We start from the raw sequence: 108738 nt of genomic DNA, 5'->3' as shown, positions 1-108738 counted from the left end.
CTCGGAGATGTGTATAAGAGACAGGCCCCACCCCCTACGCCCCCGCGTTCTCCCGTACCGCCGCCAGGTCCGACGACGTCTTCGTCGCGATGAACTCCGTGATGCGGTACTCGCAGACGCCCGCCAGGGTGAAGGGGTCCTCTGCCGCGATGCGCTCGACTTCCGCGCGGGAGACGCCTGCGGCCAGGATGATGCCGCCCTCGCGCGGGACCTTGCGGCCCGAGGCGAGGAAGACGCCCGAGGCGTAATAGCCGTCCAGCCACGCGATGTGGGCGTCCAGCTCGTCTTCGATGGCTTCGATGGGCGCGGTGTAGGTGAGCTCCATGACGAACATGATCGCCAGGCTACTCTCGCACCATCATGACAAGTGTGAAGACCCCCGCCGATGAGGCCGAGGCCCGGGCGATACAGGACGAACTGCGTAAGAGCGTGGTGCTCGACGAGGCCGGCCCGCCGCCCGGTCGCGGGCTGGTCGCGGGCGTGGACGTCGCCTACGACGACGAGCGCGACCTGGTCGCCGCCGCGGCCGTCGTCCTCGACGCCGCCACCCTGGAGGTCGTCGAGGAGGCGACCGCCGTCGGGCACGTCAGCTTCCCGTACGTGCCCGGGCTCCTGGCCTTCCGGGAGCTGCCCACCGTGCTGGCCGCGCTCGACTCGCTCACCGCCGCCCCCGACCTGGTCGTCTGCGACGGCTACGGGCTCGCCCACCCCCGCGGCTTCGGCCTCGCCTGCCACCTCGGGGTCGTCACCGGACTGCCGAGCATGGGCGTCGCGAAGAACCCCTTCACGTTCACGTACGAGGAGCCGGGGGAGCGGCGCGGCGCCGCGGCCCCGCTGGTCGCGGCCGACGGGGCCGTCGTCGGGCGGGCGCTGCGCACGCAGGACGGGATCAAGCCGGTGTACGTCTCCGTGGGCCACCGGATCTCGCTGGACACCGCCTGCGCCCACGCCCTCGCGCTGAGCCCGCGCTTCCGGATCCCCGAGTCCACCCGGCACGCCGACTCCCTCTGCCGGCGGGCCCTGCGCGAAGCCTCCTGACCACCGGCCACCGGCCGGTTCAGCGGGCCGAGGCCACCCGGAACCGGATCCCCGCCTTCTGGAGCCGGTCCAGCAGCGCGTCGCCCATCGCCACCGCCGTGGTGAGCTGGCCCGCCCGCTCCGGCAGGGCGTCGTACGCGAGGCACAGCGCCGACTCCGCCAGCATCTTGGCGGTTTCCCCGTAGCCCGGGTCGCCGCCCGAGACCTCGGTGAACACCCGGCTGCCGCCGCCCTCGCCCACGAAGCGGACCGTGAACCAGCTGCGCGCCCGCCGCTCCGCGTCCGGGCCCTGGCCCGCCTCCCAGCGGCTCATCAGCCACCGCCGCGCCGCCGGGAGCTGCGCCAGGGCCACCGCTCCGCCGACCGCCGCCGCACCGCCCACGGCGACCGGGAGGTGCTTCACCGAGGCGTACTGCCGGTAGCGGAAGTCCGGCCCGTACCGCTCCAGCGCGGCCGCCGAGCGGGTCACGACCCGGTGGTCCAGCGTCGGCAGCGGCAGCGCCCAGGTGCCGGTCTCCCGGCTGAACCGCGGCGCGCCCAGGGGGCTCCGTACGCGGCGCCCCGGCAGCCGGGGCTCGTGCAGCCGGCGCTCCTGCGCCGCGGCCAGGGTCTGCGGTCCGCGGCCCATGGCGGTCAGGGCGGAGGCCAGGGTCCCGCCGGAGAAGGTCGCGTTGGAGCGCATGAACCCGTCCACGCGGAGCGGGACGCCCTCGGGCAGCTGCCCCACCGTGAAGTACGCGCCGAGGTCGGCCGGGATCGAGTCGAAGCCGCAGGCGTGCACGATCCGCGCGCCGGTCTCCCGGGCCCGGGTGTCGTGCTCGACGTACGTCCGGTCCACGAACTCCGGCTCGCCGGTGAGGTCCACGTAGTCCGTACCCGCCGCGGCGCAGGCCGCGACCAGCTCCGCGCCGTAGAGGACGTACGGTCCGACGGTCGTGGCCAGGACCCGGGTGGAGGCGGCCAGTTCCCGTAGGGCCTGCGCGTCGGAGGCGTCCGCGCGCAGCAGGGGCAGCGACGCGCAGCCGGGGTGGAGCCGGGTCAGCCGCTCGCGCAGCCGCTCCAGCTTCCCGAGGTCGCGCCCCGCGAGGGCCCACCGGCAGTCGGCGGGGGCGTGCGCGGCGAGGTACTCGGCGGTGAGGGCCCCGACGAACCCTGTCGCCCCGAAGAGCACCACGTCGTAGGACCGCTCACGCGCACGATCACTCTCAAGCCCAAGCCCAAGCCCAAGCCCAAGCCCAAGCCCGCGTTCGCGCTCCGCGGTCCCGTCAGACCGCCGAACCTCTTCGTTCATCACGGCTCCTCCCACTCCAGTCGGTGGCTGAGGCTAACCCGCAGGCCCCGTACGCAGAACAGCGCCCCGGGGGCGGCCTGGACGGCCGTTTCCGGGGCGCTGCGAGCGGCGCGGGGCCGCGGTGGGTCAGTTCTCCTGGTACATCCCGAAGACGTCGACGATGAGGTCGGCGTCGCCGTCGCTCTGGTTCCAGAAGTCGACGATGCCGGTGCCGCCGGTGCTCGCCTGGACCAGGTTCGGGACGGTCTTGCCGGTCGTCCAGTTCAGGGTGGAGGAGGTGGGCGGCGTCGGCTGGCTCGCCGCGTCGTTGTCGTACTCGTCCAGCGTGTTCGGGTCCGGGGAGACCGCGAGGAAGCCGCTGTCCTTGGTGTTGGTCACCGTGGCGTTCAGCACGAAGCCCGTGACACCGGAGCCGGGCTCGCCCATCGGCACGTAGATGTAGTCGCGGCCGCCCAGCGGCCCGTAGACCGGGCTCTCGGGGTCACGGGTGTCGAGCATCCGCTCCGGGGTGAAGGGCAGGTAGGAGCCCTTGCTCTGCGGGCTGTAGTAGCCGACGACGTCGACGATGACGTCGGCCGGGTTCCAGCCGCCGTTGCGGATGCTGATCTTGCCGTCGGGGCCCACCGGGACGATCACCGAGTTGGCGATGGTCTGGCCGGTCGTGAAGTTCACGTTGGACGCGGTCGGGGCCTGCTGGCCGCTCGGGAAGACGGTCAGGTGGCCGTCGCTGCGCGGGTTGGTGACGGTCACGTTGAGCGCCACGGCGGTGACGCCGGAGGCCGGCACCTTGCCCAGGCCGCTGATCTGGGTGCTGAAGGACCCGTACCCGGCGAGCTGGCCCTTGGCGGTGCCCGTGCCGCTGCGGGTGTCGACGAACCGCTGCGGCGCCAGAGGGGTGTAGCCGCTGGAGGCCGTCTGCGTGAAGTAGCCGGTGACGTCGGCGATGAGGTCGACCGACTCCCAGCCGCCGTTGTACAGGTTGACGTAGCCGTTCGGGCCGACCGGCACGATGACCAGGTTCGGGACCGTCTGGCCGGGGACGAAGTTGACGTTCGAGGTGCTCGGGCGGTCGTCGCCGTCGGCGAAGGCGGTGACGTGGCCGCCGCTGGTGGTGCCGGTGACGGTGACGTTGAGTACCACCGCGGTGACGCCGGCGGGGATGCCGCCGTTCCCGCCGATCTTCAGGTGCGCGGAGGTGTACGCGGCCACCTTGGTCTTCGGGGCGCCGGTGCCGTTGCGGGTGTCCAGCAGACGGGTCGGGCCGTACGGGGTGTAGTCCGAGCCCGCGGTCGTGACCGCCACCTCGTTGGTGACCGAGGTGTTGGCCGCCTTGTCCGTCACGGTGACCTTGACGGTGTAGGTGCCGAGCTCCGCGTAGGTGTGCTCGGAGTTCACGATCTGGGTGCCGGAGGCCGAGGCGGCGGTGGTGGCCCCGTCGCCCCAGGCGATGCTGATGTCGAGCGGCGTGGCCGCGCTGGTGACGGAGCTGTCCAGATAGACGGCGTGCGCGGAGACGGCGAACGCGTCCAGGCCGACCGCGAGGGTCGGGTTGGCGGCGCCGGCGGTCTCCGTCATGGGGGCGGCCGCGAGCTTGCCCGTGGGGACCGGTGCGCTCTGCCGGGTCGACCGGTCGGCGGGGCTGGAGAACTTGGCGGTGTCCTTCAGGCCGTCCTGGGCCAGGTCGGGCTTGCTGATGCCCTGGGCATCGCCGGAGTTCGCTCCGGCTGCGTGGGCCATGCCCGGTATGAGAGAAATGCCGGCTGCGAAGACGGCCGCAGATGCTGCGAGTCGGCGGTAGGACACCGAGCCCCCTATGTTTCCGTGAGCCCTTGGCCAGGGCTGAAAGCTCGCTCAGATTACATAGCTCCTTCCATTCCGCTTAAGGCCCCCCGCCTTAAGTTCGCGGGCCTGCGGGAAGTGCCTCGAAAGCGGCCTGAAAGTCCTCCATCGGCCGCTGTGATCAGGGGTTTCGTGTTCTCCGATCAGATGTCCCGGTAGGGCCCGAAAAGGTCGACGGCGGGGTCGATGTCGTCGTCGTTCCGGTTCCGGTAATCGGTGGCGCGGGTGGGGAACTCCGACGGCCCCGGCGGGAAAGGCCGTTGTCCGGTTCCCGGCCCGTGTCAGGGGGCGGCGTTAGCGTGGGGAGGGACTGTCCGTGCGGGCGGTACGGGCGCGTGTGAGCTGTGGTGAGGGAGGCGTCGATGAAGGCTGCGGTGCGCAAGTGGGAGGCGGTGCGGGAGTTTGCCCGGGGGCTGCCGGAGGCCGTGATGGAGTTTCCCTGGGGGCCCGAGGACTGCGTCGTGAAGGTCAACAAGAAGATCTTCGTGTTCCTGGGCAGCGTCGACGGCCCGCGCTCGCCCGGGTTCTCCGTGAAGCTCAAGGACGAGGCGCTGCACGGCCACGCCATGACCGCGCCGGGGGCGGAGCCGACCGGGTACGGCCTGGGAAAGGCCGGCTGGGTCTCCGTGCCGTTGGGGGAGAAGGGGGCGCCGCCCCTCGACGTGCTGTGCGAGTGGGTGGAGGAGAGCTACCGCACGGTCGCCCTCAAGCGGCACCTCAAGGAACTCGACGCCCGGCTCCAGGAGGGTCCCGACGCGCGAAACGAGTCAACCGGCTAAGCGGTTGCTCTTGTGCTGAGTGGAACGCGTTCCTAGCATCGCTGGTGTTACATCAGTTGTGTCACACAATGGCGCGCGCCGCGGATGCTACGGATGCTGGGGGCTCGATGGCAGTGACAGGGAACGTGCCCGGCAGGCCCGGCATGCCCACGGCCGCGGGGCCGGCGGCCGGCCGCGGCCCGCTCGCGGGCGTGCGCGTCGTCGAACTGGCGGGCATCGGCCCGGGCCCGTTCGCCGCCATGCTCCTCGCCGACCTGGGGGCCGACGTCGTACGGGTGGACCGGCCCGGCGGCGGCGGGCTCGCGGTCAACCCCGCGTACGACGTCACCAACCGCGGCAAGCGCTCCGTCCTGGTCGACCTGAAGTCCGCCGAGGGCCCCGCCCTCGTGCTGGACCTCGTCGAGCGGGCCGACGTGCTGATCGAGGGCTTCCGCCCCGGCGTCGCCGAGCGGCTCGGCGTCGGACCCGCCGACTGCCACGCCCGCAACCCGGAGCTCGTCTACGGCCGGATGACCGGCTGGGGCCAGGACGGCCCGCTCGCGCACACCGCCGGGCACGACATCGCGTACATCGCCGTCACCGGCGCCCTCGGCATGATCGGCAATCCGGGGGAGGCGCCGGCCGTCCCCGCCAACCTCGTCGGGGACTACGCGGGCGGCTCGCTCTACCTGGTGATCGGTGTGCTCGCGGCCCTCCAGCACGCCCGCACCCCCGGCGGCGCCGGCCAGGTCGTCGACGCGGCCATCGTCGACGGCGCCTCCCACCTCACCGCCATGATCCACGGCATGATGGCGGCCGGCGGCTGGCAGGACCGGCGCGGGGCCAACCTCCTCGACGGCGGCTGCCCCTTCTACGGCACGTACGAGACCTCCGACGGCGGGTACATGGCGGTCGGCGCGCTGGAGCAGCAGTTCTACGACACCTTCGTCGAGCTGCTCGGCATCGGGGACCAGGCCCCCGCCCGCAAGGACCTGGCCCGCTGGGGCGAGCTCCGCGAGGCCGTCGCCGCCCGCTTCAAGTCCCGTACGCGCCAGGAGTGGACGGCGGTGTTCGAGGGCTCCGACGCGTGCGTGGCGCCCGTGCTCTCCCTGCGCGAGGCGCCGCAGCACCCGCACCTCGCCGCCCGCGCCACCTTCACCGACTTCGGCGGGATCACCCAGCCCGCCCCCGCGCCCCGGTTCTCGGCCACCCCGGCCGCGGTCACCGCCGGCCCCGCCCTGCCGGGCGCGCACACCGATTCCGTGGCCCGCGACTGGGACGTACCGGCCCTGCTCCCGAAAGAGGTCTGATGGAACTGTCCATGATGCTCGACTACGCCGGGGACCCGCGCCGGGCCGCCGACGAGGCGGCGGCGCTGGAGGCGGCCGGGCTGGACGCCGTGTGGGTCGCCGAGGCCTGGGGCTTCGACTCCCCGACGATCATGGGCTACCTCGCCGCCCGCACCGAGCGGATGAAGATCGGCTCGGCCATCCTCAACGTCTACTCGCGCACCCCGGCCCTGATCGCCCAGACGGCCGCCGGGCTGGACGCGCTCTCCGGCGGCCGGGCGCTGCTGGGCCTCGGCGCCTCCGGCCCGCAGGTGGTCGAGGGCTGGCACGGGAAGCCGTACGACAAGCCGATCGGCCGGACCCGCGAGACCGTCGAGCTGTGCCGCCGGATCTGGCGCCGCGAGACCATCGACCACCACGGCATCACCGACATGCCGCTGCCGCCCGAGAGGGGCGGCCGGCACGGCAAGCCGCTGAAGATCCTCACCCGGCCGGTCCGTGACGCGGTCCCCGTCTACATCGCCTCGCTCGGCCCTGCCAACGTGCGGATGACCGCCGAGATCGCCGACGGCTGGCTGCCCACCCTGTTCCTCCCCGAGAAGGCCCACGCGGTGTGGGGGAGCGCCCTCGCCGAGGGCGCGGCCCTGCGCGCCCCGGAGCTCGGCCCGCTGCAGACCGTGGCCGGCGGGCTGCTGGCGATCGGCGAGGACGCCGCCGCCGTACGGGACCTCGCGCGCCCGCAGATCGCGCTGTACGTCGGCGGGATGGGCGCGGTCGGCAAGAACTTCTACAACGACCTCGCCGTCGCCTACGGGTACGGGGAGGAGGCCCGGAAGATCCAGGAGCTCTACCTCTCCGGCCGCAAGCGCGATGCGGCGGCCGCCGTACCGGACGAGTTCTGCGAGCTCATGACGCTGTGCGGGCCGGAAGGCTACGTACGCGAGCGGGTCGAGGCCTTCCGGGAGGCGGGCGTCACCATGCTCAACGTCACACCCGTCGGAGCCGAGCCGGCCCGGCTGATCGAAACCGTCAAGAGCTGGCTCTAGGGGGCCCCGATGCAACGCCGCATCTTCGACGCCGACCACGAGGCGTTCCGCGAAACGGTCCGCACCTTCCTCACCAAGGAGGTGCTGCCGCACTACGAGCAGTGGGAGAAGGACGGGATCGTCAGCCGCGAGGCCTGGCGGGCCGCCGGCCGGCAGGGCCTGCTGGGCCTGGCCGTCCCGGAGGAGTACGGGGGTGGCGGGAACACCGACTTCCGCTACGCCGCCGTGATCGCCGAGGAGTTCACCCGGGCGGGCGCGGCCGGGCTCGCGATCGGCCTGCACAACGACATCATCGGCCCGTACCTGACCTCGCTCGCCACCGAGGAGCAGAAGCGGCGCTGGCTGCCCGGGTTCTGCTCCGGCGAGACCATCACCGCCATCGCGATGACGGAGCCGGGCGCGGGCTCGGACCTCCAGGGGATCCGGACCAGCGCCGAGGACCGGGGCGACCACTGGGTGCTCAACGGCTCCAAGACCTTCATCTCCAACGGCATCCTGGCCGACCTGGTGGTCGTGGTCGCCAAGACCACCCCGGAGGGCGGCGCACACGGCCTGTCGCTGCTCGTGGTCGAGCGGGGCGCGCAGGGCTTCGAACGCGGCCGCAACCTCGACAAGATCGGCCAGAAGGCGCAGGACACCGCCGAGCTGTTCTTCCACGACGTACGCGTCCCCAAGGAGAACCTGCTCGGCGAGCTGAACGGGGCCTTCGTCCACCTCATGACCAATCTCGCGCAGGAGCGGATGGGCATCGCGATGGCCGGCATCGCCGCCGCCGAGCACCTGCTGGAGATCACCACCCAGTACGTGAAGGAGCGCGAGGCCTTCGGGCGGCCGCTCTCCAAGCTCCAGCACATCCGCTTCGAGATAGCGGAGATGGCCACCGAGTGCGCCGTCACCCGCACCTTCCTGGACCGCTGCATCGTCGACCACTCCAACGGCGAGCTGGACCACGTGCACGCCTCGATGGCCAAGTGGTGGGCGACCGAGCTCCAGAAGCGGGTCGCCGACCGCTGCCTGCAACTGCACGGCGGGTACGGCTACATGAGCGAATACCGGGTCGCCCGGGCCTTCACCGACGGCCGCATCCAGACCATCTACGGCGGCACGACCGAGATCATGAAAGAGATCATCGGCCGCTCCCTCCTCGGCTAGACCTCTCCCCGAAAGGCTTGACCAGTGAGCACCGAAGCGTACGTATACGACGCGATCCGCACGCCGCGCGGCCGCGGCAAGGCCAACGGCGCCCTGCACGGCACCAAGCCGATCGACCTGGTCGTCGGCCTCATCAACGCCCTGCGCGAGCGCAACCCCGGCCTGGACCCCGCCACCATCGACGACATCGTCCTCGGCGTCGTCGGCCCGGTCGGCGACCAGGGCTCCGACATCGCCCGGATCGCGGCCATCGCCGCCGGACTCCCGGACACGGTGGCCGGCGTACAGGAGAACCGCTTCTGTGCCTCCGGCCTGGAGGCCGTCAACCTGGCCGCCGCCAAGGTCCGCTCCGGCTGGGAGGACCTCGTCCTCGCGGGCGGCGTGGAGTCCATGTCCCGCGTCCCGATGGCCTCCGACGGCGGCGCCTGGTTCAACGACCCCATGACCAACTGGGACACCGGCTTCGTCCCGCAGGGCATCGGCGCCGACCTCATCGCCACCATCGAGGGCTTCTCCCGGCGCGACGTCGACGAGTACGCCGCCCTCTCCCAGGAGCGGGCCGCCGCCGCCATCAAGGACGGCCGCTTCGCGAAGTCCGTCGTCCCGGTCACCGACCGCAACGGCCTGGTCGTCCTGGACCAGGAGGAGTTCGTCCGCCCCGGCACCACCGCCGACACCCTCGCGAAGCTCAAGCCGTCCTTCGCGGACATCGGCGACCTCGGCGGCTTCGACGCCGTCGCCCTGCAGAAGTACCACTGGATCGAGAAGATCGACCACGTGCACCACGCGGGCAACTCCTCCGGCATCGTCGACGGCGCCTCGCTCGTCGCGATCGGCACCCGCGAGGCGGGCGAGCGGGGCGGTCTGGCGCCGCGCGCCCGGATCGTCTCGGCCGCCGTCTCCGGCTCCGAGCCCACCATCATGCTCACCGGCCCCGCCCCGGCCACCCGCAAGGCCCTCGCCAAGGCCGGCCTGACCATCGACGACATCGACCTGATCGAGATGAACGAGGCCTTCGCCGGCGTCGTCCTGCGCTTCGTCAAGGACATGGGCGTCTCCCTCGACAAGGTCAACGTCAACGGCGGCGCCATCGCGCTCGGCCACCCGCTCGGCGCCACCGGCGCGATGCTGCTCGGCACCGTCATCGACGAACTGGAGCGCCAGGACAAGCGCTACGGGCTCGTCACCCTCTGCGTCGGCGGCGGCATGGGCGTCGCCACCATCGTCGAGCGCCTCTGAACCGCGTCCTGTATCCCCCAGACCTCCTCCCCGACACGGAAGCAGCGAGAAAAATGAGCGAGTCCACCACGATCCGCTGGGAACAGGACGAGACCGGCGTCGTCACCCTGACCCTCGACGACCCCAACCAGTCCGCCAACACGATGAACCAGGCCTTCAAGGACTCCATCGCGGCGATCGCCGACCGCGCCGAGGCCGAGAAGGACTCCATCCGCGGCATCATCTACACCTCCGCCAAGAAGACCTTCTTCGCGGGCGGCGACCTCAAGGAAATGATCGGGCTGCGCCCCGAGCACGCGCAGCTCGCCTTCGAGACCGGCACCGCGATCAAGAACTCGCTGCGCCGCATCGAGACCCTCGGCAAGCCCGTCGTCGCCGCCATCAACGGAGCGGCCCTCGGCGGCGGTTACGAGATCTGCCTCGCCTCCCACCACCGCATCGCCCTCGACGCCCCCGGCTCCAAGATCGGCCTGCCCGAGGTCACCCTCGGCCTGCTCCCGGCCGGCGGCGGCCTCACCCGTACGGTGCGCCTCATGGGCATCGCCGACGCGCTGCTCAAGGTCCTGCTCCAGGGCACCCAGTACAACCCGCAGCGCGCCCTCGACAACGGCCTCGTGCACGAACTGGCCGCCACCCCCGAGGAGATGCTGGCCAAGGCCCGCGCCTTCATCGACGCCAACCCCGAGTCGAAGCAGCCCTGGGACGTCCCCGGCTACCGGATCCCGGGCGGCACCCCGTCGAACCCGAAGTTCGCGGCCAACCTCCCGGCCTTCCCGGCCAACCTGAAGAAGCAGCTGAACGGCGCCCCGTACCCGGCCCCGCGCAACATCCTGGCCTGCGCCGTCGAGGGCGCCCAGGTGGACTTCGAGACCGCGCTGACCATCGAGGCCCGCTACTTCACCGAGCTGGTCACCGGGCAGACCGCCAAGAACATGATCCAGGCGTTCTTCTTCGACCTCCAGGCCGTCAACGCCGGCCGCAGCCGCCCGCAGGGCATCGAGCCCCGCAAGGTCGCCAAGGTCGCCGTCCTCGGCGCCGGCATGATGGGCGCGGGCATCGCGTACTCCTGCGCCCGCGCGGGCATCGAGGTGGTGCTGAAGGACGTCACCCCCGAGGCCGCCGCGAAGGGCAAGGCGTACTCCGAGAAGCTGCTCGACAAGGCCGTCTCCCGCGGCCGTACGACCGAGGCCCAGCGCGCCGAGCTGCTGGCCCGGATCACGCCGACCGCCGACGCGGCTGACCTGGCCGGCTGCGACGCCGTCATCGAGGCCGTCTTCGAGGACACCTCCCTCAAGCACAAGGTGTTCCAGGAGATCCAGGACGTCATCGCCCCCGACGCGCTGCTCTGCTCCAACACCTCCACGCTGCCCATCACGGGCCTCGCGGAAGGGGTTTCGCGCCCCGAGGACTTCATCGGACTGCACTTCTTCTCGCCCGTCGACAAGATGCCGCTCGTGGAGATCATCAAGGGCGGGCGCACCGGCGACGAGGCCATCGCCCGCGCCTTCGACCTCGTACGGCAGATCAACAAGACCCCGATCGTCGTCAACGACTCGCGCGGCTTCTTCACCTCGCGCGTCATCGGCCAGTTCATCAACGAGGGCGTGGCGATGGTCGGAGAGGGCGTGGAGCCCGCCTCCGTCGAGCAGGCCGCGGCCCAGGCCGGCTACCCGGCCAAGGTGCTCTCCCTGATGGACGAGCTGACCCTCACCCTCCCGCGCAAGATCCGCAACGAGACCCGCAAGGCCTTCGAGGCCGAGGGCCGCTCGTGGACCGCGCACCCCGCGGACATGGTCATCGACCGGATGGTCGACGAGTTCGGCCGCCCCGGGCGCAGCGGCGGGGCCGGCTTCTACGAGTACGACGAGAGCGGCAAGCGCACCGGCATCTGGCCGGGCCTGCGCGAGCACTTCGCGAAGCCGGACGCGGACATCCCGTTCGAGGACATGAAGGAGCGGATGCTGTTCTCCGAGGCCCTGGACACCGTCCGCTGCCTCGACGAGGGCGTCCTGACCTCGATCGCCGACGCCAACATCGGCTCCATCATGGGCATCGGCTTCCCGGCCTGGACCGGCGGCGTGATCCAGTACATCAACGGCTACGAGGGCGGCCTGGCGGGCTTCGTCGCCCGCTCCCGCGAGCTGGCCGACCAGTACGGCGAGCGCTTCACCCCGCCGGCCTCGCTCGTCGCGAAGGCCGAGCGCGGCGAGACGTACGCCGACTGACCCCCGTAGCACCAGTAGTACCCGAAGTACCCGCAGCACCCGCCGCGGGCGGCGTTCACTCGGAGTCGGCGGACTCCGAGACGAACGCCGCCCGCAGTTCCTCCTTCAGCGACCGCTGGAACGCGGTCACCAGCGCCTGCACCACCATCGGCTGCATGTGCGCGGACAGCGCCTTCATCGACTCCACCCGCTCCGGATCGCTCTCGCCGCGCGTGAACGGCCCCCACACCTCGTCGCGGAAGAGCGCCGTCAGCTCGTGCGCCGCCGTCCGCGCGTGCTCCAGCAGCACCTTGCGCGCCACCAGGATCGTCTCGTGCGCGATCGGCACGTCCAGCAGCGCGACCCCCAGCCGCAGCAGCCCCACGTCCACCCGGAAGCCCTCCCCGGCCGGCGCCAGCACGTTCATCGCCGTCAGCCGCCGGACGTCGGCGTTCGACAGGCTCCGCCCCGCCCGCTTCTCCAGCTCCTCCCGCGACACCTCCTGCGGCGCGTCCGGAGCCCAACTGGACACCATCGCGCGGTGGATCGCCAGGTCGTGCGCGCTCAGGTCGTCGGGCAGCGCGTCCAGATAGCGCTCGATGGCCGACAACGTCATGCCCTGGTGCTGGAGTTCCTCGATCAGCGCCAGCCGGGACAGGTGTTCCGGCCCGTAGTGCCCCACCCGACGAGGGCCGATCACGGGAGGGGGCAAAAGCCCGCGCGTGCTGTAGAAACGAACGGTGCGCACGGTGACGCCCGCCCTGGCCGCCAGCTCGTCGACGGTGAGCATCGGCTCGGGTGCCTGGTCGGCCATCGTCTGCGCCTCGCTCTCTGCTCCACAGCTTGGGTTCAACAGTATTGCTGTCGCACCAACGATGTGAAACGGCCAGGAGCTGCCCATGACCATGAAACTGCGACTGCCCGGACGACCCGAAGAGCTCACGATCCCCGCCCTGCTGGCGCGCAACGCCGCCGAGTACGGCGATCTCCCCGCCCTCTCCTGGCGGGAGGACGACGGCTGGACGACCCTCGACTGGACCGAGGTCCGCCGCAAGGTCGCCGTCCTCGCCTCCGGATACGCCGCCCTCGGCATAGAACGCGGCGAACACGTCCTGATCATGATGGGCAACCGCCCCGAGCACTGGCTGACCGACCTCGCCCTCGTCCACCTCGGCGCCGTCCCCGTCACCGTCTACGGGACCTCCGCGCCCGAGCAGATCGCCCACATCGCCCGGCACAGCCGGGCCCGGGTCGCCGTCCTCGAAGGCGCCGGCGAGCTCGCCCGCTGGGAACCGCTGCTCGCCGACGCCCGGGTGCCGCTGGAGCGGCTGGTCGTGGCCGAGGCCGCCGAGGCCGGTCCGCACCGTACGTACGGCTCCCTGCACGCGAGCGGCGCCCGTACGCACCGCCCCGACGACTTCGAGAAGGCCTGGCGGGAGATCCGCCCCGAGGACCCGCTGACCGTCGTCTACACCTCCGGCACCACCGGCGACCCCAAGGGCGTGCGGCTGACCCACCGCAACATCATGCTCCAGGCCGTCCGCATCGACGGGCGCACGGAGCTGCCCGAGCACGCCGAGCACATCTGCTACCTGCCTTTCGCGCACATCGCCGAGCGGATCCTCGGCATCTACCTGCCGCTGCTGCGCGCCGCGCACGTCCGGCTCGTCGCCGACCCGACCGCCGTGGGGGCCGCCGTACGAGAGCTGCACCCGGTGCAGTTCTTCGGGGTGCCCCGGGTCTGGGAGAAGCTCGCCGCGGCCGTACGGGCCGTGCTGGCGCAGCTTCCGGCAGCGCAGCGGGAGTCCATCGAGGCCGCGAACGACCTCGCCCGCGCCCGGGCCGGCCACCGGGAGCGCGGCGAGCGGATCCCGGCCGCGCTCGAAGCCTCGTACGCCCGGGCGAAGGAGCAGGTGCTGGACCCGCTGCTGGGCCTGGCGGGGCTGGACCGGCTGGAATGGACGGCCAGCGCCACCGCGCCCATGCCGATCGACGTGGTCAGGTTCTGGGCGGGCTGGGGGATCACCATCATGGACGCCTGGGGGCTCACCGAGACCTCGGGCGTGTGCACGATCAACAGCCCGGACGGCTTCCGGCTGGGCTCGGTGGGGCGGCCGATCGAGGGGCTGGAGCTGCGGCTCGCCGAGGACGGGGAGATCCTCACGCGGGGCGCGACCGTCTTCGCCGGCTACCTGCGGCCCGACGGGTCCGTGGAGAGCGCGCACGACGCCGAGGGCTGGTTCCCGACCGGGGACGTCGGCCGGCTCGACGAGGACGGGTTCCTCTGGCTGACCGACCGCAAGAAGGAACTCATCATCACCTCGAACGGCAAGAACGTCTCGCCGGCCCTGGTGGAGAACACCGTCAAGGAGCATCCGCTGATCGGCCAGGCCCTGGTGCACGGCGACGGCCGCTCCTACCTCGTCGCCCTGCTGGTGCTGGACGGGGAGGTGGCCCCGGCGTGGGCGGCGGCCCGCGGCATCGAGGCCGGCCCGCTCGCCGCGCTCGCGGAGCACCCGGCCGTACGGGAGGAGATCGCCGCGGCGGTCGCCGCGGCCAACGCCCGGCTCAACCGGACCGAGCAGATCAAGCGGTACCGGCTGCTGACACAGGAGTGGGGCCCCGCGTCCGGGGAGCTCACCCCGTCGCTGAAGCTGCGCCGCCGGGTGGTCCGGGAGAAGTACGGCGCCCTCATCGACGCGCTGTACGCCGACCCGTACGAGGAACCGCACCACCGGGCCGGGGCGCAGTAGCCCGGATGGCCCCGTCCGGTGGGCGCGCGGGCGCCCGCCGGACGAGGCTGGGAAGATGCCGGAGACCCGTTTCAGCCGCGAGGAGATCCAGTCCCTCGCACGGCTCAGCCCGTTCGAGCTGAAGGACAGGTTCATCCAGCTCGCCCAGGCGGCCCAGGCCGACCGGCCGGGCCAGAAGGACACCACCGCCCGCGCCATGCTGAACGCGGGCCGCGGCAACCCCAACTGGATCGCCACCGGCCCCCGCGAGGCCTTCCACGCCCTCGGCTACTTCGCCCTCGACGAGTCCCGCCGCGTGTGGACCGCCGACCACCTCGGCGGGATGCCGGAGCGCCGCGGGATCGGGAAGCGGTTCGACGCGTGGATCCGCCGCCACCCGCAGCTGCCCGGCACCGAGCTGCTCTCCGCGTGCGTCGCGTACGCCCTGTCGCGGTGGGGGTTCGACGAGGACGCCCTCGTGCACGAGCTGGCCGACGCCGTGATCGGCGACAACTACCCCGTGCCGGACCGGATGCTGGTGCACGCCGAGCAGATCGTCCGGGGCTACGTCGACTTCGAGATCTTCGGCGAACGGCCGGCCGTGGACCGCCTGTCGCTGTTCGCCACCGAGGGCGGCACGGCCGCGATGTGCTACGTCTTCGACTCGCTCGTCCAGAACGGGATCCTCCACAAGGGCGACAAGATCGCCCTGATGACCCCGGTGTTCGCCCCGTACGTCGAGATCCCCGGGCTCGACACCTTCGAGTTCGAGGTGGTCGAGGTCAGCGCGAGCCTGTTCGCCGAGACCGGCGTGCGCCAGTGGCGCTACCCGCCGGAGGAGGTCGCCAAGCTGGCCGACCCGGAGGTCAAACTGGTCTGCCTGGTCAATCCGAGCAACCCGCCCTCGCTCGCGCTGAGCGACCGGGTGGCGGGGCAGATCAAGGAGATCGTGACCACCGCCAACCAGCGCCTGCTGATCGTCACCGACGACGTGTACGGCACGTTCGTGCCCGGCTTCCGCTCGCTCGCCGCCGAACTGCCCCGCAACACGCTGCTGGTGTACTCGTACTCCAAGCACTACGGGGCGACCGGCTGGCGGCTCGGCGTCATCGGCCTGCACGACGACAACGTCGTCGACGAGATGATCGCGGAGCTCCCGGGGGAGGAGAAGGAGCGGCTCGCCCGGCGGTACGGCTCGCTCTGCCTGGAACCGGCGCGGATCCGGTTCATCGACCGGATGGTCGCGGACTCCCGCTCGGTGGCGCTCAACCACACGGCGGGGCTCTCCCCGCCGCAGCAGGCGCTGATGGTGCTCTTCTCGCTGTTCGACCTGCTGGAGGAGGGCCAGGCGTACAAGGAGCGCATCCGCGGGATCGTCCGCCGGCGCCTCGACCTCCTGCTGGAGGGCGCGCAGATGAAGATCTCCGACGACGACCGGCGGGCCGGCTACTACGTGGAACTCGACCTGCTGGCCGAGGCGGAACGGGTCCACGGCAAGGAGTTCGCGGAGTTCCTGGAGAAGAACTACGAGCCCGTCGACCCCCTGCTCCGCCTCGCGGAACAGACCTCGGTGGTACTGCTGAACGGCGGCGGCTTCGACGGCCCGCAGTGGTCGGTCCGGGTCTCCCTGGCCAACCTCGACGACCTGGACTACCTCAAGGTCGGCCACCACTTGAGGGAGATCTTCCAGGAGTACGCGACGGAATGGCAACGCGCGCAGGCCGACTAGGGCCTTTCCTCGGATTCTGACGTCAGGGAAGAACTTTGTCGGTCCATGTCCTCCAGGTCCCACACTTCGCCTTGCTGCACGGTAACTGTGCCTTGGTCAGGCAAGAATTCTAACCGCCACAGTCGGAATCACGGGCTCGGCAAGGCGAAGTGCAGTTCGAATTTTCCTTCGTGGCCCGGGACATGACTCCGGAAGAGGGTGCCGAAAAGGTAGTCATCGAAGATGGTGATTTTCCAGACGTCCTCCTCTGCGGGCGGTGGATTTTGAACGACGTGCCCGAAGTTGAGAAAACCGCCAGGATTTCCAAGGGCGTCGAATTCCCTGGTCCCCATCTCGACAGCCAGTCTCAAATTTGATGTTCGTCATCAAACTCTCCCAGTTCCTCTCCCGCAGCACGTAGAAATGGGACGTGGCGTGTGAGGAAGATGCGCAAGGGGGATGCTGCGGTTGACAGCCGAGGCGCCCGGCGCCCGTCAGCTCGTGAGCACCGTCGAGTTCCGTGCTGTGACGATCCCGGCCTCCGAGGTGCGGCCGTCGACTTCGCTCCTCTCCCGATATATTCCCTCGGCAAGCCCCTCCCAGCAACTCGCCATCGGCCTGACCGGCGCTCCCGCGCATGAATTGCCCATCATTTGCAGCGAGTTACGGACCCCCCCGGGTGACGCTCCCTGGGTGCGGCGCTCTTGCGCGCGCTGACTGGGAGTCGGCAAGACGCGCAGCGAGAAGGCCTTCACGTACGCCGCGCTCGATGTTCTTCACCATGGCGAGGGAGACGTGCGACTCGCGGGCACGGCCCCGGGTGCCGTCGTACGGCGGCACCCGGGGAGTGCGGACTAGCGGCCGATCAGGGGGTAGTGGTCGGAGAGGTTGGTGTACGTGTACGAGGTGCCCCAGCTGGAGACCGTCCAGGGCGCCGACTCCTCCTTGACCACGTTGTTCTCCCAGCCCGCCGGGCGGGCGTTGCCCTTGCGGTAGAGGACGTAGTCCAGGTCCTCGCGCGGGTCCGTCGGGTAGCGGTAGTTCGCGATGGAGTTCAGCGCCGTGTCGAACGAGTACGGGTGGCCCGTGCGCGAGTCGGAGTTCGCCAGGTCGGCGTTGGCCAGCATGGACGCGAACTCGGGGGAGCGGGAGTCGACGTTCATGTCGCCGGTCACGATGACCTGCTCGTTCGCCGGGATGTTCTTGCCGTCCAGGAAGGCGTCTATCGCCTTGAACTGGAGGGCGCGCATGGCAGCCGCCTCGCCGGAGCCACAGCCCGGGTCGGTGGACTGGGCGTGGGTGCCGACCACGTGGACCTTGGTGCCGTTCACGTTCAGCACGACGTACGCGAAGCCCTTGTTGGACCACCAGTCGGCGCCGCAGGCGTCCTTGTAGACGACCTGCTCCTTGCGGACGATCGGCCACTTGCTGAGGATCGTGACGCCGCCGTCCTCGGGGGTGGTCGAGGAGTACGCGCCGCCCGTGGCGTCCCAGCCGCTCTTGCTGCGGCCGACGATCGGGGTCTGGTACGGGTACTGCGCCGAGGCGTTGGACTTCAGCGCGTCCGAGGCGCCGTTGTCGAAGGCCTCCTGGAGCACGACCACGTCGTGGCCCTGGAAGAAGGACGCCTTGGGGATCTCCGAAGCCCGGTGGTCCTGGCCCCAGTTGGGGTAGAGGTTCTTGCTCATCAGGAACGTGTTGTACGTGAGGACGCTGAGCCGCGGGGCAGCGGCGCTCTCCGCGGCCGAGGCGGCCGGCGCACCGGTGGCGGCCAGTGCGCCGACGGCGATCGCCGCAACGGCCGTGGCGGCGGCACGGTTGCGGCTGAGCTTGGTGTGCAGCATGAGGTCTCCATCATTCCTGCAGGGGGGAGATCGACTCCGTCATCCAAGCAGCCGCGGTTACCTCTGGGTAACACCCGTGACAAGACTTTCTGTCCGGGAGCGGACGTCTGGCACTCGCATACTGGAACCATGAACGAAACAGAGCTCCCCGCACCCGGACCGACGGCCGCGCGCCGCCCCGATCCCGAGCCGCCGGCCCCCGGCGGGGTGCTCTGGACCATCTCCGGCGACATCCGGGCCCTGCTGATGCTGCCCGCCGCCTTCACCATGCAGGTCGCCCACCCCGCGATCGGCGCCGGGGTCGACGAGCACTCGGTCTTCCGCACCGACCCCTGGGGGCGCGGCGAGCGCTCCCTGCGCTCCGTCCAGCTGTGGGTGTACGGCGGGGCGGAGGCCGCCGAGGAGGGCCGCCGGGTGCGCCGCCTGCACAAGGAGATCCAGGGCATCGACACCCGGGGGCGGCGCTACCACTCCCTCGACCCCGCCTGCTACTCCTGGGTGCACGCCACCGGCTTCCCGATCTACCTCTACGCCGGGCGGTACCTGCTGCGCCGCTTCACCCCCGCGCAGGAGCGGCAGCTGTACCGGGAGTGGCTCCAGGTGGGCCGGATCCTCGGCATACGCGACCGGGACATGCCCCAGAGCATCGAGGAGTACTGGGTCTACTACCGCCGGATGCTGGCCGAGGAGATCGAGCCGACCAAGGTCGCCCGCGAGCTGATCGCCACCGACGTGCCGCTGCCACGGCCCGAGGGTGGCTCCCTGCCGGTGCGGCTGCTGCTGCGGCTCACCTGGCCGGTGCTGCGGGCGGCGTTCCTGCGCTTCCGGGCCTTCGTCACCGTCGGGTACATGCCGCCCGAGGCCCGCGCCGCGATCGGGCTGGAGTGGAGCCCGGCCCAGGAGCGCAGGCTCCGGCGGCTCAGCACGGCCGTACGGCTCCTCGTACCGCTGCTGCCGGAGCGCCTGCGGTACCTGCCCATCGCGCGCGCGGCCCGGGCGCGGTGGCGCGCCGGCACCCCCTGAGGGGCGCCGGCGCGCGGAGCCTCGTACGCGCTACGGCTACGCGCTACGCGACTCAGTGCTCGTGGATCGTGTTCGTCTCGGCGATCTTCTTCCAGGACTTCGGCTCCACCGGCTTCGCGGCGGGGGCCTTGAGGGACCGGGCGGTCGGGGCCGCGGCGGCCGGCGGGGCGAAGGCCGGCTTGCCCGGGGTGTACAGCCAGGTCTCGAACAGCTGCGCCAGCGGCTTGTTCGAGACCTTCTCCGCGTACCGGACGAAGTCCCCGACCTTGGCGTTCCCGTAGGCCCGCTCGGTCGGCCAGCCCTTGAGGATCTTGAAGAACTTCTCGTCGCCGACCTCGTTGCGCAGCGCCTGCAGGGCGATCGCGCCGCGGTCGTACACGGCCCCGTGGAACTGGTTGTCCGGGCCCGGGTCACCCGGCTTGACCTGCCAGAACGGGTCGTCCGCCGGGCGCTGCCCGTACGCCCAGTCGGCGAGCTCCTGCGCGGTGCCCTCGCCCTCCTTCTCCGACCACAGCCACTGGCTGTAGCGGGCGAAGCCCTCGTTGATCCAGATGTCCTTCCAGCCGTCGACGGAGACGCTGTCCCCGTACCACTGGTGGGCCAGCTCGTGCACGACCACCTGGATGTTCGCGCCGCTCGCGAACTGCTTCGGGCTGTAGAACGGCCGGGTCTGCGTCTCCAGCGCGAAGCTCGAGGGCACGTTGGGCACGTACCCCCCCAGGGCGTTGAAGGGGTACGGCCCGAAGATCCCCTCCAGCCATTCGGCGACCTCGCCGGTCCGCTCCACGCTCGCGCGCGCCGCGCCCGCGTTGTCGCCGAGGTCCTTGCTGTAGGCGTTGAGGATCGGCAGACCGCTCGCCGTCTTGTCGGTGGTGACGTCGAACTTGCCGATGGCGAGGGTGGCGAGGTACGTGGCCTGCGGCTTGTTCGAGCGCCAGTTGTACCGGGTCCAGCCGAGCCGGGAACTCTGCGACTGGAGCACGCCGTTGCTGATGGCCTGGGTGCCGTCGGGGACGTTGACCGAGACGTCGAAGGTGGCCTTGTCGAGCGGGTGGTCGTTGCTCGGGAACCACCAGACGGCCGAGTCGGGCTCCTGCGCGGCGACGCCGCCGTCCGGGGTGCGCTGCCAGGCCGACCAGCCGTCGATCTTGAACTCCGAGGGCTTTCCGGCGTACTTGACGACGACCGTCGCCGGGGTGTCCTTCTTCAGCGGCTGGGCGGGGGTCACCTCCAGCTCGTGCTCCCCGGAGGTGGTGAACTTCGCCTTGGCGCCGTTGACCCGGATCTCGCCGACCTTCAGGCCGAAGTCCAGGTTGAAGCGGGAGAGGTCCTGCTTGGCGGTGGTCAGGAGGGTGGCGGTGCCCTCCAGCAGGTCCGTCTTCGGCTGGTACTGCAGGCGCAGGTCGTAGTGGGACACGTCGTATCCGCTGTTGCCGCTGGCCGGGTAGTAGGGATCGCCGATACCCGGGGCCCCTTGGACCGAACTCGCCGCCGAGGCCGGGATCACCAGCAGGAGGGAGGCGGCGAGCACGCTGGGGGCGATGACTTTGCGGTGCACGAAGAGCTCCAAGCGGTAGGGAGACAGTTCTGTTCAACGGCTTGTCGTCCGACCGTATTCACGCCCGCCCCCCTACGTCATGTCCATGGCCGCCGGTGTCACACGATCGCCATTCGGCCGTCACAGGCCGGGGGCCGGACCGGTGGCCCACCGCCCCGAAGAGCCGCGTTCGGGTACGCGAACGGCCTTCCTCCGCCGTGGGGACCGCGGAAGAAGGCCGGAAACCGGATGCCGGACGCCCCCTACAGGCCGTTCAGCTTCGAGTTGGTCGCCAGGAACTGGTTGCCGATGCCGGTGTCGTTGCCGGTGAAGAGGCCCGACGCGCCGCGCAGGCTGGTCTTCTCCGCCGCCAGACGGCCCATCAGGGTCTTCACCTGCTGGTCCCAGGTGTCCGCCACCTTCTTCAGGCCGGCGGCCGTCTCCCAGCCGTCGAAGCCCTTCTGGGCGGTTCCGGTGTCGGCGTCCGCGTACTCCGCCGCCTTCTTGGTGTTGGGCTCCAGCTCGGTCTCGATCGTGTTCGCCGCGGCCTTCTTCTGCGCCGGCGTCGAAGCGAAGTCCCCGGAGCCGCCCGGCACGAACGGGCCTATCGGGCCCTTCGGGTTGCCCGGGGCGGCCGGTCCCGCCGGTCCGGCCGGAGCCGTCGGTCCGCTCGGTTCGACCGGCACGTGGTTCAAGCGCATGCCGACCTGAAGGTCCGCCGCCTGGCCGCTGTCTCCTGACATGTTCACGCCTCCCCGTTGGTTTTCGGCTCGATCATATGCATGGCGGCCGGGACTTGGTCTACCCGACATACTGAGCGGTCGGTAATCTGGCGGGCATGACGATTCCTCCGCGCGCCGCCCGTCACTGTTGGCATGCTGCGATCAACCCGCTGCACGCGACCATCTACTTCTCTCCCGACCTGGGCAAGGAGTTCGCCGCCCTCGGGGTCACCGAGCGGCCCGCCGTGAACCTCGCCTCCCGGTCCGCCGCCATGGGCGCCGTCGGGCCCGGCACGGTCACCGCCACCTTCTACAACTACCGCCACGACTTCGTCGCCCGGCACCTGCCCGCCGTCTGGGACACCATCACCCCCGAACAGGCCCTGGACGCCCGGCTGCGCGCCGCCGACAGCACCCTGCGCCGGCTGCTCGGCACGGAGGCGATCGAATCCCCCGAGCTCGCCGAGACCGCCGACCTCGCCCTGCGCGCCACCGAGGGCTGCACCCGGCACGCCCGGCCCCTCTACGCGGCCCACGCCGACCTCCCCGTACCCGAGGAGCCGCACCTGCGCCTCTGGTACGCCACCACCCTGCTGCGCGAACACCGCGGCGACGGCCACCTCGCCGCCCTGCTGCTCGCCGGACTCGACCCGCTGGAGGCCCTGGTCAGCCACACCGCCACCGGCCGTGGCATGACCCCGAAGTGGATCAAGGCCATCCGCGGCTGGGAGCAGTCCGACCTCGACGCCGCCGCCGACCGGCTGCGCGAGCGCGGGCTCCTCGACGCCGACGGCGAGCTCACCGAGGAGGGCGCGGCCGTACGCGAGCGCCTCGAAGCCGACACCGACCGCCTCGACGCGGCCCCGTACGAGCACCTCGGCGCCGAAGGCCTGGCCCGGCTGGCCGAGCTGGGCGGCGGACTCGTCGTCAAGGCCGTCACCGCCGGCGCCTTCCCCGCGGACGCCTTCGGCAAGGCCTGACGGGGCCGGGCGCAGGACCGGGCGCGGGGCTCCCGGCCGCCGTCACCGCCACCTGCCACAATTGGCAGCCTTCCAGTGCAAACGAAGGCAGGCGGGACCCGATCGTGACGATGTCCATCGAAGGCAGGATCGCCGAGGAGCTCGGCGTACGGGAGCGGCAGGTCAAGGCCGCCGTCGAGCTGCTCGACGGCGGCTCCACCGTGCCGTTCATCGCGCGCTACCGCAAGGAAGCGACCGAGATGCTCGACGACGCCCAGCTGCGCACCCTCGAGGAGCGGCTGCGGTATCTGCGCGAGCTGGAGGACCGGCGCGCGGCGATCCTGGACTCCGTACGGGAGCAGGGCAAGCTCGACGCCGAGCTGGAGGCCCGGATCAACGCGGCCGACACCAAGGCCCGGCTGGAGGACATCTACCTCCCGTTCAAGCCCAAGCGGCGCACCAAGGCGCAGATCGCCCGTGAGGCCGGCCTGGAGCCGCTCGCCGACGGCCTGCTGGCCGACCCGACGGTGGAACCGGCCGCCGCCGCGGCCGCGTTCGTCGACGCCGACAAGGGCGTCGCCGATCCGGCCGCCGCCCTGGAGGGCGCGCGCGCCATCCTGACCGAGCGCTTCGGTGAGGACGCCGACCTGATCGGCGAGCTGCGCGAGCGCATGTGGGGCCGCGGCCGGCTCTCCGCGAAGGTCCGCGAGGGCAAGGAGGAGGCGGGCGCCAAGTTCGCCGACTACTTCGACTTCGCCGAGCCCTTCACCGCGCTGCCCTCGCACCGCGTCCTCGCCATGCTGCGCGGCGAGAAGGAGGACGTCCTCGACCTCACCCTGGAGCCCGAGGCCCCCGAGGACGCGGCCGCCCCCGGCCCGTCCACGTACGAGGGCATGGTCGCGCGCCGCTTCGGCGTTGCCGACCGCGGCCGTCCCGGCGACAAGTGGCTGGCCGACACCGTCCGCTGGGCCTGGCGTACGAAGATCCAGGTGCACCTCGGCATCGACCTGCGGATGCGGCTGCGCGCCGCGGCCGAGGACGAGGCCGTACGGGTCTTCGCCGCCAACCTGCGCGACCTGCTGCTCGCCGCCCCGGCCGGCACCCGGGCCACGCTCGGCCTCGACCCGGGCTTCCGCACCGGGGTGAAGGTCGCCGTCGTGGACGCCACCGGCAAGGTCGTGGCCACGGACGTGATCTACCCGCACGTGCCCGCCAACAAGTGGGACGAGGCCCTCGCCAAGCTGGCCCGACTCGCCAAGGAGCACGCGGTCGAGCTGGTCGCCATCGGCAACGGCACGGCCTCGCGCGAGACCGACAAGCTCGCCGGGGACCTGATCACCCGCCACCCCGAGCTGAAGCTCACCAAGGTGATGGTGTCCGAGGCGGGCGCCTCCGTGTACTCGGCCTCCGCGTTCGCCTCGCAGGAACTCCCGGACATGGACGTGTCGCTGCGCGGCGCGGTGTCCATCGCCCGCCGCCTCCAGGACCCGCTCGCCGAGCTCGTCAAGATCGACCCCAAGTCGATCGGCGTCGGCCAGTACCAGCACGACCTCTCCGAGGTGAAGCTCTCGCGCTCGCTCGACGCGGTGGTCGAGGACTGCGTGAACGGCGTCGGCGTGGACGTCAACACCGCCTCCGCCCCGCTGCTCTCGCGGGTGTCGGGCATCAGCGGCGGGCTCGCCGAGAACATCGTGGCCCACCGTGACAACAACGGCCCCTTCCGCAGCCGCAAGGCGCTCAAGGACGTGGCGCGGCTCGGCCCGAAGGCGTACGAGCAGTGCGCGGGCTTCCTGCGGATCCGCGGCGGGGACGACCCCCTGGACTTTTCCAGCGTGCACCCCGAGTCGTACCCGCTGGTCCGGGGCATGGCCAAGACGGCCGGCAGCGACGTGGCGGCGCTCATCGGCAACACCGGCGTGCTGCGCTCGCTGCGGCCGGAGCAGTTCGTCACCGAGGCCTTCGGCCTGCCGACCGTGACGGACATCCTGCGCGAGCTGGAGAAGCCGGGCCGCGACCCGCGGCCCGCGTTCAAGACGGCCACCTTCAAGGAGGGCGTCGAGAAGATCGGCGACCTGGCGCCCGGGATGATCCTGGAGGGCGTGGTCACGAACGTGGCCGCGTTCGGCGCCTTCATCGACATCGGCGTCCACCAGGACGGGCTGGCCCACGTCTCGGCGCTGTCGAAGAACTTCGTCAAGGACCCGCGGGACGTGGTCAAGCCGGGCGACATCGTCCGTGTGAAGGTCCTGGACGTGGACATCCCGCGCAAGCGGATCTCGCTGACGCTGCGGCTGGAGGACGAGGCCGACCGCCCGGCGGGCGGCGCTCCCCGGCAGCGCGAGGACCGCCAGGACCGCCAGGACCGGCAGGAGCGGCGCGGCGGTGGCCGTCCCCCGCAGCAGCGCGGCGGCGGTCAAGGCGGCCAGGGCGGCCAGGGCGGCCAGGGCGGCCAGGGCCAGCGTCAAGGCGGCCAGGGCCAGGGCGGTCAGGGCCGGGGGCAGGGTGGCGGCGGCCAGCGCCAGGGAGGACAGCGCCAGGGCGGCAGCGGCGCCCCGGCCCCGGCCAACAGCGCGATGGCCGACGCCCTGCGCCGGGCCGGCCTCACCGGGGCCCCCGAGGAGCGCCGCAAGCGCTGAGAAGGGTGGGTCCGCAGGGACGGTCCGGGGATGGCCGAATAGGCACCCCACCTGGGCACACACCTTGCGAACTCCCGTACAAGATCTGTAGGCATGGTGGAACGCCCGTTCGCCGAGTGGCGAGCGGGCTTCCGTTTCTCCCCTCAGGACCCCACTCCCAGAGGCCGCCTTGAAGGCACAGGACGCCATGCCCACGCCCACGCACGCCTACCGACGCTGCCCGCGAAAGGGTCCGAAGAGGGATCACATGCCCCACTCGCAACCCAGCCTCCGTAAACGGTGCGAGAAGATTCTCGGCCATCTGGATCTGACACATCCCTTCTCCATCGAAGGGCTGTGCAACCGGATCGCCGAGCAGCGGGGCCGCCCCATCCACCTCCACCCGCTCCCCAAGGAGGCGGCGGAATCCGGGGTCTGCGGGCTGTGGGTGGGCACCGACAGCGTCGACTTCGTCTTCTACGAGGCCCAGACCACCGCGCTGCACCGCGAGCACATCGTGCTCCACGAGCTCGGGCACATCCTGTTCGGCCACAACTCCCTGGAGGCCGAGGACAACGACGGGCAGGTCCCGGTCGTCCTCGGACGCACCAACTACACCACCAGCCAGGAGCGGGAGGCGGAAATGCTGGCCAGCATGATCCGCATCCGCACCACGGGCCCCTGCCCGCAGTCGGCCGCGGCATCCCGCGGCACCCTCGCCTGGCTGGAATCCGCCATGGGCTACGGGCGGGGGAGCCATGGACGCCGCTGACCTCACCGCCTTCGGCGACTCGCTCGCCGTGCCCAGCGTCGTCTGTCTCTGGATCGCGGTCCTGCTGCGCGCCCCGGCCGCCCTGCGCTCCCCGCAGCAGCGCGGGCTGTGGCTCGCCGTCGCCACCGCCGCCGCCGCGATGACCCTGAACCTCCCGGACGTCATCGCGTACGCGATGCGCGATCCGGACTACGCGCACGCCGTCGGCCTCGTCCGCAACCTGATCGGCGTGCTGTCCGCGGGCACCGTGCTCTACTTCGTGGCCGCCGCCACCCGCGGCCGGGCCCTCCAACTCGCCTCCTGGGTGGGCACGGTGGCCTGGCTGACCACCCTCGTGGTGCTGGACACGGCCGCCCCCGCGCACACCGCGCACACCATCCCGGCGCAGGGCGATCCGGTGCCCTCCCTCGCGTACTGGCTGTTCCAGATCTCCGCGCACCTCCTCGCCAACGTCACCTGCGTCTCCCTCTGCTGGCGCTACAGCCGCCGCACCGAGAGCCGGGGACTGGCCGCCGGGCTGCGGCTGTTCGGCCTCGGCACCGCGCTCGCCGGCCTGTTCTGGTTCGCGTACCTGCTCAAGGCCCTGTTCGCCAGCACCTGGGCGGTGCCCGCCCTGCCGCTGATGATGAACCTGCACGGACTGCTGCGGGCCGCCGCGATCCTCGTGCCCACCCTGTTCACGCTGCGCCGCACGAGCGCCGACATCGCCACCGCCTGGCGGCTGTGGCCGCTCTGGCACGACCTGGTCCAGGCCGTCCCGCACGTCGCCCTGACCAAGCCGCGGGCCGGCCGGGTCGTGGAGCTTCTGTGGCCGCCCGTTCCGCGCAACCTGCTGGTGTACCGCAAGGTGATCGAGACCCGCGACGCGATCCTGATCCTCGGCGAGTACGTCGCCCCGGGCGTCCCGGAGCTCGCCCGCACCCATGTCACCGGACACGGGATCCCCGAGCAGCGGCGCACCGCGGCCGCGCTGGCCTGCGTACTGAAGGAGGCGCGGCAGGCGAAGCTCGCCGGACGGCCCGGGCAGCCGGGGGAGGACACGGCCTGGGAGCTGCCCGCCGCGATGCAGACCTCCGCCGAGGGCGGCGACCTCGACGACGAGGCCCGGTTCCTGGTCGACGTGGCCCAGGCCTACGGATCGCCGTCGACCACGGACTTCACCCCGCAGCGCCCGCACACCCCGTAAGGAAGTGACCCTCTCTTGACCACCGTTCTGATCACCGGGGCCAGTGCCGGACTCGGCGCCGCCTTCGCACGCGGCTTCGCGGCCAAGGGCTGCGAGCTGGTCCTGGTCGCCCGCGACAAGGACCGCCTCGAAGCCGTGGCCCGGGAGCTCGGCCGGGAGTTCGGCACGGCCAGCGAGGTGCTGCCCGCCGATCTGCTGGACCCGGCGGACTGCACGGCCGTCGCCGAGCGGCTCGCCGACCGGGGCCGGCCCGTGGACATCCTGGTCAACAACGCGGGCTTCGGGCTCCCCGCACCGTTCCCGTACAGCCCCGTCGAGGACGAGGAGCGGCTGCTCGACCTGCTGGTGAAGGTCCCGCTGCGGCTCACCCACGCCATGCTGCCCGGGCTGCGCGCCCGCCGCCGGGGTGCGGTGGTGAACGTCTCCTCGGTGGCCGGGCTGCTGCCGACCGGAACGTACGGGGCCGCCAAGGCCTGGGTCACCGCGTTCAGCGAGTCCCTGCGGGTGGACATGGCCCCGTACGGGGTCCGGGTCCTGGCGGTGGTCCCGGGGTTCACCCGCACCGAGTTCCAGGCGCGCGCCGGGATGGACGTCAGCTCGCTGCGCGAGGCGGTGTGGCTGGAGCCCGAGGCCGTGGTGGCCAAGGCGCTGCGCGACCTGGCCCTGCGCCGGCCGGTGAGCATCACCGGCCGGCGCTACCAGGCGTACGCGCTCGCCGTCCGGCACCTGCCGCGAGGCTTCGTGGCCGCCAGGCTCGCGCGCAAGCGGCGCGCGCCCGCCGGGCAGTAGGCGACCCCTAGAGCTCGGTGACCTTGCCGTCCGCGACCTCCAGGCGGCGGGTCACGTGCACCGCGTCCAGCATCCGGCGGTCGTGGGTGACCAGCAGCAGGGTGCCCTCGTACGCGTCCAGGGCCGACTCCAGCTGTTCGATCGCTGGCAGGTCCAGGTGGTTCGTGGGCTCGTCGAGCACCAGCAGGTTCACCCCGCGGCCCTGGAGCAGCGCCAGGGCCGCCCGGGTGCGCTCGCCGGGGGAGAGCGTGGCCGCCGGACGCAGTACGTGCACCGCCTTCAGGCCGAACTTGGCCAGCAGGGTCCGTACTTCGGCCGGCTCGGTCTCCGGGACCGCCGCGCAGAAGGCCTCCAGCAGCGGCTCGTCCCCGAGGAAGAGCCCGCGCGCCTGGTCCACCTCGCCGACCAGCACGCCCGAACCGAGCGTGGCCGCACCGGAGTCGGGCACCAGCCGGCCGAGGAGGACGGCGAGGAGCGTGGACTTGCCCGCACCGTTGGCGCCGGTGATCGCGACCCGGTCCGCCCAGTCGATCTGCAGGCTGGCCGGGCCGAAGGAGAAGTCCCCGCGCCGCACGGAGGCCTCGTTCAGGGTCGCGACGACCGAGCCGGAGCGCGGCGCCGCCGCGATCTCCATGCGCAGCTCCCACTCCTTGCGGGGTTCGTCGACGACTTCGAGCCGCTCGATGGCGCGCTGCGTCTGGCGGGCCTTGGAGGCCTGCTTCTCGCTCGCCTCGCTGCGGAACTTCTTGCCGATCTTGTCGTTGTCCGTGGCCTTGCGGCGGGCGTTCTTGACGCCCTTGTCCATCCAGCCGCGCTGCATCTGGGCGCGGCCTTCGAGCGCCGAGCGCTTGTCCGCGTACTCGTCGTACTCCTCGCGGGCGTGCGTACGGGCCCGCTCGCGCTCCTCCAGGTAGGCGTCGTAGCCGCCGCCGTAGAGGTTGATCTGCTGCTGCGCCAGGTCGAGTTCGAGGACCTTGGTGACGGTCCGGGTCAGGAACTCGCGGTCGTGGCTGATCACGACAGTGCCCGCGCGCAGGCCCTTCACGAACTGCTCCAGACGCTCCAGACCCTCCAGGTCCAGGTCGTTGGTCGGCTCGTCGAGCAGGAAGACGTCGTAGCGGGAGAGCAGCAGCGAGGCGAGGCCCGCACGGGCCGCCTGGCCGCCGGACAGCGCGGTCATCGGCAGGTCCAGACTGACGGCCAGCCCGAGCTCGTCGGCGACCTCCTGGGCGCGCTCGTCGAGGTCGGCGCCGCCGAGGTTCAGCCACTGGTCCAGGGTCGTCGCGTACGCGTCGTCCGCGCCCGGGGTCCCGTCGACCAGGCCCTGGGTGGCCGCGTCCAGCGCCGCCTGGGCGGCGGCGACGCCCGTACGCCGGGCCAGGAAGTCCCGTACGGACTCTTCGGGGCGCCGCTCCGGCTCCTGGGGCAGGTGGCCGACGGCGGCGGTGGGCGGGGAGAGCCGCAGCTCGCCGGTCTCGGGCGTGTCCAGGCCGGCGAGCAGGCGCAGCAGGGTGGACTTTCCGGCGCCGTTGACGCCGACGAGGCCGATGACGTCGCCGGGGGCGACGACGAGGTCGAGATCGGCGAAGAGCGTGCGCTCACCGTGCGCGGCGGTGAGGTTCTTGGCGACGAGGGTTGCAGTCATGGTCCGTCGATCCTATCCGCGCGGCAGGTCATGGCCGTAAAGGTGGGATGGGCGTCATTGCGGCCATCGGCGGCCGCGTCACACCATGGGGTCATGTCGTTGCGATACGTGCTCGTCGTCCTCTACGACGGCCTGCAGAGCCTGGACGTGACCGGGCCCGTGGAGGTGTTCGCCGCGGTCGGCCGCTTCCCGGAGCGGACGGGGGCCGGGTACGCGATCCGCACGGTCTCCCTCGGCGGGGCGCCCGTACGGACGAGCAGCGGTCTCACGCTGGTGCCGGACGGGGACCTGGAGGGCGCGCGGCCGGGGGCGGGCACCACGCTGCTGGTGCCGGGCGGCCAGTACCGGGGGGACTTCGAGCCCCGGCTGACCGAGTGGCTCCGCGCGCACGGGGGTGGCGCGGAGCGGCTGGTGTCCGTCTGCACGGGCGGGCTGCTGCTGGCCGAGGCCGGACTGCTGGACGGGCGGCGGGCCACGACGCACTGGTACGTGTGCGAGCAGATGGCCCGGGACTACCCGACGGTGACCGTCGAACCGGACCCGATCTACGTACGGGACGGCCCGGTGGCCACCTCGGCGGGGGTCACGGCCGGGATCGACCTCGCGCTGGCGCTGGTGGAGGAGGACCACGGCAGGGAGCTGGCGCTGCGCATCGCGCGGCACCTGGTGGTGTTCCTGCGCAGGCCCGGCAGCCAGGCGCAGTTCAGCGCGCAGCTGGCGGCGCAGACCGCGCAACGGGAGCCGCTGCGGGAGGTGCAGCAGTGGATCACGGAGCATCCGGGCGCGGACCTGAGCGTCGAGGCCCTGGCGGCGCGCGCCCGGCTCTCGCCGCGGCACTTCGCCCGGGCCTTCCAGGCGGAGACGGGGGTGACGCCCGGCCGCTACGTGGAGCGCGTACGGGTCGAGCACGCGCGGCGCCTCCTGGAGGACACGGGGGAGGGGGTCGCCCAGATCTCCCGTGCCTGCGGCTACGGCACCCCGGAGGCCCTCCGCCGGGCCTTCGTGAAAACCCTGGGCCAGCCCCCGGCCGAGTACCGCCGCCGCTTCGGCCCCGACCCCGCGTAGCCGCTCCGACGGTTCACCACACGCAGCACCACACGCAGCACCACAGCACCGCACACAGACCACGTACAGGAGGAAGCATGCAGATCGCCGTACTGCTCTACGACCGGTTCACCGCGCTCGACGCCATCGGGCCCTTCGACACCCTCGGACGGCTGCCCGACGCCGAGGTCGTGTTCGTCTCGGAGCGGCCCGGGCCGGTGCGGACCGACAGTGGGGCACTCGCGCTCGTCGCCGACAAGGGGCTCGACGAGGTGACCCGGCCCGACATCGTCGTCGTGCCCGGCGGGCCCCACCCCGAGCTGGAGATGGAGAACCCCGCCGTCGTCGACTGGCTGCGCACCGTCGACGCCACCACCACCTGGACCACCTCCGTCTGCACCGGCTCGCTCCTGCTGGCCGCCGCCGGGCTGCTCAAGGGGCGCCGGGCCGCGAGCCACTGGCTCTACCTGGACCGGCTGCCCGGCTTCGGCGCCGAGCCCACCGGCGAGCGCGTCGTGTACGACGGGAAGTACGTCACCGCCGCCGGGGTGTCCTCCGGCATCGACATGGGCCTCGGCCTCCTCGGCCGGATCGCCGGCGACGAGTACGCCCAGACCGTCCAGCTGATGACCGAGTACGACCCGCAGCCGCCCTACGACGCCGGCTCGCCGGACAAGGCCCCCGCCGGGATCGTGGCGCGACTGCGCGCGCTCAACGCCCGCTAGCGGACCCGGCAGCCGGCCCGGCGGGCCGCCCCGCGGTCCAGCCGAACGACGGGGTACGGCGTTCCAGGAACGCGGCGACGCCCTCGGCGGTGTCGCCGCTTCCGGCCGCCTGCTGCGCCCAGTGGGCGTCCCGGTCCGTCCGCCCGTTCGCGAACTCCTTGGCCGACGCCTGCGTCAGCTGCGAGCGGGTGGTCAGGACGCGGGCGAAGTCCGCCACGCGCTTGTCCAGCTGCCCGGCCGGCAGCAGCTCGTTCAGGAAGCCGGCCCGCAGCGCGTGCTCCGCGTCGATCAACTCGGCCGAGAAGAGCAGGTACTTGGCCGTCGCCGGGCCGACCAGCGAGGCCAGCCGGCGGGTCGAGGACGCGGGGTAGACGATGCCCAGCTTCGCCGGGGTCACCCCGAACGACGCCCCTTCCTCCGCGAAGCGCAGGTCGCAGGCGGCCGCCAGCTGGCTGCCGCCGCCCACGCAGAATCCGCGGATCGCCGCGAGCGTCGGCTTCGGGAAGGCGGCCAGGGCCTCCTCCGCCGCCACGGCCAGCGCCTGCGGGTCCTCGTCCCCGGTCAGCGAGGAGATGTCGGCCCCCGCGCAGAAGGTCGGTCCGGCCCCGGTCAGGACGAGCACGCGTACGGCCGGATCGGCCGCGAGCCCGTCCAGTACCTCGGGGAGCGCCCGCCACATCGCCGCGGTCATGGCGTTGCGCTTGGCGGGGTGCGAGATGACGACCGTGGCGACCCCGTCGGCGACGGTGTGCAGGAGGGCTGCTTCCTGGGCTGCGTCCATGCGCCGGATGCTATCCCGGTCGGTCGATCCTATGATCAAGGGGAGTCCGTCCGGGGGGTGCTGAAAGGTGGCACGACCGTGGGCGCAGACCGTTCGGGCGCCGGGGCCGCGGCCTCGGCCGATGCCGAAGGAACGGGCAAGGGCACGGGCACGGGCAAGAAGCAGCTCAAGCGCAGCTTCGGGCTGCTGGCCGTGCTCGGGGTGCTCCTGGTGGCGGCCGGGCTGGTCGGTCTGTTCTACGCCGCCTTCGCCACGCTGACCACGATGTTCCTCTTCGGCTGGCTGCTGCTGGCCGGCGGCCTGGTGGGCCTGGTCCAGGCGCTCCAGTCCCGCAAGAGCAACCACTTCTGGCTCGCCGTCGTCGTCGCCGCGATCAACATCGCCGCCGGCTTCGTGATCCTGCGCCGGCCCGAGGCGAGCGCCGAGGCGCTGACCATGTTCGCCGCGCTGTTCTTCCTCATTGGCGGGCTGTTCCGGCTGGTCGGCGGCCTGGTGGTGCGCGGGACGAACCTCTGGGTCAACCTGGTCCAGGGCGCCTTCGGGATCCTGCTGGGCTTCCTGATCCTCGCCAACTGGCCGAGCAGCAGTCTCTACGTGATCGGAACCTTCTTCTCGCTCGCCCTGCTGTTCGACGGGCTGAGCCTGGTCCTCCTGGGCATGAGTGCCCGGCGCATTCTGGGCTTGGTCAGCGAAGACGAGGTTCCGGCGGGCGGGGCCGCCGCGGCCGGACCGGGGAGCGCGGCCGGGAAAGGTCCCACAGAAGGCCAGGAACGGTCGCACAACTGACGCTGTCATACCCCAACGGTCAGAAAGCGTCCGATTGACGCTGAGTTCTGGTCAGGGGTCCGGTCCGGACCAGTCCGCTCCCCACTCTTGACGCGTGGAGACGATCGAGCGTGAAGACGGGGGCCGGAAGATGGATGTCAGCGGGAGCGTCCCGCCAGCCAAGGAGGGGGAGCCGGCCGCGCCGGCCGACCCCCTCGCCTACGAAGGCGTGTGGCGGTTCACCGTGCCCGCTGTAGAAGAATCCGTTCCGCAGGCCCGCCGGGCCGTCCGCGACCTGCTGGGCCGCCAGGGCGTGCCCGCCGACCGGGACCTCGTGTACTCGCTGCTGCTGATCGTCTCCGAGCTGGTGACGAACTCGGTCCGGCACGCGGCCCTGCTCTCGCCGGAGGTCGCGGTCGAGGTCGCCATCGGCCGGGACTGGGTACGGGTGGCGGTCGAGGACAACCACCCGTACCGCCCCAAGGCGCTGGAGGCGGATTTCGGCCAGACCGGCGGCCGGGGCCTGCTCCTGGTGCGCGAGGTCACGCGCGAGTCCGGCGGGGTCTGCGACGTCGAGCACACCTCGACGGGCGGCAAGGTCATCTGGGCGGCCCTGCCGCTCGCCGCACCCGCGGTCTGAGACGGCGTACCGGCTACCAGCCCGCGGCGTCCCCGGTCAGTTCGCGGATCGCGGGCCGGGCCGCGTCCAGCACGGTCATGAACCAGGCGGAGAACGGCACCTCGGCGTGCCGCTTGGCCAGCTCCTCGGCGGTCACGAACGCGGTGTCCCCGACCTCCTCCGGATCCGGCCGCAGCCGCGACTGGGCGAGTCCCACGAAAAGGTGGTTGTACTCCTGCTCCACCAGGCCCGACGCGGGGTCCGGGTGGTTGTAGCGCACGGTTCCCGCCTCCGCGAGCAGCGAGGGCGACAGGCCCAGCTCCTCGTGGGTCCGCCGGGCCGCCGCCGCGAACGGCGACTCCCCGGGGTAGGGGTGACCGCAGCAGGTGTTCGACCAGACGCCGGGGGAGTGGTACTTCCCGAGGGCCCGCTGCTGGAGCAGCAGGCGGCCCTGCTCGTCGAAGAGGAACACGGAGAAGGCCCGGTGCAGCAGACCGGGCGCCTGATGGGCGGAGAGCTTCTCCGCCGTGCCGATGGTGTTGCCGGACTCATCGACCAGTTCGAGCATGATCGGTTCCTGAGTGCCGGTGCCGGGGGACGCGGTGTTCGCGGCGGTGGCTGGTGTGGTCGGCATACCCATCCTTCGCTTCGGACTTCGACCTTCAGTCTGCCGTACAAAAGAGGCTTGTCCCCACTTCGGCCATCCGCGCATGTCCGCCCGCGCAGCGTGGTAAGCGGCGGTGGCGGATCACACACGCTCCCCGGGTTTGTGGTATCTCACCGCGATCGTCAATGATGATCGCGCCGGGGCCCCAAGCCCCGGAATGTTCGGCTTATCGGGGAGTAAACGGGTGGTGAACCCCCGCTTCCATTCATCCGATAGCCTCTGCCGACGTGCCGCCGCCCCCACCAGGGCGCCCGTCCAGTGTTCGCTGCAAGGAGTGAGTCCGTCTGTCGACCGTCATCCTCACCGGCCTGCCGGTCCCCGGATCACCGCTCACCGACGAGCTGCGCTCCCTCGGCTTCGACGTCCGCCCGGCCGCCGGTCCTGAAGCGACCGCGTCGGTGCTGGCCGGCGTACCCGCCGACCAGCGCGTCGCCGTCGTCGACAGCGCCTTCGTCGGACACGTCCACGCCCTGCGGCTCGCGCTGACCGACCCGCGCTTCGACGCCTGCGCCGTGACCGGCGCCTTCGCCGTCCAGCCGGGCGCCCGCGCGGCCCTGGACAAGGCCGCGGCCCTCCCGGCGGAGGGCGACGCCCCGTACGCGGACCGGCTCGCCGCCGCCGTCGAGGCCGCCGGGACCCCCGTCCAGCGCCCCGAGCTCGGCACCCTCGTCGCCGCCGTCCCCGCCACCGACGCCGAGCGCGCCGCGGCGGACGCCGCCGTGGCCGCCGTGGACGACGAGGCCGTACGGCTGCGCACCGCCGTGAAGTCCCGCGACGGGTTCTTCACCACCTTCTTCATCAGCCCGTACTCGCGCTACATCGCCCGCTGGTGCGCGCGCCGCGGCCTGACCCCGAACCAGGTCACCACCGCCTCGCTGATCACCGCGCTGATAGCGGCCGCCTGCGCCGCCACCGGCGAGCGCGGCGGCTACATCGCGGCCGGTGTGCTGCTCCTCGTCTCCTTCGTCCTGGACTGCACGGACGGGCAGCTCGCCCGCTACTCGCTCCAGTACTCGACGATGGGCGCCTGGCTCGACGCCACCTTCGACCGCGCGAAGGAGTACTCCTTCTACGCGGGCCTCGCGCTCGGCGCGGCCAGGAACGGCGACGACGTATGGGCCCTCGCCCTCGGCGCGATGATCCTCATGACCTGCCGCCACGTCGTGGACTTCGCCTTCAACGAGGCCAACCACGACGCCACCGCGAACACCAGCCCCACGGCCGCCCTGTCCGACAAGCTCGACAGCGTCGGCTGGACGGTCTGGGTCCGGCGGATGATCATCCTGCCGATCGGCGAGCGCTGGGCCATGATCGCGGTGCTCACCGCGGCCACCACCCCCCGGACCGTCTTCTACGCCCTGCTCATCGGCTGCTCCTTCGGCGCCCTCTACACCACCGCCGGCCGGGTGCTGCGCTCGCTGACCCGCAAGGCCGTCCGTACCGACCGGGCCGCCCAGGCGCTGGCCGACCTCGCCGACTCCGGCCCCGTCGCCGCCCTGGTCGCCCGGGCCGCGGCCGTGCCGGCGCGCTCCCTGCACCTGCCGTTCGCCGTGCTCGGCTCGGCGGCCCTGCTGGGCGCCGCCTGGTACGAGCCCTTCGGCTCCGTGACGGTCGTGGGCGCCGCCGCGCTGTACGCCGTGCTGGCCGGAGCGGCCGTCGCCCGGCCCCTCAAGGGCCCGCTGGACTGGCTGCTCCCGCCGCTCTTCCGGGCCGCCGAGTACGTGACCGTCCTCGCGCTCGCCGTCAAGGCGGACGTGCCCGGGGCCCTTCCCGCGGCATTCGGACTGGTCGCGGCGGTCGCCTACCATCACTACGACACGGTCTACCGCATCCGCGGTGGATCGGGCGCGCCCCCGCGGTGGCTGGTGTGGACGATCGGCGGTCACGACGGCCGGGTCCTGCTGACCGCGGCCCTGGCCGCCGCCCTGGCGACGCGCGCCACGGACTTCCCCGTCGCGCTCACGGCCCTGGCCGTGTTCGTGGCACTGGTGGTGCTCGTGGAGAGCATCCGCTTCTGGGTCTCCTCCGGGGCACCCGCCGTACATGACGAAGGAGAACCAGCATGATCGGCCTTGTACTCGCTGCCGGTGCCGGACGCCGCCTGCGTCCCTACACCGACACCCTGCCCAAGGCCCTCGTGCCCGTCGGCCCCGAAGGCGCCGAGGACAGCCTGACCGTGCTGGACCTCACCCTCGGCAACTTCGCCGAGGTCGGCCTCACCGAGGTCGCGATCGTCGTCGGCTACCGCAAGGAGGCCGTGTACGAGCGCCGCGAGGCCCTGGAGGCCAAGTACGGGGTCAAGATCACGCTGATCGACAACGACAAGGCCGAGGAGTGGAACAACGCCTACTCCCTGTGGTGCGCCCGTGACGTCCTGAAGCAGGGTGTGATCCTCGCCAACGGCGACACCGTCCACCCGGTCTCCGTCGAGCGGACCCTGCTCGACGCCCGCGGCAACGGCCAGAAGATCATCCTCGCCCTCGACACGGTCAAGAGCCTGGCCGACGAGGAGATGAAGGTCGTCGTCGACGGCGCCGAGGGCGTGCAGAAGATCACGAAGCTGATGGAGCCGTCCGACGCCACCGGCGAGTACATCGGCGTCACCCTCATCGAGCCGGAGGCCGCCGAGGCCCTCGCCGAGGCGCTGAAGACCACCTTCGAGCGCGACCCCGACCTGTACTACGAGGACGGCTACCAGCAGCTCGTCAACGACGGCTTCGTCATCGACGTGGCCCCCATCGGCGACGTCAAGTGGGTCGAGATCGACAACCACGACGACCTCGCCAAGGGCCGGACGATCGCATGCCAGTACTGACGAGGCTCATCCCCTCCCCGGTCGTCGTCGACATCACCCGCGGCGCCATGGACGACCTGGCCGGCCTCCTGGCCGACCAGCGGATCTCGGCGTCCGGCAAGCTGGCGATCGCGATCAGCGGCGGCTCCGGCCAGCTGCTGCGCTCCAAGCTGGAGCCCGTACTGCCGCACGCCGACTGGTACCCGGTCGCCGACGGCACCATCGACTCCGCCGTCAAGCTGGCCGACGACATAAAGGGCCGCCGCTACGACGCCGTCGTCGGCCTGGGCGGCGGCAAGATCATCGACGTGGCGAAGTACGCCGCGGCGCGGGTCGGGCTGCCCATGGTGGCCGTCGCCACCAACCTGGCGCACGACGGCATCTGCTCGCCCGTGGCCACGCTGGACAACGACAACGGCCGCGGGTCCTACGGCGTGCCCACGCCGATCGCGATGGTCATCGACCTCGACGTGATCCGCGAGGCCCCGGTGCGGTTCGTCCGCTCCGGCATCGGCGACGCGCTCTCCAACATCTCGGCCATCGCCGACTGGGAGCTCTCGCACAAGATCACCGGAGAGCCCGTGGACGGCCTGGCCGCCGCCATGGCCCGTACGGCCGGCGAGGCCGTCCTGCGCCACCCCGGCGGCTGCGGCGACGACACGTTCCTCACCGTGCTCGCCGAGGCCCTGGTGCTCACCGGCATCGCCATGTCGATCAGCGGCGACACCCGGCCGGCGTCCGGCGCCTGCCACGAGATCAGCCACGCCTTCGACCTGCTCTACCCGGGGCGCTCCGCGCTCCACGGCGAGCAGGTCGGCCTCGGCGCCGCCTTCGCGATGTTCCTGCGCGGCGCCGACGAGCAGGCCGGGCTGTTCGTCGAATCGCTGCGCGGCCACGGGCTGCCCGTGCTGCCCGCCGAGATCGGGTTCAGCGTGGACGAGTTCGTCGCGGCCGTCGAGTACGCCCCCCAGACCCGTCCGGGACGCTTCACGATCCTGGAGCACCTCAATCTGTCCGCAGCCGAGATCAGGGACGCTTACGCCGACTATGCCAAGACCATCCGTAGCTGAACTCCGGCCCGTCGTTCACCCGCCGGGCGTCAAGGACCGGCGCAGTGGCGAGCACTGGGGCGGTCGCCTGTACATGCGTGAAATCTCCCTGCGCATCACCCGCGTCCTGGTGGGCACCAAGGTCACGCCCAACCAGCTGACCTACGTGATGACCCTCGCCGGTGTCCTGGCCGCCCCGGCGCTGCTCGTCCCGGGCGTCCTGGGCGCCGTCCTCGGCGTGGTCGCGGTCCAGATGTACCTGCTGCTCGACTGCGTCGACGGCGAGGTCGCCCGCTGGAAGAAGCAGTACTCCCTCTCCGGGGTGTACCTGGACCGGGTCGGCGCCTACCTGTGCGACGCGGCGGTCCTCGTCGGCTTCGGCCTGCGCGCCTCCGACCTGTGGGGGACCGGCCGGATCGACTGGCTGTGGGCCTTCCTGGGCACCCTCGCCGCCCTCGGCGCCATCCTGATCAAGGCCGAGACGGACCTGGTCGGCGTCGCCCGGCACCAGACGGGCAAGGAGCCCGTCGCCGAGGCCGCCGCCGAGCCGCGCTCCTCCGGCATGGCGCTCGCCCGCCGGGCCGCGTCCGCGCTCAAGTTCCACCGGCTCGTCCTCGGCATCGAGGCCTCGCTGCTCATCCTGCTGCTGGCGATCCTGGACCAGATGCGGGGCGACCTGTTCTTCACCCGGCTCGGCGTCGCCGTGCTGGCCGGCATCGCGATGCTCCAGACGGTGCTGCACCTGGTGTCGATCCTGGCCTCCAGCAGGCTCAAGTGACGACGCCGATGCGGCTGGGCGCCGTGATCATCACCATGGGCAACCGCCCCGACGAGCTCAAGGCGCTCCTCGACTCGGTGGCCCGCCAGGACGGCGACCCGGTCGAGGTCGTCGTCGTGGGCCAGGGAGTCCGGGTCACCGGGCTCCCCGAGGGCGTGCGCACCGTCGAGCTGCCCGAGAACCTGGGCATCCCCGGCGGCCGCAACGTCGGCATCGAGGCCTTCGGCCCCGGCGGCGGCGAGGTCGACGCCCTGCTCTTCCTCGACGACGACGGGCTGCTGGAGCGCACCGACACCGCCGAGCTGTGCCGGCAGGCCTTCGCCGAGGACCCCCGGCTCGGGATCGTCAGCTTCCGGATCGCCGATCCGGAGTCCGGCGAGACCCAGCGCCGGCACGTGCCCCGGTTGCGCGCCTCGGACCCGATGCGCTCCTCCCGCGTGACCACCTTCCTGGGCGGCGCCAACGCCGTCCGCACGTCGGTGTTCAAGCAGGTCGGAGGGTTGCCGGGGGAGTTCTTCTACGCGCACGAGGAGACCGATCTGGCCTGGCGGGCGCTCGACGCAGGGTGGCTGATCGACTACCGGGCGGACATGGTGCTCCTGCATCCGACGACCGCCCCCTCCCGGCACGCGGTCTACCACCGTATGGTTGCCCGTAACCGGGTGTGGCTCGCCCGCCGTAACCTGCCCGCCCCGCTGGTCCCGGTCTACCTGGGCGTCTGGCTCCTGCTGACGCTCCTGCGCAAGCCCTCGGCACCGGCGCTCAAGGCCTGGTTCGGTGGGTTCAAAGAGGGATGGACCACCCCCTGCGGTCCCCGGCGCCCCATGAAGTGGCGTACGGTCTGGCGGCTGACCCGGCTGGGTCGACCGCCTGTCATCTGACACGCTCACGTCTGAGAACATGACGCGGTCACGGAACACACGTGATCACGGGACATGCATGTTCACGGGCCGAGCGCCCCAGGCCCGATGCCACCTTCTGCCGCATCTTGAAGACGGAAAGTTTCAACTTGTGAGTGACACAACCCAGGATGGCGCCCTCGCCACGAGCAAGCCGCCGTCCGAAGACGCGGGGCTGACCCCGGCGGAGCTCGCCAGGAAGTACGGCCTGTCCGTCAGCGGTGCCCGGCCGACCCTGACCGAGTACGTGCGGCAGCTCTGGGACCGGCGCCACTTCATCATGGCGTTCTCCCGGGCCAAGCTGATGGCCCAGTACAGCGAGGCGAGGCTCGGCCAGATCTGGCAGGTGGCGACCCCCCTGCTCAACGCGCTGGTGTACTACCTGATCTTCGGCCTGATCCTGAACGCGGGCCGCGGCATGGAGAAGGGGGTCTACATCCCCTTCCTGGTGACGGGCATCTTCGTCTTCACCTTCACCCAGAGCTCGCTGATGGCGGGAGTCCGGGCCATCCCCGGCAACCTCGGCCTGGTCCGCGCCCTGCACTTCCCGCGCGCCTCCCTGCCGATCTCCTTCTCGATGCAGCAGCTCCAGCAGCTGCTGTACTCGATGATCGTCGTGGTGGTCGTCACGGTGGGCTTCGGCAACTACCCGAGGCTGTCGTGGCTGCTGGTCATCCCGACCCTGGCGCTCCAGTTCATCTTCAACACCGGCCTCGCGCTGGTCTTCGGGCGGATGGGTTCCAAGACCCCCGACCTCGCGCAGCTGATGCCGTTCATCACGCGTACGTGGATGTACGCCTCGGGCGTCATGTTCTCGATCAGCGGGGCGCTCAAGGAGAGGGACGTGCCCGCGTGGGTCTCGGACGTGCTCCAGTGGAACCCGGCGGCGATCTACATGGACCTGGTCCGGTTCGCGCTGATCGACGACTACGGCAGGGAGAACCTGCCGCCGCACGTCTGGGCCTTCGCCGTCGGCTGGGCCGTCGTGATCGGCCTCGGCGGTTTCGTGTACTTCTGGAAGGCTGAGGAGCGTTACGGCCGTGGCTGAGAACTACCGGGGCAACGTCCCCACCGTCATCGCCGACGACGTGCACATCGTCTACCGCGTCAACACCGGCAGCTCCGGCAGGGGCAGCGCCACGGCCGCGCTGAGCAAGATAATGCGCCGGGGCAAGGGCGATGCCCCGGGCGTCCGCCGGGTCCACGCCGTGCGCGGCGTGTCCTTCACGGCGTACCGCGGCGAGGCCATCGGCGTCATCGGCTCCAACGGGTCCGGCAAGTCCACCCTGCTGCGCGCCATCGCCGGCCTGCTGCCCTGCGAGTCCGGCAAGGTCTACACCGACGGCCAGCCCTCGCTGCTGGGTGTCAACGCCGCGCTGATGAACGACCTCACCGGTGAGCGCAACGTGGTCCTCGGCGGTCTCGCGATGGGAATGAGCCGGGAGCAGATCCGGGAGCGCTACGACGACATCGTCGACTTCTCGGGCATCAACGACAAGGGCGATTTCATCTCCCTTCCGATGCGCACGTACTCCTCCGGTATGGCGGCGCGCCTGCGCTTTTCCATTGCCGCGGCCAAGGACCACGACGTTCTGATGATCGACGAGGCCCTCGCCACCGGTGACCGCAAGTTCCAGGTGCGTTCCGAGGAGCGCATCCGCGAACTGCGCAAGCACGCCGGAACCGTTTTCCTGGTGAGCCACAACAACAAGTCCATCCGCGACACCTGCAGCCGCGTGCTGTGGCTGGAGAAGGGTGAGCTGCTGATGGACGGGCCCACCGAGGAAGTCGTCTCGGCCTACGAGAAGGCGACCAGCGCCTGACCGCGGTCTTCGCCGGCCCCCGTCGCTCCGAGCGGCGGGGGCTTCGGCATGTCGGCCGACATTCGGTGGCGGAGTGAATACCCGAGAGGCTGCCGCGGCGTTGTACAGCGTAAGCTGGAGCAGTCCTGAATCACGCCAGAGGGGACGATTCCCCGCAGGTGAACGGCCTGGGGTACCCCGGGGAAAGTCCGGCGGCGTGTCCGAAATAGGATGTATTGGGTCGGCAGTGTAGAACGGGAGACGTGACGGCAATGGCTACGGGAATTCTCCGGCCCCCAGGCATTACGGCCGTCCCCCGCGCGGGCGGCGGGCGGTGACCGCCGGGCACGGTATCCGGCCACGCCGGGACGCGGCCCCCACAGCCCCCGACGCCCGAGCCCACGCGTACGCCACCCTCGGCAAGGCGCGCTCGGAGAACTTCCCCGTCGCCCCGTCCTTCCTCCCGCGCGCCTGGCGCGACGGCCTCATGGCGGTGTACGGGTACGCCCGCCTGGTCGACGACATCGGCGACGGCGACCTCGCCCCCGGCGGACACGACGCCGTACTCCTCGGCCTCGACCCGGCCGCGGCGGACGACCCGCTCGCCATGCTCGACGCGCTCGAAGCCGATCTCCACCGTGTCTTCGGAGGTTCCGGCGGTGCGCCGCGCCACCCCCTCCTGGAGGCGCTCCGGCCCGTGGTCAGCGCCCACGACCTCACCCCCGAGCCCTTCCTCGGGCTCATCGAGGCCAACCGCCGGGACCAGCGCGTCACGCGCTACGAGACGTACGGCGACCTCCTCGCGTACTGCGAGCTGTCCGCGAACCCGGTCGGCCGCCTCGTGCTGTCCCTCACCGGCACCAGCACCCCCGAGCGGATCCGCCGCTCCGACGCCGTCTGCACCGCCCTGCAGATCGTCGAACACGTACAGGACGTCACGGAAGACCTCGGCCGCGACCGGATCTACCTCCCGGCGCAGGACATGCGCCGCTTCCACGTGGCCGAAACCGATCTCAAGGCCCACCGCGCGGGCGCGTCCGTGCGCTCCCTGGTCGCGTTCGAAGCGGAACGCGCCCGGGACCTCCTGAATGAAGGCACCCCGCTCGTGGGTAGCGTGCACGGCAGACTCCGGCTGCTGCTCGCGGGCTTCGTGGGAGGAGGGCGTGCCGCCCTGCGAGCCGTCACCGCCGCCGGCTTCGACGTACTCCCCGGCCCGCCCAAGCCCACCAGGAGCGGCCTGCTCCGCGAGGTGGCCGCCGTCCTGCGCACAGCGCCGAGAAAGGGGTGAGCCCGACCGTGGAGGGTTCCGCACACACGTCCGCACCGTCCGCAGCGGTGCTGGCGGCGTACAGCTACTGCGAGGCCGTCACCGGTTCCCAGGCGCGCAACTTCGCGTACGGCATCCGGCTGCTGCCCTCCGACAAGCGGCAGGCGATGTCCGCGCTGTACGCGTTCTCCCGGCGCGTCGACGACATCGGCGACGGCACGCTCGCCCCCGAGGCCAAGTTGGCCCGGCTGGAGGAGACCCGCGCCGTCCTCGGCCGGATCCGGGCCGAGGAGATCGACGAGGACGACACCGACCCGGTCGCCGTCGCCCTGTCCCACGCCGCCCGCCGCTTCCCGATCCCGCTAGGCGGCCTCGACGAGCTCATCGACGGCGTCCTCATGGACGTCCGCGGCGAGACCTACGAGACCTGGGACGACCTCAAGGCCTACTGCCGCTGCGTGGCGGGAGCCATCGGGCGGCTCTCCCTCGGCGTGTTCGGCACCGTGCACACCGGCGGCCTCGGCGCCGCCGAAGCGGCGCGGGCCGGCGAGTACGCCGACACCCTCGGCCTCGCCCTCCAGCTCACCAACATCCTGCGCGACGTCCGCGAGGACGCCGGCAACGGACGCACCTACCTGCCGGCCGAGGACCTCGCCAAGTTCGGCTGCTCGGACGGGTTCGGCAGCGAGCGGATGCCCGCCGGAGCCGACTTCGCCGGGCTCGTCCACCACGAAGTCCGCCGCGCCCGCGCCCTGTTCGTCGAGGGCTACCGGCTGCTGCCCATGCTCGACCGGCGCAGCGGCGCCTGCGTCGCCGCCATGGCCGGCATCTACCGGCGCCTGCTCGACCGCATCGAGCGCGAGCCCGAGGCCGTGCTCCGCGGCCGCGTCTCGCTGCCCCCGCACGAGAAGGCGTACGTCGCCGTGCGCGGCCTGTCCGGCCTCGACGCCCGCACCATCTCCCGCCAGAGCACGCGGAGGCGCGCGTGATCCGGCCGACGCCGCCGCCCGCCGCGCCCGTCGCGGCGGACGCAACCCCCTTCCGCACGGCCGCGTCCCTCCGGGCGTGCGCCGCAGGCCACGGCACCCGGGAGGGCTCATGAACGGCAGCGACGACCGGGCCGTCGTCATCGGCGGCGGGCTCGCCGGAGTGAGCGCCGCGCTCGAACTCGCCGACGCGGGGCTCGAGGTCACCCTGCTCGAAGGCCGCCCGCGGCTCGGCGGACTCGCCTTCTCCTTCAAGCGCGGCGACCTCACCGTCGACAACGGCCAGCACGTCTACCTGCGCTGCTGCACCGCCTACCGGTGGTTCCTCGACCGCATCGAGGGCGCCGCCCTCGCCCCCGTCCAGGACCGGCTCGACGTACCCGTACTCGACGTCGCCCACCCCGCCGGCCCGCGCCTGGGCCGGCTGCGCCGCAGCGCCCTGCCCGTACCCCTGCACCTGGCGGGCTCCCTCGCCCGCTACCCGCACCTCTCGCTCGCCGAGCGGGTGAGCGTCGGCCGCGCCGCCCTGGCGCTGCGCCGGCTCGATCCCGCCGACCCGGCGCTGGACGGCCTGGACTTCGCGACCTGGCTCGGCCGCTACGGCCAGAGCCCGCGCACCATCGAGGCCCTGTGGGACCTCGTCGGGATCGCCACCCTCAACGCCACCGCCGGACAGTCCTCGCTGGGCCTGGCCGCCATGGTCTTCAAGACCGGCCTGCTCTCCGAGAACGGCGCCGCCGACATCGGCTGGGCCACCGTCCCGCTCGGCGACCTGCACGACACCCTCGCCCGCAAACAGCTCGACGCGGCCGGCGTACGCACCGAGCTGCGCACCCGCGTCACCTGCATCTCCCGTATCCAGGACGGGAACTGGCGCGTCGACACCGAGAGCGGGCCCCTCGACGCCGGCACCGTCGTCCTCGCCGTCCCGCAGCGCGAGGCGCACGCACTGCTGCCGCCCGGAGCGCTCGCCGACCCGGACAAGCTCCTCGACATCGGCACCGCGCCCATCCTCAACGTCCACGTCGTCTACGACCGCAAGGTGCTCAAGCAGCCCTTCTTCGCCGCGCTCGGCTCCCCGGTCCAGTGGGTGTTCGACCGCACCGAAGCCTCCGGGCTGCCCGACGGCGGCCAGTACCTGGCGCTGTCCCAGTCGGCCGCTCAGGACGACATCGACGAGCCCGTCTCGGTGCTGCGCGCCAAGTACCTGCCCGAGCTGGAACGGCTGCTGCCGGCCGCGCGCGGCGCCAAGGTCCGGGACTTCTTCGTGACCCGGGAGCGGACCGCCACGTTCGCCCCCACCCCCGGCGTCGGCCGGCTGCGCCCCGGGGCGCGGACCGACACGCCGGGCCTCTACCTCGCCGGTGCGTGGACCGCCACCGGTTGGCCCGCGACCATGGAGGGCGCTGTCCGCAGCGGACTGAGCGCGGCGCACGCCGCACTCGCCGCACTCGGCCGCCACCGGGAGCACCCCCTGCAGGAGGCGGCATGACGACCACCAGCACGACCGCAGCAGCACGTACAGGACACAGAGGAGAGCCAGTGAACCCGGGGAATCCGGCTGTCGAGAACACGGACGCCGGCAACGGCGCAGCCGGAGGGGGCGTCGAGAAGGCCGACACGCTCGCACTCCTGGAGCGCGGCCGCGCGCTGTCGACCCCCGTGCTCCGCGCCGCGGTCGACCGGCTCGCGGCGCCCATGGACACCGTCGCCGCGTACCACTTCGGCTGGATCGACGCCCAGGGCAACGCGGCGGACGGCGACGGCGGCAAGGCCGTGCGCCCCGCCCTCGCGCTGCTCTCCGCCGAGGCCGCGGGGGCCGCGGCCGAGGTCGGCATCCCGGGAGCCGTGGCCGTCGAGCTCGTCCACAACTTCTCGCTGCTCCACGACGACCTGATGGACGGCGACGAGCAGCGCCGCCACCGCGACACGGTGTGGAAGGTGCACGGCCCGGCGCTGGCGATCCTGGTCGGCGACGCGCTGTTCGCCCTCGCCAACGAGGTCCTGCTGGAGCTCGGCACCGTCGAGGCCGGCCGCGCCGCGCGCCGCCTGACCACCGCCAGCCGCAAGCTCATCGACGGCCAGGCCCAGGACATCTCCTACGAGCACCGCGAGCGCGTCAGCGTCGAGGAGTGCCTGGAGATGGAGGGCAACAAGACCGGCGCCCTGCTCGCCTGCGCGGTCTCCATCGGCGCCGTGCTCGGCGGCGCGGACGACCGTACGGCCGACAAGCTGGAGGAGTACGGCTACCACCTCGGCCTCGCCTTCCAGGCCGTCGACGACCTCCTCGGCATCTGGGGCGACCCGGAGGCCACCGGCAAGCAGACCTGGAGCGACCTGCGCCAGCGCAAGAAGTCCCTGCCGGTCGTCGCCGCCCTCGCGGCGGGCGGGCCCGCCTGCGAGGAGCTCGCCGAGCTGCTCGCCGCCGACGCCAAGAGCAACGACTTCGAGAACTTCTCGGAGGAGGAGTTCGCGGCGCGCGCCGCGCTCATCGAGGCCGCGGGCGGGCGCGAGTGGACCGCCGAGGAAGCGCGCCGCCAGCACGCGATCGCCATCCGTGCCCTGGACGACGTGGACATGCCGCAGCGGGTGCGCGAACAGCTCGTCGCCCTCGCCGACTTCGTCGTCGTGCGCAAGAGGTGACCGCCACCCGAGCAGGGATATGACTCGCGAGTCGCCGGCCGGCGCCGCCTGACAGCAGCGCCCGGCCGACGGCATACCCCAGCACAGCAGAGGACCACTGCCACGTAAGGGGAAGCCATGACAGCGACGACCGACGGCGCCGGTGCCCCCGGCGCCGACCCGGCTGACACCGCGCCCGCTCCCGGGCCCGCCGCGCTGCGGGGGGCCCAGGAGGCCGCCGCGCGGGCGACCCGGCACCTGCTGGCCCGCCAGGACGCGGCCGGCTGGTGGAAGGGCGACCTGGAGACCAACGTCACCATGGACGCCGAGGACCTGCTGCTGCGGCAGTTCCTCGGGATCCGGGACGAGGCCACCACGCAGGCCGCCGCCCGCTTCATCCGCGGCGAACAGGCCGCGGACGGCACCTGGGCCACCTTCCACGGCGGACCGCCCGAACTCTCCGCCACCATCGAGGCGTACGTCGCCCTGCGGCTCGCCGGCGACGCGCCCGACGCCCCGCACATGGCCCGCGCCTCGGCCTGGATCCGGGCCCACGGCGGGATCGCCGCCGCCCGCGTCTTCACCCGGATCTGGCTGGCCCTCTTCGGCTGGTGGAGCTGGGACCACCTGCCCGAACTCCCGCCCGAGCTGGTCTTCCTGCCGCCGTGGGTGCCGCTGAACATCTACGACTTCGGCTGCTGGGCCCGCCAGACCATCGTCCCGCTGACCGTGGTCTCCGCGAAGCGGCCCGTCCGCCCCGCCCCGTTCGCCCTCGACGAGCTGCACACCGACGCGCGGCGCCCGTACCCCGTCGCCAAGCGTCCGGCCCCGCTGGCCAGTTGGGAGGGCGCCTTCCAGCGGATGGACAAGGTCCTGCACGTCTACCGCAGGTTCGCCCCGCGCCGGCTGCGCAAGGCCGCGATGGACACCGCCGCCCGCTGGATCATCGAGCGGCAGGAGAACGACGGCTGCTGGGGCGGGATCCAGCCACCCGCCGTGTACTCCGTCATCGCCCTGCACCTGCTCGGGTACGACCTCGCCCACCCGGTGATGCGGGCCGGGCTGGAGTCCCTGGACCGGTTCGCGGTGTGGCGCGAGGACGGTCCCCCCGGCCCTGACGGCCGGGGCGGTGGCCCCATCCGGATGATCGAGGCCTGCCAGTCCCCGGTCTGGGACACCTGCCTCGCCGCCATCGCCCTGGCCGACGCGGGCCTGGCGCCCGACCACCCGGCCCTGGTGAAGGCCGCCGACTGGATGCTCGGCGAGGAGATCGTCCGCACCGGCGACTGGGCGGTGCGCCGGCCCGGACTCGCCCCGGGCGGCTGGGCGTTCGAGTTCCACAACGACACCTACCCCGACATCGACGACACCGCCGAGGTGGTGCTCGCGCTGCGCCGGATCAAGCACCCGGAGCCGGCCCGGGTCGAGGGGGCCATCGCCCGCGGGGTGTCCTGGAACCTGGGGATGCAGTCGAAGAACGGCGCCTGGGGCGCCTTCGACGCCGACAACACCAGCCCCTTCCCGAACCGCCTGCCGTTCTGCGACTTCGGCGAGGTCATCGACCCGCCGTCGGCCGACGTCACCGCCCACGTGGTGGAGATGCTCGCCGTCGAGGGCAAGGCCGCCGACCCGCGGACCCGCCGGGGCATCGCCTGGCTGCTCGCCGAACAGGAGCCCACCGGCGCCTGGTTTGGCCGCTGGGGCACCAACTACGTGTACGGGACCGGCTCGGTGGTCCCGGCCCTGACGGCCGCGGGCCTGGCTCCGGCGCATCCGGCGATCCGGCGGGCCGTGCGCTGGCTGGAATCCGTACAGAACGAGGACGGCGGGTGGGGCGAGGACCAGCGCTCGTACAAGGACCCGGAGTGGGCCGGGAAGGGGGCCTCGACCCCCTCGCAGACGGCGTGGGCGCTGATGGCCCTGCTCTCGGCGGGGGAGCGGGACGGCAAGGCCGTCGAGCGCGGCATCGCCCACCTCGTGGAGACCCAGCGCGGGGACGGCTCCTGGGACGAGCCGTACTTCACCGGCACCGGGTTCCCGTGGGACTTCTCCATCAACTACCACCTGTACCGGCAGGTGTTCCCGCTCACCGCGCTCGGCCGCTACCTGTACGGGGAACCCTTCGCGCCCGGGGAGGCCTGATGGCCGGCGCCGCCCGGGCCGACGGCCCCGCACCGTCCGAGCCGCCCGCCCCGCTGCTGGTCGCCTGCGCGCTGCGCATCGAACAGGCGGCCCTGCGCAGCGGAGGCGGCCGCGGGGCCGCCCGCCCCGAACCGGGCTACGCCGTGCTGCGCACGGGCATGGGCCCGCGCGCCGCCGAGCGGGCCGTCGGCCGGGCGCTCGCCGAGCCCGGGCTGCGCCGGGCCCCCGTCCTCGCCACCGGGTTCTGCGCCGGGCTGGTCCCCGGCATGAGCCCCGGCGACCTGGTCGTCGCCGGGGAGGCCCGGGATCCGCGGGGCACCGTCGCGTGCTCGGGCACCGCCCTGCTCGCCGAGGCACTGGCCCGGGCCGCTCCGGGCCGGACCGTGCACACCGGCGCACTGACCGGATCCGACCATGTCGTCCGCGGCCAGGAACGCGCCGGGCTGCGCGCCACCGGCGCCATCGCGGTCGACATGGAGTCCGCGGCCACCCTGTGGACGGCGACCCGGCCCGCCGCGGATGGCTGGAACCGTCCGGTTGCGGCCGTCCGGGTGATCGTGGACGCTCCGGAGCATGAGCTCGTCCGCATCGGCACGTTCCGCGGTGGAATATCGGCCTTCCGCGTATTGCGTGCCGTACTGCCCGCGTTTTATGACTGGCACCGTTCTTTGCTGCTCCCCAGGAGGTGAGCCAGATGGCCATGCCGCTGCGACAGTCCATCAGGGTCGGGACGTATCTGCTCGAACAGAAGCTCCGCAAGCGTGAGAAGTTCCCGCTGATCGTCGAGCTGGAACCGCTCTACGCCTGCAATCTGGCGTGCGAGGGGTGCGGGAAGATCCAGCACCCGGCGGGCGTGCTCAAGCAGCGCATGCCGGTGGCCCAGGCGGTCGGCGCCGTCCTGGAATCCGGCGCGCCGATGGTGTCCATCGCGGGCGGCGAGCCCCTGATGCACCCGCAGATCGACGAGATCGTCCGGCAGCTGGTGGCAAAGCGGAAGTACGTGTTCCTGTGCACCAACGCGATGCTGCTGCGCAAGAAGATCGAGAAGTTCACCCCGTCCCCGTACTTCGCCTTCGCGGTGCACATCGACGGACTGCGCGAACGCCACGACGAGTCGGTGGCCAAGGAAGGCGTCTTCGACGAGGCGGTCGCCGCCATCAAGGAGGCGAAGAGGCGCGGGTTCCGGGTCACCACCAACTCCACCTTCTTCAACACCGACACCCCGCAGACGATCATCGAGGTGCTCAACTACCTCAATGACGACCTCAAGGTCGACGAAATGATGATCTCGCCCGCCTACGCCTACGAAAAGGCACCCGACCAGGAGCACTTCCTGGGCGTCGAGCAGACCCGGGACCTGTTCAAGAAGGCCTTCGCGGGCGGAAACCGGCGGCGCTGGCGGCTCAACCACTCCCCGCTCTTCCTGGACTTCCTGGAGGGCAAGGCGGATTTCCCCTGCACCGCCTGGGCCATTCCGAATTACTCCCTCTTCGGCTGGCAGCGCCCCTGCTATCTGATGAGCGACGGGTACGTGCCCACGTACCGGGAACTGATCGAGGAAACCGACTGGAGCAAGTACGGCCGCGGGAAGGACCCGCGCTGCGCGAACTGCATGGCGCACTGCGGCTACGAGCCCACCGCCGTCCTCGCCACCATGGGCTCCCTCAAGGAATCCCTGCGCGCCGCCCGCGAGACGGTCTCGGGGAACCGGGAGAAGCCGTGACCGGTTTCGACCTCCGCGCCCTGCTGGACGAGCGGGGCGGGGAACGGTACGAGCTCCACGCGCGCCACCTCAACCACCAGCTGCCCCGGATGCTGCACACGATCGGCTTCGACAAGGTCTACGTACGGGCCGAGGGCGCGCACTTCTGGGACGCCGAGGGCAACGACTACCTGGACATGCTGGCCGGGTTCGGGGTGATGGGCCTGGGCCGGCACCACCCGGTGGTCCGCCGGGCCCTGCACGACGTCCTGGACGCGCAGCTCGCCGATCTGACCCGCTTCGACTGCCAGCCGCTGCCCGGGCTGCTGGCGGAGAAGCTGCTCTCGTACAGCCCGCACCTGGACCGGGTCTTCTTCGGCAACAGCGGCACCGAGGCGGTGGAGACGGCCCTGAAGTTCGCCCGGTACGCCACGGGGCGGACGAGGATCCTCTACTGCGACCACGCCTTCCACGGGCTGACCACGGGCTCGCTGTCGGTCAACGGGGAGGGCGGCTTCCGGGACGGCTTCGCGCCGCTGCTGCCCGATACGAAGATCCCGCTCGGGGACCTGGCCGCCCTGGAGCGGGAGCTGAAGCGGGGCGACGTCGCCGCCTTCGTCGTCGAACCGGTCCAGGGCAAGGGCGTGCTCGCGGCCCCGCCCGGATTCCTGCGCGCGGCGCAGGAGCTGCTGCACCGGCACAAGGCGCTGCTGATCGCGGACGAGGTGCAGACGGGCCTCGGCCGGACCGGCGATTTCTACGCGTACCAGCACGAGCCGGGTGTGGAGCCGGACCTGGTGTGCGTGGCCAAGGCCCTTTCGGGCGGCTACGTGCCGGTGGGCGCGACCCTGGGCAAGGACTGGATCTTCAAACGCGTCTACTCGTCCATGGACCGGGTGCTGGTGCACTCCGCCAGCTTCGGCTCCAACGCGCAGGCGATGGCGGCCGGGCTGGCGGTGCTCTCCGTCATGGAGGACGAGTCGGTGGTCGCCAACGCGCGCGCGATGGGCGACCTGCTGCGCGGGCGGCTGGCCGCGCTCGTGGACGAGTACGAGCTGCTCCACGAGGTGCGCGGGCGCGGCCTGATGATCGGGATCGAGTTCGGGCGGCCGTCGTCGCTCGGGCTGCGCAGCCGTTGGGCGATGCTCCAGGCGGCCCGCAAGGGGCTCTTCGCGCAGATGGTCGTGGTGCCGCTGCTGCAGAAGCACCGGATCCTGACGCAGGTGTCGGGCGACCACCTGGAGGTCATCAAGCTCATCCCGCCGCTGATCGTGGACGAGGGGGACGTCGACCGGTTCGTCGGGGCCTTCCGCGAGGTCATGGATGAGGCGCACGGCGGGGGCGCCCTGATGTGGGACTTCGGCAGGACGCTGGTGAAGCAGGCCGTCGGCGGCGGCTGACGGTCTGCTCCACGGACGCGGCCGGCGGTCTGCTCCACGGATGGGGCGGGCTGTCAGTCGAGCAGCCGGTCCCGCAGCAGGCCGAGGGTCTCGGGCGTGAGTCCGAGGCCCTCGGCGAGGTACCGGTCGACCCCGCCCCAGTGCCCGTCGATGCTGTCGAAGGCGGCCGTCAGGTACTCGGCGCGGGCGTCGAAGAGCGGCGAGAGCAGCTCCATCACCTCGGGGGAGCGGGCCTCGGGCGCATCGCTGCCGCGGCGCACGCGATAGCGGCGGTGCGGGGCGTTGGACTCCAGGTAGTCCGCCACGATCGCCTCGCGCTCGACGCCCAGCGCGAGCAGGGTGACGGCGATCGACAGACCGGCCCGGTCCTTGCCGGCCGCGCAGTGCATGAGCGCCGGAACGCTGTCCTCGGCGAGGGCGTGCAGGACCCGGCTGTGCTCGGGGGTGCGCTTCTCGATCATCGTGCGGTACGAGTCGGCCATCCGGGCGGCGGCCTTTCCGTCACCGAGGAGCCCGCGGAGCTGTTCGACGTCGCCGTCGCGGACCATCTTCCAGAACTCCCTGCCGTCGGCCGGATCCGACAGCGGGATGTTGACGTTCCGTACGCCGGGGAGCTCGACGTCGGCCCCCTCCAGGGCGTGGTCGGCGTTGTTGCGGAAGTCGAAGATGGTGTGCAGGCCGAGCGATGCGAGGAATTCTGCATCGGTTTCGGTGGCATGTGCCAGATGTCCGCTACGGAACAGTTTTCCCGGCTTGACCCTCCGCCCGTCGGTGGTCGGGAGGCCGCCCACGTCACGGAAGTTGCGCACTCCCGCGAGCTCGGGCTCCGGTACGGGCTCCGTCCGCGGGGGCCGGGGTATCTGCTGGGTCACGGGAACTCCTCCGCATCGTCGTGTTCTGTCCGAATTACACTACTTGGGGCCAACTTGCCATCACCGGAGGCGAGATCGGGCGCGGCCCCGTGAGCCAGATCATACGGTGACCGTGAGTGCCTGATCGTCAAAGCCGAATGGCCCGGCCGGGGCGGTTGTTGGCGCCGGGGAATGGACGGAGGGTGACCGGAATTCCGGCGGATTCCCGCTTCTGCGAATCCGTCAGGAAATTCGTGGCTTGTTCGGTGCGGCTCAACTCGATTACCTTCGCGATCGATCCGGATGGACCGCCGAATCCTGCCGCCGTCCGGAAACCGCACCCGACTATTCACGCGCGCGGCAGGAGCGGGGGAACCAGGTAAGCCGCTGTTCCCGATCATTCGCATCGGGGCAGCTCGGGGTGAAGCCGTCCATGTTCTGTTCATGTGCGGCCGGACATCTCCAGTCCGAACCCGACAGCTCACCTCGCAGGCGACGGAGAGGAATTCGCCATGCCTGCAAAGGGTAAGCACCGACGTCCCAAGTCCCGTTCCATGGCGCGCGGCTTCGCCGTCGCGGGCACCGGCGGTGCGGCCCTCGCGCTGCCGCTGCTGGGCGCGGCCGGCGCCCACGCGGCAGGCGCCCCGGCCGCCGCTCCCGCGGCGGCTCCCGTGCAGGCGGCGCAGCTTCCGGCGGCGCTCCAGGCCGCGCCCGCCGCTGCCGAGCAGGGCTCGCCGGCCACTTCGGCCGTCTACACGGTCGTGCCGGGTGACTACCTCTCCAAGATCGCCCAGGACCGCCACCTCTCGGGCGGCTGGCAGCAGCTGTACGCCGACAACCGCGAGGCCGTCGGCGCCGACCCCTCGCTGATCCACCCCGGGCTGAAGCTGACCCTCGGCGCGAAGGGTGAGGCGGCCCCGGCTCCCGCGCGGAAGGCGGCCCCGGCCCCGGCGAAGAAGTCCTCGGACTCGGGTGCGGACTCGGGTGCGGACTCGGCCTCGGACGCCAAGGGCTCCGCGGACGCCGCGCCGGCCCCCGCCGCCGCGCCCGCCGCGCCCGCCAAGAAGGCCGCCACCGCCAAGTCCGCCGCCGGTACGGTCAGCGCCGCCGGCTTCGTCGCCCCCGTCGGCGGTGGCGGGATCTCCACCCAGTACAAGACCCCCGGTGCCATGTGGTCCAGCGGCTACCACACCGGTGTCGACTTCATCGCGAGCTCCGGCACCACCGTCCGCGCCGTCGGCGCGGGCACCGTGGTCTCCGCCGGCTGGGGCGGCGCGTACGGCAACGAGGTCGTCATCCGGCACGCGGACGGCAAGTACTCCCAGTACGGCCACCTGTCCCAGCTGTCCGTCTCGGTCGGCCAGAGCGTGACCGGCGGCCAGACCATCGGCCTCTCCGGCTCCACCGGCAACTCGACCGGGCCGCACCTGCACTTCGAGATCCGCACCGGGCCGTCCTACGGCTCGGACATCGACCCGCTGGCCTACCTCCGCTCGAAGGGCGTGAGCATCTGACGGCTCCCGCCGTCGGAGAGGCAGCCGGACCCGTGAGGCCGGGACCCGAGGGGGGTCCCGGCCTCACGCGCTGTTATTCCGTACCGACCGGGTGGTATAGATCACGGCCCGTCAACCCCTGCCTACGGTGGCGTAGGTCACGCGCCGGGGTGAAGGATGTGTTCTCGTGGCAGCGACGAAGACGACACTCAAGACCATCGGCTCGTACGCGGCGATCGGGGACAGCTTCACCGAGGGTGTGGGGGACCCGGGGCCCGGGGGGACCTTTCTCGGCTGGGCGGACCGGCTGGCCGTACTCCTGGCCGATCGGCGCGAGGAAAACGAATTCCGGTACGCGAACCTGGCCGTGCGGGGGCGCCTCCTCGACCAGGTCGTGGCCGAACAGGTCCCCCGGGCCAAGGAGCTCGCACCGGACCTGGTGAGCTTCTGCGCGGGCGGAAACGACATCATCCGGCCCGGCAGCGACCCGGACGACGCGGCGGAGCGGTTCGAGGCGGCGGTCGCCGACCTCACCGGGGCCGTCGGCCAGGTCATGATCACCACGGGCTTCGACACCCGGGGCGTTCCGGTCCTCAAGCACCTGCGGGGCAAGATCGCGACGTACAACGCGCACGTGCGCGCCATCGCGGACCGCTACGACTGCCCGGTGCTCGACCTCTGGTCCCTGAAGTCCGTTCAGGACCGGCGGGCTTGGGACGACGACCGGCTGCACCTGTCGCCCGAGGGGCACACCCGGGTCGCGCTGCGCGCCGCCCAGGTGCTGGGGCTGGAGGTGCCGGCCGATCCCGACCAGCCGTGGCCGCCGCAGCAGCCGCGCGGCTCGGTGGACGTGACCCGGGACAACATCCAGTGGGCGCGGGAGTATCTGGTGCCCTGGATCGGGCGGCGGCTGCGCGGCGAGTCCTCCGGGGACCACGTGGAGGCGAAGCGTCCGGACCTGCTGCCGCTGTAGCGCGGCGGGACGGACGCGAGGGGGGAAGGGGAAGGGGCGGGAGGGGACGGGAGGGGAGGGCGCGAGAACGGAGGCGCGCGGCGGAATCCTTCGGGGCCGGTGCGCGTTGGCAAGGTGGTAGACCGGTATTCCGTACGGCCTCACGACCATCCGCCCCACCCTCCCAGGAGGCGCTTTGACCGGCTCCCGTCCCCTGCGTCCTCGGCTGCGCGCCCTGCGGCCCGAAGCCTTCGGCGCGGATCCGTCCGGCGCCCGCCTGGAGCGGATCCGGCGCTCGCCGAACTTCGCCGACGGCGTCTTCCAGAACCCGGTCGGGGCCCGGACCAGGCCCTCCGGCTCCATGATGGAGTTCGCCAAGATCTACTTCCACAAGGAGCAGCGCACCCGGCGCAACCCGGGCGCGCCGATCCCGGTGTATCCGACGACCCTCGCCGAGCTGGCGAAACCGCCGGTCAGCGGGTTGCGCCTGACCTGGATGGGGCACTCGGGCGTGCTCGCGGAGATCGACGGGCGGCGGGTGCTGTTCGACCCCGTGTGGGGTGAGCGCTGTTCTCCGTTCCCGTTCGCCGGTCCCAAGCGGCTGCACCCCGTCCCCGTACCGCTGGCCTCGCTGGGGCCGGTCGACGCCGTGGTGATCTCGCACGACCACTACGATCACCTCGACCTGCCGACCATCAAGGAGCTGGCCGGGACGGACACGGTCTTCGCCGTGCCGCTCGGCGTCGGCGCCCACCTGGAGCGCTGGGGCGTGTCCCCGGACCGGCTGCGCGAGCTCGACTGGAACGAGGCCACCGAGATCGCGGGGCTCTCGCTGACGGCGACCCCCGCGCGGCACTTCTGCGGGCGCGGCCTGCGCAACCAGCAGAACACCCTGTGGGCCTCGTGGGTGGTCGCGGGCGACGAGCACCGGATCTTCCACAGCGGCGACACGGGGTACTTCCCCGGGTTCGCGGAGATCGGCGCCGCGCACGGCCCCTTCGACGCCACGATGATCCAGATCGGTGCGTACTCGGAGTACTGGCCCGACATCCACATGACCCCCGAGGAGGGCATGCAGGCCCACCTCGACCTCCAGGGCGGGATCCCGCACGGCACGATGCTGCCGATCCACTGGGGCACCTTCAACCTGGCGCTGCACCCGTGGGACGAGCCGGGCGAGGGCACCGTGGCCGCCTCCGAGGCCACCGGAGCGGCGATCGCCCTGCCGATCCCGGGCCAGCCGTTCGAGCCGGGCGACGCGGGCGCCCCGAGCGAGCCGTGGTGGCGCCCCTTCGTGGCCTCGGCCCCGCCCGTCCCGGCGGCGCCGTCCCGCCCGGTCGCGACCAACCGGCCCCCGGCCGCGGCGCACGAGGAACCGGAGGCCGTCGGCTCGTAGGGGGTGCTTCCGGGGCCGGGGGGTGCGCGTCCCGTACGGTCCTCGCGAACGTGCGCCCCCGGCGGATTCGGGCTGTCGTACGAGCGCTCCATCGGGAGCGGGAAGCACCCCGGCGAAGTTCCCCAACTGGCTGTCAGGGGCGGGATCGTGCGGTCTAGCGTGGGTATCCGGTGATCAACACCGTGATCCACACCGGGCCCCGGAACCCTGGGGGCCCGGGCCCCACGTAGAGGACGCCGATGTCCGGACTCCGCGCCGCCCGCCACGCCCCGTCGAGACACGCCGTCACCGGTCCCGGCCGGCAGATACGGCCCCAGCTGGTCCGCGCCGCCCTGCTGCCCACGCTCGCCGCCGGGCTGAGCGGCGCCGCCGCGGTGATCTTCACGTTGCAGCTCGGCGGGGGCGCGGGGGAGCGGGACGCCCGGCTCTGGCCGGTCCTGGCGGGCTGCGCGCTGCTCGCCCTCGGAGCGCTGGCCGCCGCCCTGCTCGGAGCCCAGCGCTCCGCCAAGGCCGTCCGGGACCGCTGCGAGGCCCTGCGCCGCTCCAGCGTGCGCGGACGCCAGGAGCTGCGGACCGCCGCCGAGCGGCTGGAACGGGGTGAGCCGCCGGTCCGCCCGGTCCGCGGCGGACCGACGGCCCCGCCGCCCGGCACCGACCCGGCCCGGGTGGACGAGTTCTGGCTGCTCTCCCAGGAGCTGCGCGGCGCCCGCGAACACGCGCACACGACCCTCGTACGGCTGGCCGGCCCGGCGGCACCGTCCGACAGCGACCGCAAGGTCGAGGTCTTCGTCAACCTCGCGCGCCGGCTCCAGTCCCTCGTGCACCGGGAGATCTCGCTGCTCGACGAGTTGGAGGACACCGTCGAGGACCCCGACCTCCTCAAGGAGCTCTTCCACGTCGACCACCTCGCCACCCGGATCCGCCGCCACGCCGAGAACCTGGCCGTGCTCGGCGGCGCCGCCTCCCGGCGCCAGTGGACCCGGCCCATCGACCTGAGCGAGGTGCTGCGCTCCTCCGTCGCGGAGGTCGAGCAGTACACGCGGGTCAAGGTGGTGCCCCCGGCGGGCGGCACCGTACGCGGCCACGCCGTCGCCGACGTCGTGCACCTGCTGGCCGAACTGGTCGAGAACGCCACGGTGTTCTCCGCCCCCGACACCGACGTGGTGGTGCGCGCCGAGCGGGTCACCGCGGGCATCGCCGTCGAGGTGGAGGACCGCGGGCTGGGCATGCCGGCCGCGGAGCAGCACCGGATGAACGCCCTGCTCGTCGATCCCGACCAGATCAGCGTCCGGCACCTGCTGGCGGACGGGCGGATCGGCCTGTTCGTGGTGTCGGCGCTGGCCCGGCGGCACGGGATCGCCGTCGAGCTCAAGTCCAACATCTACGGCGGCGTGCTCGCGGTGCTGGTGCTGCCGCAGGAGCTGCTGGGGGCGGAGGCGCCGAGCGCCGCCGATGCGCTCGGGGGCTCCCGGGCCACGTCGTGGGGGACCGGGGACGGGGGCGCCGGCATGCCTCCGCTGGAGCCCGTACGGGTGGCGGTACCGAAGCCTCAGCCGAAGCCACAGCCACAGCCACAGCCTCAGCCGAAGCCGGAGCAGCACCCGGAACCGCTGCTTCGACGGGAGCCGGAGCCGGCGGCACCGACCTGGGCGGCGGCGCCCGCGCCGCGCCCGCAGACGCGTCCGCGGCCGTGGCCGGCGTGGCCCGAGACGGACCGCCGGGGTCCGGAGGAGACGCCGGCCGTCGAGACGACCCTGGACCTGGGCCTCGACCTGGGGCTGGACATGACCCCGCCGACCATGGCGGTGGTCTCCGTACCGGCCGCCCGGACGGATCCCGACCGGCCGCCCCTGCCCCGCCGCCGGGCCCAGCACCACCTCGCCCCGCAGCTGCGGGACGCCCCCGCCCCGCGGCCGGCCGGCACACCCGAACAACCCGTGCACGACCCGGGCCTGATGGCCGCCTTCCAACGGGGCTTCGGCCTCGCCCAGTCGGAGAACCAGCCATGACCCCGACCTCTCACCTCAGCAAGGAGCGCACCACCATGGGCGGCGAAGCGGCGACCAAGACCAGCCGGCTCTCGGACCTCGACTGGCTGCTCAGCGGCCTGGTCCAGCGGGTCCCCTACACGCGCAGCGCGGTCCTCCTCACCGCCGACGGCCTCGTCACGTGCGTCCACGGCCTCGACAACGACAGCGCCGACCACCTGGCGGCCCTGGCATCCGGGCTCTACTCGCTCGGGCGGAGCGCCGGATCCCGCTTCGGGGACGGCGCGGAGGTCCGGCAGGTGGTGGTCGAACTCGACACCGCGCTCGTGTTCGTGTCGGCCGCCGGGGCGGGCACCTGCCTCGCCGTCCTGGCCGACCGGGAGGCCGACGCGGGCGTACTCGGCTACGAGATGGCGATGCTGGTCAAGAGCGTCCGACCGTACCTGGCGGCCCCGCCGCGGCGGCCCGTCGGCGACCCCGAGTGATGCGCGCCCGCGCCACGTACGGCATGGGAGCTGCGCGGGACACGCCCTGGCTCGACGATTCGGCGGGCCGGGTGATGCGCCCGTACACCGCCAGTGGCGGGCGGACCCGCCCGGCCGCCGCGCTCGACCTGCTGTCCCTGGTGACCGCGACGGGGGTGCGGCCGCGCGGCCCGCTCGGCGCGGAGCACACGCTGGCGCTGCGCCTGTGCGCCGGCTCCGCGGCCGTCACCGTCGCCGAGGTGGCCGGACAGCTGCGGCTGCCGGCGGTGGTGGTGAAGGTGCTGCTGTCCGACCTGATGGAATACGGGGCCGTCACGGCGCAGGCGCCGCGGTTCCCGGGCGGCGGATACGTCGCCGCCGACGACCAGAACCTGCTCCGGGCGGTGCTCGATGGCCTACGCCGACGACTGTGACACCCGCCTCGCCCCCGCCCTGCCGGCGACGCTGAAGATCCTGGTCGCGGGTGGGTTCGGGGCGGGCAAGACGACCTTCGTGGGCGCCGTGAGCGAAATCGAGCCGCTGCGCACGGAGGAGCTGCTCAGCGGGCTGAGCGAGGGACCCGACCCGCTCGACGGGGTCGAGGCGAAGACGTCGACGACCGTCGCGCTCGACTTCGGCCGGATCACCCTGGACGAACGGCACGTCCTGTACCTCTTCGGCACGCCGGGGCAGCAGCGCTTCTGGTTCCTGTGGGAGGAGCTGTGCGCGGGCGCGCTCGGCGCGGTGGTGCTCGCGGACACGCGCCGGCTCGACGACTGCTTCCCGGCCGTGGACTTCTTCGAGCGGCGCGGCATCGGGTTCATCGTCGCCGTCAACGAGTTCGACGAGGGCCACCGCTACACCGCCGACGAGGTGCGCGAGGCGGTGGGGCTCGGGCCGGAGGTGCCCGTCGTACGGTGCGACGCGCGGCTCACCAGCTCGGGGACGGGGGCGCTGGCCGCCCTGGTCCACCACTTGCTCTTCACGGCGGCGACGGACAAGTCAGCGAAGTCAGCGAAGTCATGGGATGGGGATGGGGGGAAACCGCTGTGACGTACTACGAGTCGACCGGACACCTGCTGCTCACGCCGGTGGACCGGGAGGCGCCCGCGCGCGCCGTCCGGCTGCGGGAACTGGGCCTGGGGGAGCGGGCGGACACGGAGCTCGACGCCTTCGCCCGGCAGATCGCCGAGGTACTGGCGGCCCCGTACGCGGGGGTCAACTTCGTCGGTGAGGAACGGCAGTTCTTCGCCGGGCTGCACCACGCGCCGGACGCCCCGGCGAGCGGGTATCCGGCGAGGGTGCTGCCGCGGGACCACGGGTACTGCCCGCACGTGGTGGTGCGGCGCCGGGCGCTGGTGCTGGAGGACGTACGGGACTTCGCCCGCTTCGCGGGCAACGCGGTGGTGGACGAGAGCGGGGTCCGGTCGTACGTGGGCGCGCCGCTGATCGACCGGACGGGGGCGGTCCTGGGCACGGTCTGCGCGGTCGACGTGGAACCCCGCCGCTGGGGCCTGAAGGGCCTGGCCACGGCCAAATCCCTGGCGGCGGACCTGCTGGAGATCATCCACGCCCGCGAAGACACCCTCCGCACCGGCTGAGCCCCGCCGTCCGGGGGCGGTTGTCAGTGCCGGCCGCTACGGTCGACGACATCAGCCCGACCGGTGGTGGGGAGAGGAGTCGCGCGATGACCGTGACCGCCGAGGACGTCCGTATGACCGCGCTGTCGCTGCCCGACAGCAGCGAGAAACTCGCGTGGGGCATGCCCACGTTCCGGGTGGGCGGGAAGATATTCGCCGCGCTCGGCGAGGACGACGCCTCGATCGGGGTGAAGTGCCCGAAGGAGGACCGCGCGGAGCTGATCGCCGCCGAGCCGGAGAAGTTCTTCATCCGGGAGGGCCACGACGACAACTACGCCTGGCTCCGGGTCCGGCTGGCGGCGCTGGAGGGCGCCGCAGAGCTGCGCGCGATCCTGATCGACTCCTGGCTCCAGGCGGCCCCCAAGCGCCTGGCTGCGGCCCACCCTGAACTGGACGCCCCGGCCTAGCGCGGCTCGACGAAGGCGCCGATCCGCTCGCGGAGGGAGTGCGGGTCGAGGCCGTGCGCGGCGGTGTGCTCCTCGATCGCGCCGTAGCGGCGGAGCTCGGCGCGGCCGACGCCGAGGCCGAGGATCCGGTGCGGGACCTCCGTCAGGGCCTGGGCCGCGGCCGCCGTGGAGGTGGAGGCCAGGTACGGCTCGACGAGGACGACGTCGGCCGTGCCCCGGCCGACGGCCTCGCGCAGGGCCGCGTCGTCGAAGGGCCGCACGGTGGTGGCGTACAGCACGGTCACGTCCAGCCCCTCCGTCGCGGCGAGCACGTTGTCCAGCAGCGGGCCGACGGCGACGACGACAGCGGCGCCGGGCCCTCCTTCCCGTACGGTCAGGAAGCCCGCGCCGTCCACCGGGCGCGGGGCGGCGTTCGACTGCTGCGAGAGGCGTACGTAGACCTTGTCGTCCCCGGCGGCGTAGGCGTGGCGCAGCAGCGCCTCGGCCTCGTCCGGATGCCCGGGCACGTGGACCGTCCAGCCGTCGAGGGTGTCCATCAGCGCCACGTCACCCGGCGCCATGTGCGTGAGCCCGCCGGCCGGCCAGTCGTAGCTGGCGCTCGCGCTGACCAGGACCCCGCCCGTGCCCTGGTGCCCGAAGTCCAGCTTGACCTGCTCGAACGGCCGCTCCACCAGGAAGCTGGCGAAGGTGTGCACGATCGGGCGCAGCCCGGTCAGGGCCAGCCCGCCGCCGACCCCGATCAGCAGTTGCTCCCGGATCCCGACGTTGATCACCCGCTCCGGATGGCGCTGCTGGCCGGGCCGGAACCCGTCCATGGTGATCTCGGCGAGCACGAGTGCCAGCCGGGGATCCTCGTCGAGCGCGCGCGAAGTAACGGAGACGAACCTCTCCCGCATGTTGTCCACGGCCAACCCCTCTACTGCTTCTTCTCGACACGGGCGATGACGGCGTGGGGCCGGCCCGGATGCGGTGTGGTGAAGGCGGCGTGCAGCGCCGCGTGGTCCCGGCCGTCGACGGTCACCGCCGACCAGCCGGCGGCCTCGAAGCGGGAGGCGATCCCGCCGCGCCAGCCGTGGGTCGCGGAGTCGTTGTCGATCACCACGGTGTGCAGCCGCTCCAGCCCGGCGGCGCCGGCGTAGGCGAGGGCCTCGTGGTTGCTGCCCTCGTCGAGCTCCGCGTCCCCGATCAGCACCCACACCGCCGGCTCGTCCAGCCCCTGCGCCCGCAGCCCGAGCGCACTGCCCACGGCGAGCGGCAGCCCGTGCCCGAGCGAGCCGCTGCCGATCTCCACTCCGGGGATCAGGGTGCGGTCCGGGTGGTGCCCGAGGGGCGAGTCGTACGAGCCGAAGCCGCGCAGCCACTCCACCGGGAAGAACCCCTTGGCGGCGAGTACGGCGTAGTACGCCATCGGCCCGTGCCCCTTGGAGAGCAGGAACCGGTCCCGCCCGGCCTCCTCGGCCGCCTCGGGCTCCACGCGCAGCACCCGGTCGTAGAGCACCCACAGCACGTCGAGCGTGGAGTGGGCGGCGGGCCCGTGCTTCTCGGCCCCGGTCATGAGCGCGATGAGCCGCCCCAGATCCTCGTAGCGGAACCCCGTGTCCGCGATTGCCTGTGTCATGCATCGATCATGCAACCTCAAGTCCGCTTGAGGTCAAGCACGCCCCGACCCGAGAAAGGTGCGCGCGACCACCCCGCGAAGTGCGGTATTGTTCTCCTGCGCGTTCGGCCAGGGGAAACCCCAGGTCAGCGGGTATCGGGACGTGGCGCAGCTTGGTAGCGCACTTGACTGGGGGTCAAGGGGTCGCAGGTTCAAATCCTGTCGTCCCGACTCGAAAGAGTCGCAGATCAAGGGGCCGTTTCAGAGCAATCTGAGACGGCCCCTTGACCGTTTTCGGGGCCGGATGAGGATGGGTCAGTGATCGGCCCAAGCGGCGTCTGCGGGCAGTGCATTGGGGAGGCGCGTCGCGGTACGGACGAGGTGCGCGACGGCTCGGGACCGGCTGTGCGTCGGCCAGGCGATCACGGTGGTGACGGCCGGGGCATCGAGCACGGGCACGGCGGCGAGGTTCCCGTGCAGTTGGGTTCGGCACGACTCCGGTGAGACCGCGCACGCACGGCCGAGCGCGACGAGCTGGAGCAGCTGGGCGTGGTCGCGGACCCGCGGGCCGGGGCCCGGCGGGTAGCTGCCGTCGGGGTCGGGCCAGCGCGGCAGGGGCAGGCCCGGCAGCCCGGTGATGTCGGCCATGTGCACATGGGTCCGGACGGTGAGCGGATGCCCGGCAGGCAGGACCGCGACCTGGCCCTCCGTGGTCAGCTCTTCGGTGTGGAATCCCGCGGTCGAGTCGAACGGCCGGTGCAGCAGTGCCACGTCGGCCCGGCCCTCGCGCAGGAGCCGTGACTGCTCGGCCGGGCCGCACAGGATGACCTCGACCGGCACCGCGCCGGGCTCGGCGGCGTACGCGTCGAGCAGCTTCGCCAGCAGTTCGCTGGACGCGCTGGCCTTCGTGACCAGGACCAGGCCGGGACGGCCGGTCGTGGCAAGGGCGGCGCGGCGGGTCCGGCGCTCGGCGGCATCGACCGCGTCGAGGGCCGCCCGGCCCTCCGCCAGCAGCACCGAGCCGGCCTCGGTCAGCGTGACGCTGCGGCTGGTCCGATCCAGCAGCGCCGCCCCGAGCCGGCGCTCGAGCTGCTGGATCGCCCGCGACAAAGGCGGCTGTGCGATCCCGAGCCGCTGTGCGGCGCGCCCGAAGTGCAGCTCTTCGGCGACCGCGACGAAATAGCGCAGTTCCCGGGTCTCCATGCGGCCACGGTACTCCGGATCGATACCCGGACGGTATCGACGCCCACCCGATCGGTCTTGGACCTCCAGCCGGGTTCAGCGGCAGCATGATTCCCATGAGCGAACGAACGATTGCGCTGGTCACCGGCGCGAACAAGGGAATCGGCTACGAGATCGCCGCGGGCCTGGGCGCCCTCGGCTGGAGCGTCGGCGTGGGCGCCCGCGACGATCGGCGCCGTGAGGACGCGGTGGTCAGGCTGCGCGCGTCCGGCGTCGACGCGTTCGGCGTACCGCTCGACGTGACCGACGACGCGAGTGCGAGCGCCGCCGCGCGACTGATCGAGGAACGGGCCGGGCACCTCGACGTGCTCGTCAACAACGCCGGCATCGCCGGTGGCATGCCGCAGGACCCCACCCGGGTGGACCCCGACACCATCCGGACGGTCGTGGAGACCAACGTGATCGGCGTCGTCCGCGTCACCAATGCAATGCTGCCGCTGCTGCGCCGCTCCGCCTCACCGCGGATCGTGAACATGTCCAGCAGCGTGGGCTCCCTCACCCGGCAGGCGGGAGCGGCTGCCGAGCAGACGGCGGGTCCGGTGGCCGCGGCGTACTCGCCGTCGAAGACATTCCTGAACGCCGTGACCCTCCAGTACGCCCGGGAGTTGAGCGGCACGAACATCCTGATCAACCTCGGCTGCCCCGGCTACGTCGCGACCGACCTCAACGGCTTCCGCGGCGTGCGCACCCCCGAGCAGGGCGCGGCGATCGCCGTCAAACTGGCGACCCTGCCCGACGGCGGTCCGACCGGCCAGTTCTTCGATGATGCAGGCGTAGTGCCCTGGTGACGTGCAGTGAAAGGAGCGCTGAGCAGTGTCTACCGCGTTTTCCGAGACGGACGGGGGCCGGCGGGTGGCGGTCGTGACCGGCGGCGCCGGTGCGATCGGCGGTGCGATTGCCGCGCGGCTCGCGGTCGATCACACCGTGGTCGTGCTCGACCGTGCGGGTGATGTCCCGGTCGATCTGGGTGATCCGGCCGATGTGCGCCGGGTCGCGCAGCTGGTGCTGGATCGCCATGGCCGGTGCGATGTCCTGGTCCACTCGGCCGCCATGGTCGCCTTCGGGCCGTTCGAGGACTTCGAACTCGACGTGTGGCGTCAGGTCCAGGCGGTGAACGTCGAGTCGGCGCTGCTGCTCACCCAGGCGTTCGCGCCGGGGATGCGCGAGCGGGGCTTCGGCAGGGTCGTCTTCATCGTGTCCAACACCTTCTGGCGTCCCCCGGGCGCGCACATGCTCGCGTACGTGGCGTCCAAAGGGGCGTTGATCGGCATGACCCACGCCCTCGCCGTCGGACTCGGCGGCCAGGGGATCGCCGTGACGGCCGTGGCCCCCGGGCTGACGCGCACTCCGGCGACCGGCGTCGTGCCGGTGGAGGAGTTCGAGGAGGTCGCAGCGCGCCAGGCGCTGCCCCGGCCGCTCACCCCCGACGACACCGCGGCCGTGGTGGCGATGCTCGTCCGCGACGACGCCGCCGCGCTGACGGGCCAGGTGCTCACGGTCGACGGTGGCCTGGTGATGCGTTAGGGAGGTTTCGGAGCCCGGGGATCGGCGGTGGTCTCGTCCGCGGCGGCGCGTCGTCGAGCGCGGGGAGCCGGTCGACCGGGTGCGGGCGTATCAGGCATTCGGGCTGCTGTCCGACGACATCCGGGATGTCGGAGACGTTTGGGAGGTATCGGACGTCCGGAGCGCCCAAGCTTGACCTGATTCCACGTCAACGGAGGAGGAAGGCCGGAGATGACCACCGCAATCGTAGGGGTCGGCAACATCGGAGCCGTGCTCGCCCGGCACCTGGTGGCCGGGGGTGAGAACGTCGTCCTGGCGGGAAAGGGGTCCGCGCGCGCCGCGGAGATCGCGGACGAGCTCGGTCCCCTCGCCCGGGCCGCCTCCGTGCAGGACGCGATCCCCGATGCGGACACGGTCGTGTTCGCCGTCTGGCTGGACGCGATGAGGGAGCTGATCCCGCAGGTCGCGCCCCTGCTCGAGGGCAAGGTCGTGATCGACCCCTCGAACCCGATCGCCTTCGACGAGGACGGCGGGCTCGTGCGGTCGCTGCCCGAAGGGGAGTCGGCCGGGTCGGTGGCCGCCGCTCTCCTGCCCGAGAACGCCCACTACGTCAAGGCGTTCGGCACCCTCGCCGCGGAGGTGCTCGCCGCGAACGCACACCGCACGCCGCGACGGGCGGCGCTCTTCTACGCCACCGACGACGAGCGCGCCGCGGCAGCGGCCGAGCGCCTGATCCGCACGGCCGGGTTCGACCCCGTCAAGGCCGGCGGCCTGGCCGATGCCGGACGCATCGAGTCGCCCGGCGGTGACCTGAACCAGTTCGGCGCCGACGGCGAGCTCGTCGACGTCGCCCAGGCGACCGCCGCGGTGCACGACTCCAGCCACTGAGTTCCACACGGTCTAGGGCCTGAGGGCGATCTTGCCGTGGGTGTGGCGGCGTTCGAGCTCGGTGTAGGCCTCGCGGACCTGTGCCAGCGGGTAGACGTTCGCGATCGGCAGCTCGAGGTGTCCGTCGGCGATCAGGGCGGCAAGCTCGGCGAGCACCTTGGCGCCCGGCCCGGCCGCGATTCCCCCGTCGGTCTTCACTCCGTACTTCTCGGCGGCCGCGAAGTCGGCGATGGTGTCGATGCGGTCGGTCGCGACGCCGAGGGAGAGGGCCAGCTCGACGTACCCGTCGCCGAAGGTGTCGATGAAGGCGTCCACGCCGCCGGGCGCGGCCGCCCTGATGCGGTCCGCGACGCCCTCGCCGTACGCGACCGGGATCACGTCGTGGCTCCCCAGCCACGCGTGGTTGCCCGCGCTCGCCAGGCCGATGACCGTGGCCCCGGTGCGGCGGGCGAGCTGGACGGCGAGCGAGCCGACTCCCCCGGCGGCTCCGGAGACGACGACGGTCTCGCCCTCCTCGGGCTGGACGGCGTGCACCGCTCCCCATGCGGTCACGCCGACGACGTACAGGCTGCCGGCCACCTCCCACGAGACCTGCTCCGGCTTGCGCGTGAGGTCACCGGCCTCGACCAGGACCAGCTCGGCCTGGGCGGCCCGCTTCTGGCTGAATCCGATCACCTCGTCGCCGGGCGAGAATCCGGCAACCCCCGCGCCGGCCTCCTCGATGACCCCGGCGAGGTCGCTGCCCTGCCCGGACGGGAACGTCGAGGGGAACAGATCCGTCAGAGCTCCCGTGCGGATGACCGCCTCACTGGGGTTGATGCCGGCCGCTTTCACCCGTACGAGGACCTGCCCGTCCCCGGGCACCGGGCGTTCCACCTCGTCGACCCGCAACACGTCGATCCCGCCGAACTCGTCGTACCTGACCGCCTTGGGCATGGTCTCTCTCCTTCGACTTGCTGAAAGGTGAAAGCTGGCAGGGGTGTGGCTAAGCCTGCCGGAGTTCGAGTACGGGAATGACGCGGATTCCGGCGGTCTGGCGCGCGTACTCGGCGAAGCCGGGGTAGCGCCGCGCCTGCTCGGCGTAGATGCGGTCGCGTTCGGCGCCGGCCAGTTCGCGGACGGTCACCTGGTAGGTCGCGGTGCCGCGTTCGACGGTGCCCTCACCGGCGGCGGTCAGATTGCGGTACCAGTCAGGGTCGGTGGGCGCGCCGCCCTTGGACGCGAAGACGTAGACGACGTCCGGCGCGGTCTCGTCCGGGAGGTACATCACCGGGCTGATGTGTTCCTGCCCGCTCTTGCGGCCGCGGTGGTGGACGAGGACCAGCGGAGCGCCCTCGAAGACCCCGCCGACCCTGCCCTCGTTCGCTCGGAACTCCGTGATGACCTTCGCGTTCCGGTCGAGTGCTTCGCTCATGTCGAACTCCTGTCGTTCACGATCCGGGGTCATGTGCCGGCGACCTCCTGCCCGGAGGCGGGCCACTGTGAAGCCTTCCACCAGACAGGTGAGGAGCATCACCGGATCAGGGTGATTAGCACGGCCGGCAGCACGGCAGGCAGTACCCGGCGGCCCCCGGCGGCCCCCGCGACGTCAGCCCAGCGCGCGGTCGAGGTTGAAGGCGGCGCTGATGAGCGAGAGGTGGGTGAAGGCCTGGGGGAAGTTGCCCAGCTGTTCTCCGGTCGGGCCGATCTCCTCGGCGAACAGACCGAGGTGGTTGGCGTAGGTGAGCATCTTCTCGAAGGCGAGCCGGGCCTCCTCCAGCCGGCCTGCGCGGGCCAGCGCCTCCACGTACCAGAAGGAGCAGATCGAGAAGGTGCCCTCGGGCCCGTGCAGGCCGTCCGGGCTGGCGGTCGGGTCGTAGCGGTAGACCAGCGAGTCGGAGACCAGGTCCGCGGTGAGCGCGTCCAGGGTGGAGAGCCACTTGGGGTCGGTGGGCGAGATGAACTTCGCCATCGGCATCATCAGCAGTGAGGCGTCCAGCACGTGGTCGTCCAGCCCCTGGACGAACGCCCCGCGCTCGCCCGACCAGCCGCGCCGCATGATCTGCCGGTAGATCGCGTCCCGCGACTCCCGCCACCGGTTCAGGTCGGCCGGCAGACCGCGGCGGTTCGCCATGCGCATCGCGCGCTCCAGCGCCACCCAGCACATCAGCCGCGAGTACACGAAGTTCCGCCGGCCCGCCCGGGTCTCCCAGACCCCCTCGTCGGGCTGGTCCCAGTGATCGCAGAGCCAGTCCGCCATCGCGCCGACCTCGTCCCAGCGGGCGCTGCTGATCGGCTGCCCCCACTTGTCGTACAGGTAGATGGAGTCGATCAGGGCTCCGTAGATGTCCAGCTGGAGCTGGCCGGTGGCGGCGTTGCCCACCCGGACCGGCGCGGATCCGAGGTAGCCCTCCAGGTGCGAGAGCTCGTACTCGGGCAGCTCGCTGCGCCCGTCGATGCCGTACATGATCTGCAACGGGCCGGTCGCACCGCTGCCGCGCATGATGCCGCGCTCACCGAGGAACCCCATGAACGCCTCGGCTTCCGAGGTGAACCCCAGGCGCAGCATGGCGTAGACGCAGAAGGCGGCGTCGCGGACCCAGACGTAGCGGTAGTCCCAGTTGCGCTCGCCGCCGATCTGCTCGGGCAGGCTGGTGGTCGGTGCGGCGACGATCGCACCGGTCGGCGCGTAGGTGAGCAGCTTCAGCACCAGCGCGGAGCGGTTCACCGTTTCCCTCCACCGCCCGTGGTAGCGGGAACCGGCCAGCCAGCGGCGCCAGAACTGGACGGTCGCCTCGGCCTGCTCCTGCGCTTCGGCGCGTGGGCACGACCGGGGCGGGACGCCGTCGCCGATCTGGTCGAGGGCGAACACGTTGGACTCGCCCTCGAGGAGCTTGAAGTGCGACCACACGTCCAGGCCGTCGCTTTCCAGGGGTGCGGTGGCGGTCAGCGCGAGCGTCAGTGAGGGGGAGCGGAACACCGCCGTGTGGCCTTCGAGGTGCGTGGTGTGCGTTTCGGCGCCGTAGCCGAAGCGGGGGGCGATGCGCGCCCTGAAGGGGAGGGTTCCGCGGACGCAGATCACGCGCCGGATCAGCCGGTGCCGGGTCGCCTCGCGTGACTCGTCGACCACGGGCATGAAGTCCTGGATCTCCGCCACCCCGTCCGCGGCGAAGAACCGTGTGATCAGCACGTTCGTATCGGGGAAGTAGAACTGCCTGGTGCGGGTCGGGACCTCGGCGGCCAGCTCGAACGAGCCGCCCCGGTCGGCGTCGAGGATGGACCCGAAGACGCTGGGTGCGTCGAAGCGCGGGCAGCAGTACCAGTCGATGGTGCCGTTCGTGCCGACCAGGGCGGTCGTACGGAGGTCGCCGATCAGGCCGTGATCGGATATCGGGATGTAGCGGGAGCCGTCCCCCTGCTCGAAACCAGTCGCGTCGAACGCCATACCGGCCTCCCTGCCGCCGGGGCCGGGGCCCGGGCCTGGGCCTGGGGATGAAACCTTGCCCCCTTGCCACCTTGCTTTTCATGCTAGACCGCTGCGTCGGACGCGTGACTCGGGGTGATCGTCCGGGAGGGCGCCCCGGCCCCACTGCTACAGTGAGTAGCAGTTCGTTCTCTCTGAGTATTCGCGTGGGTGGTCCAGTGCGTCCAGGTGGGTTCGGTGGCGCGTCCGCCGTGGGCCGACGGCGTTTCCTGGTGATGTCGACGGGGAGCGGCGGTCCGCGGTGGTGGACAGCAGGACGTCGCTCCTCGGCCTCCTGCGGGAGCACCTGGGGCTGCCCGGCACGAAGAAGGGCTGTGACCAGGGAGCCTGCGGGGCGTGCACGGTCCTGGTCGACGACCGCAGGGTCAACTCCTGCCTCACGTTCGCCGTCATGCACGACGGCGCGCACGTCACCACGATCGAGGGACTCGCGCGCGGCGGCCGTCTGCACCCCCTCCAGCAGGCGTTCATCGACCACGACGGGCTGCAGTGTGGGTACTGCACGCCGGGCCAGATCGTCTCGGGGGCGGCCTGCATCGCGGAAGGGCACGCCCGCTCCCGGGAGGAGATCCGCGAGTGGATGAGCGGCAACCTCTGTCGCTGCGGCGCCTACACGAACATCGTCACGGCGACCGAGCGCGCCGCGCCGGCCGCCGGGGCCGACGGCGGCCGCTACATCGCGGGCGGCACGACACTGGTCGACCTGATGCGCGAGACCGTCGAACGCCCGTCCCGCGTGGTCGACATCAACGGTCTCCCGCACCGGGACATCGCCGTGCCGTCGGAAGGCCTGCGGGTGGGTGCCCTGGTCCGGATGAGCGAGCTCGCCGCGCACCCGGACGTACGCTCCCGGTACCCCGTCATCGCGCAGTCACTGGAGCTGGGCGCCTCTGCGCAGCTGCGCAACATGGCCTCCATCGGCGGGAACCTCATGCAGCGCCCCCGCTGCCCCTACTTCCGGGACGTGCACTCGGCGTGCAACAGGCGCTCACCCGGCACGGGGTGCGACGCCGCCGACGGTGACAACCGGATGCAAGCGGTCCTGGGCGCCGGCGCGCACTGCGTGGCCACCCACCCCTCGGACCTCGCCGTGGCGCTGGTGGCCTTGGACGCCGTCGTCCGGCTGCGGAGCACGGAGGGCACCCGAGCGGTCCCGGTCGCGGAGTTCTTCCTGCGGCCGGGGAACACCCCGCACCGGGAACAGGACCTGAGGCCGGGTGAACTCATCACCTCCGTACACGGTCAGCCCCAAACTGGCCCACAGCCAGGCCATCGGCGGCATGGTGGGCGGGATCGGGATGGCCCTGCTGGAGGGCACGGTCACGGACCACCGTGACGGCCGGATCGTCAACGCGAGCCTGGCCGACTACCTGGTCCCGGTCAACGCCGACGTTCCCGAACTGGACGCCGCCTTCATCCACACCGAGGACCCCCTGGCCGATCCCATCGGGGTCAAGGGCCTGGGGGAGATCACCATCGTGGGAGTCCCGGCCGCCATCGGGAACGCGGTGTTCAACGCCACCGGCAAACGCCTGACGGACCTGCCCATCAGGCTGGAGGCGCTGCTCTGAGCGGCGGGTGGTCAGCCGTTGGGCGCAGGGCCGGGTTCACAGGCGCGGGTGTCCGTCCCGAGCAGCAGGGCCGAGTCCGCGTGCAGGGTGATGTGCACCGGTGTGAAGGCGGTGGCGTCCATCTGCGATTCGCCGGTGCCGGGATTGCGGGCGTAGCGCGGGTGGGCGCCTGCGCTGATCTGCCAGCGCATGCGGTGGCCGATGGCGAAGCGGTGGGCGGTGGAGCTCATCGGCACGGTGATCTGCGACGGCTCCTGCCCGTCCGTCCGCAGGCGGCCCAGTCCGTCGCAGACGTTGACGGAACGGCCCTGTGCGTCCACGTCGCACAGGCGGGTGAAGACGTCGGTGTGACCGGTGTCCGTGGAGATGGACAGGCGGGCGGAGACCGGCCCGAGGACGTCCACGGGCTCGGTCAGCGGAGGACCGGTGAACGTCAGTACGTCCTCCCGGGCCTCCAGGGTGCGGTTGTCGCGCGGGCCGGCCGTACGGGAGAGGACGGAGCCGCCGAGGGAGGGGGTCGGGTCCTCCGGGTCGTGGCGGAACGACGCCACGGCCGCGGAGTCCGTGGGGGCCTGCCGGGTGAGATGCCCCTGCGCGGTGGGGAACCACGGGCTGAGGTCCGTGGCCGGAGGCCAGTCGGCGAGGTTGCGCCAGGCGTTCTCGCCGCCGATGTGCACGCGCACCCTCGTGGGGCGCAGGCCCGAGGGATCGGCGTCGAGGTGGGCGCGCAGCCAGGCGAGGCTCTCGGCGAACACCTCGGGCCATCCCTGTTGCAGGGCGGAGGTGTGGGTCCAGGGGCCGACGAGCAGGGCGGTCTCGCAGCCGGCCGCGCGCAGCCGGTCGTACTGTTCCAAGGTCTGGTCGGCCAGCGCGTCGTGCCATCCCGTGATCAGCGCTGTGGGCACGCGCAGTCGCTCCGCCGACCGGGCCGACGACGCGCCGTTCCAGTAGGGGTCCTTGGCGTCCGGGTGTGTCATGACGCCGTCCAGCCAGGGCAGTTCGCCCCCGAGGGCTGACGCGTACGCCCCGCGCAGCGGCTTCGCGGTGGTGACATCGCGCAGTCGGCGCTGGAGGCGCAGTGTCGCCTTCAGGAACGGTCCCATGCCCTGGTGCTGGTAGTTCATGCCCAGGCCGACGGCCAGGGCGGTTTCCAGGTGCAGCGCGCCGCCCCGGTGGAACAGGGCGTGGGGATCGTGCAGGCTCACCTGCGCCACCATCGCCTTCAGTTCCGGCGGCGGGTCCAGGGCGAGGGCCCATTGGGTGTAGGCCAGGTAACTGGGGCCGACGGTTCCCAGTGTTCCGTTGAACCAGGGTTGCTCGCGCAGCCAGGAGACCGTGGCCCGGCCGTCGGCGGCCTCGTTGCGCCACAGGTCGAACTCACCCCCCGAACCGCCGGTTCCGCGGCAGCTCTGCAGGACCACGTGGAAGCCCTGTTCGGCGAAGAGCAGGCCGTACATGGGGGACCACGGCAGGCCCCTGCCGTACGGCGAGCGCACCAGGAGGGTGGGGAAGTCGCCCTCGGCGCGCGGGAAGTAGTGGTCCGTGATCAGCGGGCTGCCGTCGGCGCCCGGCACCGCCAGCCCGGGCTCCCACCCGACATCGTGCAGTTTGGCCGGGAGGCGGCGCCACGTCGCCCTCATCATCCGTGCGGACAGCGGCGGTTTGCCGGCAGGCGGTGCCCAGGTCGGCTTCGACACAGGACCGTGCGTGGGTGACGTCATCGTTCCCCTCCTTGATTTCCGTACACTGTACGAGAATAGAGCATGCTTGACTGGGCCCGCACAGGGCCGCCGATCAAGGAGAGGAGCGTGGGCCGTGCCCCGCGAAGGAAATGCCGGCGCTCCGGGTGTCGACCCCCAGCAGCTCTGGCTGGGCTCCGACCAGCCCCGCAGGGGCCGCAAACCCGCCTACAGCCGAGAGGTGATCACCGCGGCGGCCGTGGCCCTGGCGGACGCGGAAGGGCTCGAAGCGGTCACCATGCGGAAGGTCGCCGCACAGGTCGGAGCCGGCGTCATGTCGCTCTACAGCTACGCCCCCGACAAGGAGACGCTGCTGCACCTGATGGTCGACCACGTCAGCGGCGAACTGCCGGCCGCGCACGCGCTCACCGGCGACTGGCGCGCCGACCTGAAGGCGATCGCCCACCTCCAGCGCGCCCACATGCTGCGGCACCCCTGGCTGCCGGCCGCCCTGACCACCCGCCGCGTCCCGGGGCCCCACACCCTTGCCTTCCTGGAGCGTGCGCTCGCCGCCCTGCGGCCCGCCGGACTGGACGGTGCCGCGAAGCTGGAGGTCTTCGCCCAGCTCACTGCATTCGTGGCCGGGCACGTCGCCCACGAGATCGCGCAGGCCGCGCTGACGCAGTCCCCGGACCGGGCCGCGGCCGAAGTCCGGTACCTCGCCGTCGTCGCCGCGGACGGCCACCACCCGGAACTCGCCGAAGCCCTCTCCACCCCCGGACGCCCCCTCACCCCGGACGCCACCTTCACCCGGTTCCTGAACCGCCTGGTCGACGGCCTCGACACCGGCTGAGCCAGGTGAACCGGCTGATCCCGTAGGCAGTCAAGGACGCCCGCCGGGTTCAGGGCGTCGGGTCCGCGGCAGGGTGCCGGACCGTCCAGGACCGGTGGGTGTTGACGTCTGCCACGGTGGCGCCGGCCAGCCTCCTGTAGTGGGTCGCGATCTGTTCGGCCCGTTCGCCGGGCAGGGCTCCGCCGTGCTCCTCGGCTCGCGCGATGATCTCTTCCGGTCCCAGGTTCCGGTTGGCCAGCACGATCGCGTTGACGGCCGGCCGGCGCATCCGGTCGTAGCGGCGGAGCGCGGCCACGGGCTCGTGCTCCCGGGCCAGGCACCAGGCCAGCACGCGCGTGTCCACGATGGACTGGGATCCTCCGTTCATGCCCATGGGGAACATCGGGTGTGCGGCGTCGCCGAGCAGGGTGACCCGCCCGAAGCTCCAGCGGGGCAGGGGATCGCGGTCGAGCATCGGGTACTCGAAGATCGCCGAAGAGCGCTCGGCGAGCGTCGTGAGGTCGATCCACGGCAGCTGCCAGGACGACAGCCCGGCGCGCGCCTCCGCCGCGGTGACGCGACGGCCGGGGCCGTCCGGAGGCGGGGCGGACGGCCCGTGGCGCACCTCCAGCACCCAGTTCACCAGGGCGTCGCCGGTCGCGGCCGCGGTCGCGGGGTCCTCGATCGGGTAGGCGACGAACTTCGCGCCGGGGGTGCCCCCGGCCACCACGATCGAACGGCCGTCGAGGACGTGCGGGTGGTGCGCGACCGCGCGCCACATGTGGACGCCGTTCCCCTTCGGGGGGCTCTCGTGCGGGAAGAGCTGGGCGCGGACCGCCGAGTCGATGCCGTCGGCGCCGACCAGCACGTCGGCGTCGTCGACCACGGGCAGGCCGCTCGACCGGTCCAGGAAATGGGCGCGGACGCCGCCCGGGGTCTGCTCGAACCTCTGGAAGCGCAGGCCGGTACGGACCGAGTCCGGCCCCAGCCGCTCGCGCACCGCCGTCAGCAGGAGCATCTGCAGACGGCCGCGGTGGACGGAGTACTGGGGCCAGTGGTATCCGGCCGCGCGTCCCAGGGGCTCCTCCCAGACCGCCTCGCCCGTACGGTCGCGGTAGCTCAGCCGGTGCGGGGGCAGCGCGACGGAGGCCAGCTCGCGGTCCAGGCCGAGCTCGGAGAGTTCCCGGACGGCGTGCGGCAGCAGGTTGATCCCCACGCCGACCGCCTCGACCTTCCGCGCCGCTTCGCGCACCCGTGGCTCGAAGCCGGCGGCGTGCAGGCTCAGGGCGCAGGTCAGTCCGGCGATACCGCCGCCGACGACGGTCACTTTCATCGGTCCGTCCTCGCCCTTCGCCGGGGCCGCGGGCCTGCCCGACGGCCTGCTGCCACCCTCGCCGGGCCCGGGCCGGCTCGGCCGACGGTCGTCACAACCCGCGCTCCCGGATGGGGAGTTGATAGTACCGTCGGCGGCCTGGAAGGCACCGCCGTTCCCGGGCTGCCGGGGGAGTGCCACGGGCGGTGTCCCCGGGGCGCGGTGAGCCGCACCCCAACCCGGGTTCCAGTGCGGAGCGTTGCCGGTGCGTCGCGTTGTGTCGCTCCCGGAAATCTTCACCCGGTGAAAGTGGAGGGGATGCCTCCCATTACATTCCTCCTCGGCGTGGGCGGGGAGATGGGCTGGTTTGGGGCGGTTTGGTCGTGCGGGCTCGCGCGCCGCCGTTCCGTGTTACCCGATCTTGTGGAGAACCCGTGGCGATCCGCCGAATCAATCGGAAAGCCCCTCGGGTGAATGGCCATATCGCTTGGTCGAGAGCGTCAACACGGTTCGCCCGGTCGTCCGTTCGCGTGCTTACATCTGGCCTCGGAAGTGGTCGGAACCGCCTTGTCGCGGAACGGCCGCGCCAATTGAGAAACAATCAGACGACTGAAGGGTGCGCACATCATGCGTAACGACATCGAGACCCGTGAGATCGCCGACGACGAACTGGATGCGGTTTCCGGCGGTGTCAGCATTTCCGGTGGGCTTCTCGGCGGTGTGGCCGGCGATGTGTTCCACGTCCTGAACACGGTGACCTCGCTCCAGACCGTCCAGGGCGTGCAGGCCCTGCCCGGCCAGGTCGAGGGCATCGTCGGCGTTCGCGCCGGTGTCGCCGGCCTCTGAGCCGAGCCGGTACATCAGGGCGCGTGAACCCCGGGACGTACGCGTTCCGGGGTTCACGGGTGCCCATGGCCGCGCGCGGGCAGATGCCCGCGCGCGTGCCCGTGTCGTGAAATGCATTCGAAGGACAGGTCGCTGGTCGTGCAGTTCCGTCAAAAGGCGCTCTCCAGGCTGCAATCGCCCGAAGAACTCGATCTGCCCGTACGGTTCGCGCGCCCGCAGGGGCGATTCGTGCTCGCCGTCACCGCCCTCGTCATGGCCGCGGCGAGTTTCTGGGCATTCACCGGATCGGTTTCCTCCAAGCTGAGCGCCCCCGGCATCCTCACCCGGGCCGAAGGCAGTTATCTGCTCCAGAGCCCGTACTCCGGACAGGTCACCGCCGTGCTCGCCAAGGAGGGCCAGTCGCTCTCCCCCGGCGCGCCCCTGCTCCAGGTCGCCACCGAGCAGGGCGACCGGACCGTGCGCGTCGTGGCCGGGGGGCGGGTGACGAGCCTGGCCGCCAAGACGGGTGCCGTCGTGACGACGGGTGCGGACCTCGCCGTCCTGGAGCGCCTGGGCGGCGCGGACGACCCGCTGGTCGCTGTGGTCTACGCGTCCGGCGCCGGCGGTGCGGAGATCCGCGTCGGGGCCGCCGTCGACCTGGACGTCCAGTCCGCCCCCCGGCAGCGGTTCGGCGTGTTGCGCGGGCGCGTCAAGGAAGTCGGGCGTACGCCCCAGACGCCGGAGCAGATCGCCGGCTTCCTCGGGGACGCCCGCCTCGCCGCCCAGTTCGCCCGCCAGGGCAATCCCGTCGCGGTGCTCGTACAGCTCGAACGCTCCTCCGCGACCACCAGCGGCTACCGGTGGTCCACCGAGGGCGGGCCCCCGTACGCCCTCGACTCCACGACGCCGGTCACCGCAGCCGTCCACCTCCCCGCACAGCGCCCCGTCGATTGGCTGCTCCCGTGACCACCGTGCCGCAGGCCCCCCGAGTCTCCTCCCGCGGCCGGCCGCGCCCGCCGCGCCGCCCGCCGCGGCCCGTACGCACGCCCACCGTGCTCCAGATGGAGGCGGTGGAATGCGGGGCCGCCGCACTGGCCATGGTGCTCGGCCACCACGGCCGCTTCGTACCCCTCGAAGAGCTGCGCATCGCCTGCGGGGTGTCACGGGACGGCTCCCGCGCCGGGAACCTGCTCAAGGCCGCCCGCGGATACGGGCTGACCGCCAAGGGCATGCAGATGGACCTGGCCGCGCTCGCCCGGCTGAGCCCCCCGGCCATCCTCTTCTGGGAGTTCAACCACTACGTCGTCTACGAGGGCACGGGCCGCCGCCTCGGCCGCCGGGGCGCGTACCTCAACGACCCCGCCAAGGGACGGCGGTTCGTCCCCATGGAGGAGTTCGACACCGCCTTCACCGGCGTCGCACTCGTCTTCGAACCCGGCCCGCGCTTCCGCCGCACCGGCCGCAGACAAGGCGTGATGAGCGCCATGCCGGCCCGCCTGCGCGGCACCTCGGGCACCATGCTCGCCGCCGTGCTCTCCAGCCTCCTCCTGGTGGCCGTCGGCGCGACGGTGCCCGCGCTGAGCCGTACGTACATCGACATGTTCCTCATCGGCGAGCAGAGCTCCCTGCTGGGCGTGCTGTTCGCGGCGATGGCAGCGGCCCTGGTGCTCACGGCCGTACTCACCTGGCTGCAACAGGCAAATCTGCTGCGCGGACGCGTCATCTCCTCCACGCTCGGCAGCGCCCGCTTCCTGCGCCACCTGCTGCGACTCCCGGTCGCCTTCTTCACCCAGCGCAACCCGGCCGACCTCGTACAGCGCCTCCAGTCCAACGACGCGGTCGCCGAGACCCTCGCCCGGGACCTCGCCGCAGCGGGCGTGGACGCCGTGGTGGTCGTGCTCTACGCGGTCCTGCTGTGGACGTACGATCCGCAACTCACCGCCGTCGGGGTGCTCGTCGCCCTGCTCAACCTCGTGGCCCTGCGGATCGTGATGCGGCTGAGGGCCACCGGCACGCAGAAGCTGCGTGCCGAGAGCGCCCGGCTCACCAACACCTCGTACAGCGGCCTCCAGCTCATCGAGACGATGAAGGCCACCGGCGGGGAGAACGCCTTCTTCCGCCGCTGGGCCGGCCAGCACGCCGTCACCCTCGACGTGCAGCAGCGGCTCGGCGTCCCCAGCGCCTGGCTGGCCGTCGTCGCGCCCACCCTCGCCGCGCTCAACAGCGCGCTGATCCTGATGATCGGCGGCCTGCGGGCGGTGGAGGGGCACCTCTCGGTCGGCCTGCTGGTCGCCTTCCAGGCCCTCGTGACCAGCTTCACCGCACCGATCACCCGCCTGGGCGGCGTGGCCGGACGGATCCAGGACTTCGCCGCCGACGTCGCCCGCCTCAAGGACGTCGAGAACTTCCCCGTCGACCCGCTGTACGTCCGGCACGCGCGCGGCGAGGGCCCCGCCGCCGCCCGCCGCCTCAAGGGCCATCTGGAACTGGACGGCATCACCTTCGGCTACAGCCCGCTGGACGCTCCGCTGCTGAAGGACGTCTCGCTCGCGGTCGGCCCCGGGCAGCAGATCGCGCTCGTCGGCGGCTCCGGGAGCGGCAAGTCCACCGTCTCCCGGCTGATTTCCGGCCTCTACACCCCGTGGAAGGGCGCCATCCGCATCGACGGGATGCGGCTGGAGGACATCCCGCGCGGCGCGCTGGCCGCCTCCGTCTCCTTCGTGGACCAGGACGTCTTCCTCTTCGAGGGCACCGTCCGCGACAACGTCGCGCTGTGGGACCCCTCCATCCCGGACGAGGCCGTCGTCGCCGCCCTCCAGGACGCCGCCGTGTACGAGGTGGTGGCGCGCCGGGCCGGCGGCATCCACGCCCGCGTCGAGCAGGACGGGCGCAATTTCTCCGGCGGCCAGCGCCAGCGCCTGGAGATCGCCCGCGCCCTGGTGCGCCGCCCCAGTGTCATGATCCTGGACGAGGTGACCAGCGCCCTCGACGCGGCGACCGAGCGGATCGTCATCGACAACCTGCGGCGCCGCGGCTGCGCCTGCGTGGTGATCGCCCATCGGCTGAGCACCGTACGCGACAGCGACGAGATCGTCGTGCTCGACCGGGGCACGGTCGTGGAGCGCGGCCGGCACGAGCAACTGCTCGCCGCCCGGGGCGCGTACGCCGCACTGGTCAAGGAGCACTGACGTGACGACCCCGCAACAGGCCCATCAGCAGCCCCACGTCGCACCGGATCCCGTCGTCGCGGCCCTCGGCGGGCTGGGCTCGGCCGTCGACTGCACGGGCCTGCGCAGCCTGTCCCTGGAGGGTCCGCTCGTACTGTGGCTCGTCGTCCAGGGCGAACTGGACCTGTTCGCCGTGGACGCCGCGCAGGCGGGCCACTGGCATTTCCTCGGCCGGCTGGAGTCGGGCGCGCTGCTCCTCGGCCCGGTCGAGGGCCCCGCGCACACGCTGACCGGGCGCCCGCAGCAGGGCTGCGTACTGCGCCGCATCGAACTGCGCGAGTTGTACCGGCCCGCGTACGGCGGAGCCTGGGGCGGGCACGGCGAGTACGGCGCGCACGGCGCGTATGGCGAGTACGGCGCGTATGGCGAATACGGCGAGCACGCCGACCCGTGGCAGACAGCGCCCAGCCCCCTGGAGGACGCCTTCGCCCGCGGCATCGGCCGCGGTCTGCGCGTGCTGTACCAGGAGCCGCTGGAAGGCGGCGGCCCCGACACCGCCGGCCGGGGCGGGGCCGACGAGGACATCCTGTGGATGCAGATCCCGCCGGGGAGCGTGCAGTACGGCGCCGTGTACCAGTCGCACGAGTCGCACGAGTCGTACGGGGGCGCGGCCTCGCCCGGCACGCTCCTCGTCGACGAAGCCGTGTGGCAGGGCATGGTCGACCGGCAGTACCGGCTGCTCTCCGCCCTGGACCGCCGCATCGAGCAGGACGAGCGCGCCCACGCGGACCGCACCGCGGCCGGCATCGAGGCCGGAGAAGCCGCCCGTACCCAGGCGGACCGCGCTCTGCTCGCCTCCATCGGCCGCCCCCGCCGGGGCTCCCGCCGCGCCGCCGGAGCCGACGCGGCCTTCGCCGCGTGCCGCCTGGTGGCCGCCGAAGCGGGCATCGCCCTCACCGAGCCCACGGGTGCGGACGCAGCCCCCGCCGCCGACTCCGCCCCGGACCGGACGGACCCGATCGAGCGCATCGCCCTCGCCTCCCGCATCCGCACCCGCCCCGTCAAGCTCGGCGGCCGCTGGTGGCGGGAGTACGGCGGCCCCCTGGTCGGCCGGCGCGCCGACGACGGCACACCCGTCGCGCTGCTCTGGCGGCGCGGCCGGTACGAGGCCGTCGACCCGGCCACCGGCGCCCGCGAGCGCATCCGCCAGGGCAACGCGGCCGCGTTCGCACCGCACGCCGTCATGTTCTACCGCCCCCTGCCCGACCGGAAGCCGGGCCTGCTGCACCTGATGCGCTTCAGCGTGCGCGGCAGCGGGCAGGACCTGCGCAGCCTGATCCTGGGCGGGCTGGGAGCCGTAGGCCTCGGCGCGCTCGTCCCCGTGGCCACCGGCCGGGTGCTGGGCACGTACGTACCGCACGCCGAGGACAGCCTCATCGTGCAGACCGCGCTGGCGCTCATCGCGACCAGCGTGGTCTCGGCCGCCTTCATGCTGCTCCAGAACGTCTCCGTCCTGCGGATGGAGGGCCGCATCGAGGCCACCTTGCAACCGGCCGTCTGGGACCGGCTGTTGCGGCTGCCGGTGACCTTCTTCGCCGGCCGCTCCACCGGGGAACTCGCCGCCGCGGCCATGGGCATCAGCTCCATCCGCAGCGTGCTGGCCGGCATCGTCCCGGTGTCGCTGCAGGCCGGCACCGTCGGCGCGATGAACCTCGTGCTGCTGCTCGTCTACAGCGTGCCGCTGGCGCTGGCGGCGCTCGCCATGCTGCTCTGCGTCGCCGTCGTCTTCCTGGGCCTGGGGCTCTGGCAGCTCCGCTACCAGCGGCAGCTGCTGCGGCTCGGCAACAAGCTCGACAACCAGGCGTTCCAGACCCTGCGCGGGCTGCCCAAGCTGCGCGTGGCCGCGGCCGAGAGCTTCGCGTACGCCGCCTGGGCGCGGGAGTTCGCCCGTACCCGCGAGCTGCACCAGCGCATCGGCCGGATCAAGAACGTCCTCACCGTCCTCAACGCGGTCTACCTGCCGCTCTGTACGCTCGTGATGTTCATGCTGCTGGCCGGACCGGCCCGGGGCAGCATGTCCGCAGCCGAGTTCCTCACCTTCAGCACCGCCGTGACGATGATGCTGTCCTCGGCCACCCAGCTGACCGGCGCCCTGCTCTCGGCAGCCGCCGTGCAGCCGATGTTCGAGCAGGTCAAGCCGCTCCTCCAGGAGGCCCCCGAGGTACGTTCCGGCGGCATCAGGCCGGGCGGGCTCAGCGGGGCCGTCGAGGTGCAGAACCTCTCGTACCGGTACGCCGACGACGGCCCGCTCGTCCTGGACGACGTGTCGTTCGCGGTGCGGCCGGGGGAGTTCGTCGCGGTCGTCGGGGCCAGCGGCTGCGGCAAGTCGACCCTGCTGCGCATGCTCATCGGCTTCGACCGGCCGGCCTCCGGCAGCGTGCGGTACGACGGCCAGGACCTGGCCGCACTCGACCAGACGGCCGTACGACGCCAGTGCGGTGTCGTCCTCCAGAACGCGCAGCCGTTCTCTGGCTCGATCCTCGACTGCATCCGCGGCTCCGGTACGTACTCCCTCGAAGAGGCGGCGGAGGCCGCCGCGCTGGCGGGCCTCGCCGAGGACATCAAGGCGATGCCGATGGGCCTGCACACCGTGCTGTCCGACGGCGGCGGCACCGTCTCGGGCGGGCAGCGCCAGCGGCTGATGATCGCCCAGGCCCTCATCGGCAAGCCGCGCATCCTGTTCCTGGACGAGGCCACCAGCGCGCTGGACAACGAGGCCCAGCGCGTGGTCATCGAGTCCACCCGCGCCCTGCGCGCCACCCGCATCGTGATCGCCCACCGGCTGTCCACCGTCATGGACGCCGACCGGGTGATCGTCATGGCGGACGGCCGGATCGCCCAGCAGGGCCCGCCCGCCGAGCTGCTCGCCGATCCGACGGGCCTGTTCCACGAACTGGTACGCCGCCAGGTCGGGTGAGCCGGGCCCGGCGGGGACCGTCAGCCTTGGGCCGGGGCCGGGGCCGGGGCCGGAGCCGGAGCCGGGGACCCGGCCGGGGACCCGGTCGCGGCCGGGAGGGCGAAGACGCGGAGGAAGAGCTGCGAGAGCGGGCCGATGGCCAGGGCGTACGCCACCGTGCCCACACCGGCCGTGCCGCCCAGCAGGACTCCGGCCGCCAGGACCGTGAGCTCGATCCCGGTACGGACCAGCCGCAGCGAGCGCCCGGTGCGCCGGTGCAGCCCGGTCATCAGGCCGTCGCGCGGGCCGGGCCCGAAGCACGCGGCGATGTAGAGGCCGGTCGCGACCCCGTTGAGGACGATGCCCGCCGTCAGCAGGGCGGCCTGCGCGAGCGTGCCGTGCACGTCCGGCAGCACCGCGAGGGTGGCGTCCATGGTCAGGCCGACGGCGAACACGTTGGAGACGGTCCCGAGCCCGGGCCGCTGCCGCAGCGGCACCCACAGCAGCAGGACCAGCGCCCCGACGGCCACCGAGACCGTGCCGATGCTCCACCCGGTGCGCTCGGCGAGCCCCTGGTGGAAGACGTCCCACGGGTCCAGCCCGAGCCCGGCGCGGACCAGGAACGCGGAGCTCGCGCCGTACAGCGCGAGCCCGACGTAGAGCTGCAGGATCCGACGGGGCAGACGTCGTGCGGGGCGGACGGGGGCGAGGGACACCGGTGGAGCCTTTCGGGGAGCCAAAGACCGACGGGTCTTACCGTGTGGCATCCCCTGAACGGCCCAACAGGGCCAATTCAAACCAAGTGGCCTTACTTTCGCCCATTCATTCCGGCGGCGCCTCACCCCGTCCCGCCTCGTGAGAACAGGCACATTTTCGACCCTTTTAGTCCGAATTGATGAATGCTGGTCTCCGGTCCACACCGATCCACCAGCGCCACCGGCACCGGGAGAGACGAGAGACATGCGACGCGTACACCGCCTGAAGGTCAACCGGCGGACAGCCCTGCCCCTCGTCGGCGGAGCCGCCGTCCTCGGCTTCGGAGGCCTCTACCTCACCGGTCTGGCCGTGGCGGGCGACGCCATCGCCGACGGCACCCACGTACGGGGCATCGACATCGGTGGGATGAGCCGTACGGAGGCCAAGACCGCGCTCGACCGCGCGCTCGGTCCCGCCGCGGCCGCCCCGATCGAGCTGCGGATCGGCGACCGCGCCGAGAAGGCCGCCCCCGCCGCCTTCGGGCTGTCCCTGGACACCGCCGCCACCGTCGACCGCGCCGCGCAGACCGGATCCGGCCCCTTCACCGTGATCGGCCGCCTGCTCACCCCGGCCGAGAACCGGGACGTGGAGCCCGTGGTCCGTACGGACGGCCCCACGAGCAACGCCGAGGTCGAGCGGATCACCGCCGCCGGCCGGGAGGCCCGCGACGGCGACATCACGTTCGAGGGCGGCACGGCCCGGGCCACCGCCCCCGTCACCGGTGTCGCCGTACGGGCCGACCAGGCGGCCGACACCGTACGCGCCGCCTACCTGCGCCCCCAGGGCGGGCCGGTCGCCCTTCCCGTGGACCAGAAGCCGCCCGCCGTGGGCCAGCAGGAGACCGCGCGGGCCCTGAAGGAGTTCGCCCAGCCCGCGATGTCCGGCCCGGTCACGCTCAAGGTGGCCGGAAAGACGGTCACCCTCACCCCCGCCGTGCTCGGCAGGCACCTGTCGGTCGAGCCCGACGCGCAGGGCCGGCTGGTCCCCAAGCTCGACGCCAAGGGGCTGCTGGCCGAGCCCGCGGTCGCCCGGCAGGTCGCCGCGGCGACCACCCCCTCCCGCGGGGCCACGTTCCGCGTGGACTCCGCCGGCCGCGCGGTCGTCGCCCAGGACGGGCGCTCCGGGGTGCAGGTCACCGAGAAGGCCTTCGCCGACGCCGTCGTCCCGCTGCTGACGCGCACCGGCGCCGCCCGTACGGGGGAGGTCGCCGTGACGACGGTCCACCCGCGCCTGACCGCCGAGAACGCACAGCGCCTCGGCATCAAGGAGAAGATGTCCTCCTTCACGGTCAACTTCCCGGCGGCGCCGTACCGCACCACCAACATCGGGCGGGCCGTCGAGCTGATCAACGGCTCCGTCGTGCTGCCGGGCGAGACGTGGAGCTTCAACAAGACGGTCGGCGAGCGGACCAAGGAGAACGGCTTCGTCGACGGCATCATGATCAATGACGGCCAGTTCGTGAAGTCCCCCGGCGGCGGTGTCTCGGCGGTCGCGACGACCATGTACAACGCCATGTTCTTCGCGGGCGTCCACCCGCTGGAGCACGGGGCCCACTCGTTCTACATCGAGCGCTATCCGGAGGGCCGCGAGGCCACCGTCGCCTGGGGCACCCTCGACCTGCGCTGGAAGAACGACTCCGGCCACGCGATCTACGTCCGGGCCGAGTCCACGGACACCTCGGTGACCATCAGCCTGCTCGGCACGAAGAAGTACGAGGAGATACGCGCGACCCAGGGCCCGCGGACGAACACCACCCCGCCGGCCAAGCGCACGGGCTCCGGTCCGACCTGCGAGGTGCAGACCCCGCTGGAGGGCTTCGACGTGGCCGTCGACCGGGTCTTCGTCCAGGGCGGGCAGGAGGTCAAGCGGGAGACCTACAAGACGCACTACACCCCGCGCGACGAGGTCACCTGCGATCCGCAGCCCTCGCAGACCCCGGCGGCGCCGAGCCCCTCGGCCACCCCGACGGGCCCGGCCGCCACGCAGCCGGGCCGCGCCTGACGCCCAGGGGCTCGTCCGGCGACACCGCCTAGACGAACCCGGCGGGCGGGCGCGCCCGCCAGGAGTGGGCGGGACAGTGCACCACCGACGTCATGTTGCGGTCCCAGTGGGCCCGGTGGCGCCGGGTGGAGCGGGGCGCGCACGGCACGGCGGCCGTGCGCGCCAGTATGAGCAGGGCGGCCGTGAGGGCCGCCAGTTCTATGTGGTCCGGGGTGCCCCGGACCACCCTGATCCGGTGCCGGCGTATCACCAGGTCACCGGCAGGGTCTTGGGCCCCCGGATCAGCGCCCCGGCCTGCCATTCGAGCTGCTCGGGCGGCACGGCCAGGGCCAGGCGCGGATAGCGTTCGATCAGCGTGGTGATGATGATCTCGGACTCCATACGGGCCAGCATCGAGCCGACGCAGTGGTGGGGCCCGTTCCCGAAGGCCATATGGGCGATGGGCCCGCGGTCGAAGTCCAGCGCGTCCGGGTTCGGGAAGACCTCGGGATCGCGGTTGGCCGCGAGGTACGAGGAGTACACGGTGTCCCCGGCCTTGATCGTGACGCCGGCGATGTCCACGTCCCGCGTCGCGATCCGCGGCAGGCCGACCCCGCTGCGGTGCGGGATGAACCGCAGCAGCTCGTCGACGGCCTGGGGGATCATCTCCGGCTCCCTGCGCAGCCGTTCGTGGTGCTCCGGATGGGTGAGCAGGGCGTACACCATGTTCGCGCTGTTGTTGCGGACGGCGTGCGCACCGCTCACGAGGATCGCGGTGGCGATGGAGACCGCCTCCGGCTCGGTGATCTCGCCGGCGTCGGCGGCCCCGGCGAGGACTCCGGCGAGGTCGTCGCTCTGCTTCTCCCGCCGCATGGCCAGCAGGGCGACCACGCATTCGCGCACCGTCTTGAGGGCGTCGGTGCTCTTGTCGGGGGCCGGGCCCGGGGTCATGATCACGTTCGCCCAGGAGGTCATGTCCTTGCGCATGTCCTGTGGCATCCCCAGCAGGTCGGCGACGGCCGCGAGCGGGAACGGGCCGTGCAGGTGCTCGACCAGGTCCGCCGGCGAACCGTGCCGCTCCATCTCGTCCAGGAGGCCGTCGGCCGTCTGCTGCACGGTCGGCCGCAGCTTCTGCATGCTCTTGCCGGTGAACGCCCGGGCGACCACGCGGCGCATGTCGTTCAGGCGCGGCGGGTCGGCGTAGTTCATCGACGCCTGCTGCGAGGCGATCGCGTGCGGGGAGGAGGCGGTGATCGTCCGGCCGACCAGTTCCGACCGGCTGAAGCGCGGGTCGGTGGTCGCCGCCTTCACATCGGCGTAGCGCGCCATCAGCCAGGCGGTGCCCTGGCCGAACGGCAGCCGGATCCGGGTGGCCCGTTTGTCCCGCAGGCGCTCGTGCAGGAACGGGTCGAAGTCCAGTGCCTCGAAGTCGTCCAGGTTCCAGCAGTGCACCGGTTCGCCCGAGGCCGGGTCCAGCTCCGTGGCCGTCTCCGGATCCATCTCCGGGTCCGGCCTGAGGGCGGTTTGCGGGTCTGACGTCATGGTTCATCTCCCTGCGTGGATGTCACCCCCCAAGGCGCGATTCCGCGGGAAATCGGCACAGCCATCCCTTCCCTCCCGTCACACGCTCCGCTGCCTCCACGGCCCAGCGTCACCGGATTGGCTCATGTCACCAACGCCGTAGTCCCGCGCGCGCTTCCGCCGGAGGTCGATGAGGCTGTGTCAGACACGAAAGGAGAGCCACCCATGGCGACTCTGTGCAGGCCAACGGTGTGCGTGCCCGAGCACGTGATCACGATGGAGCAGACCCTCGATCTGTGCCGGTCCGTGCACGCGGACCATCCGCAGCTCGACCTGGCGCTGCGCCTGATCCGCAACACCGGCGTCGCGAAGCGGCACATCGTGCGCCCCATCGAGGAGACCCTCAAGCACCCCGGTTTCGAATCGCGCAACGCCGTGTACGAGACCGAGGCCAAGGCACGGGTCCCCGCGGTGGTGCGGCAGGCGCTGGAGGACGCGCAGCTGCGCGCCCAGGACATCGACATGATCATTTACGTGTCGTGCACGGGCTTCATGATGCCCTCGCTGACCGCGTGGATGATCAACGCGATGGGTTTCCGGACGGACACCAAGCAGCTCCCCATCGCCCAGCTGGGCTGTGCGGCGGGCGGCGCGGCGGTCAACCGGGCCCACGACTTCTGCACCGCCTACCCCGAGGCGAACGCGCTGATCGTGTCCTGCGAGTTCTGCTCGCTCTGCTACCAGCCCAGCGACCTGGAGGTCGGCAACCTGCTCTCCAACGGCCTCTTCGGCGACGGAGTCGGCGCCGCCGTCGTCCGCGGCAAGGGCGGAACCGGCATGGAACTGCACCGCAACAGCTCGTACATCATCCCCCAGACGGAGGACTGGATCATGTACGACGTCAAGTCCACCGGGTTCCACTTCAAGCTCGACCGGCGGGTCCCGGGGACCATGGAACCGCTCGCGCCGTCCCTCAAGGACCTGGCCAAGCTCCATGGGTGGGACGCCGCCGCGCTGGATTTCTACATCATCCACGCAGGTGGGCCGCGCATTCTGGACGACCTCAGCAAGTACCTCGGTGTGGCACCCGAGGCATTCCGCTTCAGTCGGGCCACACTGACCGAGTACGGCAACATCGCCAGCGCCGTCGTCCTGGACGCACTGCGCCGACTGTTCGACGAGAACGGCACCGCTGACGCCGCGCGGGGCCTGCTGGCCGGTTTCGGCCCGGGCATCACCGCAGAGATCTCACTGGGCAGCTGGACCTCGGATCGAGGGACCGGGTGAGGGAGGAATCCGAAGAATGCTGAAGGACGGCCCCGCAACCGCAAGGCCACCCATCACGCACTGGCCCACCCCGGCACTGGACGGGGTCGACTTCGACCCCGTCCTCGCCGAGCTGATGCAGGCGGGTCCGATCACCCGGATCCGCATGCCCAACGGAAGCGGGTGGGCCTGGCTCGTCTGCCGGTACGACGACGTGCGCATGGTGGCCAACGATCCCCGGTTCAGCCGCAAGCTGGTCGCGGAACACGATGTCACCCGACTGGCCCCGCACTTCATCCCCGCGCCGGGCGCGGTCGGGTTCGAGGACCCGCCCGACCACACCCGGCTGCGGCGCACCGTCGCCGCGGCCTTCACCACCCCCGGGGTGGAGCGCCTGCGCACCCGCGCGAAGGAGATGCTCGACGCCCTCGTCGACGGGATCCTGCGCGACGGCCCGCCCGCGGACCTGACCGAGCGTCTGCTGGCGCCCTTCCCGCTCGCCGTCGTGTGCGAGCTGATGGGCGTCCCGGAGGAAGACCGGCCCATGGTCCACGAATGGACCACGCTGATCCTCTCCTCGGCCCAGGGCGTCGAACGCAGCGAGCAGGCGAAGAACGACATGTGCGCCTACCTGGGCGGGCGCATGAGCAGCGGGGAAGTGGCCGGCGGCGACAGCGTCATCGGGCTCCTCGTCAAGGCCGTGGAGGCCGGCGAGGTCACCGCCGAGGAGGCGACCGGCATCGCCCTGCTCATCCAGATCGGGGGCGAGGCCGTCACCAACAACGTGGGCAACATGGTCTACATCCTGCTCACCCGGCCGGACCTGATGGACCGGATGCGCAGCGAGCCCGGCCTGCGGCCCTCGGCCCTCAACGAGCTGCTGCGCTACATCCCGCACCGCAACGCGGTCGGGCTCTCGCGGATCGCCCTGGAGGACGTCACCGTGGCGGGCCAGCTCATCCGGGCGGGCGAGGCGATCTACGTCTCGTACCTCGCGGCCAACCGCGACCCGGAGGTCTTCCCCGACCCCGAGGAGCTGCACCTGGAGCGCAGCCCCAACCCGCACGTCTCCTTCGGGTACGGACCCCACTTCTGTCCCGGGAACATGCTGGCCCGCCTCGAATCCGAGCTGATGGTGGACGCCCTGCTCGACCGCTTCGCGGACTTGCGCTTCAGCGTCCCCGTCGGCGAGCTGCGCTGGCGGCCCGGGGCCCTCATCCGCGGGCCCGAAGGTCTGCCCGTGACCTGGTCATGACCGCGCACGTCGCCCGCGACGGGCTGCTCGTGCCACCAGGTCACGGCCGCAAGCTGCACACCGAGGCCCAGCAGGTCACGTTCAAGGTCACCGGGGAGCACTCCGCGGTGGCCTCCAGCTTCGAGGTCGTCGTACCGCCCGGGTTCGACGTCGGGGCGCACCTGCACACCCGGAGCGAGGAGCTGTTCTACGTCCTGGAGGGTGAACTCGACGTCATGGCCTTCGAGCCGCGCGTCCGTTCCGGGGACGACTGGCGACACTGGGAGTCGCTCGACGGACGCCAGGTCGTCCGTGCCACGCCCGGAACCGTCATCGTGGTTCCGCCCGGTTGTCCGCACGCCTTCGCGAACCCCACCGGCGAACCGGCCCGGATGTTCTTCCAGGCCTCCCCGCCGCCCGACCACGAGCGGTACTTCGAGGAGCTCCTCGACCTGCTCGACACGAGCGCCACCCCGGATCCCGCCGCGATCCACGCACTCCGGAAGCGCTACGACATCGAACAGCTCACGCCGTTGCGCCACGAGCTGTCCTGACCACCACCGCGACACCCCTCACCCAAACGCACACCATTCTCGGGAGACTTCATGCTGCGCACGCGCCGCAAACTTCGCACCGCCACGTACGTCCTGGCGACCGTGATCGCCGCCAGTGCCTCGATCGCCGCGGCCCCGGCACAGGCCGCCCACTCGCTGCCGTCCTACTGGTGCTACCTCAACGGTGTCGAGGTGAGGTCCGGTCTGACGGTGGTCAGAGGCACGGAGGGCGTCGACACGATCCTGTGCGAGAACGACGTCGAGAACGTCATCATCGACGGCGGCGGCGGCAACGACAACATCCGCGTCAAGGGCATGCTGATCGACTCCCAGGTACTCGGCGGCGAGGGCGACGACACGCTCCAGGTCAACAACCTCGCCCCGAAGAACGGCAACTCGTCGGTGCGCGGCGGCCTCGGCAACGACACCATCATCACCGCGCTCGTCGTGGGCACGGCCGACCACGGGTCCAGCGTCTACGGCGACCACGGCGACGACAAGATCACCACGGGCAGCGTGATGGGCCAGCCGGGCGAGTACGAGCGCGGCGGCGGCCAGGTCTTCGGCAACGACGGCAGCGACCTGATCCGTACGGGCAACATCGACCTCGGCGGCCGGGTGCTCGGCGGCAGCGAGAACGACGTCATCGAGCCCAAGTCGGTGGGCGCCGAGTCCGCGGGCATCGTCCAGGGCGGTCCCGGCAACGACACGGTCCGCGGCCTGAACGACACCGTCCTGACGATCGGACCGGGCTACGGCCAGGTCGACGGCGGGATCGGGACGAACTCCTGCCGGGTGAAGCACTTCTCGACCGGCGACCGGGTCCGCAGCACGCTGTCCAACTGCCCGTCCAGCGAAGCGGGCCCGGCGACCCCGTCGGCCCCCGCTTCGCCTGCCGCTCCCGCGGCTCCGGTCAAGCCAGCGGCCCCCGCGGCTCCGGTCAAGCCGGCGGCCCCCGCGGCCTCCGGCGGCCACTCACCGCGCTGACGGGCGGCGGCCCCCGGGCGCGCCGTGCCGGCGCTCCATGGACAGGCCGCCGGGAAGCAGGAACAGGGTCAGCACCGCGCCGGCGGCGAAGAGCACCGCCGATGCCGTGAAGACCGTGTGGTAACCCTCCAGGGCAGCCCGCGCCAGCAGTTCAGGCGTGGGCTGCCGGCCCGCCAGGGCGCGGGAGACGGCTCCGGCGCCAAGGGCGCTCATGAGCGCCGTGCCGACGGAGCCGCCGGTCTGCCGCATGGCGTTGACCGTCGCGGAGCCGACCCCCGCGTCCCGCGGGTCGATGCCGGCCGTGCCGAGGTTCATGGCGGCCGCCGTGATCAGGCCCATGCCCAACCCCGTGGCCATCTGGCCCGGCAGCACGTCGAGGACGTACGGGCCGGTCGCCGTCACGTTCGCCAGCCAGGCCATGCCGCACGCCGACAGCGCCATGCCGGCCACGATGCGCGGGCGCCCGCCGATCCTGCCCAGCAGCCCCGTGTTGCTGCCGATCGCGCCGATCATGGTGCAGGCCGACATCGGCATGAAGGCCAGGCCGGTCTGGGCCGGGCTGTATCCGCGGGCGTGCTGAAAGTAATACGTGAGGAACAGGAACACCCCGAACATGCCGACGCCGGTGATGAACACGGACATCAGCGCCGTGCCCCGGACCCGGTCGAGCACGATCCGCAACGGCAGCAGCGGATGGGCGCTCCGGCGCTGCCACCAGACGAACGCGGCGAGCAGGACGGCGCCGACGGCGAGGCAGCCCAGGACCTGCAGGGGCTGCCAGCCGTGGGGGCCGGACTTGGCGAGGCCGTACACCAGGCAGAACAGCCCGGACGACGCCAGCACCGTACCCGGCAGGTCCAGCCGGGGAGGGGTGGCCGGCGCGGAACGCCGGAGCAGCAGCACCCCGCCGATGACGGCGAAGGTGGCGAAGAGCAGGTTCACGTACAGGGTCGAGCGCCAGCTGAGGTGCTCGGTGAGGAATCCGCCCAGCAGCAGCCCCACGGCGCCCCCGGACGCGGCGAGCGCCCCGAACACGCCGAAGGCCTTGGCGCGTTCCGCGGGGGCGGAGAACGTGGTGGTCAGCAGCGAGAGCGCCGCCGGAGCCAGCAGCGCCGCGAACACGCCCTGGAGGGCGCGGGCCGTGACGAGGACGCCGAAGCCGGCCGCGGCGCCGCCGAGCGCGGAGGCCGCCGCGAAGCCGATCTGCCCGATCAGGAAGGCCCGGCGCCGCCCGAACTTGTCGGCCAGCCGCCCGCCGAGCAGGAGCAGACTGCCGAAGGTGATCGCGTACGCGGTCACCACCCACTGCCGCTGGTCGTCGGAGAACCCGAGGTCGGCCTGGGCGGAGGGCAGGGCGATGTTCACGATGGTGGCGTCGAGGACGACCATGAGCTGGGCCAGGCCGATGACGGCGAGGATCCACCAGCGGCGCGGATCGGGCGGCGCCGCGGTGTCGGGGGCGGCGGACGTGGTGCTGGTACCGGGACGGGTCGGCTCTGCGGACATGGTGTGGCTCTCCATGGGTTCCGCTCGTTCTCGCTGGCGAGAGGGCGTACGCGTGTGCGTGGACTGTCTGCTTCGACGATGCGTGAGACGGCCCCGTCGCCCGCGCGCCACGCCATGACGCCGTCCGGATGGACCAGCGCGGCGGGCGTTTTTCCTACCGTTTCCCCTTCTTCTTGCGCGGGGCCTCGGCCGGGCGGCCGGCGTGGAGTTCCAGCGGGCCCGTGCCCTCGGTGCGGGCGCGCAGGCAGGCCTCGATCTGGCGGCGCAGGGAGGGTTTGACCAGGGCGCGCAGCCCGCCGACGGGCACCGCCCGCCAGCGCAGCAGCTCGAAGGGGGCCAGCCGGATCCGGGCCAGCGTGGCGGCGTCCAGCACCCCGCCGTCGTAGAGGAAGCGGATGCGGGCCGGATAGCCGGGCTTGTGGGCCCAGTTGACGCCGAGCAGCCGGCCCGGTGCGAGGTCGAGGCCGAGTTCCTCGTGCACCTCCCGGCGGGCGGCGGCGCGCGGGGTCTCGCCCAGGTCGCTGTCGATCCCGCCGCCCGGCAGGTTCCAGCGCCCGGACTTGTCGTACGAGGGCTCCACCAGCAGGACCCGGCCCGCGGAGTCGGTGAACAGCACGCTGGCCGCGGTGATCGCCTTGGGGCGGGACGCCCGGTGGCTCGCGGCATCGAAGGACCCGGCGTGTTCCAGGGCCGTACGCCGCTCCGGGTCCAGGCCGGCGGGGGAGCCGGGCTGCGGCACGCCGTCGACGAGGTGCGCGAGGGAGCCGGCGTACAGCGCGGCCAGGGCGGCGCGCAGCCGGGGCGCGAGCCGGGCGGGCAGCACCGCGTACGCCTCCTCCGGCGCGAGCCAGCGGGCCGCGGAGGCCTCGCCGTCCGGGAGGGAGAGCCGGCCGGCCTGCTTGGGCGAGAGCGGCCCGACCAGGTGGACGTGGGCGATGAGGGAGCGGCCGAGGGAGCCGGGCCGCCGCGAGTCCACGGCGAGCAGCCGGCCCACCGGCGCGGACAGGCCCAGCTCCGCCTCCAGCTCCCGGGCCAGCGCCTCCTCCGGGGTCTCGGTGTCCTCGACGGTGCCGCCCGGGAGCTCCGCCTCCGCCCGGTGCGGGGGCGCCAGTACGAGGACCCGCCCGGCGGAGTCCAGCACGATCGCGGTGGCGGCGACGAGCGGGGACGGCCGGGCGGCGTAGTACAGGCGCACCTCGTCGGGGGAGGGGCCACCGGAGGACCCGTCGGGCGCTCCGCCGTACTGCCGGGCGGTCGGGCGGCCGGTCGGGTGGTCGGACGGGTGGTCGGACGGGCGGTCGGGCACTGCGGACTCCCAGGCTCTGGTCGTGCCACCGTACGGGGCGGATCCGCACCCCGCCCGGGCCCGCCGCGCTCGCCGGTCAGGCCCGGGCCAGGAGCATCCCGCCCATCGTGACCATGGTCGCCGCGACGAGCCCGTCCAGCACCCGCCAGGCCGCGGGGCGCGCCAGCAGGCCGCTCAGCAGCCGGGCGCCGTAGCCGAGGGTGCCGAACCAGATCAGGCTGGCCAGCCCGGCCCCGACGCCGAAGGCCCAGCGCAGGTCCCCGCGGTCGGCGGCGAGGGAGCCGAGCAGCAGGACGGTGTCCAGGTAGACGTGCGGGTTGAGCCAGGTCATGGCCAGGCAGGTCAGCACGGCCCGGCGGCGGGACCCGGCGGTGGCCCCCTCGGTGCCCAGGGCGGCGCCGGGGGTGGGCCGCAGCACCCGGCGGGCGGCGAGGAATCCGTAGCAGATCAGGAATCCGCCGCCGGCGATGGCGACCGCCGTCAGGGCGGCCGGCCAGGCGGTGACGAAGGCGCCGACCCCGGCGACGCCGAGGGCGATGAGGAGCGCGTCGGAGACGGCGCAGATCGCGACCACGGCGAGGACGGCGTGCCGGCGCACCCCCTGCCGCAGGACGAAGGCGTTCTGCGCGCCGATGGCGACGATGAGGGAGAGTCCGGTGCCGAAGCCGGCGAGTGCCGCCGCGATGATGCCGTGTGTCATGTCTCCGACCGTAGGCAGCGGCGTGGTTTCAGTACAGCTAAAGATTTTTACGTACCCTTAGCGCTCGTGATGGACGAGCTACCCCTGGACCAGGTACGGACCCTGCTCGCCGTGGTCGACGAGGGCACCTTCGACGCGGCGGCCGCGGCCCTGCACGTGACCCCGTCCGCCGTGAGCCAGCGGGTCAAGGCGCTGGAGCAGCGGACCGGGCGGGTGCTGCTGATGCGCACGAAGCCGGTACGGGCGACCGAGTCCGGGCAGGTGGTGGTGCGCTTCGCCCGGCAGCTGGCCCGGCTGGAGCGGGACGCGCGCGCCGAGCTCGGCATGGCGCAGGAGTCGGGCGGCCCGGTGCGGCTGCCGATCGCCGTCAACGCGGACTCGCTGGCCACCTGGTTCCTGCCGGCGCTCACGCGGGTGCCGCAGGATCCGCCGGTCTTCTTCGAACTGCACCGGGAGGACGAGGGGCATACGACGGCCCTGCTGCGGGAGGGCCAGGTGATGGCGGCGGTCACCTCCTCGCCGGATCCGGTGGCGGGGTGCACCGTACGCGGGCTGGGGCTGGCGCGGTACCTGGCGGTGGCGAGCCCCGGGTTCGCGGCCCGGTACCTGGCCGGGGGCCTCGAACAGGGCCTGCGGGAGGCCCCGGTGATCGTCTTCGACCGGCGGGACGAGCTCCAGGACGTGTTCGTACGGTCGCTGACCGGCGATCAGGACGCCGGGGCGGGACCGCTGCGCCACCACGTACCCACCTCGGAGGGGTTCTGCGACGCGGTGGCGGCCGGGCTGGGCTGGGGACTGGTGCCGGAGCCCCAGTCGGAGCCGCTGGTGCGCGCGGGCAGGCTGGACCTGCTGGCGCCGCGGCGGCCGATGGACGTACCGCTGTACTGGCAGCAGTGGAAGCTCGACTCCCCGGCGCTGTCGACGGTGGCGGAGGTGGTCGCGGCCGCGGCGGCCGAGGCGCTCCGCCAGGACGGGACCGTCCGCCGGGACGGGTCCCTCCGCCCGGACGGGACCTTCGGCCAGGACGGGACCCGGCACCCGGCGGGCCGGGGTCGGTCCTGATGCCTGCGGACAGCCCCTAAGCTGCGGGTATGGAGTCCTACACGATCGGCCAGGCTGCCCGGCTGCTCGGCGTGAGCGTCGATACGGCCCGGCGCTGGGCCGACGCCGAACGGTTCCCCACCCGCCGCGAGGGCACGCGGCGGATGGTGGACGGGCCGGACCTGGCCGCGTTCTGCGTACAGGCCGCCCAGGAGGCCGCCGAGGGCGAGGAAACCCCCTACACCTCGGCGCGCAACGCCTTCCCGGGCATCGTCACGGCCGTGAAGCTCGGCACCGTCGACGCCCAGGTCGAGATCCAGGCCGGCCCGCACCGCATCGTCTCGCTCCTGACCCGTGAGGCGGTGGAGGAGCTCGGCCTGGAGGTCGGCGCACGGGCGGTGGCCCGGGTGAAGTCGACGAGCGTCTTCATCGACCGGGTCTGACGGGGGCCCATCGGCGGCGGTGGCAGACTGGCCGCTGATCCGCCGAAGGGGAGTACCTCGTTGTCCATGTTCAGCAACCTGCGCCGGGCCGTGCGTCGCGGCTACCGGCGCGCCGTCGACCTCAGCCACCCCTCCCGCTCCCCGCTCGGAAGCGCGGTGGTCAACTGCGTGGTCTACGTGGACGGCGCACGGCAGGACGGCTGCGCCGAGGTGGAGGAGGCGCTGCGGCGGGTCCGCAAGACGGGCGACGGGTTCGTCTGGATCGGCCTCCACGAACCGACGAGGGAGGAGCTCGCCGGGCTCGCCGAGCTGTTCGGCCTGCACCCCCTCGCCGTCGAGGACGCGGTGACCGCGCACCAGCGCCCCAAGGTGGAGCGGTTCGACGACATACTGTTCTCCGTCTTCAAGACCGTGCGCTACGTGGAGCACGAGGAGCTCACCGCGACCAGCGAGGTCGTGGAGACCGGCGAGCTGATGGCGTTCACCGGCGACGACTTCGTCATCACCATCCGGCACGGCGGCCACGGCACGCTGGGCCCCGTCCGCGAGAGCCTGGAAGCGGCGCCGGACCAACTGGCCAAGGGGCCGTCCTCGGTCCTGCACGCCATCGCCGACCACGTCGTCGACGACTACGTGGCCGTCACGGACGCGGTGCAGAACGACATCGACGCCGTCGAGACCGCGGTGTTCAGCGAGTACGGCGGCCGGGGCGACGCGGGCCGGATCTACCAGCTCAAGCGCGAACTGCTGGAACTGCGCCGGGCGGTGGCCCCGCTGAGCCGCCCCCTCCAGCACCTGGCCACGCAGCCGATACCGGTGATCCCGGCGGAGGTCCGCGCCTACTTCCGGGACGTCTCCGACCACTTGACCCGGGCCACCGACCAGATCAACGCGTACGACGCGCTGCTCGACTCCATCCTCCAGGCGCACCTCGCGCAGGTGACCGTCGCGCAGAACGAGGACATGCGCAAGATCACGGCGTGGGCGGCCATCGTCGCCGTGCCCACGATGGTCTGCGGGGTCTACGGCATGAACTTCGACAACATGCCCGAGCTGCACTGGACGTACGGCTACCCGATCGTGGTCGGCGTCATGGCCCTCGCCTGCTTCGCCATCCACCGGGGCTTCCGCCGCAACGGCTGGCTCTGACCCCCGAGAGTCCCGCATCGCGCACAACACGCATGGCGTGCACGGGTATTGAGCTGTCTCGACGTCTGGTAGTAAAGTTTCCTAACGAAGTCGCTCAAGCCTCAACTTCCCCATGGAGGACTTGTGTTCGCCCCCCACCACAAGAAGATCGCCATCAGCGCCCTGCTCGGCGGCGCGCTCCTCGCCGTACCGGTGACCGCCCACGCGACGGCGGCGCCCGCGTCCACGCCCGCATCCGCGTCCCCCGCCGCGGCATCGGCGAAGGCGGTCGGCCTCGACGACCCGGCGAAGAAGGACATCGCCATGCAGATCGTCTCCAGTGCGGAGAACTCCTCCCTGGACTGGAAGGCGCAGTACAAGTACATCGAGGACATAGACGACGAACGCGGCTACACGGCCGGGATCATCGGCTTCTGTTCCGGCACCGGCGACATGCTCGACCTCGTCGAGTACTACACCGACGTCAAGCCGGGCAACGTGCTCGCCAAGTACCTCCCGGCCCTCCGGAAGGTCAACGGCACCGACTCGCACCAGGGCCTCGACCCGAACTTCACCAAGGACTGGGCGAAGGCGGCCCAGGACAGCGAGTTCAAGAAGGCCCAGGACCACGAGCGCGACCGGGTCTACTTCAACCCCGCCGTCAAGCAGGGCAAGTCCGACGGGGTCGCCGCGCTCGGCCAGTTCATCTACTACGACGCCATCGTCATGCACGGCGACGGCGGCGACTCCACCAGCTTCCGCAACATCCGCAAGCGCGCCCTGTCCAAGGCCAAGCCCCCGGCCCAGGGCGGGAACGAGACCACCTGGCTGAACGCCTTCCTCGACGCCCGCGTCTGGGCGATGAAGCAGGAGGAGGCGCACAGCGACACGAGCCGTGTCGACACCGCGCAGCGGGTCTTCCTCAAGAAGGGCAACCTGAACCTCAACACCCCGCTGGACTGGAAGGTCTACGGGGACCCGTTCCACATCGGCTGAACCGGTCGGTGAGTTCAGGGTGAGTTCGCGGCGTCCCGTGCCGGCCCCAGGGTCCGGGCGGGACGCCGTTCCGTGTACGTGACAGCGGCTGACAGGGTCGCGGAGCCGTAACGATGTGGGCGCGGAGGGACGTGCTCCGCCGGGGGTGAGGGCGTACGGGGGTTGCCGCCGGGTGACTCAGGAGGCCCGCCGGCATCACGAAACGGTTCCTGTTGCCCGTGTTTCGTCACCCCGTGTGACCCCGTGCGATCAGTGGGTTCCAAGTGGCCTTCGAGGCCCGTGATTTTGGTCGGTGAACCCTGGAAAAGCGGTAATTCCGCCGTGTTGTGAAGTGGCTTGACCGGTACATAAGCGGGGCATAAGTTCTGCCTCGGCTTGCTCCAGCAGGACGGGCCGACGAACCGTCCTCAGGGGGGACTCATGAACTACTACACCGACGTCCTGAAGAAGTACACCGTCTTCTCCGGCCGCGCCCGCCGCCAGGAGTACTGGATGTTCTTCCTCTTCAACCTCGGCGCCGCGATCATCCTCGCCATCGTCGACGGTGCGCTCGGCACGTACCCGCTGCTCTACGGGATCTACGCCCTCGCGGTCCTCCTCCCGAGCCTCGCGGTCGCCATCCGCCGCCTGCACGACACCGGCAAGTCCGGCTGGTGGCTGTTCATCGGCTTCGTCCCGCTGATCGGCGGCATCTGGCTCATCGTCCTCATGGCGACCGAGGGTCAGCCGCAGCCGAACCAGTACGGCCCGAACCCGAAGGCCGTCCACGCCTGAGCAGGCCCGCACGCCTGATCGCCTGAGCGCCGCCCCCGGCTGGAAACAGCCGATGGGCGGCGCTCTCGCCGTTTCCGGGGCCCGGCGGGGCCCCGGCCGGCCGAGGGTGACGCGCGTCTCCCCGGGACTCGGGCAGGGGGCTGTCCGGACCGGTCCGATCACGAGATATCTTGATGTCGAGCAATGTTGCAGACGAGAGACGCAGACTGTGGAGCGGAGCATCCGGTGACTGACTCGACCATCATCTACACGCACACTGACGAGGCCCCGGCCCTCGCGACGTATTCCTTCCTGCCTGTGATCCAGGCCTACGCGTCGACGGCCGGTGTGAATGTCGAGACCCGTGACATCTCCCTGGCCGGTCGGATCATCGCCAGCTTCCCCGAGCACCTCGAGGAGGGCCAGCGCATCGCCGACGCCCTCGCCGAGCTCGGCGAGCTGGCGAAGACCCCGGGCGCCAACATCATCAAGCTGCCCAACGTCTCGGCCTCGATCCCGCAGCTCAAGGCCGCGGTCGCCGAGCTCCAGGGCCAGGGCTACGCGCTCCCGGACTACCCGGACGACCCGAAGACCGACGAGGAGCGCGAGATCCGCGCCCGCTACGACAAGATCAAGGGCAGCGCCGTCAACCCGGTCCTGCGCGAGGGCAACTCCGACCGCCGCGCCCCCGCCTCGGTCAAGAACTACGCCAAGGCCCACCCGCACCGCATGGGCGCCTGGACCCCCGAGTCGAAGACGAACGTCGCCACCATGGGCGCCGAGGACTTCCGCTCCACCGAGAAGTCCGCCGTCATCCGCGAGGACGGCGTGCTGCACATCGAGCACGTCGCCGCCGACGGCACCGTCACCGTGCTCCGCCCGTCCGTACCGGTCCTGGCCGGCGAGGTCGTGGACGCGTCCGTCCTGCACGTCGACGCGCTGCGCACCTTCCTGAACGACCAGATCGAGCGCGCCAAGGCCGAGGACGTCCTGTTCTCCGTGCACCTCAAGGCCACGATGATGAAGGTCTCCGACCCGATCATCTTCGGCCACGTGGTCCGCGCCTTCTTCCCGAAGACCTTCGCCCGCTACGGCGAGACCCTGGCCGCCGCCGGCCTGTCCCCGAACGACGGCCTCGGCACCATCCTGAACGGCCTGGGCGCACTGCCCGACGCCGACGCGATCAAGGCCTCCTTCGACGCCGAGATCGCCGAGGGCCCGGCCCTCGCGATGGTCGACTCGGACAAGGGCATCACCAACCTGCACGTCCCGTCCGACGTCATCGTCGACGCCTCCATGCCGGCCATGATCCGTACCTCCGGCCACATGTGGGGCCCGGACGGCAACGAGGCCGACACCCTGGCCGTCCTCCCGGACAGCAGCTACGCGGGCGTCTACCAGGTCGTCATCGACGACTGCCGCGCGCACGGCGCCTTCGACCCGTCCACGATGGGCTCGGTGCCGAACGTCGGCCTCATGGCCCAGAAGGCCGAGGAGTACGGCAGCCACGACAAGACCTTCGAGATCGCCGCCGCGGGCACCGTCCGCGTCGTCGACTTCGAGGGCAAGGTCGTCCTGGAGCAGCAGGTCGCCAAGGGCGACATCTTCCGCGCCTGCCAGACCAAGGACGCGCCGATCCAGGACTGGGTCAAGCTCGCCGTCACCCGCGCCCGCGCCACCGGCGTCCCGGCCGTCTTCTGGCTCGACGAGGGCCGCGCGCACGACGCGCAGCTGATCGCCAAGGTCAAGACGTACCTCGCCGACCACGACACCGACGGTCTCACCATCGAGATCCTCTCCCCGGTCGAGGCCACCAAGTACTCCCTGGAGCGCATCCGCCGCGGCGAGGACACCATCTCGGTGACCGGCAACGTGCTGCGCGACTACCTGACCGACCTCTTCCCGATCCTGGAGCTGGGCACCAGCGCCAAGATGCTGTCGGTCGTCCCGCTCATGAACGGCGGCGGCCTCTTCGAGACCGGCGCCGGCGGCTCCGCCCCGAAGCACGTCCAACAGCTGGTCAAGGAGAACTACCTGCGCTGGGACTCCCTCGGTGAGTTCCTCGCGCTGGCCGTCTCCTTCGAGCACCTCGCGACCACCACCGGCAACGCCCGCGCCCAGGTGCTGGCCGACACCCTGGACCGCGCGACCGGCACCTTCCTCAACGAGGACAAGTCGCCGAGCCGCAAGCTGGGCGGCATCGACAACCGCGGCAGCCACTTCTACCTCGCCCTGTACTGGGCCCAGGAGCTGGCCAAGCAGACCGACGACGCCGAGCTGGCCACCGCGTTCGAGGCGCTCGCCAAGACGCTGGGCGAGCAGGAGCAGACCATCGTCGGCGAGCTCATCGCCGTCCAGGGCTCCCCGGCCGACATCGGCGGGTACTACCAGCCCGACGCCGCGAAGGCCTCGGCGGTCATGCGGCCGTCCGCGACCTTCAACCAGGCGATCGCGACCCTCGCCTGAGGTCAGATCGTCTTGATCGATTCCGCCCCGGTCGGCAGCAGCCGACCGGGGCGGACCCGTATGCGGCCGCCTCCGTGCGCCGGAAACCCGGTTGCGGGGCGCTCCCGCCGACGGCTAGGAAGTCCCCGTGATCCAGGGAACCCTCGCCGGGCTGCGCGCCCGGCACGCCGATGACGTAGCCGTGCTCCACGCCGGGCTGTACGAGGACGTGGCGACGCGCTCGCGGGCCGAAGCCGGGCCGTGGCGTCCGATAGCCCCGAGCACCGGCCACTCCCCGTACGAGCCCTCCGCCCCGTCCGAAACCGCGTCGTTCTTCTCGGTGGTCGAGGCCGCCTCCGGATCGCTCGCGGGCGACGCGGGGCTGTGGGGCATCGACACCCACAACCGCAGCGGCCACCTCGGGATCTCCCTGCTGCCCGGCTCCCGCGGCCGCGGCCTGGGCGCGGAGGTCGTGCAGCTGCTGTGCCACTACGGGTTCACCGTGCGCGGGCTGCACCGGCTCCAGGTGGAGACCCTCGCCGACAACGCCGCCATGATCGGCGCCGCGACCCGCGCGGGCTTCACCCTGGAGGGCACCCTCCGGCGCTCCGCCTGGGTGGCGGGGGCCTTCGTCGACGAGGTCATCCTCGGGCTGCCGGTGGAGGAGTGGAAGCGGGGGGCCGAACCGCGCCAGTGACCGTCGGCGGCCCCTGGCGCCCCTGTGGCGGGTGCGTTAGCGTGCCGCCCGGTATCTGGGGGGAGTTCGGGTGGCGCGTCGCAAGCACAGGTTGCTGGTCCGGGTGGCCGCCGTACTCGCCGCCGGTGCGGCCAAGGCGATCGGTGCGCGCCCCAGGCCGGGCGAGGTCTGGCTGGCCATGGTGCCGCTGCGGGAGGACCCCGAACAGCGGCTGCGGCACTACTGCGTGGTGCTGGAGACCGGCTCCGGCGCGGCCCGGGTCGCCCAGATCACCAGCAAGGACAAGGACGGCCGGCGCGACCACATCCGGATCCCGAACCACGGCTGGGACGAGTTCTCCGGCCGCTCCCACTGGGTGGAGATCGGCCGCGAGCCCCGCGTGGTGCCCTACCGCAGGTTCCTCAAGTTCCGGCCGCAGGGCCCCTGCCCGGACGCCGTCTGGTCCGAGCTCCAGGCCCGCCGCCCGGCGGCCGTCCCCGCCCCCGCGGGGGCGTCCCTGCTGAAGCGGATCCTGCGCAAGCACCGGGGCTGACGGGACCGCTCATGTCCGGCCCCTGGTCAGAGCCGGTGGACGCGTTCCCCCTCGAAGGCCAGCGGGGACCGGCCCGCGGCCAGGATGCGCAGCCCAGGGGCCGCAGTGAGCAGGCGCCGCAGCCAGGCCAGCGCCTCCGGCGCGAGGTGCTCGGTGCCGTCCAGGACGAGGAGCATGTCCCGCTCCGCGAGCCACGAGACGGGGTCCGTCGTCCCGTACGGCAGGAACGGCATGCCCGGTACGCAGCCCAGGGCGGCCGTCAGCTCGCGTACGCCGAAGGGCCGGCCCAGTGCGACGACGGCCGCGCCGTCGTAGAAATTGGACGCCAGCCGCTCGGCGATCTCCCGCACCAGCCGGCTCCGCGGTTCCCGGAACCGCCCCGTGATCGTCAGCACCCGTCCCCGCCGGACGGCGGTCAGCAGGCGTGACAGCTCGTCGGATGTCGCCGGCAGCGTGCCGGCCCGGCCCGAATCCCTCATCGGCACGATGCCCCCCATTGCATGCGTGTCCCATGCGCGGCCAAGGGTTCATTCGGGCCGCGTAGCGATGATTATGCGCCAGTTCTGCCGGAAGGCCAGGGGAATGTCGGATTCCGGATAAGTTGTACACGCGATGCTGTTTTGTCCATTCGCCCAGGTGGGGGCCGCCGGCGGGCGGGGGCGGCCGCCCTGTGCTCGGATGGTGATCATGGGCCATGACCACGGAGCTCCCTCGGCGGCCGCCGGGACCGTCAGCGGGACCTTCCGCGCCCGCCTGCTCTGGACCATCGGCATCAGCGTCACGATCACCCTGATCCAGGTCGTCGGATCCCTGCTCTCCGGCAGCCTCGCCCTCCTCGCCGACGCCGCGCACAGCCTCACCGACGCCGTAGGGGTCTCCCTCGCGCTCGGCGCGGTCACCCTCGCCCAGCGTGCCCCGACCCCCCGCCGCACCTTCGGCTTCTACCGGGTCGAGATCTTCTCGGCCGTCCTGAACGCCCTGCTCCTCCTCGGCATCTTCGTGTGGGTCCTCTACACCGCCGTCCGCCGCTTCAGCGAACCCGTCGAGGTCAAGGGCGGGCTGATGTTCGGCGTCGCCCTGCTGGGCCTCGCCGCCAACGGCGTCGGCCTGTGGCTGCTGCGCGACGCCAAGGAGCACAGCCTCAACCTGCGCGGCGCCTACCTGGAGGTGCTCGGCGACGCCCTCGGCTCCGTCGCCGCCATCGTCGGCGGCCTGGTCATCCTGCTCACCGGCTGGCAAGCCGCCGACCCCGTCGCCTCCATCGTCATCGGCCTGCTCATCGTCCCGCGCGCGTACGGACTGCTGCGCGAAGCCGCCCACGTCCTGCTGGAGGCCACCCCGCAGGACATGGACCTGGCCGACGTACGCCGCCACCTCCTGGAGGAGCCCGGCGTACTGGCCGTGCACGATCTGCACGCCTGGACCGTCACCTCCGGCATGCCCGTGCTCACCGCGCACGTCGTGGTCGCCGCCGAGACCCTGCGCGGCGAGGACCACGGGAAGCTGCTCGCCCGGCTCCAGGCCTGCGTGGGCGACCACTTCGACGTGGCCCACTCCACCCTCCAGCTGGAACCGGAGGGGCACGCCGAGGACGCACGGGCCCTGCACGCGTGACCGCGGCCGCCGTCACGCCCGCGCGGGCCGCCGTCACGCCCACCCGGCCGCCGTCACGCCCACCCGGCCGCCGTCACGCCCACCCGGCCGCCGTCATGCCCACCCGGCCCGGTGCGGGGCCCGGGGCAGCGCGCCGGGCAGGGCGGCCACCACCGCCCCGGTCCGCCGCGCGTGGTGGCGTTTCAGGTCCTCCTCCCGGTAGCGCCGGGTCTGCGCGTGCCAGGTGGCGATCCCGGACATCCACTGCTTGAGCTCGTCCGCGTACCGGTCCAGCGCCGCCCGCGCCGCCGCGTCCAGCCCGAAGTCCCGGTACATCGCGGGGAACTCGTGTCCCAGCACGTGCTCGAACTGCTTCATCCGCGAGGTCATCAGGTCGTTCACGACCCCGAGCGCCGTCGGATAGTCGCAGCCGAAGAAGGTCTCCGTCACGACCAGCATGTTCAGCAGCTCGCCCTCGTACTCCACCTCCTTCCGGTACGAGTACACGTCGTTCATCAGCCCCGAGTAGTCGAAGGCGGCCGCCTCCAGCGACTGCATCGCCGCACTCCCGTACACGGCCTCCGGTACGACGTCCATGTGCGCCATCCGCGCCAGCGAGGCCGTCATGGGCGAGCCGAAGGTCACCCGGCGCATCTCCAGGTAGTCCACCGGGTCGGGCACCCGGTGGGCCGCCTGGTTCTCCACCTCCCACAGCCAGCCGTCGAGCACCGAGTCCATCGCCGCCCGGAACATGCGCCGCCCGGCCGGCGCCATCGGGGTGATCGTGCGCAGCCAGACGTCGGCGAGCCCCCGTTCCACCGCGTTCACCGGGTCGGGGGTGGGCGCCTGCGGCTCCAGCGGCATGAGCGCGCGCAGCCGGGCGTCCTGGGCCCTGGCCCCGGCCAGGTCGCGGGGGGCGCCGAAGCGCAGCGGATAGAGGTCGTCCGCGTACGTGCCCCAGCTCAGCCAGGCCGCGCTGACGTCCAGGTCCCCGGCCGAGGCCTTCGGGTCGATGCCCGCCGAGCACAGCGCGAAGTCGAAGTCGACGGCCTTCTCCTCCCACCACAGGCCCTCGTCGAACATCCCCATCGCGCGGTTCCACTCCACCAGCCGCCCGCGGGCGCCCTCCAGGTGCGGGTTGAGCCGCGTCGGGTACGGCAGGTAGAAGTCCGGGACCACCGACGGCCCCACCGGGTGCGGGGCGCGGGCGTGCCGCCGGCGCCGGTCCGCGCCGCCGGTGATCCCCAGCAGCGCCTTGAGGCCGGAGGCCGCGCTGCCCAGCCCCGGGGGCCCGGAGGGCAGCCCGGCCCGCCGGTTCATGTAGCGGCTGGAGCGCAGGTGCCACTCGTGGCCGCCGGACTGCCAGTCCTGGAGCCCGCGCGCGTACGTGAGCACCGCGACGACCTGCTCCGGGGTCAGGCCGGTCCGTACGAACATCGGGGGCAGCTCGGCGAAGAAGGTGTGCTCGAACTGCTGGAGCCGGGAGGTCAGCAGCCGGTTCAGCTGGTCGGCCGCCTCCTGGGTGGTGCACCCGAAGAACGTCTCCAGCACCAGCACCCCGTTGCTGAGTTCGCCCTCCCGGCCGACCTCGCGTTCGTACGAGAACAGGTCGTTGCGGAAGTGCACCGAGTCCGCGAAGCAGTCGCGCAGCACGCGCAGCGGCCGTTCACCGGAGACGGCGGCGGGCACCTCGGCGCCCACCGCGTGCTCGATGAGCCCCGCCGACCAGGGCGCTCCGCCGACCTTGCGGCGCTGTTCCACGTACTCGACCGGATTGGCGACCCGGCCGATGCTGATGTTGTCGAGCTCCCACAGGGACTCCACCAGGAGATTGCGGGTGCTGAGCGAGAACCGGTCGATCCAGTCCGGCGAATGCCCGGGGACGGTACGGGCCCACAGGTCGGCGAGCCCCGCCTCGACCGGGTTGCCGGGCTCCGGGCCCTGCGCCCCCGCCCCCTGCGCCCCCACCCCGTGCGCCGGCGCGGCGCCGGGCATGAACAGGGCCAGGCGCTCCAGTGCGGTGCGCCCGCCCTCCCGGTCGCCGCGCCGCTTGAAGACCTCCAGGAACCAGTCGTCGAAGAAGAACACCCACACGTACCAGTCGGTGACCAGCGAGAGCATCGGGGCATCGCATTCGGGATGGGTGTAGGCGCACAGCAGTGCGTAGTCGTGGGCCTCCAGGTCGGCCTGGTCCCAGACGCCGGAGCCCTCCAGCATGCCCATGCCGCGGGCCCAGTCGAGGGCGTGGGCGCGGGCGCGGGCCAGGTGGGGGTTGAGGCGGGCGGGATGCGGGACGTAGAACTCGGGCAGTTCGAAGGGCTGCGCGCTCCCTGTGCTGCTGCTCATCCGGCCGCCGCCCTCAGTCCTCGAAGCGCGAGATCTCTACGTTCTCCAGCACCCCGACGGCGTCGGGAACCAGGATCGCCGCCGAGTAGTAGGCGGTGACCAGGTAGGAGACGATCGCCTGCTCGTTGATGCTCATGAAGCGGACGGACAGCCCCGGCTGGTACTCGTCCGGCAGGCCGAGCTGGTGCAGTCCGATGACCCCCTCGTTGTCCTCGCCGGTGCGCATGACCAGGATCGAGCTGGTCCGCTCCTTCGTGATCGGGATCTTGTTGCAGGGCAGCAGCGGCACCCCCCGCCAGGCGGGCATCATGTGCCCCTGGAACTCGACGGAGGCCGGGTACAGGCCGCGCCGGCTGCACTCGCGGCCGAACGCGGCGATCGTGCGCGGGTGCGCGAGGAAGTACTGGGAGCCGCGCCGCCGGCTGAGCAGGTCGTCCATGTCGTCGGGGGTGGGCGGGCCGGTGCGGGCGTAGATCCGCTGCTCGTACTCGGCGTTGTGCAGCAGCCCGAACTCCGGGTGGTTGACCAGCTCGCTCTCCTGGCGTTCCTTGAGGGCCTCGATGGTCAGGCGCAGCTGCTGCTCCGACTGGTTCATCGGCTGGTTGTAGAGGTCGGCCACGCGGGTGTGCACGCGCAGCACGGTCTGGGCGACGCTCAGCTCGTACTCGCGGGGGCTCAGGTCGTAGTCGACGTACGTGCCGGGCAGCATGACCTCGCCGGTGTGGCCGGCCGACAGGTCCACGGCCTCGCTGCCCTTGCGGCCGACCCGCTCCGCCTCCAGATAGGCCTCGGCGTGCCGGCGCAGGGCGGGGGAGCGGCTCAGCGCCTCGTCCCAGTTGCCGCGGTTGTACGTCATGGTCACCACGTCGGTCTGGGCCCGGGCGGTGAACTCCCAGCGGGCGTCCGGCAGCGGGTGGTGGCCGAAGTGGTCGCCGTCGCTGAGGACGCCGAGGCTGGCCTCCTCCCCGTACGCGCTCTCGCCGAGCCGCTCGATGCGGCCGTGGGCGATCAGGTAGATCTTGTCGACGGGCTCGCCGCGGCGGACGATCACGTCGCCCTTGCGGAACTCCTCCTTGACGAACCGGTCCGCGATCGACTTGACGACCGCGTCGTCGGGGAAGTGGCGCAGCATGCCGAGCTCGCGCAGCATGGGCGGGATGACCCGCAGTTCGGATCCGGTCTTGACGAAGCTGATGCGCCCGTCACCGAGGGTGTAGCTGACCGTGCGGTTGACCCGGTACGTGCCGCCGCTGGTCTGGACCCACGGCAGGATCTTCAGCAGCCAGCGGGAGCTGATGCCCTGCATCTGCGGGGCGGACTTGGTGGTGGTGGCCAGGTTCCGCGCCGCGTCGGTACTGAGGCTCTGGCGGGCGGAGCGGGTCTGCGGTGCGGCGGCGCCGGCTTCGGTCGTCGGGTCGACAGACATGACGGAACGTCCTCTCGGTCGGTCTTCCTCGGTCGGTCTTCCTCGGGCGTCTTCCTTGGGCGTCTTCCTTGGTCGGCCGGTCTTCCCGGCTCCGGATGCGGCGTCGGTGACGGTCGCGTTCGTCGTGTACGGGGTTGATCGGAAGGAGTGGCCCCGCTTGTGTGTGATCCGCTGTGCTCCCGCACGCCACGCACACCCGGTGTGACCGGGGGCCACCGTGTGCACACGTCTTAGTTAGAGGCAGGGCGGCCCCACCGGGTACACGGGCCCCTGTCCCACCCTGTTGAATCTCCGATCGTGTTGAAGCGCTGGACACACGTACGAGTTGGGCGGTTCTGGATGGCGAAGCGTGACCCCAACGGACGACTCCGCACCCTCCTCACCGAAGCCCGCTGGAGCGGGCAGGACTTCGCACGGGCCGTCAACGGCGTCGCAGCCGAGGCCGGCCTCACCCTGAGCTACGACCGGACCTCCGTCTCCCACTGGCTCGCGGGCACCAGGCCGCCCGCGCACGTCGTCGCCCTCGCCGCCGAGGCCCTGAGCCGGCGCACCCGGCGCCGGATCGACGCCGCCGACACCGGGCTGGCCCGGCCGTCCGCCGCGCCGCGGGGTCGCGAACGCTCCGCGGCCGGGAGCGGCCCCAGCCCCGACCTCGGCCCTCAACTGCCGGACAACGGGCCGGACTTCGGGGTCGGCGCGTTCGGCGAGGTTCCCGTGTACTCCTCGGCCTGGCGGCCGCCGGAGGGGCAGCACGCCGGTCCGGAGGCGGCGGGCACGCGCACCGGGGCACGGATCGGGCAGGACCACGTACGGGCCGCCGAGGCGGTCCTCCCGGTCTTCCGCAACGCCGACATGATGTTCGGCAGCGGCCTCGCCCGGCCCGCCCTGACCGCGTACCTCGCCACCACCGTCGCCCCCTGGCTGCGCGCCGGCGCGCCGCCCTCCGTACGCCACCGGCTGCTGGGCGCCACCTCCCGGCTGGCCTACACCGCCGGGTTCCTGTGCTTCGACAGCAACCAGCACGGGGTGGCCCAGGCCTACTACCGGGCGGCGCTGCGGCTGGGCCGGGAAGCGGGCGATCCGCAGTGCCACGCACCCGTGCTGCGGGCGATGAGCGTGCAGGCCCACCACCTCGGCCACCGTACCCAGGCGCTGGAGCTCGCCCAGGCGGCCGCACGGGAGGTGGGGCGGCTGCCGACGCTCCAAGCGGCCTTCGTCACCGGGCAGTTGGCGGTGGCGGAGGCCGCCTGTGGGGACCGGCGGGCCGCGGTCTCCCATCTGGCGGGCGCACAGCGGCTGCTGGAGCGCTCGGAGGGGCAGAGCGCGCCGATCGGCGACTACCACCAGGCCGCGCTGTGCCACCAGGAGGCGGAGGCGCTGGCCGCGCTGGGCGACGGCCGGGGCGCCATCGCCGCGCTCGGCGCCTCGCTGCGCCACCGGCCGGCGGCGGAGCGCCGGGCCCGGGCCGTCACGGCGGCCCGGCTCGCCGAACTGCACCTGGGCCAAGGGCATCTGGAGCGGGCCTGCGCCGCCTGGCACGAGGTGCTGGACGCCGTACCGCAGCTGGAATCGGCGCGGGTGACCGACGCGCTGCGCCGGATGCGGGGCCGGCTGCGGGCGGTCCGCGCCAGCGGGGTCGTACGGCCGCTGCTGGAGCGGGTGGCGGCGGGAACGTAGCGGCCCCTGCCGTCGCACACCCGTTCAGAGCTTCAACCGCGCGGGATTTTCAACAGGGCCGCCCCCGGCACGGCTACCGGGACGCCCGGGCCGCAACGCACTGTCGTGCCATGCAGAAGCATCCGCCCGCTGCCTACCCCGCCCACCCGCCGCTGTCTCTTATACACATCTGACGCTGCCGACGATATGCAGTGT

Annotated in this window: 95 protein-coding genes, 1 tRNA gene, 3 pseudogenes and 1 riboswitch; of the genes and pseudogenes, 71 read left to right on the top strand and 28 right to left on the bottom strand. The window is 72.1% G+C overall.

Translation table 11 applies throughout. The features are described 5' to 3' along the window. Positions 1-34: 34 nt before the first annotated feature. Positions 35-334 (bottom strand): YciI family protein, encoded by a 300-nt coding sequence (locus tag IF02_RS0122980; RefSeq protein ID WP_030159851.1) that lies wholly within the window; start codon positions 332-334, stop codon positions 35-37. 26 nt (positions 335-360) lie between these two features. On the opposite strand from IF02_RS0122980, the gene IF02_RS0122975 reads away from it, so the two are divergent. Then, positions 361-1038 carry an endonuclease V gene (locus tag IF02_RS0122975; protein ID WP_030159849.1) on the top strand — a complete coding sequence of 226 codons (678 nt, stop codon included), beginning with the start codon at positions 361-363 and terminating at the stop codon, positions 1036-1038. 19 nt (positions 1039-1057) lie between these two features. On the opposite strand, the gene IF02_RS0122970 is transcribed toward IF02_RS0122975, so the two are convergent. Both IF02_RS0122970 and IF02_RS33925 read right to left on the bottom strand, forming a co-directional pair. Continuing rightward, complete coding sequence (locus IF02_RS0122970; protein WP_030159847.1) at positions 1058-2212, bottom strand: saccharopine dehydrogenase family protein; 1155 nt, start codon at positions 2210-2212, stop codon at positions 1058-1060. 243 nt (positions 2213-2455) lie between these two features. Further along, positions 2456-4066: a PKD domain-containing protein gene (locus IF02_RS33925; protein WP_078622260.1), complete on the bottom strand. Its 1611-nt coding sequence runs from the start codon at positions 4064-4066 to the stop codon at positions 2456-2458. Between the two features lie 464 nt (positions 4067-4530). On the opposite strand from IF02_RS33925, the gene IF02_RS0122960 reads away from it, so the two are divergent. From IF02_RS0122960 to IF02_RS0122935, 6 genes are all read left to right on the top strand, one after another. Further along, positions 4531-4947 (top strand): MmcQ/YjbR family DNA-binding protein, encoded by a 417-nt coding sequence (locus IF02_RS0122960; RefSeq protein WP_030159842.1) that lies wholly within the window; start codon positions 4531-4533, stop codon positions 4945-4947. Positions 4948-5090: 143 nt separating this feature from the next. Further along, positions 5091-6236 (top strand): CaiB/BaiF CoA transferase family protein, encoded by a 1146-nt coding sequence (locus IF02_RS0122955; RefSeq protein WP_030159840.1) that lies wholly within the window; start codon positions 5091-5093, stop codon positions 6234-6236. Continuing rightward, complete coding sequence (locus tag IF02_RS0122950) at positions 6236-7261, top strand: LLM class F420-dependent oxidoreductase (RefSeq protein WP_030159839.1); 1026 nt, start codon at positions 6236-6238, stop codon at positions 7259-7261. Before IF02_RS0122955 ends, IF02_RS0122950 begins: the two co-directional genes overlap by 1 nt. A 9-nt stretch (positions 7262-7270) precedes the next feature. After that, positions 7271-8413 carry an acyl-CoA dehydrogenase family protein gene (locus IF02_RS0122945; protein ID WP_030159838.1) on the top strand — a complete coding sequence of 381 codons (1143 nt, stop codon included), beginning with the start codon at positions 7271-7273 and terminating at the stop codon, positions 8411-8413. Positions 8414-8437: 24 nt separating this feature from the next. Continuing rightward, positions 8438-9652, top strand: a complete 1215-nt coding sequence (locus tag IF02_RS0122940) for an acetyl-CoA C-acetyltransferase (protein ID WP_030159837.1) — start codon at positions 8438-8440, stop codon at positions 9650-9652. 53 nt (positions 9653-9705) lie between these two features. Continuing rightward, positions 9706-11877, top strand: coding sequence for a 3-hydroxyacyl-CoA dehydrogenase NAD-binding domain-containing protein (locus IF02_RS0122935; protein WP_030159836.1), 2172 nt, complete (start codon positions 9706-9708; stop codon positions 11875-11877). 55 nt (positions 11878-11932) lie between these two features. Here the strand turns inward: IF02_RS0122935 and IF02_RS0122930 are convergent, their stop codons facing one another. Beyond that, the gene (locus IF02_RS0122930; protein WP_030159835.1) at positions 11933-12670 is read right to left on the bottom strand and encodes a MerR family transcriptional regulator; all 738 of its coding nucleotides are present in this window, start codon (positions 12668-12670) and stop codon (positions 11933-11935) included. A gap of 85 nt (positions 12671-12755) precedes the next feature. On the opposite strand from IF02_RS0122930, the gene IF02_RS0122925 reads away from it, so the two are divergent. From IF02_RS0122925 to IF02_RS34890, 3 genes are all read left to right on the top strand, one after another. After that, complete coding sequence (locus IF02_RS0122925) at positions 12756-14609, top strand: AMP-dependent synthetase/ligase (RefSeq protein ID WP_051696460.1); 1854 nt, start codon at positions 12756-12758, stop codon at positions 14607-14609. 55 nt (positions 14610-14664) lie between these two features. Further along, a complete protein-coding gene (locus tag IF02_RS0122920) occupies positions 14665-16317 on the top strand; it encodes a bifunctional aspartate transaminase/aspartate 4-decarboxylase (protein ID WP_030159832.1) in 1653 nt (550 codons plus the stop codon). A gap of 149 nt (positions 16318-16466) precedes the next feature. Continuing rightward, entirely contained in the window at positions 16467-16673 is a 207-nt protein-coding gene (locus tag IF02_RS34890) for a hypothetical protein (RefSeq protein WP_158708542.1), read from the top strand. A gap of 477 nt (positions 16674-17150) precedes the next feature. On the opposite strand, the gene sph is transcribed toward IF02_RS34890, so the two are convergent. Then, positions 17151-18140, bottom strand: a complete 990-nt coding sequence (sph, locus tag IF02_RS0122910) for a sphingomyelin phosphodiesterase (protein ID WP_030159828.1) — start codon at positions 18138-18140, stop codon at positions 17151-17153. Between the two features lie 129 nt (positions 18141-18269). On the opposite strand from sph, the gene IF02_RS0122905 reads away from it, so the two are divergent. Beyond that, positions 18270-19163 (top strand): oxygenase MpaB family protein, encoded by an 894-nt coding sequence (locus IF02_RS0122905; RefSeq protein WP_030159826.1) that lies wholly within the window; start codon positions 18270-18272, stop codon positions 19161-19163. A 52-nt stretch (positions 19164-19215) separates the two neighbouring features. On the opposite strand, the gene IF02_RS0122900 is transcribed toward IF02_RS0122905, so the two are convergent. Further along, positions 19216-20721: a M1 family metallopeptidase gene (locus IF02_RS0122900; protein ID WP_030159824.1), complete on the bottom strand. Its 1506-nt coding sequence runs from the start codon at positions 20719-20721 to the stop codon at positions 19216-19218. A 242-nt stretch (positions 20722-20963) separates the two neighbouring features. Continuing rightward, a complete protein-coding gene (locus tag IF02_RS0122895; protein WP_030159822.1) occupies positions 20964-21443 on the bottom strand; it encodes a hypothetical protein in 480 nt (159 codons plus the stop codon). A gap of 95 nt (positions 21444-21538) precedes the next feature. Here IF02_RS0122895 and IF02_RS0122890 point away from each other — a divergent pair, with 95 nt between their 5' ends. The 5 genes from IF02_RS0122890 to IF02_RS0122870 all read left to right on the top strand — a co-directional run bounded on the left by IF02_RS0122890 (position 21539) and on the right by IF02_RS0122870 (position 27743). Continuing rightward, positions 21539-22402 carry an SCO6745 family protein gene (locus IF02_RS0122890; protein WP_030159821.1) on the top strand — a complete coding sequence of 288 codons (864 nt, stop codon included), beginning with the start codon at positions 21539-21541 and terminating at the stop codon, positions 22400-22402. A gap of 104 nt (positions 22403-22506) precedes the next feature. Beyond that, the gene (locus IF02_RS0122885; protein WP_030159819.1) at positions 22507-25017 is read left to right on the top strand and encodes a Tex family protein; all 2511 of its coding nucleotides are present in this window, start codon (positions 22507-22509) and stop codon (positions 25015-25017) included. A 247-nt stretch (positions 25018-25264) separates the two neighbouring features. Beyond that, positions 25265-25768 carry a hypothetical protein gene (locus IF02_RS0122880; RefSeq protein WP_051696459.1) on the top strand — a complete coding sequence of 168 codons (504 nt, stop codon included), beginning with the start codon at positions 25265-25267 and terminating at the stop codon, positions 25766-25768. Beyond that, positions 25755-26954 carry an MAB_1171c family putative transporter gene (locus IF02_RS0122875; RefSeq protein WP_051696458.1) on the top strand — a complete coding sequence of 400 codons (1200 nt, stop codon included), beginning with the start codon at positions 25755-25757 and terminating at the stop codon, positions 26952-26954. The genes IF02_RS0122880 and IF02_RS0122875 overlap by 14 nt, the downstream gene beginning before the upstream one ends. A 15-nt stretch (positions 26955-26969) precedes the next feature. Further along, entirely contained in the window at positions 26970-27743 is a 774-nt protein-coding gene (locus IF02_RS0122870) for an SDR family NAD(P)-dependent oxidoreductase (RefSeq protein ID WP_030159813.1), read from the top strand. Positions 27744-27750: 7 nt separating this feature from the next. Here the strand turns inward: IF02_RS0122870 and IF02_RS0122865 are convergent, their stop codons facing one another. Further along, positions 27751-29388, bottom strand: coding sequence for an ABC-F family ATP-binding cassette domain-containing protein (locus IF02_RS0122865; RefSeq protein WP_030159811.1), 1638 nt, complete (start codon positions 29386-29388; stop codon positions 27751-27753). Positions 29389-29481: 93 nt separating this feature from the next. Here IF02_RS0122865 and IF02_RS0122860 point away from each other — a divergent pair, with 93 nt between their 5' ends. Beyond that, the gene (locus tag IF02_RS0122860) at positions 29482-30453 is read left to right on the top strand and encodes a GlxA family transcriptional regulator (RefSeq protein ID WP_030159809.1); all 972 of its coding nucleotides are present in this window, start codon (positions 29482-29484) and stop codon (positions 30451-30453) included. 77 nt (positions 30454-30530) lie between these two features. Continuing rightward, entirely contained in the window at positions 30531-31157 is a 627-nt protein-coding gene (locus IF02_RS0122855) for a DJ-1/PfpI family protein (protein ID WP_030159806.1), read from the top strand. Here IF02_RS0122855 and IF02_RS0122850 read toward each other — a convergent pair. After that, the gene (locus tag IF02_RS0122850; protein ID WP_037836923.1) at positions 31144-31938 is read right to left on the bottom strand and encodes an enoyl-CoA hydratase/isomerase family protein; all 795 of its coding nucleotides are present in this window, start codon (positions 31936-31938) and stop codon (positions 31144-31146) included. The genes IF02_RS0122855 and IF02_RS0122850 overlap by 14 nt on opposite strands. A 78-nt stretch (positions 31939-32016) precedes the next feature. Between IF02_RS0122850 and IF02_RS32625 the strand changes: the two genes are divergently transcribed. Beyond that, entirely contained in the window at positions 32017-32724 is a 708-nt protein-coding gene (locus IF02_RS32625; RefSeq protein ID WP_078622259.1) for a DUF308 domain-containing protein, read from the top strand. 130 nt (positions 32725-32854) lie between these two features. Beyond that, on the top strand, positions 32855-33343 hold the full coding sequence (locus tag IF02_RS0122840) for an ATP-binding protein (RefSeq protein ID WP_051696465.1): 489 nt from the start codon (positions 32855-32857) through the stop codon (positions 33341-33343). A 13-nt stretch (positions 33344-33356) separates the two neighbouring features. On the opposite strand, the gene idi is transcribed toward IF02_RS0122840, so the two are convergent. Then, entirely contained in the window at positions 33357-33956 is a 600-nt protein-coding gene (idi, locus tag IF02_RS0122835; protein ID WP_030159799.1) for an isopentenyl-diphosphate Delta-isomerase, read from the bottom strand. A 317-nt stretch (positions 33957-34273) separates the two neighbouring features. On the opposite strand from idi, the gene IF02_RS0122830 reads away from it, so the two are divergent. The 15 genes from IF02_RS0122830 (at position 34274) to IF02_RS0122760 (ending at position 51430) form a co-directional block, all read left to right on the top strand. After that, positions 34274-36055 (top strand): DUF5941 domain-containing protein, encoded by a 1782-nt coding sequence (locus IF02_RS0122830; RefSeq protein ID WP_030159796.1) that lies wholly within the window; start codon positions 34274-34276, stop codon positions 36053-36055. Then, positions 36052-36804, top strand: coding sequence for a sugar phosphate nucleotidyltransferase (locus IF02_RS0122825; RefSeq protein WP_030159794.1), 753 nt, complete (start codon positions 36052-36054; stop codon positions 36802-36804). The genes IF02_RS0122830 and IF02_RS0122825 overlap by 4 nt, the downstream gene beginning before the upstream one ends. Beyond that, positions 36792-37853 (top strand): iron-containing alcohol dehydrogenase family protein, encoded by a 1062-nt coding sequence (locus tag IF02_RS0122820; RefSeq protein WP_030159792.1) that lies wholly within the window; start codon positions 36792-36794, stop codon positions 37851-37853. Before IF02_RS0122825 ends, IF02_RS0122820 begins: the two co-directional genes overlap by 13 nt. Beyond that, on the top strand, positions 37831-38610 hold the full coding sequence (locus IF02_RS0122815; protein WP_030159790.1) for a CDP-alcohol phosphatidyltransferase family protein: 780 nt from the start codon (positions 37831-37833) through the stop codon (positions 38608-38610). Before IF02_RS0122820 ends, IF02_RS0122815 begins: the two co-directional genes overlap by 23 nt. An 8-nt stretch (positions 38611-38618) precedes the next feature. Further along, on the top strand, positions 38619-39491 hold the full coding sequence (locus IF02_RS0122810) for a glycosyltransferase (RefSeq protein ID WP_030159788.1): 873 nt from the start codon (positions 38619-38621) through the stop codon (positions 39489-39491). 130 nt (positions 39492-39621) lie between these two features. Then, complete coding sequence (locus IF02_RS0122805) at positions 39622-40557, top strand: ABC transporter permease (RefSeq protein ID WP_030159786.1); 936 nt, start codon at positions 39622-39624, stop codon at positions 40555-40557. Further along, on the top strand, positions 40550-41332 hold the full coding sequence (locus IF02_RS0122800) for an ABC transporter ATP-binding protein (protein ID WP_030159784.1): 783 nt from the start codon (positions 40550-40552) through the stop codon (positions 41330-41332). The genes IF02_RS0122805 and IF02_RS0122800 overlap by 8 nt, the downstream gene beginning before the upstream one ends. Positions 41333-41663: 331 nt before the next feature. Next, positions 41664-42599: a squalene synthase HpnC gene (gene hpnC / locus IF02_RS0122795; RefSeq protein ID WP_030159782.1), complete on the top strand. Its 936-nt coding sequence runs from the start codon at positions 41664-41666 to the stop codon at positions 42597-42599. Further along, positions 42596-43567, top strand: coding sequence for a presqualene diphosphate synthase HpnD (gene hpnD / locus IF02_RS0122790; protein WP_051696457.1), 972 nt, complete (start codon positions 42596-42598; stop codon positions 43565-43567). Before hpnC ends, hpnD begins: the two co-directional genes overlap by 4 nt. A gap of 109 nt (positions 43568-43676) precedes the next feature. Next, on the top strand, positions 43677-45056 hold the full coding sequence (gene hpnE / locus IF02_RS0122785; RefSeq protein WP_030159778.1) for a hydroxysqualene dehydroxylase HpnE: 1380 nt from the start codon (positions 43677-43679) through the stop codon (positions 45054-45056). 50 nt (positions 45057-45106) lie between these two features. Further along, complete coding sequence (locus IF02_RS0122780) at positions 45107-46207, top strand: polyprenyl synthetase family protein (protein WP_420708197.1); 1101 nt, start codon at positions 45107-45109, stop codon at positions 46205-46207. 117 nt (positions 46208-46324) lie between these two features. Beyond that, on the top strand, positions 46325-48328 hold the full coding sequence (shc, locus tag IF02_RS0122775) for a squalene--hopene cyclase (protein WP_030159774.1): 2004 nt from the start codon (positions 46325-46327) through the stop codon (positions 48326-48328). Continuing rightward, positions 48328-49017 carry a 1-hydroxy-2-methyl-2-butenyl 4-diphosphate reductase gene (locus IF02_RS0122770; protein ID WP_051696456.1) on the top strand — a complete coding sequence of 230 codons (690 nt, stop codon included), beginning with the start codon at positions 48328-48330 and terminating at the stop codon, positions 49015-49017. Before shc ends, IF02_RS0122770 begins: the two co-directional genes overlap by 1 nt. Before the next feature lie 5 nt (positions 49018-49022). Beyond that, positions 49023-50051 (top strand): adenosyl-hopene transferase HpnH, encoded by a 1029-nt coding sequence (hpnH, locus tag IF02_RS0122765; protein ID WP_030159770.1) that lies wholly within the window; start codon positions 49023-49025, stop codon positions 50049-50051. Beyond that, entirely contained in the window at positions 50048-51430 is a 1383-nt protein-coding gene (locus tag IF02_RS0122760) for an aspartate aminotransferase family protein (RefSeq protein ID WP_030159768.1), read from the top strand. The genes hpnH and IF02_RS0122760 overlap by 4 nt, the downstream gene beginning before the upstream one ends. Before the next feature lie 53 nt (positions 51431-51483). Here IF02_RS0122760 and IF02_RS0122755 read toward each other — a convergent pair whose 3' ends face one another. After that, positions 51484-52302, bottom strand: a complete 819-nt coding sequence (locus IF02_RS0122755; RefSeq protein WP_030159766.1) for a tyrosine-protein phosphatase — start codon at positions 52300-52302, stop codon at positions 51484-51486. Positions 52303-52580: 278 nt separating this feature from the next. Further along, positions 52581-52789, top strand: a riboswitch (cyclic di-AMP (ydaO/yuaA leader). A gap of 4 nt (positions 52790-52793) precedes the next feature. On the opposite strand from IF02_RS0122755, the gene IF02_RS0122750 reads away from it, so the two are divergent. The 9 genes from IF02_RS0122750 to IF02_RS0122710 all read left to right on the top strand — a co-directional run bounded on the left by IF02_RS0122750 (position 52794) and on the right by IF02_RS0122710 (position 60621). Next, complete coding sequence (locus IF02_RS0122750) at positions 52794-53795, top strand: M23 family metallopeptidase (RefSeq protein ID WP_030159764.1); 1002 nt, start codon at positions 52794-52796, stop codon at positions 53793-53795. Positions 53796-53961: 166 nt separating this feature from the next. Then, positions 53962-54747: an SGNH/GDSL hydrolase family protein gene (locus IF02_RS0122745; protein WP_030159762.1), complete on the top strand. Its 786-nt coding sequence runs from the start codon at positions 53962-53964 to the stop codon at positions 54745-54747. Between the two features lie 175 nt (positions 54748-54922). After that, a complete protein-coding gene (locus tag IF02_RS0122740; protein WP_030159761.1) occupies positions 54923-56122 on the top strand; it encodes an MBL fold metallo-hydrolase in 1200 nt (399 codons plus the stop codon). Positions 56123-56361: 239 nt separating this feature from the next. Then, entirely contained in the window at positions 56362-58131 is a 1770-nt protein-coding gene (locus tag IF02_RS0122735) for a sensor histidine kinase (protein ID WP_078622258.1), read from the top strand. Positions 58132-58166: 35 nt separating this feature from the next. Then, complete coding sequence (locus IF02_RS0122730; RefSeq protein ID WP_030159759.1) at positions 58167-58595, top strand: roadblock/LC7 domain-containing protein; 429 nt, start codon at positions 58167-58169, stop codon at positions 58593-58595. A gap of 23 nt (positions 58596-58618) precedes the next feature. Beyond that, on the top strand, positions 58619-59008 hold the full coding sequence (locus tag IF02_RS0122725; RefSeq protein ID WP_030159758.1) for a DUF742 domain-containing protein: 390 nt from the start codon (positions 58619-58621) through the stop codon (positions 59006-59008). Beyond that, positions 58986-59627 (top strand): GTP-binding protein, encoded by a 642-nt coding sequence (locus tag IF02_RS0122720; protein ID WP_037836920.1) that lies wholly within the window; start codon positions 58986-58988, stop codon positions 59625-59627. Before IF02_RS0122725 ends, IF02_RS0122720 begins: the two co-directional genes overlap by 23 nt. Further along, positions 59597-60175, top strand: coding sequence for a GAF domain-containing protein (locus tag IF02_RS0122715; RefSeq protein WP_051696455.1), 579 nt, complete (start codon positions 59597-59599; stop codon positions 60173-60175). Before IF02_RS0122720 ends, IF02_RS0122715 begins: the two co-directional genes overlap by 31 nt. Before the next feature lie 86 nt (positions 60176-60261). Beyond that, the gene (locus IF02_RS0122710; RefSeq protein WP_030159754.1) at positions 60262-60621 is read left to right on the top strand and encodes an MmcQ/YjbR family DNA-binding protein; all 360 of its coding nucleotides are present in this window, start codon (positions 60262-60264) and stop codon (positions 60619-60621) included. On the opposite strand, the gene IF02_RS0122705 is transcribed toward IF02_RS0122710, so the two are convergent. Beyond that, complete coding sequence (locus IF02_RS0122705) at positions 60618-61526, bottom strand: transketolase family protein (protein WP_030159752.1); 909 nt, start codon at positions 61524-61526, stop codon at positions 60618-60620. The genes IF02_RS0122710 and IF02_RS0122705 overlap by 4 nt on opposite strands. An 11-nt stretch (positions 61527-61537) precedes the next feature. Beyond that, positions 61538-62239 (bottom strand): transketolase, encoded by a 702-nt coding sequence (locus IF02_RS0122700; protein ID WP_030159750.1) that lies wholly within the window; start codon positions 62237-62239, stop codon positions 61538-61540. A 136-nt stretch (positions 62240-62375) separates the two neighbouring features. Here IF02_RS0122700 and IF02_RS0122695 point away from each other — a divergent pair. After that, a tRNA-Pro gene (locus IF02_RS0122695) sits at positions 62376-62449 on the top strand. Positions 62450-62533: 84 nt separating this feature from the next. On the opposite strand, the gene IF02_RS0122690 is transcribed toward IF02_RS0122695, so the two are convergent. After that, on the bottom strand, positions 62534-63421 hold the full coding sequence (locus tag IF02_RS0122690; protein ID WP_051696454.1) for a LysR family transcriptional regulator: 888 nt from the start codon (positions 63419-63421) through the stop codon (positions 62534-62536). Between the two features lie 95 nt (positions 63422-63516). Here IF02_RS0122690 and IF02_RS0122685 point away from each other — a divergent pair, with 95 nt between their 5' ends. The 3 genes from IF02_RS0122685 (at position 63517) to IF02_RS0122675 (ending at position 65851) form a co-directional block, all read left to right on the top strand. After that, positions 63517-64248, top strand: a complete 732-nt coding sequence (locus tag IF02_RS0122685; protein ID WP_030159746.1) for an SDR family NAD(P)-dependent oxidoreductase — start codon at positions 63517-63519, stop codon at positions 64246-64248. Positions 64249-64273: 25 nt separating this feature from the next. Next, complete coding sequence (locus tag IF02_RS0122680) at positions 64274-64984, top strand: SDR family NAD(P)-dependent oxidoreductase (protein ID WP_030159745.1); 711 nt, start codon at positions 64274-64276, stop codon at positions 64982-64984. A gap of 210 nt (positions 64985-65194) precedes the next feature. Further along, complete coding sequence (locus tag IF02_RS0122675) at positions 65195-65851, top strand: NADPH-dependent F420 reductase (protein ID WP_030159743.1); 657 nt, start codon at positions 65195-65197, stop codon at positions 65849-65851. A gap of 12 nt (positions 65852-65863) precedes the next feature. On the opposite strand, the gene IF02_RS0122670 is transcribed toward IF02_RS0122675, so the two are convergent. The 3 genes from IF02_RS0122670 to IF02_RS0122660 form a co-directional block, all read right to left on the bottom strand. Continuing rightward, positions 65864-66787: an NADP-dependent oxidoreductase gene (locus IF02_RS0122670; RefSeq protein WP_030159738.1), complete on the bottom strand. Its 924-nt coding sequence runs from the start codon at positions 66785-66787 to the stop codon at positions 65864-65866. 49 nt (positions 66788-66836) lie between these two features. After that, positions 66837-67265 carry a nitroreductase family deazaflavin-dependent oxidoreductase gene (locus IF02_RS0122665; RefSeq protein ID WP_030159736.1) on the bottom strand — a complete coding sequence of 143 codons (429 nt, stop codon included), beginning with the start codon at positions 67263-67265 and terminating at the stop codon, positions 66837-66839. 174 nt (positions 67266-67439) lie between these two features. Further along, on the bottom strand, positions 67440-69275 hold the full coding sequence (locus tag IF02_RS0122660; RefSeq protein WP_030159734.1) for a glycoside hydrolase family 15 protein: 1836 nt from the start codon (positions 69273-69275) through the stop codon (positions 67440-67442). 268 nt (positions 69276-69543) lie between these two features. On the opposite strand from IF02_RS0122660, the pseudogene IF02_RS36240 reads away from it, so the two are divergent. The 3 pseudogenes from IF02_RS36240 to IF02_RS0122650 form a co-directional block, all read left to right on the top strand. Further along, positions 69544-69678, top strand: a pseudogene (locus IF02_RS36240) (2Fe-2S iron-sulfur cluster-binding protein); the annotation flags it as partial. A gap of 27 nt (positions 69679-69705) precedes the next feature. After that, a pseudogene (locus IF02_RS35645) lies at positions 69706-70551 on the top strand (FAD binding domain-containing protein); the annotation flags it as partial. A 4-nt stretch (positions 70552-70555) separates the two neighbouring features. Continuing rightward, positions 70556-70885 (top strand): annotated as a pseudogene (locus IF02_RS0122650) (molybdopterin cofactor-binding domain-containing protein); the annotation flags it as partial. An 11-nt stretch (positions 70886-70896) separates the two neighbouring features. Here the strand turns inward: IF02_RS0122650 and IF02_RS0122645 are convergent. After that, entirely contained in the window at positions 70897-72606 is a 1710-nt protein-coding gene (locus IF02_RS0122645; protein WP_051696453.1) for a CocE/NonD family hydrolase, read from the bottom strand. Between the two features lie 94 nt (positions 72607-72700). On the opposite strand from IF02_RS0122645, the gene IF02_RS0122640 reads away from it, so the two are divergent. Then, positions 72701-73417 carry a TetR/AcrR family transcriptional regulator C-terminal domain-containing protein gene (locus IF02_RS0122640; protein ID WP_030159726.1) on the top strand — a complete coding sequence of 239 codons (717 nt, stop codon included), beginning with the start codon at positions 72701-72703 and terminating at the stop codon, positions 73415-73417. A 49-nt stretch (positions 73418-73466) separates the two neighbouring features. On the opposite strand, the gene IF02_RS0122635 is transcribed toward IF02_RS0122640, so the two are convergent. Further along, on the bottom strand, positions 73467-74729 hold the full coding sequence (locus IF02_RS0122635) for an FAD-dependent monooxygenase (protein WP_030159724.1): 1263 nt from the start codon (positions 74727-74729) through the stop codon (positions 73467-73469). 606 nt (positions 74730-75335) lie between these two features. Between IF02_RS0122635 and IF02_RS0122630 the strand changes: the two genes are divergently transcribed. From IF02_RS0122630 to IF02_RS0122615, 4 genes are all read left to right on the top strand, one after another. Continuing rightward, positions 75336-75554 carry a hypothetical protein gene (locus IF02_RS0122630; protein ID WP_030159722.1) on the top strand — a complete coding sequence of 73 codons (219 nt, stop codon included), beginning with the start codon at positions 75336-75338 and terminating at the stop codon, positions 75552-75554. A gap of 138 nt (positions 75555-75692) precedes the next feature. Continuing rightward, positions 75693-76499: an HlyD family efflux transporter periplasmic adaptor subunit gene (locus tag IF02_RS0122625; RefSeq protein ID WP_030159720.1), complete on the top strand. Its 807-nt coding sequence runs from the start codon at positions 75693-75695 to the stop codon at positions 76497-76499. Positions 76500-76594: 95 nt separating this feature from the next. Continuing rightward, positions 76595-78721: an NHLP family bacteriocin export ABC transporter peptidase/permease/ATPase subunit gene (locus IF02_RS0122620; protein WP_037836937.1), complete on the top strand. Its 2127-nt coding sequence runs from the start codon at positions 76595-76597 to the stop codon at positions 78719-78721. Position 78722: 1 nt separating this feature from the next. Beyond that, the gene (locus tag IF02_RS0122615; protein WP_030159716.1) at positions 78723-81677 is read left to right on the top strand and encodes an NHLP bacteriocin export ABC transporter permease/ATPase subunit; all 2955 of its coding nucleotides are present in this window, start codon (positions 78723-78725) and stop codon (positions 81675-81677) included. A gap of 20 nt (positions 81678-81697) precedes the next feature. On the opposite strand, the gene IF02_RS0122610 is transcribed toward IF02_RS0122615, so the two are convergent. After that, positions 81698-82372, bottom strand: a complete 675-nt coding sequence (locus IF02_RS0122610) for a membrane protein (protein ID WP_030159714.1) — start codon at positions 82370-82372, stop codon at positions 81698-81700. A 244-nt stretch (positions 82373-82616) separates the two neighbouring features. Between IF02_RS0122610 and IF02_RS0122605 the strand changes: the two genes are divergently transcribed. Continuing rightward, positions 82617-84413: a VanW family protein gene (locus IF02_RS0122605; RefSeq protein WP_030159713.1), complete on the top strand. Its 1797-nt coding sequence runs from the start codon at positions 82617-82619 to the stop codon at positions 84411-84413. A 28-nt stretch (positions 84414-84441) separates the two neighbouring features. Here IF02_RS0122605 and IF02_RS0122600 read toward each other — a convergent pair whose 3' ends face one another. Together IF02_RS0122600 and IF02_RS0122595 are read right to left on the bottom strand one after the other, a co-directional pair. After that, a complete protein-coding gene (locus IF02_RS0122600) occupies positions 84442-84663 on the bottom strand; it encodes an acyl-CoA carboxylase epsilon subunit (RefSeq protein WP_030159712.1) in 222 nt (73 codons plus the stop codon). Next, positions 84660-85934, bottom strand: coding sequence for a cytochrome P450 (locus IF02_RS0122595; protein WP_324603782.1), 1275 nt, complete (start codon positions 85932-85934; stop codon positions 84660-84662). The genes IF02_RS0122600 and IF02_RS0122595 overlap by 4 nt, the downstream gene beginning before the upstream one ends. A 204-nt stretch (positions 85935-86138) precedes the next feature. Here IF02_RS0122595 and IF02_RS0122590 point away from each other — a divergent pair, with 204 nt between their 5' ends. Genes IF02_RS0122590 through IF02_RS0122575 form a run of 4 tightly spaced genes read left to right on the top strand, consistent with a single transcriptional unit; the run spans position 86139 to position 89954 of the window. Further along, positions 86139-87200, top strand: a complete 1062-nt coding sequence (locus tag IF02_RS0122590) for a type III polyketide synthase (protein WP_030159710.1) — start codon at positions 86139-86141, stop codon at positions 87198-87200. Between the two features lie 16 nt (positions 87201-87216). Then, complete coding sequence (locus IF02_RS0122585) at positions 87217-88434, top strand: cytochrome P450 (RefSeq protein ID WP_030159703.1); 1218 nt, start codon at positions 87217-87219, stop codon at positions 88432-88434. Next, on the top strand, positions 88431-88967 hold the full coding sequence (locus tag IF02_RS0122580; protein WP_030159701.1) for a cupin domain-containing protein: 537 nt from the start codon (positions 88431-88433) through the stop codon (positions 88965-88967). Before IF02_RS0122585 ends, IF02_RS0122580 begins: the two co-directional genes overlap by 4 nt. A 51-nt stretch (positions 88968-89018) precedes the next feature. Then, entirely contained in the window at positions 89019-89954 is a 936-nt protein-coding gene (locus tag IF02_RS0122575; protein WP_030159699.1) for a hypothetical protein, read from the top strand. Here IF02_RS0122575 and IF02_RS0122570 read toward each other — a convergent pair. The 3 genes from IF02_RS0122570 to IF02_RS0122560 all read right to left on the bottom strand — a co-directional run bounded on the left by IF02_RS0122570 (position 89943) and on the right by IF02_RS0122560 (position 93466). Continuing rightward, positions 89943-91460 carry an MFS transporter gene (locus IF02_RS0122570; RefSeq protein WP_078622262.1) on the bottom strand — a complete coding sequence of 506 codons (1518 nt, stop codon included), beginning with the start codon at positions 91458-91460 and terminating at the stop codon, positions 89943-89945. The two genes, IF02_RS0122575 and IF02_RS0122570, sit on opposite strands and share 12 nt — an antisense overlap. A 154-nt stretch (positions 91461-91614) precedes the next feature. Beyond that, positions 91615-92766 (bottom strand): NUDIX hydrolase, encoded by a 1152-nt coding sequence (locus IF02_RS33910; protein WP_078622254.1) that lies wholly within the window; start codon positions 92764-92766, stop codon positions 91615-91617. Positions 92767-92842: 76 nt separating this feature from the next. After that, entirely contained in the window at positions 92843-93466 is a 624-nt protein-coding gene (locus IF02_RS0122560) for a LysE/ArgO family amino acid transporter (RefSeq protein WP_030159693.1), read from the bottom strand. A gap of 69 nt (positions 93467-93535) precedes the next feature. Between IF02_RS0122560 and IF02_RS0122555 the strand changes: the two genes are divergently transcribed. From IF02_RS0122555 to IF02_RS0122520, 8 genes are all read left to right on the top strand, one after another. After that, positions 93536-94528: a LysR family transcriptional regulator ArgP gene (locus tag IF02_RS0122555; protein WP_078622253.1), complete on the top strand. Its 993-nt coding sequence runs from the start codon at positions 93536-93538 to the stop codon at positions 94526-94528. Between the two features lie 29 nt (positions 94529-94557). Next, complete coding sequence (locus IF02_RS0122550; protein ID WP_030159689.1) at positions 94558-94950, top strand: TOBE domain-containing protein; 393 nt, start codon at positions 94558-94560, stop codon at positions 94948-94950. Between the two features lie 66 nt (positions 94951-95016). After that, entirely contained in the window at positions 95017-96099 is a 1083-nt protein-coding gene (gene corA / locus IF02_RS0122545) for a magnesium/cobalt transporter CorA (RefSeq protein ID WP_030159687.1), read from the top strand. A 192-nt stretch (positions 96100-96291) separates the two neighbouring features. Then, a complete protein-coding gene (locus IF02_RS0122540) occupies positions 96292-97074 on the top strand; it encodes a chitosanase (protein WP_051696461.1) in 783 nt (260 codons plus the stop codon). A gap of 420 nt (positions 97075-97494) precedes the next feature. Next, on the top strand, positions 97495-97848 hold the full coding sequence (locus IF02_RS0122535; RefSeq protein ID WP_030159685.1) for a DUF805 domain-containing protein: 354 nt from the start codon (positions 97495-97497) through the stop codon (positions 97846-97848). Positions 97849-98073: 225 nt separating this feature from the next. After that, entirely contained in the window at positions 98074-100293 is a 2220-nt protein-coding gene (locus IF02_RS0122530) for an NADP-dependent isocitrate dehydrogenase (protein ID WP_030159684.1), read from the top strand. A 127-nt stretch (positions 100294-100420) separates the two neighbouring features. Next, the gene (locus tag IF02_RS0122525; protein WP_030159683.1) at positions 100421-100969 is read left to right on the top strand and encodes a GNAT family N-acetyltransferase; all 549 of its coding nucleotides are present in this window, start codon (positions 100421-100423) and stop codon (positions 100967-100969) included. 70 nt (positions 100970-101039) lie between these two features. Beyond that, the gene (locus tag IF02_RS0122520; RefSeq protein WP_158708541.1) at positions 101040-101501 is read left to right on the top strand and encodes a type II toxin-antitoxin system PemK/MazF family toxin; all 462 of its coding nucleotides are present in this window, start codon (positions 101040-101042) and stop codon (positions 101499-101501) included. Between the two features lie 26 nt (positions 101502-101527). Here the strand turns inward: IF02_RS0122520 and IF02_RS0122515 are convergent, their stop codons facing one another. After that, positions 101528-101986 carry a hypothetical protein gene (locus IF02_RS0122515; protein WP_158708540.1) on the bottom strand — a complete coding sequence of 153 codons (459 nt, stop codon included), beginning with the start codon at positions 101984-101986 and terminating at the stop codon, positions 101528-101530. A 193-nt stretch (positions 101987-102179) separates the two neighbouring features. Here IF02_RS0122515 and IF02_RS0122510 point away from each other — a divergent pair, with 193 nt between their 5' ends. Then, positions 102180-103115 (top strand): cation diffusion facilitator family transporter, encoded by a 936-nt coding sequence (locus IF02_RS0122510; RefSeq protein WP_030159678.1) that lies wholly within the window; start codon positions 102180-102182, stop codon positions 103113-103115. A 93-nt stretch (positions 103116-103208) separates the two neighbouring features. On the opposite strand, the gene IF02_RS0122505 is transcribed toward IF02_RS0122510, so the two are convergent. Both IF02_RS0122505 and IF02_RS0122500 read right to left on the bottom strand, forming a co-directional pair. Next, entirely contained in the window at positions 103209-105440 is a 2232-nt protein-coding gene (locus tag IF02_RS0122505; protein WP_037836919.1) for a terpene synthase family protein, read from the bottom strand. A gap of 13 nt (positions 105441-105453) precedes the next feature. Beyond that, positions 105454-106866: a family 2B encapsulin nanocompartment shell protein gene (locus IF02_RS0122500; RefSeq protein ID WP_030159674.1), complete on the bottom strand. Its 1413-nt coding sequence runs from the start codon at positions 106864-106866 to the stop codon at positions 105454-105456. A 339-nt stretch (positions 106867-107205) separates the two neighbouring features. Between IF02_RS0122500 and IF02_RS0122495 the strand changes: the two genes are divergently transcribed. Beyond that, positions 107206-108543: a hypothetical protein gene (locus tag IF02_RS0122495; RefSeq protein WP_030159672.1), complete on the top strand. Its 1338-nt coding sequence runs from the start codon at positions 107206-107208 to the stop codon at positions 108541-108543. Positions 108544-108738: the final 195 nt, after the last annotated feature.

It is taken from the genome of Streptomyces sp. NRRL S-244 (assembly GCF_000717915.1).
Lineage (GTDB): Bacteria > Actinomycetota > Actinomycetes > Streptomycetales > Streptomycetaceae > Streptomyces.
This window is presented reverse-complemented; position numbering and strand designations above follow the sequence as displayed.

Bases quoted from the DNA above. Each gene is read 5' to 3' on its own strand.
- IF02_RS0122575 (WP_030159699.1), top strand. From the start codon at position 89,019: ATGCTGCGCACGCGCCGCAAACTTCGCACCGCCACGTACGTCCTGGCG.
- IF02_RS0122720 (WP_037836920.1), top strand. From the start codon at position 58,986: ATGGCCTACGCCGACGACTGTGACACCCGCCTCGCCCCCGCCCTGCCG.
- IF02_RS0122935 (WP_030159836.1), top strand. From the start codon at position 9,706: ATGAGCGAGTCCACCACGATCCGCTGGGAACAGGACGAGACCGGCGTC.
- IF02_RS0122660 (WP_030159734.1), bottom strand. From the start codon at position 69,275: ATGGCGTTCGACGCGACTGGTTTCGAGCAGGGGGACGGCTCCCGCTAC.
- IF02_RS0122595 (WP_324603782.1), bottom strand. From the start codon at position 85,934: ATGACGTCAGACCCGCAAACCGCCCTCAGGCCGGACCCGGAGATGGAT.
- IF02_RS0122500 (WP_030159674.1), bottom strand. From the start codon at position 106,866: ATGTCTGTCGACCCGACGACCGAAGCCGGCGCCGCCGCACCGCAGACC.
- corA (WP_030159687.1), top strand. From the start codon at position 95,017: ATGTTCAGCAACCTGCGCCGGGCCGTGCGTCGCGGCTACCGGCGCGCC.
- IF02_RS0122865 (WP_030159811.1), bottom strand. From the start codon at position 29,388: ATGACTGCAACCCTCGTCGCCAAGAACCTCACCGCCGCGCACGGTGAG.
- IF02_RS0122535 (WP_030159685.1), top strand. From the start codon at position 97,495: ATGAACTACTACACCGACGTCCTGAAGAAGTACACCGTCTTCTCCGGC.
- IF02_RS0122590 (WP_030159710.1), top strand. From the start codon at position 86,139: ATGGCGACTCTGTGCAGGCCAACGGTGTGCGTGCCCGAGCACGTGATC.
- IF02_RS0122580 (WP_030159701.1), top strand. From the start codon at position 88,431: ATGACCGCGCACGTCGCCCGCGACGGGCTGCTCGTGCCACCAGGTCAC.
- IF02_RS0122890 (WP_030159821.1), top strand. From the start codon at position 21,539: ATGACGATTCCTCCGCGCGCCGCCCGTCACTGTTGGCATGCTGCGATC.
- IF02_RS0122950 (WP_030159839.1), top strand. From the start codon at position 6,236: ATGGAACTGTCCATGATGCTCGACTACGCCGGGGACCCGCGCCGGGCC.
- IF02_RS0122725 (WP_030159758.1), top strand. From the start codon at position 58,619: ATGGGAGCTGCGCGGGACACGCCCTGGCTCGACGATTCGGCGGGCCGG.
- IF02_RS0122980 (WP_030159851.1), bottom strand. From the start codon at position 334: ATGTTCGTCATGGAGCTCACCTACACCGCGCCCATCGAAGCCATCGAA.
- IF02_RS0122770 (WP_051696456.1), top strand. From the start codon at position 48,328: ATGGCCGGCGCCGCCCGGGCCGACGGCCCCGCACCGTCCGAGCCGCCC.
- IF02_RS0122710 (WP_030159754.1), top strand. From the start codon at position 60,262: ATGACCGTGACCGCCGAGGACGTCCGTATGACCGCGCTGTCGCTGCCC.
- IF02_RS0122630 (WP_030159722.1), top strand. From the start codon at position 75,336: ATGCGTAACGACATCGAGACCCGTGAGATCGCCGACGACGAACTGGAT.
- IF02_RS0122690 (WP_051696454.1), bottom strand. From the start codon at position 63,421: ATGGAGACCCGGGAACTGCGCTATTTCGTCGCGGTCGCCGAAGAGCTG.
- IF02_RS0122605 (WP_030159713.1), top strand. From the start codon at position 82,617: ATGCGACGCGTACACCGCCTGAAGGTCAACCGGCGGACAGCCCTGCCC.
- IF02_RS0122825 (WP_030159794.1), top strand. From the start codon at position 36,052: ATGATCGGCCTTGTACTCGCTGCCGGTGCCGGACGCCGCCTGCGTCCC.
- IF02_RS0122550 (WP_030159689.1), top strand. From the start codon at position 94,558: ATGGAGTCCTACACGATCGGCCAGGCTGCCCGGCTGCTCGGCGTGAGC.
- IF02_RS0122675 (WP_030159743.1), top strand. From the start codon at position 65,195: ATGACCACCGCAATCGTAGGGGTCGGCAACATCGGAGCCGTGCTCGCC.
- idi (WP_030159799.1), bottom strand. From the start codon at position 33,956: ATGCCGACCACACCAGCCACCGCCGCGAACACCGCGTCCCCCGGCACC.
- hpnH (WP_030159770.1), top strand. From the start codon at position 49,023: ATGGCCATGCCGCTGCGACAGTCCATCAGGGTCGGGACGTATCTGCTC.
- shc (WP_030159774.1), top strand. From the start codon at position 46,325: ATGACAGCGACGACCGACGGCGCCGGTGCCCCCGGCGCCGACCCGGCT.
- IF02_RS0122620 (WP_037836937.1), top strand. From the start codon at position 76,595: ATGGAGGCGGTGGAATGCGGGGCCGCCGCACTGGCCATGGTGCTCGGC.
- IF02_RS0122850 (WP_037836923.1), bottom strand. From the start codon at position 31,938: ATGGACGCAGCCCAGGAAGCAGCCCTCCTGCACACCGTCGCCGACGGG.
- IF02_RS33925 (WP_078622260.1), bottom strand. From the start codon at position 4,066: ATGGCCCACGCAGCCGGAGCGAACTCCGGCGATGCCCAGGGCATCAGC.
- IF02_RS0122920 (WP_030159832.1), top strand. From the start codon at position 14,665: ATGCCGGAGACCCGTTTCAGCCGCGAGGAGATCCAGTCCCTCGCACGG.
- IF02_RS0122930 (WP_030159835.1), bottom strand. From the start codon at position 12,670: ATGGCCGACCAGGCACCCGAGCCGATGCTCACCGTCGACGAGCTGGCG.
- IF02_RS0122730 (WP_030159759.1), top strand. From the start codon at position 58,167: ATGGGCGGCGAAGCGGCGACCAAGACCAGCCGGCTCTCGGACCTCGAC.
- IF02_RS0122570 (WP_078622262.1), bottom strand. From the start codon at position 91,460: ATGTCCGCAGAGCCGACCCGTCCCGGTACCAGCACCACGTCCGCCGCC.
- IF02_RS0122560 (WP_030159693.1), bottom strand. From the start codon at position 93,466: ATGACACACGGCATCATCGCGGCGGCACTCGCCGGCTTCGGCACCGGA.
- IF02_RS0122810 (WP_030159788.1), top strand. From the start codon at position 38,619: ATGCGGCTGGGCGCCGTGATCATCACCATGGGCAACCGCCCCGACGAG.
- IF02_RS0122955 (WP_030159840.1), top strand. From the start codon at position 5,091: ATGCCCACGGCCGCGGGGCCGGCGGCCGGCCGCGGCCCGCTCGCGGGC.
- IF02_RS0122635 (WP_030159724.1), bottom strand. From the start codon at position 74,729: ATGAAAGTGACCGTCGTCGGCGGCGGTATCGCCGGACTGACCTGCGCC.
- IF02_RS0122670 (WP_030159738.1), bottom strand. From the start codon at position 66,787: ATGCCCAAGGCGGTCAGGTACGACGAGTTCGGCGGGATCGACGTGTTG.
- IF02_RS0122645 (WP_051696453.1), bottom strand. From the start codon at position 72,606: ATGACGTCACCCACGCACGGTCCTGTGTCGAAGCCGACCTGGGCACCG.
- IF02_RS0122945 (WP_030159838.1), top strand. From the start codon at position 7,271: ATGCAACGCCGCATCTTCGACGCCGACCACGAGGCGTTCCGCGAAACG.
- IF02_RS0122510 (WP_030159678.1), top strand. From the start codon at position 102,180: ATGGTGATCATGGGCCATGACCACGGAGCTCCCTCGGCGGCCGCCGGG.
- IF02_RS0122750 (WP_030159764.1), top strand. From the start codon at position 52,794: ATGCCTGCAAAGGGTAAGCACCGACGTCCCAAGTCCCGTTCCATGGCG.
- IF02_RS0122895 (WP_030159822.1), bottom strand. From the start codon at position 21,443: ATGTCAGGAGACAGCGGCCAGGCGGCGGACCTTCAGGTCGGCATGCGC.
- IF02_RS0122700 (WP_030159750.1), bottom strand. From the start codon at position 62,239: ATGACACAGGCAATCGCGGACACGGGGTTCCGCTACGAGGATCTGGGG.
- IF02_RS0122735 (WP_078622258.1), top strand. From the start codon at position 56,362: ATGTCCGGACTCCGCGCCGCCCGCCACGCCCCGTCGAGACACGCCGTC.
- IF02_RS0122860 (WP_030159809.1), top strand. From the start codon at position 29,482: ATGTCGTTGCGATACGTGCTCGTCGTCCTCTACGACGGCCTGCAGAGC.
- IF02_RS0122585 (WP_030159703.1), top strand. From the start codon at position 87,217: ATGCTGAAGGACGGCCCCGCAACCGCAAGGCCACCCATCACGCACTGG.
- hpnE (WP_030159778.1), top strand. From the start codon at position 43,677: ATGAACGGCAGCGACGACCGGGCCGTCGTCATCGGCGGCGGGCTCGCC.
- IF02_RS0122495 (WP_030159672.1), top strand. From the start codon at position 107,206: ATGGCGAAGCGTGACCCCAACGGACGACTCCGCACCCTCCTCACCGAA.
- IF02_RS0122840 (WP_051696465.1), top strand. From the start codon at position 32,855: ATGGATGTCAGCGGGAGCGTCCCGCCAGCCAAGGAGGGGGAGCCGGCC.
- IF02_RS0122855 (WP_030159806.1), top strand. From the start codon at position 30,531: ATGCAGATCGCCGTACTGCTCTACGACCGGTTCACCGCGCTCGACGCC.
- IF02_RS0122555 (WP_078622253.1), top strand. From the start codon at position 93,536: ATGGACGAGCTACCCCTGGACCAGGTACGGACCCTGCTCGCCGTGGTC.
- IF02_RS0122925 (WP_051696460.1), top strand. From the start codon at position 12,756: ATGACCATGAAACTGCGACTGCCCGGACGACCCGAAGAGCTCACGATC.
- IF02_RS0122820 (WP_030159792.1), top strand. From the start codon at position 36,792: ATGCCAGTACTGACGAGGCTCATCCCCTCCCCGGTCGTCGTCGACATC.
- IF02_RS0122880 (WP_051696459.1), top strand. From the start codon at position 25,265: ATGCCCCACTCGCAACCCAGCCTCCGTAAACGGTGCGAGAAGATTCTC.
- IF02_RS0122875 (WP_051696458.1), top strand. From the start codon at position 25,755: ATGGACGCCGCTGACCTCACCGCCTTCGGCGACTCGCTCGCCGTGCCC.
- sph (WP_030159828.1), bottom strand. From the start codon at position 18,140: ATGCTGCACACCAAGCTCAGCCGCAACCGTGCCGCCGCCACGGCCGTT.
- IF02_RS0122685 (WP_030159746.1), top strand. From the start codon at position 63,517: ATGAGCGAACGAACGATTGCGCTGGTCACCGGCGCGAACAAGGGAATC.
- IF02_RS0122665 (WP_030159736.1), bottom strand. From the start codon at position 67,265: ATGAGCGAAGCACTCGACCGGAACGCGAAGGTCATCACGGAGTTCCGA.
- IF02_RS0122815 (WP_030159790.1), top strand. From the start codon at position 37,831: ATGCCAAGACCATCCGTAGCTGAACTCCGGCCCGTCGTTCACCCGCCG.
- IF02_RS0122715 (WP_051696455.1), top strand. From the start codon at position 59,597: ATGGGATGGGGATGGGGGGAAACCGCTGTGACGTACTACGAGTCGACC.
- IF02_RS0122975 (WP_030159849.1), top strand. From the start codon at position 361: ATGACAAGTGTGAAGACCCCCGCCGATGAGGCCGAGGCCCGGGCGATA.
- IF02_RS0122905 (WP_030159826.1), top strand. From the start codon at position 18,270: ATGAACGAAACAGAGCTCCCCGCACCCGGACCGACGGCCGCGCGCCGC.
- IF02_RS0122960 (WP_030159842.1), top strand. From the start codon at position 4,531: ATGAAGGCTGCGGTGCGCAAGTGGGAGGCGGTGCGGGAGTTTGCCCGG.
- IF02_RS0122505 (WP_037836919.1), bottom strand. From the start codon at position 105,440: ATGAGCAGCAGCACAGGGAGCGCGCAGCCCTTCGAACTGCCCGAGTTC.